We start from the raw sequence: 109767 nt of genomic DNA on the forward strand, positions 1-109767 counted from the left end.
CTGTCTGCTGTCTGCTGTCTGCTGTCTGCTGTCTGCTGTCTGCTGTCTGCTGTCTGCTGTCTGCTGTCTGCTGTCTGGAAAGGCACAATATGGGCATCGCCAAAATAGGTCAAACAACTTTACGATATGTTTGACAACTTCTTTGATCACGGCCTGCACATGAACTGTTGCATCACGCGGGACGGGCTGTCGAAGGCATTCGTCCCACCCGAGACGTATGCAGACCGGCCCGGATCAAGGTTCAATCGTCACAACAGGATCGCCCATGAAAATCACCGCTGTCGAAACCTTCCTCGTTCACGCCGGAGCGCCGGGCGAAACCGCCTGGTCAGGCAATACCGGCACCCCGCGCGCGGCATGAGCATGGGCAACACGCGGCACCGGCTGTTCGTGCAGGTCAGGCCGCGCACCGCGCTCAAACTGCGGGCTGGATCGAAAAGCGTGCTGACGGCTGGCAGATCATCGAGCGTTCCAACACCGTCGCTTTCATCCCGAACAGCCTTATGCGGGTGAGTGAGGGGAAATCCCCGCGACACCGACTGGTGAATGACGGCGCGTTGGGGCCGATCGTGTTGGCGGCTGAGCTTCACCAGCTACAGAACCTCATGGACGGCCGCGGGGTTCGGCAAGGAGCATCGCCAGTCTTGGGAGCATGTCAAATTGGCTGAAGCTGCCCGCGCGGCGCATGCCGCCATGGAAGCCCGCCCCGCCGAAGAAATTGCCACCGAAATCCAGCGCCTTGAAAATCGCACTTTCCGTGGTCAGTCCGGTATCGCCGCACTGGCCGATCTGCGCTGCGCTCGCACCGCCGCGCTGACCTGTGAGGCCGATGCCGCGAAAGCAGCGGACCTCGCCCGCAAGCGCGCGCTCATCGCCGCCTCAAGGGGTCGTTTCTACGCCGTGACCTTCACCAAGAAGGATGGCGCCCATCGCGTGATGAAGATTCAGCCCCCTACTCTGAAATTCCACGTAAAGGGCGATGCCGCATCGGACGCCGGTCAAAGGGCTGCGGCCACGCGCGCCACCCGCCATCCTCACCTGTTGCCCGTATGGGACGCAGAAGCGAAAGCGCCACGCTACGTCAATCTTGAGACCGTCTCGCGCATCGCCGTGAACGGCCGCGTCCACACCTTCAACGCCTGAACCCTGTAGAAAGGAACGCCCCGATGCACACCGAACCGACCACCCCCTGCCGGCCGCGCCGGGACTCGCAAGCCATTGCCGTGGAAATTCACGGCATGGCGGAGGCCGAAGCCTATCTTTTCCACCATGAAGCCTGCCCCAATGGCGTGGGTACGCTGATTGATGAGATTGTTCGCAAGGCGGATGACCTCTGCTAGGCCCTCGATAGCACCAATGCCATGGGGCAATGACATGATCGTGCCGGCTGAGACAAACCTCTCGGCTGAAATGCTTCATCCAGATAGTCGGTCGCGCCAAAGCCGGAATCGCAGCTAGCGATTCCAATATGACGGTCGATCTATCCTCAACCGGGCGCCCGGAGTTGATTGAGGTCATTTGAAAGCTGGCGGAGTAAAGGCTTTCCTCTTTCAGAGGTCGAGACGTGACACCGCATAGCCCCTGACCATGGGGCAAGAGAGCTTTCGGCCTTCGCCGTTCAGGTGCAGCCCCTAGTCGCCTTCCGCGCAATGGCGGAACAGATGCGTCCAACCCCAAGCATTTGCAACCTGTAGGCACATTGCCGAGGAAAATGAGAAGGGCAGAACCCACAACCAACTGAAGTTTATCAGTTTTCTAAAGGGAAGTGGCGCGCTGGGGAGGATTCGAACCCCCGACCCCTTGATTCGTAGTCAAGTACTCTATCCAACTGAGCTACCAGCGCGTAGGGCGTCCTTCTAGTCGCGGCCCTTGAGGACTGCAAGCGAAAAAACGAAGAATTTTACGCTGCCAATCCGCTTTCGCCACGCGGCAGTGTCAGCAGGAAGACGGTCCCGCTGTCATCGCTGCTTTCCAGCGTCAGGGTGCCGCCGTGGCCGCGCGCCAGTTCGGCGGCAATGACCAGCCCCAACCCGGTGCCGCCCTTGGTGAAACTGCCCTGGAACGCCTGAAACAGCGCCTCGCGCGCCTTGGGCGGCAGCCCCGGCCCGGTGTCGGCCACGGTGATGGTCCAGGCGGCCTCATTTTCATCGGCATGCACGGTCACGGTGCCGGGGGCACCGGTGCTGGCGATGGCCTGGCGCGCATTGCGCACCAGGTTGCCGAGGATCCGCAGCAACTGTTCCGAGTCGCAGCGGATGATCTGGGCCGGCGGCACTTCGTTGACATAGGTGATCGCGCAATCGGTGGCGGCGATGCGTTCGTTGTCGAAGACCTCCTCGACCAGATCGTACAGCGGATGCCGGGCCAGCTTGGGCGGCGGTTCCTCGGCCTTACCGAAGGCCAGCGTGGCCTCGCACAGGTTCACCGCCCGGCTGATCGAATTGACCAGCTTGGGCGCGGCGCGTTGCACGCGGGGGTCCTTGGATCGCTCCATCGTGTCGGCGAACAGTTGGGCTGTGGTCAGGATGTTGCGCAGGTCGTGGCTGACCTTGGCCACGGCGCCGCCCAGCTGCGCCAGCCGATCCTTTTGCCGCAAGGCCCCGGTCAACTGGGTCTGCAGCGATTGCAGCGCCAGTTCCGCGTCGCGCAGCTCCCGCACCTTGGTGCGCGGGTTGATGATGTGGCGCACGTCTTCCGGCGCGGCGGCGTATTCCTTCATGTGGGTCACCACATAACGGATCGGCAGCACCATCATCCGGCGCACCGCGAAGAACAGCAGCCCTGCCGTCACCGCCGAGATCAGCGCCGACAGCCACAGGATGCGCAGGCCATAGTCCAGCATCGCCGCGCGCAGCGGTGCGGCGTCCATCGTGACCTCGATCAGCAGGCCGGCGGCGCGGGTGGGGTTGCCGATCACGCGGATGATCTCATCCTCGCCATTGCGCAGCTGCATCATCGCATCGCCGATCAGCTTGGCCGGCGGAACCTCGCGCAGGTCATAGGTCGCGGCGATGGGCGCGGGCAGCGGCGAGGACAGCATCAGCTGGCGCATCTCGTTGCGGCGCAACACGACGTTATAGACCTCGGCGTTTTCCAGCAGCTCCTGTTCCAGCTCGGGCGCGATCATGTCGTCCGCCAGCAACACCAGCGAGGCGATCTGCGCCCGCTCCAGCCGCGCCAGCAGGTAATCCTCGCGGAACCGGGCCACGGACGGCACGAAGATCAGGACCTCGGCCAGCATCACGAACAGGATGGTCAGGACAAGGAAACGGCCTGATAGAGTGTTGAACATGCCCGCCCTGATCCTGGTCCGTGCCACGGTGTTACGGCAAAAAGCGCTGAACCGACTTCACAATCCGCTTCACCGTCGGGTTTTCGAACAGCCGGGGTGAGAAATAGGCCCCGGCCGCGCGCTTCCCAGCTTCGCTCATGGTCGGATAGGGGGCAACCATATTCGTGACCGCGCTCAGTTTCAGCTTGTTGGCCAGCACCAGCGCCCACAGCGCGATCTGTTCGCCCGCCTGCGGCCCGACGATGGACACCCCCACAGGCCGCCCTTTCACCACCATCACCTTGGTCAGACCGGTGGTCGTGCCCTCGGCAATGGCGCGATCACTGCCGGACAGGTCGAACCGGGCGACCTCCAGCCTGTCGCCATGGGCCGCGCGGGCCTGCGCCTCGGTCAGGCCGATCTGGGCCAGTTCCGGATCGGTATAGGTGACCCAGGGGATATGGTCGGTGCGCGCCTTGGCCGGCAGGCCGAACAGCGCCGAGCGGATCACGATCCCGGCGTGGTATCCCGCCACATGGGTGAACTGCATCCCGCCGGCCACATCACCGATGGCATAGGCCCGGCGGTTCGAAGTGCGCAGCCCGGCATCCACGGTGATGCCCTTGCGATCATGATCGATCCCGGCGGCTTCGAGGTTCAGCTTGTCGATATTGACCTGCCGCCCCACCGCCACCAGCAGATGCGAGCCGGCAATCGGCCCTTTCGAGGTTTCCACGGTGATCCGGCCTTCGAAATCCCAGACCGACCCGGCCTCGGTTTCCTCAAGAATCTCGATCCCTTCGGCGCGCAACTGGTCCAGCACGATGGCGGCCAGTTCGGGATCGTCCTTGCCAAGCGCCGATGCGGCCTCGATCACGGTCACCGCGCAGCCCAGCCGCCGGTGCGCCTGTGCCATCTCCATGCCGATGGGCCCGCCGCCGATGATGATCAGATGCTCGGGACGGTCGCGCAGGCTGAAGACGGTTTCATTGGTATGATAGGTGACCTCGTCCAGCCCCTCGATGGGCGGCACGAAGGGACGCGAGCCGGTGGCGATGACGAAGCGGCGCGCGGTGATGCGGTATTCGCCAACCTCAACCTCGGTCGGCGAGACAAAGCGCCCGAACTCGCGGATGACACGCACCCCCAGCCCTTCGAACCGTTCCTGGCTGTCATGCGGGGCGATGGTGGCAATGGCGGCGTCCACGTGATCCTTGGCGGCGGCGAAATCCACCTGCGGCACCACCGGGGTGATCCCATAGGCCGCCCCCTGCCCCATGGCATGGGCGCGTTTACCCGCCGCCAGCAGCGCCTTTGACGGCACGCAGCCGTAGTTCAGGCAATCGCCGCCCATCTTGTGGCCTTCCAGCAGCACCACGTCGGCGCCCATCTGGGCCGCCCCCGCCGCCACCGACAACCCGCCGGAACCGGCCCCGAGAATGCACAGATCGCACGAGATGGTTTCCATGGTCAGATCCCCTTCCGGCCGCGCAGCAGCTTCAGACCCATCGGCAGCGCCGCCAGCGCGCACAGGCCGAGGATCGGCAACAGCACATGCGGTTCGAAGATCACCCCAAGGTCCGGGGTGTCGCCGCTGGCAAAGACCTCGCCCAGCCCGGCGCCGACCGAAGTATAGACCACCGCGCCGGGAATGATGCCCAGGAAGGTGGTGACGACGAAGCGCATCAACGGCACGCCGACCAGCGCCGGCACCAGATTGGCCACGAAGAAGGGCACCGCCGGCACCAGCCGGATCAGGAACAGCATTTCCCACTGATTTTCGTCGATCCCCGATTTGATCCGCCCGACCGTGCCGGTCGAGGCATCCATCCGCGCCGCCAACCGGTCCCCCAGACCCCAGCGCGCGGCAAGGAAGATCGCCGTGGCGCCAAGGGTGGCCGCGACGATGTTGAACAGCGCGCCGGGGAAGGTGGCGAACAGGAACCCACCGGTCAGGGTGGCAATGGTGGCGCCGGGCAGGCTGAAGGCCACGATCAGCGCATAGAGCGCGATGAAGGCAGCGACCGTGATGGTGTAATTGGCATCCCGGAACGCCAGCAGCGCTTCGCGGTTGGCTGCCAGCGCCTCGAAGCTGAGCAGGTCGCGCAGGGTAAAGGCCCCGACCGCAGCCACCGCAACGATCACCGCCAGCGGCAGCCACCGCTTCAGCGGGCCTTGATTTTCTGTCGCGGAGAAATCGCTCATGCCGGTGCCTTTCGCCAAACCGTGTCAAGGACATGCCCCCTTTGGAGCGGTCGCGAAAGCCCCTCTCACGGGCCGTTGATCGCCTGTAGGGGATTGTGAGCCGGGACGGTTTTTCTGTAACAATCGCGGAAAGGGTCGAAAAACCCGCCACATTTCCGGTCAGCGACGTTGACGGGCGCGGGATAAGGCTCTAGGAGCGGGGCTTCGAATTCCGATGCCCGCGAATCCCGTTCGCGGTCCCGCACAAGTAAATGGAGACGGCGCGATGAAACGCACCTTTCAGCCCAGCAATCTCGTCCGCAAGCGGCGTCACGGTTTCCGCGCCCGCATGGCCACCAAGGCCGGTCGCAAGATCCTGAACGCCCGCCGCGCCCGCGGCCGGAAGTCGCTCAGCGCCTAAGGGCGTTGGCCCCGTCCATGACGGTGCCCGAGTTGACCGTGGAACAGCCTGAAATGGCCGCCTCGCCTTGCGACGGCGGCCTTTCTGCCGTTTCCCATCCCCTGCAGACCCTGCGCCAGCGCACCGATTTCCTGGCCGCCGCGCGCGGGAGATACCGCGCCATGCCGGGATTTGTCCTGCAGGGCCGCAAGCGCCGTGACGACGAGACCGAGGGCGATGCGATCCGCGTGGGCTTCACCTGTTCGAAGAAGGTCGGCAACGCGGTGGCCCGCAACCGGGCCAAGCGCCGCCTGCGGGCGCTGGCGCGCGACGTGATCGCGGCCCAGGGCCAGCCCGGCTGGGATTACGTTCTGGTGGGCCGCAAGGAGGCCACCGCCCAGCGCCCCTTTGCCGAGATGCAGGGCGACCTGTCCCGCGCCCTGGACAAGATCCACGCCCCGAAAGCCGCCCGATCATGAGCCCACTGGCCCATATCGTCGCCCTGCCGGTGCGCGCCTACCGCCTGTTGCTGTCGCCCTGGGTCGGCCACGGCTGCCGGTTCCACCCGACCTGTTCGGCCTATGCACTGGAGGCGCTGGCCGCCCACGGGGCCATCAAGGGCAGTTGGCTGACCGCCCGGCGCATCGCCCGCTGCCACCCCTGGGGCGGTTCGGGCATCGACAACGTTCCGGACTGATCGCTTCTGGCCGCGGGGCGCGCGAATTTCTTGCCTCCGACGGGAGTACTGTCACCAAGAAGAAAGTGGTGCGCCCGGAATTCGGGCGGGCCAGAGGTTCAGATGCGACCCGGCGTTCCGGTCCATCAAGGTTTCAGGATCAGCTTGTCACCCAGACGCTCGCGCGTGGGAATGTTGTGCCGGTCTGTGTCTCCGAGGATCGTGTAGAAGGCGTCGCGCATGAACTCGGTGTCCTCGAAATAGAACCGGTGTCCGGCCAGATCGTCCTTCTTGAAGGTTTCGGGAAGTGCGTCAAACCTTTCGGTGCAACTGATGTTGACGGCCTTGCCAGGGGCATCCTCGGGCAGGCCGACGCGACCGGCGCGGGGCGACACGCCGATGCGCTTCACGTTCGACAGTTTCAGCGCATTGTCGAAGTGGTTGTAGTAGTTTGTCAGCCGCGCACAGTGGCGATAAAGCGACGACGACTTCGAACTGTCCGCCGCCAGCGAGCCCGCCGAAACATCGCCGCCGAACAGCAGCACCTGGCTGACCGCCCAGCTTTTCGCGGCCAACTGGCGCCGGTCGTCGGCGTCGTCGAAGGCCTCGCGCACCACATAGGTGCCCATGGAATGCGCCATGATATGCAGGTTGATCTCGCACTCGGGGCGCTGCAAACGCACGAAATTGGCGATCCCTTCCTTGACCAGCTGGTTGGCCGTCTGCTTGGCGTCCCAGCGATCCTCAAGATAGTTCAGGGCGCTGTCATCGGAGGGCCAGTCAAAGCTGACCACGGTGCCTTCGAAGCCGAAATCCTCAAAGCACTTCTTGATGAAACGGTGCCGGGTGACCACTGCTTCCATCGAATTGTTGAACCCGTGCACATAGACCACGATGTCGCCGATATTCTCATTGGTGATCGGATTGACGCGCCCGGTGCAATCCTCCTGCACCTTCTTGAACCATGCGGTGCGCGTGATCCTGTCGTCGGGGCCATGGACCGTGGCGTCGTCCGGCACTTCCAGAAATTGCGCCGGGCCGGGCTCTGGGATGAATGCGCCCTTGCGGATCTTGCGGACGGAAAAGATGTAATCGGGCATCCTGCTCTCCCTGAACCTTTCATTTTCGCTCACTTTAGGCAGGGCGCGGGCGCGGCGCGAGGAAATTCACCGGTTGGCGCGGGAATGCTTGATCTGCGGCGGGCGCGGGGTTAGGGGCTGGCCATGCTTGATGATGCCGATGACATTCACCCGCTGTTTCACGGCGCGCCCAAAACCACCGAATTCCGCAAGCTGCGGAAGCGGATCGTGCGCCATGCCCGCGAGGCCATCGAGCAATACGGCATGATCGAACGCGACGCCCGCTGGCTGGTCTGCCTGTCGGGCGGCAAGGACAGCTATACCCTGCTGGCGGTGCTGCACGAGTTGAAGTGGCGCGGGCTGCTGCCGGTCGAGATCCTGGCCTGCAACCTGGATCAGGGTCAGCCGGGGTTTCCCGCCACCGTGCTGCCCGAATTTCTGGAGCGCATGGGCGTGCCGCATCGGATCGAATACCAGAACACCTATTCGGTGGTAATGGACAAGATCCCTCAGGGCCGGACCTTCTGCGCGCTGTGCTCCCGCCTGCGGCGCGGGCATCTGTACCGGATCGCCCGCGAGGAGGGCTGCTCCGCGGTGGTGCTTGGCCATCATCGCGATGACATTCTTGAAACCTTCTTCATGAACCTGTTCCACGGCGGGCGGCTGGCCACGATGCCGCCGAAGCTGGTGAACGAGGAAGGCGATCTGTTCGTCTACCGGCCGCTGGCCCATGTGGCCGAGGCCGATTGCGAGAAATTCGCGCACGCGATGTGCTATCCGATCATTCCCTGTGATCTGTGCGGCAGCCAGGACGGGCTGCAACGCCAGCAGGTCAAGCAGATCCTCGATGGCTGGGAGGCCAATGCGCCCGGGCGCCGGCAGGTCATGTTCCGGGCTTTGATGAACGCGCGGCCCTCGCATCTTCTGGATCCCAAGCTGTTCGATTTCGCCGGGCTGACGCGGGCGGTTTCGGAACAAGCCGATCCGGACAATTTGATCTAACTCCGCTCCAGATCGCGCCTTTGCATTAACCTTCCCCAAAGGCCGCCGCCCTAGCGTCACCTGAAACGCTTGGCCGAAGGGGAACGCGATGCCGATTGCGGGACAGACACTGCCGTCAGGGATACATTTCCTCGCCTCGGTTGTTCGCGGGCAATGGGGGCTGGCCGCTTCGGCGCCGCTTCTGGCGCTGTTCTGGTATCTGAAATCCGGTGACATGGCCTGGGCGATGGCCCTGTCTGGCCCCGTGGTGCTGGCACTGGCGTGGCTGCCCCGGTGGCGGGCCGGGCACCGGTTGGCGCAGTTGCCGCTGGTGTCGCCGCGGCAACGGCTGATCCGGGCGCTTGGACCGGACAGGGACGGCACACAGAACCAGACTGTTTGCATCCTGCTGAACCTGGATGACACCCCGCGCCTGCTGGAGCGATTTTCCCCCGCCACGCTGGACCGCACGATGGACGTGCTGACCGAACGGGCGCAGCAGACCTTGCGCGATCAGGATCACTGCACGGTGCTGACGCCGGGCCTGATCGCCGTCGCGATGGCCCCGGCGGCGCGCTACGATCTGGAGACCGCGCTGCAAATCGGGGCCCGGCTTCAGGCCAAGCTTTCCGATCCGGTGCCTGTCGGTGAGGATCCGCAACGGCTGTCTTTCTCGGTAGGCATCGCGCTGTCGGCGCAGATCGCGTCCGGTTCCGGCGATGCGGTATTGGCGGCGGCGGAATCTGCCCTGGTGCGCGCCCAAAGGGCGGGAGCCGGGTCCATCCGGGTCCATGATCCCGCCCGCCCGGTGCCGCAGGTGCCCGACACCGCACGGATCACCCGCGCGCTGGACGCCCTTGAAAGCGGCCAGATCCGGCCGTGGTTTCAGCCGCAGGTCTCCAATGACACCGGCGACATCAGCGGCGTCGAGGCGCTGGCCCGCTGGGTTCATCCGGATCGCGGCCTGCTTGGACCGGCCGAGTTCTTCCCCGAGATTGAAGCCGCAGGCCGCTTCGAACGGCTGGGGGAAGTCATGCGCCGCCACGCCTACCTTGCGCTGAAAACATGGGACAAGGATGGCCTCGACATCCCCGGCGTGGGCGTCAACGTGACCCTGGCCGAACTGCGCAACCCGGCGTTCGCGGACAAGATTGCATGGGAACTGGATGGCTTCGATATCCTGCCGCACCGGCTGACGCTGGAAATCCTCGAATCCGTGGTGTCCGGTACGTCCGGAGATGTGGTGGCCCGCAATATCCAGATGCTGGCGTCCTATGGTTGCGGGCTGGACCTTGACGATTTCGGCACCGGGCATGCCTCGATCACCTCGCTGCGCCGGTTTCCGGTTGGCAGGATCAAGATTGACCGATCCTTTGTCACCGGGGTGGATCACGACCGGAAACAACAGCAAATGGTCTCGGCCATCGTGACCATGGCGGAACGACTGGATCTGGATGCCCTGGCCGAAGGCGTGGAAACACCCGGCGAACACGCGATGCTGGCGCAACTGGGCTGCACCCATGTTCAGGGCTACGGTATCGCGCGGCCGATGCCGCAGGACGATTTGGCCGCCTGGGTCCACCAGTTGCGCGATCGCCTCCCAAAGCCCGCGCCACTGCACAGAAAACTGGGCTGAACCGCCGATTCGGGACGCGCTCATTCACGACATTGCAGGGGCTGCGGCCTAAAACCGCTTGACCTTTGTCCGGTGCGCCTGTTGAACCTGCCCGCAATCCCAAGTTTCGAGGCGGTGTTCTACATGGACAATCAAAACAAGAATATGATTCTGGCGACGGCACTCAGCTTCCTGGTGATCCTTGGCTGGTTTCTGCTCTTTCCGCCAGAGGAACCGCCGGTTCAGCCCGAACGACCAGTGGCCGAATCCACGGCGCAGGCGACGCAGGATGGCATCGCCATCGCCCCGCCCGCCGGCGGCACCGCGGCCACCGCGCCCCTGGCCAGCCCGGTTGAAGCCCGCAGCGCGGCCCTGACTGCCTCTGCGCGTCTGACCATCGACACCCCGGAACTCAAGGGCTCCATCGCGCTGACCGGCGGACGGCTCGACGACATTGCGCTGAAGGACTACCGCGACACAATCGAACCCGACAGCCCCAACGTCACCTTGCTGTCCCCGGTGGGCGGCGCCCACGCCTATTACGCGCTTTACGGCTGGGCCCCCGGCGCAGGCCTGACTTTCGAACAGGTCCCCGGCGCGGAAACCCCCTGGTCGCTGGTGAGCGGCGACAAGCTGACCCCCAACAGCCCTGTCACACTGCAATGGGACAACGGCGCCGGCCTGACCTTTCAGCGTGTCATCAGCGTCGACGATCAGTATCTCTTCACCGTCACCCAGTCGGTCACCAACACTGGCGAGGCCGCCCAGCGGCTGGCCCCCTACGGCATCGTCGCGCGTCACGGCGAGCCGGAACTGACCAATTTCTTCATCCTGCATGAAGGCGTCGTGCGCATGTCCGACGGCACGCTGGAGGAAATCGAATACGGCGACATGCCCGACCTCGAATACGTCGACCGGGAAGCCGCCCGCGCCGAGATCATCGACGTGGCCGCCAACGGCTGGATCGGGTTCACCGACAAATACTGGATGACCGCGCTGATGCCGGCCCCCGGCCAGAACTTCCTGTCGGTCGCCAAATATGTCGCCAACGCCGACATCTACCAGACCGAAACCCGCCTGCCGACCCAGACCGTCGAGCCCGGCCAGACGGTCGAGGTGCAAACCTTCCTCTTCGCCGGGGCCAAGGAATGGGAAACCATCAAGCACTATGAGCAGGATCTGGGCTTCGAAGGCTTCGTCGACAGCATCGACTGGGGCTGGTTCTTCTTCCTGACCAAGCCGATCTTCCAACTGCTGCACTTCCTCAACGGCATCATCGGCAACATGGGCTGGTCGATCATCGTCCTGACTCTGATCATCAAGGCGCTGGTGCTGCCGCTGGCCTGGAAATCCTACTCTTCGATGGCGAAGATGAAGGAACTTCAGCCCGAGATGGAGAAGCTGAAGGAACGCTGCGGCGACGACAAGCAGAAGATGCAGCAAGAGATGATGGCGCTCTACAAGAAGGAAAAGGTCAACCCGGCCTCGGGCTGCCTGCCGATCCTTTTGCAGATTCCGATCTTCTTCTCGCTCTACAAGGTGATCTTCGTCACCATCGAGTTGCGCCACGCCCCGTGGTTCGGCTGGATCCGTGACCTGTCGGCGCCCGATCCCTCGTCGATCCTGAACCTCTTCGGGCTGCTGCCCTGGGGCGTTCCCGAAGTCGGGTCGATCTTCGCGATCGTGTCGCTCGGCATCCTGCCGATCTTCCTCGGCATCTCCATGTGGCTGCAGCAGAAATTGAACCCCGCGCCCACCGATCAGACCCAGGCCATGATCTTCGCCTGGATGCCGTGGATCTTCATGTTCATGCTGGGCAGCTTCGCCAGCGGGCTGGTGCTGTACTGGATCGCCAACAACGTGATCACCTTCTCGCAGCAGTACTTCATCATGCGCACCCACGGCTTCAAGCCGGACATCCTCGGCAACATCCTGTCGGGCTTCAAGAAGAAGGCCGGAGCGACGAAGGAATGACCCACAGGCTCGCCGCCATCTGGCGTCACCCGATCAAGGGGATCGGCGCCGAGCCTCTGGAAACCACCCGACTGACTCCGGATCGCCCGCTGCCGGGCGACCGGGCCTGGGCCGTGCTGACCGGGGGCGCCACCGACACCGGCGCATGGCAGCCCTGCCGCAACTTCGCGCGCGGCTGTTATGGCCCCGAACTGATGGCGATCACCGCGCGCACCACCGGCAACCGCATCCACCTCAGCCATCCCCGGCAAGCAGACCTGATTGTCGATCCCGCGACAGAAGGGCCACGGCTGATCGACTGGCTGCGCCCGCTCTACCCCGCCGAACGCCCGGCCCCGACACAGGTGGTCAAGGCCCCGCCCGAAGGGATGAGCGACGCCCCCTTCCCCTCGGTTGCCATCCTCGGCCGCGCCGCGCTGGACGCCCTTGGCGAGGTCGCGGGCCAGGCACTGGACATGCGCCGCTTTCGCGGCAACCTCTGGCTCGACGGGCTGGCACCGTTCGAGGAACTGGATTGGGTCGGCCGCACCCTGCGCATCGGCAGTGCCGAGTTGCGCGTGGACGAACGCATCACCCGCTGCCGCGCCACCGAGACCAACCCCGACACCGGCACCCATGACGTGACCACGCTGCACCTGCTGCGCCGCCACTGGGGCCACATCGACTTTGGCGTCAAGGCCGTGGTCACCAAACCCGGCGCCATCGGGTTGGGCGACGCGGTGGAGCTTCTGGGATGAGTGCCCCCGATCCCGATGTCCTGCACCCGATGCCCGGCATCGACCAGGTGGTGTTCCTGCGCCCGCTGGCGGAAGACCGGCCCAACGTCTCCGTCGGCGCCTTCACCTACTACGACGACCCGGACGGCGCGGAACACTTCTTCGACCGCAACGTGCGCTATCACTTCGATTTTGTCGGCGACCGGCTGGTGATCGGCCCGTTCTGCGCCATCGCCCGGGGGGCCGCCTTCATCATGAACGGTGCCACCCACGCCATGGGCGGTTTTTCCACCTTTCCCTTCAACATCTTCGGCCACGGCTGGGAACAGGGCTTCGACCCCGCCAGCTGGGCTGCGGAAAACCGCGGCGACACGGTGATCGGCGCCGACGTCTGGATCGGCACCGAAGCCCTGATCCTGCCCGGCGTCACCATCGGCCCCGGCGCCATCATCGCCGCCCGCAGCGTTGTCACCGCCAATGTGGCGCCCTACACCGTTGTGGGCGGCAACCCGGCGCGTGAAATCCGCGCGCGGTTCGATGCCGACACCGTGGCGCGCCTGCTTGCCATCGCCTGGTGGGACTGGCCGCTCGACAAGCTCACTTGCAATCTCGACGCCATCCGCGGCGCCGATCTGGCCGCCCTGGAGGCCGCATCATGATCCTGCCCTTCCCCCTCGCCCCCGAACCCGACGCGGTGACCGTCGAAGCCGCCCGCAAGTTCTTCGCCGGCGAAACCACCTTCGTAAAGGGCGTGGTCGCCATGTCCGGCCTGCCGCCCGCAGACCGGGCCGAGATCTGCTTCGCGGGCCGTTCCAACGTCGGGAAATCCTCGCTGATCAACGCGCTGACCGGGCGCAAGGGGCTTGCCCGCGCCTCCAACACCCCCGGCCGCACGCAAGAGATCAACTTCTTCGAACGCGATGATCTCTATATCGTCGACCTGCCCGGCTATGGCTTTGCCAATGCGCCGGTGGCGGTGGTCGAGAAATGGCAGCGCCTGCTCAAATCCTATCTGTCGGGCCGCCAGACCCTGCGCCGGGCCTTCATGCTGATCGATTCGCGCCACGGCGTGAAACCGGTGGATGAGGAGATCATGAGCCTGCTGGACAAATCCGCCGTCCCCTTCCAGGTGGTGCTGACCAAGGACGACAAGATCAAGGAAAAGGATCGCGACCCGATGCTGGCTCAGGTGCGCAAGGCGCTCTCCAAGCATCCCGCCGCATTTCCCGAACTGATCGCCACATCCTCGGAAAAGGGCCTCGGCCTGCCCACCCTGCGCAGCACCATCCACGGCCTGCGCGACTGACGCCCCGCCCCTGACCCGGCGGCGACTTTTTCTTGACCAAAATACTCTCGCCGAAGGCCCCGGCCTGCCAGGGGCGATCCGCATCGGCCCCTTGGCAGCGCCCGCGCAACATAATAACACCAGCGGACGCTTCTGGATCCCGATGATGAGAAAACGAACCGACATGACCCGCGACTGGATCGCCACCGCCCGGACCCTGTCCGAAGCCCTGCCCTATCTGCAACGCTACGAGGGCGCGACCGTCGTCATCAAGCTGGGCGGCCACGCCATGGGCAGCGACGAGGCGATGGATAGTTTCGCCCGCGACATCGTGCTGATGAGCCAAGTAGGCGTGCATCCGGTCATCGTTCATGGCGGCGGCCCGGCGATCAACGAGATGCTGGGCAAGCTCGACATCCAGTTCGAATTCGTCAACGGCAAGCGCGTGACCAGCCAGCCGGTGATGGATGTGGTCGAAATGGTGCTGGCGGGGCTGGTGAACAAGCGCGTCGTCGCCGCGATCAACCGCCAGGGCGGCCGCGCTGTCGGCCTGTCGGGCAAGGATGCCAACCTGATGGTCTGCCGCCAGACCGATCCCGCACTCGGCTTCGTCGGCACCCCGGAACGGATGAACACCGATGTGGTGCGCACCATCTTCGAGGCCGGCATGATCCCGGTCATCGCCCCCATCGGCGCCGATGCCGAAGGCCACAGCATGAACGTCAACGGCGACACCGCCGCCGGGGCCATTGCCGGGGCGCTGAAGGCCCGCCGTCTGCTGCTGCTCACGGATGTGCCCGGCGTCAAGGATGCCTCGGGCACCGTTGTCACCGAACTGACCGCAGGCCAGATTCGCCAGATGACGGCGGAGGGCACCATCGCCGGGGGCATGATCCCCAAGACCGAAACCGCGCTGGCGGCCCTGCAAAGCGGTGTCCGGGCGGCAGTGATCCTGGATGGCCGGGCGCCCAACGCCTGCCTGCTGGAGCTTTTCACCGATCACGGCGCCGGCTCGATCATCCGCAGCGCGTGACCGGCCCGGCTGCCTTTCAGCGGGCCCTTGCGGACTGCCAATTGGTTCAGGCGGCCCATGTGCCGCTGGAGGCCAGCGATGGCGTGCCCGCGACCTTCGCCAGCATCGCCCTGATTGCGCCGCAGGAGCCGGGCTTCTGGACCATGGCCCAGAGAGCGCCCGAGATGCGTGACGGCTTGCCCGACCCGCTGGATCGGCTGTCGCGGCGGCTGGTGACCCCGCTGGCGGCCTCGGTCGGTGGCTTGGCCCTGTTTCCATCCGACGGCCCACCCTATCCGCCCTTCGTGTCCTGGGCGCTGCGCAGTGCGCAGATCTGGGCCGCACCCATGGGGCTGCTGGTCAGCCGCTCGGCGGGGCTGTGGGTGTCTTTCCGGGCGGCGGTGGCGCTGCCCTGGGCGGCACCCGCCCAGCCCGCCACGCCCAGCCCTTGCGACACATGCGCGACACGCCCCTGCCTGTCGGCCTGCCCGGTCTCGGCTTTCAGCGCCGATCGGGGCTATGATCTTGCCGCCTGCCATGGTTTTCTGGACCGCGCGGCAGGCCAGGACTGCATGACACAGGGCTGTGCCGCCCGCCGCGCCTGCCCGCTGGGGGCCGCCTCAGGGCGTCACCCCGACCAATCCGCGTTCCACATGAGAGCTTTCCACCCATGCCAAAACGCCTGATCCTGATGCGACATGCCAAGTCCTCGTGGCAGGACACGGATCTGGACGATCACGCCCGGGTGCTGAACGCGCGCGGGCGCCGGTCCTGCGATGCCATCGGGCCGTGGCTGGCGGCGCATGACCATGTGCCCGACCAGATCCTGTGTTCGGACAGCGCCCGCACCCGTCAGACATGGGCGCTGCTGGCGCCCCACTTCCCGCCCACGCCCGCTCCGCTGCTGATGCCCGAGTTGTACCTGGCCTCGGCCAAGGCCCTGCGCACGGCGCTGAGCGAGGCCAGCGGCGACACCGTCGCCCTGCTGGCCCACAACCCCGGCATCGGAGAGTTTGCGGCGCGGCTTGTCACCGCCGCCCCGGCGCATCCGCGCTTTGGCATCTATCCGACGCTGGCAACACTCGTAGCCGAGTTTCCCATCGACAGCTGGGCCAATCTGAAGCTCGGTACCGGCAAGGTGCTGGACTTCATCGTCCCGCGCGAATTGACCGACTGATCCGACAGTCAGGGGGCATCCCCGTCGCCCGGACACGGCAGCGGCCCGCGAAGGGTGTCTTCGCGGGCCGCTGGACGCACAAGGTTTATCGGGGCGTCAGTGCCCCAGGATCTGGCTCAGGAACAGCTTGGTCCGCTCGCTCTTGGGATTGTTGAAGAACGGCTCTGGCTCGTTCTGCTCGACGATCTGGCCGGCGTCCATGAAGATCACCCGGTTCGCCACCTGCCGCGCGAAGCCCATCTCGTGGGTCACGCACAGCATGGTCATGCCGTCCTCGGCCAGCTCGATCATGGTGTCGAGAACTTCCTTGATCATCTCGGGGTCCAGCGCCGAGGTCGGCTCGTCGAACAGCATGATCTTGGGTTTCATGCACAGCGACCGCGCAATCGCCACGCGCTGCTGCTGACCGCCCGACAGCTGGCCGGGATACTTGTTGGCCTGATCGGGGATCTTCACCTTTTCCAGGAAGTGCATCGCGGTGGCTTCGGCCTCGCGCTTGGGGATCTTGCGGACCCAGATCGGCGCCAGCGTGCAGTTTTCCAGAATCGTCAGATGCGGGAACAGGTTGAAATGCTGAAAGCACATGCCAACTTCGGACCGGATCTTGTCGATGTTCTTCAGATCCGACGACAGCAGGGTACCATCGACCGAGATCGATCCGGCCTGATGTTCCTCAAGCGCGTTGATGCAGCGGATCAGCGTCGATTTCCCCGACCCCGAGGGGCCGCAGATCACGATGCGTTCGCCGCGATAGACGGTCAGGTCGATGTCACGCAGCACGTGGAACTGGCCGTACCACTTGTTCATGCCGCTGATTTCGATGGCGACCTCGTCCGAGATGCGCATCTGGCCCGGGGCAGCGGGGGCAGCGTCGATGGGGTGGCTCATGACGGGCTCCTTAACGATGATCGGTGGCCAGCTTGCGCTCCAGCCATTGAGAATATTGCGAGATGCCGTAGCAGAAGACGAAGAACAGGACGCCGGCGAAGCCCAGAAGCTCCCAGTAGACCCCGAACCATTCGGTCGAGGACAGGATCGGGCCACGGATCATTCCGATCACGTCGAACATCGAGATGATCGACACCAGTGTGGTGTCCTTGAACAGGCCGATAGCGATGTTCACGATCGAGGGGATCGAGATTTTCAGGGCCTGCGGCAGCACGATCAACCGCATCTTCTGCCAGTAGTCCAGACCCAGGCTGTCTCCGGCCTCGTACTGGCCCTTGGGCAGGGCCGCCAGACCGCCACGGATGGCTTCGGCCATATAGGCGGCGGCGAACAGGGTGACCATGATGATGACCCGCAGCATCAGGTCGAAATTGGTACCCGGCGGCAGGAAATAGGCCAGCATCACCGAGGCCACGAACAGCAGCGTGATCAGCGGCACACCGCGGACGAACTCGATGAAGACCACGCAGATCATCTTGATGATCGGCAAGCTCGATTGCCGACCCAGCGCCAGCAGGATGCCCAGCGGCAGCGACAGGGCGATGCCGCTGGTGCCGAGGATGAAGTTGATCATGAAGCCGCCGATCTCGCGGCTGGCCACCGGCGTAAGGGCCAGTGGCAGCACGCTGGCCAGCGCATCGGCAAGGGGGGCTGTCAGCACGATCCAGAAGGCCATGGCGGCGGCCAATGCGGCCACCATCGCCCCGAAGAACGACTTGTCCTCCAGCACCCGGAACACCAGAAACCCGACGACCACGCCGACCAGCGCCATGACCGGGATCCACAACGTGCCGCCCCAGATCAGCCAGTAGGTCAGGAACGGATAGAGCCCGGTGAACCACAGCATCTTGCGCGGCAATCCGAAATACAGCACCGGCGCCAGCGCCACGAACAGCAGCACGAAGGCGATGGCGGCGCGGCCGTAGTGCTCGGGCGGGTAGTTGCCGAAGACCAGTTGCGGCCAGCGTTCCTCGATCACCGCCCAGCAGGCGGCATTGACGCCCTGCAACTGCTCGCGGCAATCGCGGATCGACGAGGCGTCCCAGACGCCATTGGCGACCCAGGGCACGATGGCGGCCAGCAAGGCATAGATGACGTAGAGCGTGATCAGCGTCATGATCGAATTGCCGATCGAGCTGAACAGGTTGGTGCGCAGCCAGCCGATCAGCCCGGCCTGCGACACCGGCGGGGCCTGCGGCGGAAGCGGGTCGTGGCGGACGAATGCAACGGAGTGATCGCCTTGGGACATCTCAGCGCTCCTTCAGCTTCACGGCGTTGTTATAGAGGTTCATCACCCCCGAGATCGCCAGCGAGATCAGCAGATAGAACAGCATCAGCAGCAGCACCGCCTCGAAACTGCGGCCGGTCTGGTTCAGGGTGATCCCGCCCAGCGTGCCGGTGATGTCCATATAGCCGATGGCGGCGGCGAGCGACGAGTTCTTGGTCAGGTTCAGGTACTGCGAGATCAGCGGCGGGATGATGACCCGCAGGGCCTGCGGCAGGATGACCAGACGCATGATCTTGCCGGGGCGCATTCCCAGAGCGGCGGCGGCCTCGGTCTGGCCCTTGCTGACGGCCATGATGCCCGCCCGCACGTTCTCGGCAATGAAGGCCCCGGTATAGAGCGCCAGCGCCCACCACAGGGCAATGAGCGAACCCTGGACCTTCAGCCCGCCCTGAAAGTTGAAGCCCTTGAGTTCGGGGGTGTCCAGGCCGATGGGCGATCCCATCACGAAATAGGCGATCAGGGCGGGTACGAAAAACAGGCCAAGCGACAGTTGCAGCACCGGAAGTTCGCGCCCAGTGTCGTACAGCAGCTTGGTGGCAAAGCGGCGCAGGAAAAGGATGCCGATGATCGAGGCCAGGAACACCGCGACGACGACGCCCGAGCCGGCCTCCCAGACCGGCGCCGGCACATAGACGCCCCGGTTGGTGAAGGCCATCATGTCAAGCACCATCGACGCCGAGGCATCGTCACCGCGAAAGTCGCGCGGGCTTGGCAGGGCGTTGGACATCACCGAGAAGATGATGAGGATCCAGATCAGCACCGGCACGTTGCGGAAGATCTCGACGTAGACCGACATGACCTTGGCCAGCAGCCAGTTCTTCGACAACCGCAGCACCCCGACCACGACCCCGATGATCGTGGCGGTGATACAGCCCAGAAAGGCGACCAGCAGAGTGTTGAGAATGCCGACCATCGCGGCGCGCAGGTGGGTGTCGGTGCTGACGAAGGGGATCAGTTTCTGGTTGATGTCGTAGCCGGCCTGCTCGCCCAGGAACTTGAACGAAATGTCCTGCCCCAATGCGGCCAGGTTCTGCGTCGCATTCCAGATCAGCCAGCCAAAGAAAAAGACAATCGCAAGGAAGGCGATGATCTGGAAGGTGATCCCGCGATAACGGGTATCGTTGACGAGCATGCTCAGTCGGAAAGCAGGCTGCGCCGGATCGCTGATACTGGTCATGAGGTTATCCTTCGTTCGGCAGGGCTGCTGTGCCGAGGGCGCGCAAGAGCGGCGCGGATGGGGCCAGCCCCCCGAATGGAACGGGGCGGCGGACCCACATCCGCCGCCCCCTGACGATCTTACCGGAACGGCGGCGAATACAGCAGCCCGCCATCGATCCATTGTGCGTTCAGACCGCGCGCCAGACCGATCGGCGTGTTCTGACCGATGTGACGCTCGAAGATCTCGCCATAGTTGCCGCCGGCGGCAATGGCGTTCCTGCCCCAGTCGGGCGACAGGCCCAGCATTTCACCCAGCGAGCCTTCGGTACCGAGGAGCCGGTTCACTTCCGGGTTGGTGGTCCCGGCCGACAGTTCCTCGATATTGGCCGAGGTGATGCCCAGCTCTTCGGCGGCGATCAGCGCATTCAGGGTCCAGCGGATCACGTCACCCCAGTTGTTGTCGCCATGGCGGACCAGCGGGCCCAGCGGCTCTTTCGAGATGATTTCCGGCAGGATCACATGCGCCGAAGGATCCTCGAATGCCGCGCGGGTCGCGGCCAGACCCGAGGCATCGGTGGTGTAGACGTCACAGGCGCCGGCCAGATACTGCTGCTGGGCTTCCGAGGGTGTGGAGATCGGCACCGGCTCGTAGCTGATGTTGTTGGTGCGGAAGAAATCCGCGAGGTTCAGCTCGGTGGTGGTGCCGGACTGGATGCAAACGGTGGCGCCATCCAGTTCCTTGGCCGAGCTGACGCCCAGTTCCTTCGGCACCAGGAAGCCCTGACCGTCGTAATAGTTGATGCCCCCGAATTCGAGCTTCAGATCCACATCGCGCGAGAAGGTCCAGGTGGTGTTGCGCGCAAGCATGTCGATCTCGCCCGAGTTCAGCACCTCGAAGCGAACCTTGTTTGTGGTCGGCGTGAAATCAACGGCGGTGGGGTCGCCCAGAACCGCAGCGGCCACGGCACGGCAGACAGCCACGTCGAATCCTTGCCAGTCGCCCTGCGCGTCCTGCGAAGCAAATCCGACGAGGCCGGTGCTGATCCCGCAGTTCAGCTTTCCGCGTGCTTTCACGTCTTCCAGCGTGTCCGCCGCCACGGCGCCGGCAGCCAGGCCGGCGAGGGCAATGGTGCCAAGGAGTACGTTTGTCTTCATGTCTACCTCTTCCTGATGGTCCGCAACTTGCGCGGTTCGGCTCCCGTTTGTCGGGATGCCATGCATGGTCCGGTCCCGGTTGTCTCCGGGTCCGGTCAAACCTTGGTCAAAAGCCCAATGGACAGTCAAGGGGGGGAGTTGGCGAGAAAGTTGAATACGTTGCGCGCAGTGGACCGGTTTCGAAACTGCCCTGTTTCCGGGCGGATTTTGTCAGCCGGTGACCAAATCGTAAAAGCGTGCTGCATCTGCGAAGGCCTGTGCCTTCCGCGCGGCGGCCTCCTGCGCTTCCTCATCCTGGCCCCATTGCTCGGCCTGCCAGTCCTCGTCCAGACGCGACCAAGCCCAGATATCCTTGCGATTCCAGCGGGGGTCCAGGGATGCAAACCCCAGAACCAAGGACCCGGTCAGCGCCACCAGATCGTGGAAGGCGGTCAGTTGCCAATGCGACAACGCATGTGTTTTTCGCCGCAGCGCAGCGATACTGGACTCGGGCTGGGGGACGAACATGACGCCTGCCGCCACGTTCAACTGTGTGTCAAATTCCTGCGCGGCCCAGTCCAGAACCGGATCCCAGGCCGCCGCCTGACGTTGGATCAATTCTTCCGGATGTTCGGCGCGATAGCACAGAAGATCGCTTTCGCCATAGGCGGCCAGCAGGTCGGCGACCTCGGCAAACTGGATCGCCACCTTATCCACCGCCGAATTGGCGGTGCGCGTCATCGGCATGGTCGCGGGCAGGATGGCCTCGTCCTGCGCGTCCCATTCGTCGGCCACCGCGCGGGCCAGCGCCTCGGTGGGCAGGACCAGCGGCGCCTTGGACGGGGTGCGGATGCCGCGCCCGTCCAGGCGGACCTGGTATCCGCCCTCCGCAGGTTCGACGCTGGTCTCTTTCCAGAACCGTTTCTGCGCCCATTCAGTCATCGCTCACCCCCAGAACGTCAAGGATCGTTGCGGCCAGATCGCCGGTGTCCTGCACCATGGCGCGCGGCGACAGCCGTTGCAGGTCGGCCAGCGGGTGATAGCCCCAGCCGACCGCGATGGCGGGAATACCGGCGGCCTGCGCCATTTCCAGATCGAAGACCGTGTCGCCGATCATCACCGCGTCGGCTGGATCGCAGCCGGTGTCGCGCAAGGCGGCTTCCAGCATCGCCGGGTGCGGTTTCGACGGGTGATCGTCGGCCACCTGCTGGGTCACGAAGCGGCGGCTCAGACCGTGCTGGTCCAGCACATGGGTCAGCCCGCGCCGTGACTTGCCGGTGGCCACGCCCAGCAGCAGCGGCTCGACCCGCGCCAGCCGGTCCAGCGTTTCGGCAATGCCGGGATAGAGCGGTGCGGTCGCCGCCCCGTCGGCCACTCGCGTTGCGACGAAGGTGTCCTTGTAGGTCGCGACCATGCCCTCGCGCAGGGTGTCGGACAGATCCGGACAGAGCCGCGCGATCACCAGCGGCAGGGACAGGCCCACCAGTTCCAGCACCGCGCCACGCGCTGGCATCTCGCGCCCGACGCTGTCGAAAGCCGCCGCCATGCTGCGCAGGATATGGGCTTGGCTGTCCACCAGCGTGCCATCCACGTCGAAGATCGCCAGTTTCAGACCGCTGCTCACAGGAAGTCCTCGAACGGATCTTCCGGCACATCGGCCTCGCGCCAGTCGAATTCCTTCCAGGTGCGCTTCATGTGCGCCGGCAGCGGCGCGGTCACGGTCACGCGGGCGCCGGTCACCGGGTGGTCGAAACTGATCGAGCGGGCATGCAGGTGCAGCTTGCGCGAGATGTCCCCGCCCAGTTGCGCGCCCCAGCCGTCGCCGAGGTTTTCCTGCCCCGAGCCGCCGTATTTTCCGTCACCGATGATCGGATGCCCCAGTTCGGCCATATGCGCGCGCAGCTGGTGGGTGCGCCCGGTGATCGGCACCAGCGCCACCCAGGCCGTGCGCTTGGCCAGCGCCGAGAGCACCGCGTAATCGGTGGTGGCGTGTTTGGCGTCCGGCGTGCTGTCCACCTCGCGCGGGTGGAGGCAATGCATCTTCTCGCCCTCGCCGCGCGGCCCGTGCCCAGGCGCCTTGACCAGGCCATACTTCACGGTGCCCATCTGCGGATGCGGCACCCCGGCCACGGCGGCCCAATAGATCTTGCGGGTGCTGCGGGCGCGGAAGGCCTTGGTCAGATCGGTGGCCGCCGCCCCGGTGCGGGCCAGCAGCAACACGCCCGAGGTGTCCTTGTCGAGCCGGTGCACCAGCCGCGGTTTCAGCGGCTTGTCATAGCGCAGCGCCTCGGCCAGCCCGTCGACGTGGCGGGTCTGTCCGCTGCCGCCCTGGCTGGGCAGGCCGGGCGGCTTGTTGATGGCGAGGATGTGGTCGTCCCGGTACAGCACCATATCCTGCATCATCCGGGTGTCGGCCTCGGACAGGCGCGGGGCCTCGGGCTTGGGCGCGGCCTCGGCAGGCAGCGGTGGGATGCGCACGGTCTGGCCCGGCGCGACCCGGCTTGAGGCCTTCACCCGTCCGCCATCGACGCGGATCTCGCCCTTGCGGCACAGTTTCTCGATCCGGCCCTGGCTGATCTGCGGGAAATGGCGGCGGAACCAGCGGTCCAGCCGCTGTTCGGCCTCGTCGGCGCCTACCTGGCGCATCTGCACTCCGCTCATGCGACCCCCATCGGGTTTCGGGCGGCCCCTGCGGCGCGCGCGTCTTTTGCTGCTGTCTTGAACATGGGCTTTCTCTTTCCCGGGACGGCAGGCTTGTCAACCGCCTTGGCGCTTGGCACGCAGCTTCGCGAAATAGGCGGTGCGCTTGGCCAGATCGCGTTCGAAGCCGCGTTCGACAGGCTGGTAGAGGCTGGGCCGCTCCATCCCGTCAGGAAAATAGTTCTGGCCCGAAAACCCGTCCTCGGCGTCATGGTCATAGGCGTAGCCGTCACCATAGCCCTGATCCTTCATCAGCCCAGTGGGCGCGTTCAGGATGTGCTTTGGCGGCGGTGCCGAGCCGCTGTCTTTGGCCAGCTTGCGCGCCGCCTTGTAGCCAGCGTAGGCGGCGTTGGATTTCGGGGCCAGCGCCAGATAGACCACCGCCTGCGCCAGCGCCAACTCTCCCTCGGGGCTGCCCAGCCGTTCGTAGACATCCCATGCGCCCAGGCACAGGGTCTGGGCCTGCGGGTCGGCCAGGCCGATATCCTCGACCGCCATGCGGGTGATGCGGCGGGCCAGATAGCGCGGGTCTTCGCCGCCTTCCAGCATGCGCGCCAGCCAATACAATGCGGCGTCGGGATCCGACCCGCGCACCGATTTGTGCAGCGCCGAGATCAGGTTGTAATGGGCGTCGCCGGATTTGTCATATTGCGCCGCCCGCCGGGCCAGCCGCGCCGACAGCGCCTTGGGATCGATCGGCGTCTTCAGCTTCCAGCTGAGCACGGTTTCGGCAAGGTTCAGCATCGCCCGCCCGTCGCCATCGGCCATCTCGACCAGCGCGGCGCGGGCGGCCTCGGTCAGCGGCAGGGGCTGGCCTTCGACCTCTTCGGCGCGCACCAGCAAGGCCTCCAGCGCCGGGGCTTCCAGCCGCATCAGCACCACCACCTGCGCCCGCGACAGCAGTGCTGCGTTCAATTCGAACGAGGGGTTTTCCGTGGTCGCGCCCACCAGCAGGATGGTGCCGTCTTCCATGTGCGGCAGAAAACTGTCCTGCTGTGCCTTGTTGAAGCGGTGGATCTCGTCCACGAACAGCAGCGTCCCCTGCCCGTTACCACGGCGCAGCTTGGCGGCCTCGAAGACCTTTTTCAACTCTTGCACGCCCGAGAAGATGGCGCTGATCTGCACGAAACTCATGTCGGTCTCGTGGGCCAGCAGCCGCGCGATGGTTGTCTTGCCCACCCCCGGCGGCCCCCAGAGGATCAACGAGCCCAGCCGCCCGGAGGCCAGCATCGCGCCCAGCGGCGCGTCGGGGCCCAGAACCCCCTCTTGCCCCACAACCTCGGCCAGGGCCGCCGGGCGCAGCCGGTCGGCCAGCGGGCGCAGGCCGGTGTCAGGCGCGTCCGGGGCGCCACTGGAAAACAGGTCAACCATGGCTCAGCCTTTCCGCTTGAGGAACTTCAGCGCCGACCAATCCGCATCCACCGCGCAAACCTTCACATCGACCCAGCCCATCGGCAACACCGCCGTGCGAAGGTCGTCTTCGGTGATCCCCCGTGCAGTGGCGAGGATTTCTTGGCCCAGGAGACCCAAAGCATCCCGCCCGCCCGCAGGCGCGGCAGGGCTTCGGCGATGGTCTGGGCGATGTCGTCGGGACCGGTCAGAAACAGGTGGATCGCGTCGAGATCGCACGCGCGCGACTCTTCAAAGGTCACCCCTTCGACGCCCGCCAGAAGGTCGCCGTAGTGGTCCGGTGCGGCCACCAGACCGACGCGGAAACCCGGCTTGAAGCCCAGCTTCCTGTACAAGGGTTTTCCTGAGTATCCTGCCTGAGCCATGGCGCCACTGTAGTCCTGTCCGGCCAAGAAAAAAGCCCCACCAGAGGCGGGGCTTCGAACTGTCGAAAGGGCCGGGATTAGTCCGCGGCGTCTTCTTCCGCGGCAACGCGGGCCTTGTCGCCGGCGCCCTTGGCGTCCGGGTCACGATCGACGAATTCGATGATCGCCATCGGCGCCATGTCACCATAGCGGAAACCGGCTTTCAGAACCCGGACGTAGCCGCCCTGACGATCCTTGTAGCGCGGACCCAGAACGTCGAACAGTTTCGCCACATAGGCGTCCTGCTTGAGCTGCGATCCGGCCTGGCGACGCGCGTGCAGATCGCCGCGCTTGCCCAGGGTGATCAGCTTTTCGATGATCGGGCGCAGTTCCTTGGCTTTCGGCAGCGTGGTCTTGATCTGCTCGTGCTCGATCAGCGAGCCGGCCATGTTGGCAAAGAGCGCCTTGCGGTGCTCGTGAGTACGGTTCAGGCGGCGGTATCCGCGGGCGTGACGCATGGTATCTATCCTTGTCTTGCGTGTTTTGCTTTGTCAGGCGGCTGATGCGTGTCAACCGCTCACCTTGGGGCGTGGGCCCGAGTATTCCCCGGCTGTCCGGGCATTTGGCGGGGCGGGGTTGCCCCCGCCGCCACCTTAAAACTGGTCTTCGAACTTCTTGGCCAGATCTTCGATGTTCTCCGGCGGCCAGTCCTCGACATCCATGCCCAGGTGCAGACCCATGCCCGAGAGCACTTCCTTGATCTCGTTCAGCGACTTGCGGCCGAAGTTCGGGGTGCGCAGCATTTCGGCTTCGGTCTTCTGGATCAGATCGCCGATGTAGACGATGTTGTCGTTCTTCAGGCAGTTTGCCGAACGGACCGAGAGCTCCAGCTCGTCGACCTTCTTCAGCAGCAGCGGGTTGAACTCCAGACCGTCGTCGTCGGCTTCCGAACGCGCGGGCTCCGGCTCGTCGAAGTTGACGAAGATCTGCAGCTGGTCCTGAAGGATGCGCGCGGCATAGGCCACGGCGTCATCGGGGGTGACCGAGCCGTCGGTTTCCAGCTTCAGGGTCAGCTTGTCATAGTCCAGCACCTGGCCCTCGCGGGTGGGCTGCACGTCGTAGCTGACCTTGCGGACCGGCGAATAGATCGCGTCGATCGGGATCAGGCCGATGGGCGCATCCTCAGGACGGTTCTTGTCCGCCGAGACATAACCCTTGCCGGTGTTGACGATCAGTTCCATGAACAGATCGGCGCCATCGTCGAGGTGGCAGATGACGTGATCCTTGTTCAGAACCTCGACGCCTGCGGTTTCGGAAATATCGCCCGCGGTGACCACGCCCGGCCCCTTGGCCGAAATCGAAAGCCGCTTGGGGCCTTCGTTGTCCATGCGCAGGGCGACGCCCTTGAGGTTCAGAACGATGTCGGTCACGTCTTCACGCACCCCGGCGACCGAAGAGAACTCGTGCAGCACGTTGTCGATCTGAACGCTGGTGATGGCCGCGCCTTGCAGCGAAGACATCAATACGCGACGCAGGGCGTTGCCCATTGTCAGACCAAAGCCCCGCTCCAGCGGTTCTGCAACCACCGTTGCCTGACGCGCCGGGTCGTTCCCCGGCTTTACGTCAAGCTGAGTGGGCTTGATGAGTTCTTGCCAATTCTTCTGGATCATGCCTGTCGCCTCCATGCTCGTTCCCGACCGATGACCAAAGTCAGAAACACCCGAGGTAAAATGACAAAGCCGGGCCGCGCCCAAGGACGCAGCCCGACCAATTTTGGTCTGGATCAGACGCGGCGGCGCTTCGGCGGACGGCAGCCGTTGTGGGCAATCGGGGTCACATCACGGATCGAGGTGATGTTGAAGCCAACCGCGGCCAGTGCGCGCAGCGCCGATTCGCGGCCCGAACCGGGCCCCTGAACTTCGACTTCCAGCGTCTTGACGCCGTGTTCCTGGGCCTTCTTGCCGGCGTCTTCCGCAGCAAGCTGTGCTGCATAGGGCGTCGATTTCCGCGAGCCCTTGAACCCCATGGTGCCAGCCGACGACCATGCGATCGCATTGCCCTGCACGTCCGAGATCAGGATCTTGGTGTTGTTGAAGGTCGAATTCACATGTGCGACGCCAGCGGCAATATTCTTCCGCTCTTTGCGCTTGCCGCCACGTGCTTTTGTATCGCGTGCCATTTGTCCTGCCCCCTCTTACTTCTTCTTGCCGGCGATCGGCTTCGCGGGGCCCTTGCGGGTACGCGCGTTGGTGTGGGTGCGCTGACCGCGCACGGGCAGGTTGCGGCGATGGCGCAGGCCGCGATAGCAGCCCAGGTCCATCAGACGCTTGATGTTCATCTGCACTTCGCGGCGCAGGTCACCTTCGACGGTGAAATTGGCGTCGATCTGTTCGCGGATCGCCACAACCTCGGAATCCGACAGTTCGTTGAAGCGGCGCTCGGTCGCGATGCCGGCGGCTTCACAGATCTGGGCCGCCGCTGCGGGGCCGATACCGTGGATGTAAGTGAGGGCGATGGGCACCCGTTTGTTGGTCGGGATGTTGACGCCGGCAATACGTGCCAAGTGGTCGTTCCTTTTCCGTTGCGGTTCCGTAGCTCCAGAACCTTTTTTCACAACATTGGCCGGGCAAGGACCCGGCCGCAGCCATTTAACACGGAACCATTCCACGCGCGGAAATCGCGGTCACGGAATCGGTTCTGTGACGAGAGAGCATCGGGTATTGCGAATTTGCAAACAGGTCAAGCCGCTTTCGCGGCAATTCCTCCCCGGACGGCACATTGGCCGTTCCGGGGATCAGTCTAGCGCCCCTTGGCGCGGCGATCCAGCCCCCAGGGGGTCAGAATTTCCACTGCAGGCCGGTCAGGATCACGTCCATGTCATCATAGGAAGCGGTCTTGTCGTCATAGGTCAGGCGGTTGTAGCCGAAGTAGATCGACAGGTTGGTGTCGTCGAAATACTGCGCCACCTGCAAACCGGCCGCGGTGGAGGTGCCGTCCGACCCGGCAATATCGCTGCCCGAGTAGTAGTCCGCCGAGAACGCGGTGTCGCCGAGGCTCCAGAAGCTGGCGATCCAGCCCAGCTTGATATAGCCGAACTGGCCGCCATCCGGATCGCCGCCAAAGGACAGGGTGCCGTTCAGCCCGTTGACATCGCTGAGCGCCGAGATCGACCCGCCGTAGCGCTCGGTGGTACCATCGTCGTCCTTCCAGGCATAGCTCAAACCGGCTCTCACGGTGATCGAATTGATGGTGTCGCTGTAGTTCAGGCCGATGTCGTAATACTCGGCATCGTCGCTGGAACTCAGCAGGTCCTTCCCGTAGGAGGCCCCGATGCTGATCCCCTTGCCGGGCTCGGTTCCGCCGAACCTTGGGGTGTCATAGCGGATGCGCGCCTTGCGGCCACCGTCATAGTCCTTGAAGACGTTGCTGACGGCGACGCTGGACAGGGTGCCGTCCTTCTGGCGGAAGAAGTAGCCCCCGGCGGCATCGGGCACCGTCACCGTGCTGGCAAGGGTGGTCGCCGACAGATCGAGGGTGGTCGTGTTGTCCGACGCCATCGAGCCCTGGCCGAAGAACACGGTGCCGAAACTGCCGCTATAGATGAATTCCAGCTTCCGGATGTCCGTCCGTTGCCAATCCCAATCGGGCTGGAAATCCTGACTGAACTTGGAGCTTTGCGGGGCGCCCAGTGCCGCTTCGAAATTGAACTGCAGTTCCTGTCCGTTGTCGAATTCCTGATTGAGCCAGATGCCCGCCCGCGAGTTTGAGCGCGAGTTGTCGACAAGGTTGCCGTCCGTGTCCTTGCCGTCGTCAACGTTCAGCCAGGCCGGGGTCAACTGGCCGTAGACCCGCGCGCTGCCGCCGGTGCCGTTGGTGTATTCCAGTTCGGCCATCACCGGCGAGGCCACGCCCATGGCCAGTGCCGAGGCTGCCGCCAGCGGCAGATGGGTTGTGAATACTCGTTTCATGACAAAGGCCCTTTCACCGGTGCGTATGCCACCAGTAAAAGGGCCTTTGGGGGTCTCAGGCAAGCATCAACCGGCTTGCAGGGCTATGTTAGCGCCGGGACGGGCCCTTCTTGCGCTTCTTGCCGCGAAGCTGCGATTTCTCGATCAGCCCCTCGTATTGGTGCGCCAGAAGATGCGACTGCACCTGCTGGATCGTGTCCATGGTGACCGACACGACGATCAGCACCGAGGTGCCGCCGAAGTAGAACGGGATCGCTAGTTGCGAGCGCATGATCTCGGGCAGCAGCACGACCAGGGCCAGATATGAGGCGCCCAGCACCAGCACGCGGTTGACCACGTATTCCAGGTACTCGGCGGTGCGCTTGCCCGGACGGATGCCCGGCACGAAACCGTTCTGGTTCTTCAGGTTGTCCGCCACGTCTTCGACCTTGAAGGCCACGTTGTGGGTGTAGAAATAAGTGAAGAACACCACCATGCCGACCATGAACAGCAGGTACAGCGGCTGACCGGGGCCGAAATAAGCCAGGATCGTCGACATCACCGGGCTGGTCGAATTGCCCGAGAAGGTGGCCAGCGTCGTCGGCAGCAGCAGCAGCGAACTGGCGAAGATCGCCGGGATCACGCCCGCCGGGTTCACCTTGATCGGCAGATGCGACGAGCCGCCGTCATAGACCTTCATGCCGACCTGACGGCGCGGGTACTGGATGTGGATCTTGCGCAGCGCGCGCTCCATGAACACCACGAAGCCGATGGTCAGCATCATGATGACGATCACCGCAATGATGACAGCCGGGCTGATCGCACCCGAGCGGCCCGAGGCCAGGAACTGCGCCAGGGCGGCGGGAACCTCGGCGATGATGCCGACGAAGATGATCAGCGAAATGCCGTTGCCGATGCCACGCTGGGTGATCTGCTCGCCCAGCCACATCAGGAACATGGTGCCTCCGACCAGCGTGATCATGCAGGCGATGCGGAAGAACCAGCCCGGATCATGGGCAAGGCCGCCGGATTCAAGGCTGACCGCCAGGCCATAGGACTGGAACAGCGCCAGCGCCACGGTACCATACCGGGTGTACTGGTTGATTTTCTTGCGGCCCTGCTCGCCTTCTTTCTTCAACTGCTCCAGCGGCGCCCACATGGAGGCCAGAAGCTGAATAATGATCGAGGCCGAGATATAGGGCATGATGCCCAGGGCGAAGATGCCCATCCGGCTGATGGCGCCGCCCGTGAACATGTTCAGGATGCCACCGATGCCGGCGGAGGCCTGCTCCATGAAGGCCCGCAATTCGCCGCCGTCGATGCCCGGCACCGGAATATAGGTGCCCAGGCGGTAGACGATCAGTAGTCCCAGGGTGAAGAGGATGCGCTGCCTCAGCTCGGTCGCCTTGCCGAAGGCGCCCCAGCTCATGTTCGCGGCCATCTGTTCCGCTGCTGATGCCATGTGGTGTCTCTTTCATGCGGGCGCCGCCGAACCGGGTTTCCGGTCGGCGGCGCTGAAAACCTTTGAGAGGATGTAAGCGGCTTGGACGCCGCCCACAACCACTTACTCGGCGGCCGCCGGAGCTGCGACAGTCAGCGAACCACCGGCCGCGGCCACCGCGTCGACGGCGGCTTGCGACGCGCCGGTCACGGTCAGGTTGATGGCCGAGGTGATTTCACCCTTGGCCAGCACCCGGACGCCGTCCAGCTTGCGGCGCACCAGGCCCGAAGCGACCAGCGCGTCTTCGTCCACAGGATTGGCCACGTCCAGTTTCCCGGCTTCGATGAATTTCTGCAGGATGCCGAGATTGATGACCGCGAATTTTTTGCGGTTGGGCTTGTTGAAGCCGCGCTTCGGCAGGCGTTGGTACAGCGGCATCTGGCCGCCTTCGTAGCCATTGATGGCCACACCCGAACGCGATTTCTGGCCCTTGATACCACGGCCACCCATCTTGCCTTTGCCCGACCCCGGGCCGCGGCCGATGCGCTTGGATTTCTTGACGGCGCCTTCGTTGTCGCGCAGTTCGTTCAGTTTCATGTCGCTTCTCCTTGCCGGATGTAGCCCCCGAAGCGAAAACGGGGCCAGCCACGGCATTTCTTGTTGCTTGAGTCGGGCCCCTCAGGAACCACCGGGTGCGTATAGGGCTGTTGCCGGGCGGGATCAAGGCCGTTCGCGCGTGCCCGGCCCCCGCATTTTGGACTTGGCAGACCGGCCCCCTGCCGTATCAAGGAAGGATGCGCCTGATCATCCTCAGCCTTCCCGACGCCGCCTGCGACAAGATCTTCGCCACCGCCAAGGACATCTGCGACGGCGCGGTGATGAAACATCGCGAGGATTCCGACGACACGTCCCGCTGGACCCTGCACATCCTGGCCGATGACGACTGCCGCCAGAACCTGCTGGACGCCATCCAGAGCGAGCTTGACAGCCAGGATGACTGGCGCCTTGCCATCATACCGGTCGACACCTCTCTGCCACGCAAGGAGGAGGAAGAAGAGGACGCCGAGCCCGACCCCGAGGAAGAGGCCGAAAAGGCGATGAAGCTTCCCGGCGGGCTGTCGCGGGAAGAGATCTATGAACAGGTGGAAAGGCAGGGGCGGATCGACCGCGCCTATCTGGTCTTCGTCCTGCTTTCGACCGTGGTGGCGGCCTTCGGGATGCTGGAGGACAACGTGCCTGTGGTTCTGGGCGCCATGGTGATCGCGCCGCTGCTGGGGCCCAATCTGGCGCTGTCGGTCGGGGTCGCGCTTGGCGACGGCAAGCTGATCCTGCGCTCGGCAGCGGCGCTGGTGATCGGCACGGTGCTGAGCATCGCACTTGGTTTCATGATCGGGTTGATCATGCCGATCTCGGAGGCGGACGAATTGCTCAGCCGCACCGACATCGGCTTTGACGGGCTGGCGATTGCCCTGGCCTCGGGGGCGGCCGCCGCGCTGAGCCTCGTGACCGGGGTGTCCTCCGCGCTGGTCGGGGTGATGGTTGCGGTGGCGCTGCTGCCGCCGGCCACGGCAATCGGCCTGTTTCTGGGCTTTTCCCAAGGCTACCACGCGCTGGAGGCCGGTGTGATGCTGCTGATGAACGTCGTCTGCATCAACCTGTCGGCGCAGGCGGTGATGCTGACACGCGGCATCACCCCCCGGCGCTGGTACGAAAAGAAACGCGCCAAGCGGCACAGCGTCATCAACGGGGTGATCTGGCTGAGCCTTCTGGTGGTCCTTGCGGTCCTGCTGTGGCTGCGCCAGCCCAGTTGATCGCGACGGCTTTCAGCGACGGGGCCGCGACAGCCGCCGCGCATTGGCGCAGGTCTTGGTGCGGATCGGCCTGACCGCGGCCAGCGCCATCGCCGCATGGCCCTGCCCTGCGGCCTGTGCCCGTGCCGCCATTTCCATCGACTTGGCAAAGGCTGCGGGTTTTTCGAACGCCATCCGCGCGGCTTCCTGCGGAGACATCACGCCCAGCATCATCCGGGTCGTCCTGCTCAGGATCACGAGGTTCGCCGCCATCATCATCTCGGCATAGGCCAGATTGGCCCGCTGCCATGTCTCCATCGCGCCGAACAGGGGGTTTTGGGGAAAGAACATCTGGTCACTCCAGCAACTGCACAACGAAAAAAGGCGCCCCACTTTCGCGGGACGCCTTCAATCTATCAGAAAATCGGGATCAGTCCCGTTCTTCGATGATCTCTACCAGATGCGGGATCTTGTTGACCATGCCGCGCACGGAAGGGGTGTCCTCCAGCTCGCGGGTCTTGTGCATCTTGTTCAGGCCCAGGCCGATCAGCGTTTCACGCTGCTTGGCGGGGCGACGGATCGGCGAACCGATCTGCTTTACAACAATGGTTTTCGCCATGGGTCAGTCTCCTCAGGCTTCTGCCGCTTCGGCGGGCGCATCGGCCGCCGGTGCGTCATCCCGCTTGGGCAGGATATCGGCAACCTTCTTGCCACGGCGCTGCGCCACCATACGCGGGCTGGATTCGCTCTGAAGCCCGTCCAGCGTTGCGCGGATCATGTTGTAGGGGTTCTGCGACCCGATGGATTTCGCCACCACGTCATGAACACCCAACATCTCGAACACGGCGCGCATCGGACCACCGGCGATGATGCCGGTCCCGGTCGGTGCCGTGCGCATGGTCACCCGGCCTGCCCCGTGACGCCCGTGGACGTCATGGTGCAGCGTGCGGCCTTCTTTCAGCGGCACACGGATGAGGTTGCGCTTGGCTTGCTCGGTGGCCTTGCGAATGGCCTCGGGGACCTCTTTCGCCTTGCCCTTGCCAAACCCGACACGGCCCTTCTGATCGCCGACGACCACAAGTGCGGCGAAGCCAAAACGCTTACCACCCTTGACGGTCTTCGAGACCCGGTTGATCGCCACGAGACGATCGGCGAATTCCGGATTTTCGTCGCGATCGCGACCACCCCGGCGGTTATCTTCTCTTGCCATCTATCGTCTCCTCAGAACTTCAGTCCGCCTTCACGCGCAGCGTCGGCCAGAGCCTTCACCTTGCCGTGAAAGAGGAAGCCGCCACGGTCGAAGTAACATTCTTCGACACCAGCTGCCTTGGCACGTTCGGCAATCGCGGTGCCCACTTTCGCGGCGGCCTCGACATTGTTCTTGCCGGTGATGCCCAGATCTTTCTCGAGCGACGAGGCCGAGGCCAGGGTGACACCCTTCACGTCGTCGATCAGCTGGACGCTGATGTTCTTGTTCGAACGATGAACGCTCAGGCGCACGCGCCCCGAGTTCATCTTGCGAAGCTTGTTCCGAACGCGCAGACGGCGCTTCAGGAACAGTTCCCTTTTGCTGTTTGCCATTTCTCGCGTCCTTACTTCTTCTTGCCTTCCTTACGGAAGATGAACTCGTCTTTGTATTTGATGCCCTTGCCCTTGTAGGGCTCCGGAGCACGCCATTCGCGGATATTCGCCGCAACCTGGCCAACGAGCTGTTCATCGGTCCCTTCGACCACGATCTGGGTCTGCTTGGGGCAGGTGACCGTGATGCCTTCGGGGATCGCGAAGTCGACATCGTGGCTGTAGCCAAGCGCCAGTTTCAGGGTGTTCCCCTGGATCTGTGCCCGGTAACCCACACCGTTGATCTCCAGCTCCTTCTTGAACCCGGTGGTGACACCGGTCACGAGGTTCTGGATCATGGTGCGGGACATGCCCCACTGCTGACGCGCCCGCTTGGACGTGCCACGCGGGGTGATCACGATGGTGTTGTCTTCCACGGCCACCGAAACGTCGTCGGACGCGGTGAAGCTGCGGGTCACTTTCGCGCCCTTCACTTCAATGGTCTGACCCGACACGTTCGCGGTTACGCCCGAAGGAATGTCGACCGGTTTCTTGCCAATACGAGACATTTCCGGACCTCCCTAGAATACGGTGCAGAGCACTTCGCCGCCAACATTGGCAGAGCGTGCAGCTGCATCCGACATCACACCCTTGGGTGTGGAGACGATGGAAACGCCCAGGCCTTGCTTGACCTGAGGCAGGTTTTGCGAAGCGGCATAGACGCGGCGGCCAGGGGTCGACACGCGCTTGAGATCGCGGATGACCGGGGTGCCGTCGAAGTATTTCAGGCTGATTTCAATGGCCGGGTGGCCGTTGAGATCCGTGGTTTTCTCATAGCCGCGGATGTAGCCTTCGTCGGCCAGAACATCCAGCACCCAGCAACGCAGCTTGGACGCGGGCGAAGTCACGGTGGACTTGCCACGCAGTTGTGCGTTGCGGATACGGGTCAGCATATCACCGAGAGGATCGTTCATTATATACGCTCCTTACCAGCTCGATTTGACCATACCGGGGATCTGGCCGTTCGAGCCAAGTTCCCGCAGCTTGATACGGCTGACCTTCAGCTTACGGTAGTAAGCGTGGGGACGGCCGGTCAGCTGACACCGGTTGTGAAGACGGGTTGCCGAGGAATTCCGCGGCAGCTTTGCCAATTTCAGACGCGCCTTGAAGCGCTCCTCCATCGGCAGGTTCTCGTCGGCTGCGATCTCTTTCAGTTCAGCGCGTTTGGCGGCGTATTTCTCCACCAGCTTCTGACGCTTCACTTCGCGAGCAATCATCGATTTTTTTGCCATGTCGTGATCTCTCCCGCGGCTCAGCTTGTGAAGGGCATGTTGAAAGCTTTCAACAGCGCCTTGGCTTCCGCGTCGGTGGATGCGTTGGTGCAGATGATGATGTCCATGCCGCGGACTTCATCGACCTTGTCGTATTCGATCTCGGGGAACACGATGTGTTCTTTCAGGCCCATGGCATAGTTGCCACGGCCGTCGAACGACGTCGTTTTCACACCCCGGAAGTCACGCACGCGCGGCAGCGCGATGGTGATCAGACGGTCGAGGAATTCATACATCCGGTCACCACGCAGGGTCACCTTGGTTCCCAGCGGCATGTCTTCGCGAACGCGGAAGCTTGCCACCGATTTCTTGGCGCGGGTCACGACGGCGTGCTGACCGGCAATCAGGGTCAGGTCGGCCTGGGCCGATTTCACCTTCTTGGTATCCTGCACGGCTTTGCCGACACCCATGTTCAGGACGATCTTTTCCAGCTTCGGGATCATCATCTCGTTCTTGTACGAGAATTCTTCCTTCAGCGCGGCGCGGATCGTTTCCCGGTACAGGGACTTCAGGCGCGGGGTGTAGTCTGCGGTATCCAGCATCACACGGCCTCCCCGGTGGTCTTGGCGAAACGCACTTTCTTGCCGTCTTCGACACGGAAGCCGACGCGGGTCGGTTTGCCGTTGGCGTCCAGCAGAGCCAGGTTGCTCAGCTCGATCGGCATGGCCTTCGGCACACGACCGCCCTTTGCGTTCTGCGACTGCTTGGTGTGGCGGATGGCCATGTTCACGCCTTCCACGACAGCCTTGCCGGCTTTCGGATCGACGGACTGGATCTCGCCATCGCGGCCCTTGTCCTTGCCCGCCAGAACGCGGACCTTGTCACCCTTGCGGAGTTTGGCAGCCATCACAGCACCTCCGGAGCAAGCGAGATGATTTTCATGAAGTTCTTCGCGCGCAGTTCGCGCACCACCGGTCCGAAGATCCGGGTGCCGATCGGCTCGTTGTTGTTGTTCAGGATAACAGCAGCGTTGCGATCGAAGCGAATGGCGGTGCCGTCTTCACGGCGAACTTCCTTGGCGGTGCGCACGACGACAGCCTTGCGAACGTCGCCTTTCTTGACGCGGCCACGCGGAATGGCTTCCTTGACCGACACCACGATGATGTCGCCCACGGAGGCATATTTCCGTTTGGATCCGCCCAAAACCTTGATGCACTGAACTCGGCGAGCGCCAGAGTTGTCAGCAACATCCAGATTTGTCTGCATCTGGATCATGGGATACTCCCGACCTTTGGGACCGCTTTACAGACATAGGTCCCAGGGTTTCGATGAAACCGGTTGGCGCGACCTTAAGCGGTCACGACCTCCCAGCGTTTGGTCTTCGACTTCGGCGCACATTCCTGGATGCGAACGAAATCGCCTTCCTTGAACGTGTTGGCCTCGTCATGGGCCCGGTACTTCTTCGATTTCCGGATGGTTTTCTGAAGAACCGGGTGCTTGAACCGACGCTCCACCGATACGGTGACGGTCTGGTCGTTCTTGGCGCTGGTCACAGTGCCGGACAGGATACGCTTGGGCATGTCTAAGGCTCCTTATTCGGCGGCTGCAGCAGCGGCTTTTTCGTTCAACACAGTCATCACACGCGCGATGTCACGACGGACAACGCGGGTACGCGCGGTGTTTTCCATGGCACCCGTGGCGCTCTGGAAGCGGAGGTTGAAGGCCTCCTTTTTCAGCGCGGCCAGCTCGTCACGGAGCTGATCGGGCGTCTTGTCACGCAGTTCAGTGGCGTTCATGCGCCGTTCCTTTCTCAATACACCAGCAAGCCCCTGACGGTTGGTTCAGGGTCACCCGAAGCCCGGTGGTTGAATGGCAATAACCACGAATCCCGCAAGCGGGAATCCGTGAGATGGCGCTGCCTACAAGACCGGGGCTTTGGTGGCAAGGGAGAATGTGGAAAACAGCCGGTGTGACCGCGTCCGGGCAATCCAACGGGGAATTTGTGCCCTATTCCCACCCGTAGTTGAAGCTCACGCTGATGCGTTCGTCTTCGGCCATGTTCATCGGCACCTCGTGGCGCAGCCAGCTTTCCCACAGCAGCACGTCGCCGACCCTGGGCTTGGGGTAGACGAAGGTCTGCAAGTCGCGCCGGGCGGCCTTCTGGCGCGCGGGCGCGGCCATCATGCGGGCCGACCGGGGGTCTTCCAGCTTCAGCGCGCTGGCGCCTTCGGGCATTGCCACATAGGTGGTGCCCGAGATCACCGAATGCGGATGGATGTGCGAGGCATGCATGCCGCCCTCGGGCAGGATGTTGATCCAGATGTCCTCCAGCTTCAGCGCGCGGCCGTCCAGATCGAACTCCAGATCCTTTGCGAATTCCGCGACATGAAGGTCCAGCGCGGCCACCACATCGGCAAAGATCGGGAACCGCCACGGCAGATCGGTCAGCGAGGCATAGGAGGTGTAGCCGGGATAGCCGTTCTCCTCGCACCAGTCCTGCCCGGCTTCGTCATCCTGCGCGATGACCATGCAGGAGGACTCCAGCTCGGCCGGATCGACGGGCGTGCCGAACTCCGCCAGGGCGGCGCGATACAGGCGGGTGACAAACAGCGACTCGATGGTGGGCATGGGATGATCTCCTGTGGCCGCGCCGCCGCCGGTCGTCACAACCAGCGCCGGGTCCGGCGTCGGTAGTCTTGGTATTCCTCTGCAAACCGTTCGGCAAGATAGCGTTCCTCGGGCCGGATCATCCAGACCTCGAGAATGGCACAGGCCAGCAGGGTCGCAGCCACGAGCCAGGCGGAATCCAGCGCCAGCGCCCCGCCGATCCCGGCCAGCGCCGCCCCCAGATAGTTCGGATTGCGCGACCAGGCGAAGGGACCGGTGGTGACAAGCTGTGTCGTTGCCGTGCCGGGCAGAGACGGCTGGTGCGCCTTGTCCAACTCGGTCTTGGCCCGGCTGATCAGCCAGAACCCGAACAGGAACAGCGCAACCCCAAGTAGTCCCCCGATAGGGCGCCAGAGATAGAGCGTGGTGGGCCAGACCCATTCAAGGACAAGGCCCATGGCCAGCAGGGGAAACAGGACCACATCCGAGATCTTCCACGGATGGGCATGTGCCCCGGCATCCTCGGGCGTTGGCGGGGCTTTCAGGGGATTGGTCATGCGCGCGATGCCGTATATATTGACGTTGGAATGACCTTGATACCAGCCCGGCCGCGCACGCCCAAGCCTTGCTCCGGCAAGGTCCTCAGACCCTGATCACCGGTCAGTTTTGCGCCCGCTCCATCATCATCATGTGGACGGCGTGCATCCCCTCCTCCGCCATGCGCGTGACCTCGCCCGCATGGGTCTGCAGGGCGGCGACCACCTCGGGATTGGCGGAGGTCTGGATCACCACGACCCCGTCCTCGGTCGTCTCGATGGTCGAGGTGATGCTGTCGCCGCGCAGAAAGAAGATGTCCAGGGTCGGGCTCTGGATATAGATCTGTGGATCGTCCCCGGCGTCCACCCGCCCGATCATGCCGACCACATGGCTTATCAGCGCCTCGGCCACCATGGGATCCGAAGCGCGGGTCACGGTGCGGATGCCATCGGGCAAGTTGTCCACCTCGCGGCTGAGCGCATCGAAGTGGTGAAACAGAACCTGCAGTTCCGCGCTTTCTCGCAGTGTCGCGTTGTCGCCGCGCAGGCCGGGCATCAGGCGCATGTCGTGGCCGGTGCCATCGGCGCCATGGTGCTGCATCATGTGCCCGCCCTGCCCCATCTGGGCGGCTGCGGGTACGGCCATCAAGGTGAGCCCCGCCAGCGCGACGGCCATGACGCGGCATATTCCGCGCGCGGTTCCCTTGGTCGGATGATTCATGCCTCGGCTCCTTCTGATCGGGCAGAGCCTAGGCTGAAATCCGGAGGATTAAAACATCGAAATGCTGGAATGTAGCCCGCGCACAGGCCCAACGAAAAGACCCCCGCCGATCACTCGACAGGGGTCAATTTCGGGGCGGGGTTGAACCCGTCGCCGCCTACCAGTCCTCGCGGACCACCACGCGGGTCTTGATCGGCAGCTTCATCGCCGCAAGGCGCAGGGCCTCGCGGGCGACGGCTTCGCTGACGCCGTCGATCTCGAACATGATCCGACCCGGCTTGACCTTGGCTGCCCAGAAGTCGACCGAACCCTTACCCTTACCCATCCGGACTTCGGTGGGTTTGGAGGTCACGGCCACATCCGGGAAGATGCGGATCCAGACACGGCCCTGACGCTTCATCTGACGCGTCATGGCACGGCGCGCGGCTTCGATCTGACGTGCGGTAACACGCTCCGGCTGCAGGGCCTTCAGGCCGAATGTTCCGAACGCGAGGTCCGAACCGCCCTTGGCTTGACCGTGGATACGGCCTTTGTGCTGCTTGCGGAATTTTGTACGCTTTGGCTGAAGCATTTGTCGCTCTCCTTAGCGGTCGCGGTCGCGACGGCCACCGCCGCCAGCGCCACGGGGGGCCGGACCATCCTGAAGCTCGGCCGCTTTGCGGTCACGCGCCTGAGGATCATGTTCCATGATCTCGCCTTTGAAGATCCAGCACTTGATGCCGATGATGCCATACGGCGTGACGGCTTCGACCAGTGCATAGTCGACGTCGGCCCGCAGGGTGTGCAACGGCACGCGGCCTTCACGATACCATTCGGTCCGCGCGATCTCGGCACCGCCCAGACGGCCGGCGACATTCAGACGGATGCCCAGGGCGCCCATCCGCATCGAGTTCTGCACGGCGCGCTTCATGGCGCGGCGGAAAGACACCCGGCGCTCCAGCTGCTGCGCGACGTTCTCGGCGACCAGACGTGCGTCCAGCTCCGGCTTGCGAACCTCGACGATGTTCAGGTGCACTTCGCTGTCGGTCATCTTGGCCAGCTTCTTGCGAAGCTGCTCGATGTCCGCGCCTTTCTTGCCGATGATCACACCCGGACGCGCCGAGTGAATGGTCACGCGGCACTTCTTGTGCGGACGCTCGATGATGATGCGGCTGATGCCGGCCTGCTTGCATTCCGTGAAGATGAATTCGCGAATCTTCACATCTTCCAGCAGCATGTCGCCGAAATCTTTGCTGTCGGCGTACCAACGGCTGTCCCAGGTCCGGTTGACCTGCAGACGCATGCCGACGGGATTGACTTTGTTACCCATTAGGCTTGCTCCTCGATCTGGCGGACCTTGATGGTCAGTTCCGAGAACGGCTTGATGATCTTGCCGAACCGGCCCCGGGCACGCGGGCGACCGCGCTTCAGGGTCAGGTTCTTGCCGACATAGGCTTCGGCGACGACCAGCTCGTCCACGTCCAGGTTGTGGTTGTTCTCGGCGTTGGCGATGGCGGACTGAAGACATTTCTTCACGTCGCCGGCGATCCGCTTGTTCGAGAAGGTGAGATCGGTCAGCGCCTTCTCGACCTTCTTGCCACGGATCATCTGCGCAACCAGGTTCAGTTTCTGCGGGCTGGTCCGAAGCATGCGGATTTTCGCCATTGCTTCGTTTTCAGCCACGCGGCGGGGGTTCTTTGCCTTGCCCATGACTTACTTCCGTTTCGCTTTCTTGTCCGCCGCGTGACCATAATAGGTCCGGGTCGGAGAATATTCGCCGAACTTCTGGCCGATCATGTCCTCGGACACGGCAACCGGAATGTGTTTCTTGCCGTTGTAGACGGCGAAGGTCAGACCCACGAACTGGGGCAGAATGGTCGAACGACGCGACCAGATCTTGATGACTTCGTTCTTGCCGCTTTCGCGGACTTTCTCGGCCTTCTTCAGCACGTAGCTGTCAACGAAAGGCCCTTTCCAAACGGAGCGTGCCATATGTTAGCGGCCCTTCTTCTTGGCGTGACGCGAGCGGATGATAAGCTTCTGCGACGCCTTGTTGGTGTCACGGGTGCGGGCACCCTTGGTCGGCTTGCCCCAGGGGGTCACCGGGTGACGGCCACCCGAAGTCCGGCCCTCGCCACCACCATGGGGGTGATCGATCGGGTTCATGACGACACCACGGACCGACGGACGCTTGCCCTTGTGGCGCATACGACCGGCTTTGCCGTAGTTCTGGTTGGAGTTGTCGGGGTTCGACACGGCACCGATGGTGGCCATGCATTCCTGACGCACCAGGCGCAGTTCGCCCGAGCTGAGGCGGATCTGGGCGTAGCCACCGTCACGACCGACGAACTGGGCATAGGTGCCCGCGGCGCGTGCGATCTGACCGCCCTTGCCCGGCTTCAGTTCGATGTTGTGCACGATGGTACCGATCGGCATCCCCGAGAACGGCATCGCGTTGCCCGGCTTGATATCGGCCTTCTCGGCGGAGACAACCTTGTCGCCAATCGCCAGACGCTGCGGCGCCAGGATATAGGCCTGCTCACCGTCGGTATAGGTGATCAGCGCGATGAACGCGGTCCGGTTCGGGTCGTATTCGATCCGGGTGACAACGCCTTCGACGTCGAATTTGCGACGCTTGAAATCGACGATGCGATAGAGACGCTTCGCGCCACCACCACGGCGGCGAGAGGTGATCCGTCCGGTGTTGTTCCGGCCGCCCGACTTGGTCAGACCCTCGGTGAGGGATTTGACCGGGCGCCCTTTCCAGAGCTCCGAACGGTCGATCAGAACCAGCCCACGCTGGCCAGGCGTCGTCGGTTTGTACGACTTGAGTGCCATGCTTTCTGTCTTCCGTTGTTGGCGGGACGCAAGCGCCCCTGTCTAAAGGCCCCCGAAGGTGCCCGAATTCATAAAAACCATCAGCCCCGGACGAATCCGGGGCCGATTGGATGGTTCCCTCTAAAGGAGCCTCAGGGGAGGGTCAAGCGCGGGTCCGGAAAAACCTGACCTCAGCGTTCAAGGGCCCCCTTGCCTGCCAGAATCCCGGGGCGATACTTGGCGATACGGGCCAGTCGGGTTTCCGGCTTCTTGGCAGAATTCAGGGCAATGGCATAGCTGCGCTGCCGCCCCGGTGTCAGCCTTGAAAACGCCTCTGCCATCTCTGGATCCTCCGTCAGCGCATCTTCCAATTCCACTGGCAACTCCAGCGTTCGCGCGACCTTGGGCGCCCTGATGCCGCGCTCGGCATAGCCCTTGGCCTCCTCCAGATACGCCCGCAGACTGTCTTCCCGGTCGCGCACCGCGTCGGCGGAAGAAAAAATCACCATGTCGGGAGTCTGGGTATTCGGCCCCCGGCGTCGCAGAATGCTTTCCGGATCCTGCAACAGCGCGGCGTTGAAGAAGGTCAGCCGGAAATCGTCCCGGAACGCGCCCATCAGGGCGATGTTGCGGTCCGCGTGCATATAGCAGGGATGCCCCCATTTGACGGTTTCCGCAAGCCCGGCCTCCAGACAGATCTGCCGCAGAAGCCCTAGCCCCTCGACCCAGAGGCGCGCGGAACACGCCGGCGTATCGAACCGTGAACACCGTCCGCAACCGCGCGTGAAAAAGTCCTCTACCTCGGTGATCATGGCCTGCCTTCCCCGTCTCGGGACACCCTACCCCCACAATCCCCGAGGGCAAAAGAAAAGCCCCCGCATCGCTGCGAGGGCCTTTCCGATTTCGTAGGGCGGGGGGGCAACCCCCGGCACCGATCACAGACCGGTGGAGACGTCGATGGTGTTGCCCTCTTCGAGCGTCACATAGGCTTTCTTGACGTCCTTGCGCTTGCCCAGCATGCCGCGAAAACGCTTGACCTTGCCCTTGGTGACGGTCGTGTTGACGGCCTTCACCTTGACGTTGAACAGGGTCTCGACGGCTTCCTTGATCATCGGCTTGTTGGCGTCGATAGCCACTTCGAAGACAACCGCGTTGGCCTCGGAGGCCATGGTCGCTTTCTCGGTGACGATCGGCTTGCGGATCACGTCGTAGAGTTCGGCTTTGGTGCTCATTTCAGGCGCGCCTCCAGCGCTTCGACACCCGCTTTCGTGATCACCAGGGTGTCACGCTTCAGGATGTCATAGACATTGGCGCCCATCGACGGCAGCACGTCCAGACCTTCGATGTTGGACGCAGCGCGCGCGAAGTTCGCGTTCACTTCTGCCCCATCGATGATCAGGGCGCGTTTCCAGCCCAGGTTCTTGACCGCAGTGGCCAGAGCCTTGGTCTTGCCCGCGTCCAGAGCCGCATCCTCGATCACAACCAGGTTGCCCGACTGTGCCTTCGCCGACAGGGCGTGCTTCAGGCCCAGAGCGCGGACCTTCTTCGGCAGATCGTGGCCGTGGCTGCGCGGGGTCGGACCCTTGTAGATACCACCCTTGCGGAAGATCGGCGCGTTACGGTCACCGTGGCGTGCGCCGCCGGTGCCCTTCTGGCGATAGATCTTCTTGGTCGAGTAGCTGGTCTCGGACCGGGTCTTGACCTTGTGGGTGCCGGCCTGCGCCTTGTTGCGCTGCCAACGAACCACACGCTGCAGGATGTCTGCGCGCGGCTCCAGGCCGAAGATGTCGTCGTTCAGATCGACATCGCCCGCTTCAGAAGCGTCGAGCTTGATCACTTGCGCTTTCATTCTTCCGCACCTCCTTCAGGGGCTTCAGCCGGAGCTTCTGCCGGTGCCTCGGTCGCCGCAGCTTCCACCACCTTCAGAGCGGCCGGGAACGGCACGCCATCGGGCAGTTTCTTCTTCACGGCATCCTTGATGGTGACCCATCCGCCTTTCGAGCCCGGCACCGCGCCCTTGACCATGATCAGGCCACGGTCGGCATCGGTCCGAACCACTTCCAGGTTCTGGGTGGTGACACGGGCAGCACCCATGTGACCGGCCATCTTCTTGCCTTTGAACACCTTGCCGGGATCCTGACACTGGCCGGTCGAACCGTGCGAACGGTGCGAGATCGACACGCCGTGCGAGGCCCGCAGGCCGCCGAAGTTGTGCCGCTTCATGGCACCGGCGAACCCTTTACCGATCGAGGTGCCGGACACATCGACCTTCTGGCCTTCGACGAAATGGTCGGCCGAGATCTCGGCGCCCACGTCGATCAGGTTTTCAGGGGCCACGCGGAATTCCACCAGCTTGCGCTTGGAGGCCACTTTCGCAACAGCGAAATGACCGCGCATGGCCTGGCTTACACGTTTGGCCTTGGCCGTGCCGGCGCCCAGCTGAACCGCGGTGTAGCCATCGCGTTCAGTGGTCCGCTGGTCAACGACCTGCAGGTTGTCGAGTTGAAGAACGGTCACGGGGATCTGCTTCCCGTCCTCCATGAACAGGCGGGTCATGCCCACCTTCTTCGCAATAACGCCAGAGCGCATCATGTCTGCCCTCCTCAAACCTTGATTTCGACGTCAACGCCGGCGGCGAGGTCGAGCTTCATCAGCGCGTCCACGGTCTGCGGGGTCGGGTCAACAATGTCGAGCAGGCGTTTGTGCGTGCGGATCTCGAACTGGTCACGGGATTTCTTGTTCACGTGCGGACCACGCAGAACGGTGAATTTCTCGATCTTGTTCGGCAGCGGGATCGGCCCGCGCACGGTTGCGCCCGTCCGTTTGGCGGTATTGACGATCTCCTGGGTGCTGGCATCCAGAACCCGATAGTCAAACGCCTTCAGCCGGATGCGAATGTTTTGGCTTTGCATTCTTGTCGCCTTTCGCGGCACAGAAAAGAGAGGTGGAGCGCCCATTATCGGGCGCCCCACAGTCATTCCCGAAGGTCTTGTTACTCGATGATTTTCGACACCACGCCGGCGCCGACGGTGCGGCCGCCTTCGCGGATGGCGAAGCGGAGTTTTTCTTCCATCGCGATCGGGGCAATCAGCTCGACCTCGAATTTCAGGTTGTCACCCGGCATCACCATCTCGGTGCCTTCCGGCAGCGTCACGGTGCCGGTCACATCGGTGGTGCGGAAGTAGAACTGCGGACGGTAGTTCGCGAAGAACGGCGTGTGACGGCCGCCTTCTTCCTTGGTCAGGATATAGGCCTCGGCTTCGAACTTGGTGTGCGGGGTCACGGAACCCGGCTTGCAGAGAACCTGCCCGCGCTCCACGCCCTCACGGTCGATGCCGCGCAGCAGCGCGCCGATGTTGTCGCCCGCTTCACCGCGATCCAGCAGCTTGCGGAACATTTCCACACCGGTGCAGGTGGTGGTGGTGGTGTCGCGGATGCCGACGATCTCGATGCTGTCGCCAACGTTGATCACGCCACGCTCGACACGCCCCGTAACAACGGTGCCGCGGCCGGAGATCGAGAACACGTCCTCGATCGGCATCAGGAACGGCTGGTCCACGGCGCGGTCTGGGGTCGGGATGTACTCATCCACGGCCGCCATCAGTTCGCGGATCTTGTTCTCGCCGATTTCCGGATCCCGGCCTTCCATCGCGGCCAGCGCCGAACCGGCGATGATCGGGATCTCGTCGCCCGGGTATTCGTAGCTTTCCAGCAGTTCGCGGATTTCCATTTCCACGAGCTCCAGCAGCTCCTCGTCGTCCACCTGGTCGACCTTGTTCATGAACACGACCATCTTCGGGATGCCAACCTGGCGGCCCAGCAGGATGTGCTCGCGGGTCTGGGGCATCGGGCCGTCGGCCGCGTTCACCACCAGGATCGCGCCGTCCATCTGCGCGGCACCGGTGATCATGTTCTTCACATAGTCGGCGTGGCCGGGGCAGTCGACGTGCGCGTAGTGGCGGTTGTCGGTCTCGTATTCCACATGCGCGGTCGAGATGGTGATGCCGCGGGCTTTCTCTTCCGGCGCGCCGTCGATCTGGTCGTAGGCCTTGAAATCACCGAAATACTTGGTGATCGCCGCGGTCAGCGTCGTCTTGCCGTGGTCAACGTGGCCGATCGTGCCAATGTTCACGTGCGGCTTGCTGCGGTCAAACTTTTCCTTTGCCATGATGGCCTCCTGCTATCTTTTTTACGGTCGGCGGGGTGAGCCCCGCCCTACGGTGGGTGGTAGGGCGGGGTTAACCCCGCCGTCCCGATCAGGCGTATTTTGCCTGGATCTCGTCGCTGATGTTCTGCGGCACCGGATCATAATGATCGAACTGCATCGTGAACTGCGCGCGGCCCGAAGACATGGAGCGCAGGGTGTTGATGTAGCCGAACATATTGGCCAGCGGCACGAAGGCGTCGATCGCGATCGCGTTGCCGCGGGTGTCCTGACCCTGCACCTGGCCCCGACGGGACGTCAGGTCGCCGATGATGCCACCGGTGTATTCTTCCGGCGTGATCACTTCGACCTTCATGATCGGTTCCAGCAGTTTGGCACCGGCTTTCCGCATCCCCTCACGCATGCACATCCGTGCCGCGATTTCGAAGGCGAGAACGCTGGAGTCCACGTCGTGGAACTTACCGTCGATCAGCGCGACCTTGAAGTCGATCACCGGGAAGCCAGCCAGAGGGCCGCTGTCCATGACCGAGTTGATGCCTTTTTCGACACCGGGGATGTATTCCTTGGGGATCGCCCCGCCGACGATGCGGCTTTCGAAGGAATAGCCTTCGCCCGGCTCGGTGGGCGCGATGATCATCTTCACCTCGGCGAACTGACCCGAACCACCCGACTGTTTCTTGTGGGTGTAGGTGTGCTCGACCTCGTGACCGATGGTCTCGCGGTAGGCCACCTGCGGCGCACCGATGTTGGCCTCGACCTTGAATTCGCGCTTCAGGCGATCCACCAGGATGTCCAGGTGAAGTTCGCCCATGCCCTTCATGATGGTCTGACCCGATTCCAGGTCGGTTTCCACGCGGAAGGACGGGTCTTCGGCGGCCAGACGGGCCAGACCCTGGGACATCTTCTCCTGGTCGGCCTTGGTTTTCGGCTCGACCGCGATCTCGATCACCGGATCCGGGAAGGTCATGGTTTCCAGAACCACCGGGTCCTTGGCGTCACACAGGGTGTCGCCCGTGGTGGTGTCTTTCAGACCCGCCAGCGCGATGATGTCGCCTGCGAAGGCCTCATCGATCTCTTCGCGGTTGTTCGAGTGCATCATCATCATCCGACCGATGCGCTCTTTGCGGCCCTTGGTCGAGTTCAGGATCGAGTCACCCTTGTTCATCTTGCCCGAATAGATCCGGGTGAAGGTCAGCGAGCCGACGAAGGGGTCGTTCATGATCTTGAAGGCCAGACCGGCGAACGGCATGTCGTCATCCGCGCGGCGCGGGATGTTGCGCACTTCCTCCTCGTCGCCCGGCTTGAAGCCCATGTAATCGACCACGTCCAGCGGGCTGGGCAGATAGTCGATCACGGCGTTCAGCAGCGGCTGGACACCCTTGTTCTTGAACGCCGAACCGCCCAGAACCGGAACGAAGGCCATGGCCAGAGTGCCCTTGCGCAGCAGGGCGCGCAGGGTCGGCACGTCGGGCTCTTCGCCTTCGAGATAGGCTTCCATCGCGTCGTCGTCCATGTCGACGGCCGCTTCGATCATCTTGCCGCGCCACTCTTCAGCCACGTCTTTCAGGCTGTCGCGGATCTCGACCTTCTCCCAGGACGCGCCCAGGTCTTCACCCTTCCACAGCCACTCTTGCATGGTGACCAGGTCGATGAGGCCTTCCAGCTCGGTCTCGGCGCCGATGGGCAGAGCCACCGGAACAGCAACCGCGCCGGTGCGATCTTCGATCATGCGCACGCAGTTGAAGAAGTCGGCGCCGATCTTGTCCATCTTGTTGACGAAGACGATGCGCGGAACCTTGTAGCGATCGGCCTGACGCCAGACGGTTTCGGTCTGCGGCTCGACACCGGCGTTGGCGTCCAGAACACAGACGGCACCGTCGAGAACCGCCAGTGAGCGTTCGACTTCGATGGTGAAGTCAACGTGGCCGGGGGTGTCGATGATGTTCAGGCGGTGCTTCGGGGTGTCGGCGGTCACGCCGTCCTCGGTGCGCTCCCAGAAGGTGGTGGTTGCAGCCGAGGTGATGGTGATGCCCCGCTCCTGCTCCTGTTCCATCCAGTCCATGGTCGCCGCGCCATCGTGCACTTCGCCGATGTTGTGGGACTTGCCGGTGTAGTACAGGATGCGCTCGGAACAGGTGGTTTTACCTGCATCGATGTGCGCCATGATACCGAAGTTGCGGTACCGGTCGAGGGGATAATCGCGAGCCATGGGTTCGGTCCTTAGGCGGAGTATTGTTTACCAGCGGTAATGGCTGAACGCTTTGTTGGCGTCGGCCATCTTGTGGGTGTCTTCACGCTTTTTCACGGCGGTGCCACGACCGTTCACGGCGTCCATCAGTTCGCCGGCCAGACGCTCTTCCATCGTGTTCTCGTTGCGCTTGCGGGCGGCAATGATGAGCCAGCGGATGGCCAGGGCCTCACGGCGCTCGGGGCGCACTTCGACGGGCACCTGATAGGTGGCACCACCCACACGACGCGACCGCACTTCGACCGACGGCTGGATGTTTTCCAGAGCTTCGTGGAAAACCTCGACAGGGGCCTTCTTCAGCTTGGCTTCAACCCGGTCGAAAGCATTGTAGACAATGCGCTCGGCGGCGGATTTCTTGCCGTCGATCATCAGGTTGTTCATGAATTTGGTCAGCACGCGATCGCCATATTTGGCGTCGGGCAGAACTTCGCGCTTTTCGGCAGCGTGACGGCGGGACATGTGCGTCTCTCCTTACTTGGGGCGCTTGGCGCCGTATTTCGAGCGGCGCTGCTTACGGTCTTTGACGCCCTGGGTATCCAGAACACCGCGCAGGATGTGGTAACGGACACCGGGAAGGTCTTTTACACGGCCGCCACGGATCAGGACCACCGAGTGCTCCTGAAGGTTGTGGCTTTCACCCGGAATGTAGCTGATGACTTCGTAGCCGTTGGTCAGACGCACCTTGGCCACCTTCCGCATGGCCGAGTTCGGCTTCTTGGGCGTGGTGGTGTAGACGCGCGTGCAGACGCCGCGCTTCTGGGGGCAGGATTCCAAGTGCTGCGACTTGGAGCGTTTCACTTTCGGCTGCCGCGGTTTGCGGATCAGCTGTTGGATCGTTGGCATTCCGGTTCGTACTCCGCTTTGCTCATCGTTCGTCTTGTCGGTGCACGCCAAGACGACGCGCGGTTCAATTCTTGTTTCGTGGCGCCGCCCGTTTGGTGTACGGACAAGCGAAAAAGCCGCTCCCGCCTCCTGCATTCAGGGGCGATGCGGCGGGTTCCAGAGGATCGGAGCGGCTGGCGCTCGGATCATGACCACGACTAATCTTGGGTCAGGACAGGGAAAACCCCACCCGATTGCGCGGCGTATAGACAGAGTCGCGGGGGGTGTCAACATCCAGCGGCGGCTCTGCGCGCCGGATCACGCACGACGGCTTCGGCGGCGGGCCTGATGTTCGCGATACAGGGTGAATCCACCGGTGGCGAGCACGATGGCCGCCCCCACCATCGTCAGCAGATCCGGGCGTTCGCCAAGGAAGAGCACCCCCAGCAGAAGCGCCCAGAGCAGGCCGGTGTAGCGGAAGGGCGTGACGAAGGCGATCTCGCCCACCTGCATGCAGCGCACCGCCAGAACATAGGCCGCCGCCGAGAACATCGCCGCCGCCACGATGCCCGCCCACAGCGGCGGGGTCGGCATCTGCCAGGTCACCGCCGGGCTGATCACCGCCGCCGCCAGCAGCACCGCGATGGCCCCGCACAGCGCCGTCAGGATCGGCGAGAAATGCGCCGGCACGCGGCGCGCGGTCAGGTCGCGCAGGGTGAACCCCGCCACCGCCGATAGCCCCGCCAGCGACCAGATGTCGAAGACCTCGGTGCCGGGCCGGATGATGATCATCACCCCGCCAAAGCCGATCAGGATCGCCACCAGACGCCGCCAGCCCATCGGCTCCTTCAGGAACACCGCCCCGGCCAGCGCCACCGACAGCGGCCCTGCCTGGATGATCGCGGTGAATGTCGACAGGCTGAGGTGCTGCAACGAGATCAGCACGCTGAAGGCGGTCCAGATCTCGGCAAGGCTGCGCAGGGCCACCAGCGCCCAGCCACGGCGTTCCAGCCGCAGAAGCTGCACCAGAAGGCCGCCCTGAATGGCCAGCGCCAGCAGGATCAGCGCGGTCACGCCGCTGCGCAACACCAGGATCTGCGCCACCGGCAGGGTGCCGGCCATGGCCCGCATGCAGGCGTCATTGCCGACGAAGGCCGCCATCGACAGGGTCATCAGAAACGCGCCGCGCAGGTTGCGGCTGGCAACAGAGCTGTCTTCGGCCAGAACAGGCACGGCAGGGTTCCCTGGATGGTCAGGCAGGCCCCGGAGGCCCGCCAATGAAAAACCCCGCCCAATCAGGGCGGGGTTCGTTGTGCGTGTCAGCGGGCGATCAGAACTCGCCGCGTTCCGGGGTTTCCACCAGATTGTCGCTCGGGGCGTCCCCGAAGACATCGCCCAGACCGTCGCTTTCCGGCGCCTGCAGCGCCAGTGCCGCTTCGGCCTCGGCCTGCTTCTGCTCGATGACCTTCTGGTCGCGCTCGCCGGCAATGCGGCGCACGCGCTGGCTGGCACCGCCGGTGCCGGCCGGGATCAGACGGCCCACGATGACGTTTTCCTTCAGACCGATCAGCTTGTCGCGCTTGCCCTGAACCGAAGCTTCGGTCAGCACGCGGGTGGTCTCCTGGAAGGACGCCGCCGAGATGAACGAACGGGTCTGCAGCGACGCCTTGGTGATCCCCAGAAGGATCGGCTCCGCCTCGGCCGGGCGACGTCCGTCGGCCAGCGCCTTGTCGTTCATTTCGTCCAGTTCGGCCTTGTCGACATGCTCGCCCTTCAGCAGCGTGGTCTCGCCGCTGTCGAGGATCTCGAACTTCTGCAGCATCTGCCGCACGATCACTTCGATGTGCTTGTCGTTGATCTTCACGCCCTGCAGACGATAGACGTCCTGCACTTCGTTGATCAGATAGTCGGCCAGCGCCTCGATGCCCATGATCCGCAGGATGTCGTGCGGCGCGGGGTTGCCATCCATGATGTAGTCGCCCTTCTGGACGAAATCGCCCTCGACGACCGGGATGTGCTTGCCCTTGGGCACCATGTATTCCACCGGCTCCAGATTCTCATCTGCGGGCTCGATGGTGATCCGGCGCTTGTTCTTGTAGTCGCGGCCAAAGCGGACGTAGCCGTCAATCTCGGCGATGATGGCGTGATCCTTCGGACGGCGGGCTTCGAAAAGCTCGGCCACCCGCGGCAGACCCCCGGTGATGTCCTTGGTCTTGGCGCCTTCGCGCGGGATCCGCGCAACCACGTCGCCCACATGGACATCCTGGCTTTCCTCGATCGACAGGATCGCGTCCACCGACATCGGATAACTGACCGGATTGCCGGCGTCGTTGCGCACCGGTTCGCCTGTCTCGGGATCCATGATGATGATCTCGGGCTTCAGGTCGCTGCCTTTCGGCGCCGACCGCCAGTCCGAAACGATCTTCTGGGTCATACCGGTGGCATCGTCGGTGTCTTCGCGCACCGAGATGCCGGAAACCAGATCGACGAATTTCGCCTGACCGCTCTTCTCGGCGATGATGGGAAGCGTGTAGGGGTCCCATTCATACAGCTTGTCGCCACGGCCTACGGTGGCCCCGTCCTTGACCAGGATCTTGGTGCCGTAGCCGATCTTGAAGCTGGCCCGTTCCTCGCCGTCGCTGCCGATGATCGCCATCTGCATGTTCCTGCCGATGGCAATGGCTTCGCCGCTGGAGTTGGTCACGAGCGCCGGGTTGCGGAACTCGATCTTGCCCTCGGCACCGGCTTCCTGGAACGACTGCTGGCCACCCTGTGCAATACCGCCGATGTGGAAGGTCCGCATCGTCAGCTGGGTGCCCGGTTCACCGATCGACTGGGCCGCGATGATGCCCACCGCTTCGCCCTGGTTCACCAAGGTGCCGCGCGCAAGGTCACGACCGTAGCAGGCCGCGCAGACGCCCTCGTCCGCTTCACAGGTCAGCGGGCTGCGGATGCGCATCTTGGCCACGCCCGCGCTTTCGATCTGATCGGCACGCCGTTCGTCGATCAATTCGCCCGCCGCCACGATCACCTCTTCGGTGCCCGGCACGTGAACGTCATCTGCCGCCACACGGCCCAGCACACGCTCGCCCAGGGTCGCCACGACTTCGCCGTCGTTGACGGCCGCCTCGGCGGTGATCGCCTTGTCGGTGCCGCAATCATGCGAGCGCACGATGCAGTCCTGCGCCACGTCCACCAGACGACGGGTCAGATAGCCCGAGTTCGCCGTCTTCAACGCCGTATCCGCAAGGCCCTTCCGGGCGCCGTGGGTCGAGTTGAAGTATTCAAGAACGGTCAGACCTTCCTTGAAGTTCGAGATGATCGGCGTTTCGATGATCGAGCCGTCGGGCTTGGCCATCAGGCCGCGCATCCCGCCCAGCTGTTTCATCTGTGCAGGCGAGCCCCGCGCCTTGGAGTGGGCCATCATGTAGACCGAGTTCGGTTCCTGCTCGACCCCGTCCTCGACCCGCACGGCGGAAATGTCGGCCATCATGGCGTCGGCCACGGTGTCGGAACACTTCGACCAGGCGTCGATGACCTTGTTGTACTTTTCGCCCTGGGTGATCAGGCCGTCCATGTACTGCTGTTCGAACTCCTTGACCTGGTCGCGCACGGCATTGACGATCTCCCACTTGCTGTCGGGGATCACCATGTCGTCCTTGCCGAAGGAAATCCCGGCCTTGAACGCCTCGCGGAAGCCCATGGTCATGATCTGGTCACAGAAGATGACCGACTCCTTCTGGCCGCAATAGCGGTAGACGGAGTCGATGACCTGCTGAACCTCGCCCTTCCGAAGAAGGCGGTTCACCAGATCGAAAGGCGCCTTGGCGTTCAGCGGCAGCAGGTCGCCCAGCAGCACGCGGCCCGGCGTGGTTTCGTACCGCTTGTAGACCTCAAGCCCGTCCTCGCCGATCTGCTTGATCCGCGCGGTGACCTTGGCGTGCAGATGCACCTCGCCGGCGTCCAGCGCATGACGCACTTCGTCGACGTCGGCAAAGACCATGCCCTCGCCCTTCATGCCGGCGCGCTGCAGGGTCACATAGTAGAGACCCAGCACCATATCCTGCGAAGGCACGATGATCGGCGCGCCGTTGGCGGGCGACAGAACGTTGTTCGTCGACATCATCAGGACGCGCGCTTCCAGCTGGGCCTCAAGGCTCAGCGGCACGTGCACGGCCATCTGGTCGCCGTCGAAGTCGGCGTTGAAGGCCGAACATACCAGCGGATGCAGCTGGATGGCCTTGCCTTCGATCAGCTTAGGCTCGAACGCCTGAATGCCAAGACGGTGCAGCGTCGGCGCCCGGTTCAGCATGACGGGATGCTCGCGGATCACCTCGTCCAGGATGTCCCAGACCTCGGGACGTTCCTTTTCCACCAGCTTCTTGGCCTGCTTCACGGTGGAAGACAGCCCCTTGGCTTCAAGACGCGAATAGATGAACGGCTTGAACAGTTCCAACGCCATCTTCTTGGGAAGACCACATTGGTGCAGCTTCAGCTCCGGCCCGGTCACAATCACCGACCGGCCCGAGAAGTCGACGCGCTTGCCCAGAAGGTTCTGGCGGAAGCGGCCCTGCTTGCCCTTCAGCATGTCGGACAGCGATTTCAGCGGACGCTTGTTGGCGCCGGTGATGACGCGGCCACGGCGGCCGTTGTCGAACAGCGCATCCACGGATTCCTGCAGCATCCGCTTTTCGTTGCGGATGATGATGTCCGGTGCGCGCAGCTCGATCAGCCGCTTCAGGCGGTTGTTCCGGTTGATAACGCGGCGGTACAGGTCGTTCAGGTCCGAAGTCGCGAAACGGCCACCATCCAGCGGCACCAGCGGGCGCAGTTCCGGCGGGATGACCGGTACAACGGTCAGGATCATCCATTCCGGGCGGTTGCCGGATTCCAGGAAGCTCTCAACCACCTTCAGGCGCTTGATGATCTTCTTGGGCTTCAGTTCGCCCGTGGCTTCCTTCAACTCGTCGCGCAGGGTGGCGGCTTCGGATTCCAGGTCGATCTGGGACAGCATATCGCGGATCGCCTCGGCGCCGATACCGGCGGTGAAGGCGTCCATGCCATAGGCGTCCTGGGCATCCATGAACTCCTCTTCCGACATCAGCTGACCATAGATCAGGTCGGTGAGGCCGGGTTCGATCACCACGTAGTTCTCGAAATAGAGGATGCGTTCCAGATCGCGCAGTGTCATGTCCAGCATCAGGCCGATGCGCGACGGCAGCGACTTGAGGAACCAGATATGCGCCACCGGCGAGGCCAGTTCGATATGGCCCATCCGCTCGCGGCGAACCTTCTGCAAGGTGACTTCCACGCCGCATTTCTCGCAGACGACGCCGCGATACTTCATGCGCTTGTATTTGCCGCACAGGCATTCGTAGTCTTTGATCGGACCGAAGATGCGCGCGCAGAACAGGCCGTCACGTTCGGGCTTGAACGTCCGGTAGTTGATGGTTTCGGGCTTCTTGATCTCGCCGTAGGACCACGAGAGGATCCGTTCGGGAGAGGCCAGCGACACCTTGATCTCGTCGAATTGCTTCGGCGGGGTCAGCGGGTTGAACGGGTTGGTCGAGAGTTCCTGGTTCATTGAGTTTCCTCAGAATACGGGCGTTTTGGGGGAGTGAAGGCGGGGAGATCCCCGCCCTGCCGGGCTGCGTCGGGCGGGGGTTGCCCCGCCGCCGCCGGCCTTATTCCTCGCCCTCCGCGTCCAGGAGTTCCATGTTGAGGCCCAGACCCCGGACCTCCTTGACGAGAACGTTGAACGATTCCGGCACGCCGGCTTCGAAGTTGTCCTCGCCCTTCACGATGCTTTCATAGACCTTGGTCCGGCCTGCCACGTCATCCGACTTGACGGTCAGCATTTCCTGCAGGGTATAGGCGGCGCCATAGGCCTCCAGGGCCCAGACCTCCATCTCCCCGAAGCGCTGACCACCGAACTGCGCCTTGCCGCCCAGCGGCTGCTGGGTGACCAGCGAGTACGGGCCGGTCGAACGCGCGTGGATCTTGTCGTCCACCAGGTGATGCAGCTTCAGCAGGTACTTGATGCCGACGGTGACCTTCCGCGCGAATTGCTCGCCGGTGCGGCCATCGAACAGTTCCGACTGACCGGACTGGTCGAAACCGGCCCGTTTCAGCGCGTCGTTGACGCCTTCCTCGCGCGCCCCGTCGAAGACCGGGGTTGCGATCGGAACACCGCGGGTGACATTGCCCGCCGCTTCCAGCAGCTGCTCGTCGTCCATGCCGGCGATGCCTTCGTCATAGACATCGTCGCAATAGGCCAGGCGCATCGCGTCGCGCACCGGGGTCATGTCGCCGGTCCGGCGATAGTCGCCAAGCGCCTCGTCGATCTTCAGGCCCAGTCCACGGCAGGCCCAGCCCATGTGGGTTTCCAGGATCTGCCCGACGTTCATCCGCGACGGCACGCCGAGCGGGTTCAGAACGAAGTCGACCGGAGTCCCGTCCGCAAGGAACGGCATGTCTTCCATGGGAACCACGCGCGAGATCACGCCCTTGTTCCCGTGGCGACCGGCCATCTTGTCGCCCGGCTGCAGCTTGCGCTTCACCGCGACGAAGACCTTGACCATCTTCATGACGCCCGGCGGCAGGTCGTCGCCACGACGCACCTTCTCGACCTTGTCCTCGAAGCGGGCTTCCAGGGCACGGCGCTGGTTCTGGTACTGCTCGTTGAGCGCCTCGACGATCTTCGCCTCGGCCTCGTCTTCCAGCGCCAGCTGCCACCACAACCCCTTGGACAGGGTGCTGAGCAGATCCGGCGTGACTTCGGACCCAGGCTTGATGCCTTTCGGACCCTTCACGATCACCTTGCCCATGATCTGCGTGCGCAGGCGGGCATAGATGTTGCGCTCGAGGATCGCCATTTCGTCGTCCCGGTCACGGGCCAGACGTTCGACTTCCTCGCGCTCGATCTGGATCGCGCGTTCGTCCTTGTCCACACCGTGACGGTTGAAGACGCGAACTTCCACGATGGTGCCGTAATCCCCCGGCGGCAGACGCAGCGAGGTGTCGCGCACGTCCGAGGCTTTCTCGCCGAAGATGGCGCGCAGAAGCTTTTCTTCCGGCGTCATCGGGCTTTCGCCCTTCGGAGTGATCTTGCCGACCAGAATATCCGCCGGGCCAACCTCGGCCCCGATATAGACGATGCCCGCTTCGTCGAGGTTGCGCAGGGCTTCCTCGCCGACGTTCGGAATGTCGCGGGTGATCTCTTCCGGCCCCAGCTTGGTGTCACGGGCGGCGACTTCGAATTCCTCGATATGCACCGAGGTGAAAACGTCATCCCGCACGATGCGTTCCGAAATCAGGATCGAGTCTTCGTAGTTGTAGCCGTTCCACGGCATGAAGGCGACGACGACGTTCTTGCCGAGCGCCAGTTCCCCCATGTCGGTCGACGGACCGTCGGCGATCACCTCGCCACGGGTCACTTCCTGTCCCACCTTCACCAGCGGGCGCTGGTTGATGCAGGAGTTCTGGTTCGACCGCTGGAATTTGCGCATCCGGTAGATGTCGACACCCGGATCGCCCGGTGCCATGTCCGAGGTGGCGCGGATCACGATCCGGGTGGCGTCCACCTGGTCGATGATGCCCGCGCGCTTGGCGACAATGGCCGCGCCCGAGTCGCGGGCCACGATTTCCTCGATCCCGGTGCCGACCAGCGGCGCCTCGGCCTGCAACAGCGGAACGGCCTGACGCTGCATGTTCGACCCCATCAGGGCGCGGTTGGCGTCGTCGTTTTCCAGGAACGGAATCAGCGAGGCCGCAACCGACACCAACTGCTTGGGCGACACGTCGATCAGGTCGACGTTTTCGCGCGGCGCCATGGTGTATTCGCCTGACTGGCGGGTGTTCACCAGGTCGTTCACGAAGTTGCCGTTTTCATCCAGCGTCGCGTTGGCCTGCGCCACGGTGTGACGCATTTCCTCGGTCGCGGACATATAGACCACGTCATCGGTCACATGACCTTCGACAACCCGGCGATAGGGGGTTTCGATGAAGCCGTACTTGTTGACGCGAGCGAAGGTGGCCAGCGAGTTGATCAGACCGATGTTCGGGCCTTCCGGCGTCTCGATCGGGCACATCCGGCCATAGTGCGTGGTGTGAACGTCGCGAACCTCGAAGCCCGCACGTTCGCGGGTCAGACCGCCCGGCCCAAGCGCCGACAGGCGGCGTTTGTGCGTCACTTCCGACAGCGGGTTGGTCTGGTCCATGAACTGCGACAGCTGCGACGAGCCGAAGAATTCACGCACCGCGGCCGCGGCCGGCTTGGCGTTGATCAGATCCTGCGGCATCACCGTGTCGATCTCGACGCTGGACATACGCTCCTTGATGGCGCGCTCCATGCGCAGCAGGCCGACGCGATACTGGTTTTCCATCAGTTCGCCGACCGAGCGCACCCGGCGGTTGCCGAGGTGGTCGATGTCGTCGATGTCGCCCTTGCCGTCGCGCAGTTCCACCAGCGCCTTGATGCAGGCGACAATGTCTTCCTTGCGCAGCGTGCGCTGGGTGTCTTCGGCGTTCAGCGCAAGACGCATGTTCATCTTCACCCGGCCCACGGCGGACAGGTCATAACGCTCGCTGTCGAAGAACAGCGTGTCGAACAGGGCCGAGGCGGCTTCGACGGTGGGCGGCTCGCCCGGACGCATGACACGGTAGATGTCCATGAGCGCCGTGTCGCGGTTCATGTTCTTGTCCGCGGCCATGGTGTTGCGGATGTAGGGACCGACGTTGATGTTGTCGATGTCCAGCACCGGGATTTCGGTGATGCCCGCATCCATCAGCTCTTTCAGCGAGCCGCCGTTCACTTCCCCGTCCTTGCCCAGTTCCCAGGTCAGCTCATCGCCGGCTTCCACGTAGATGGCGCCGGTTTCCTCGTTGATGATGTCCTTCGAGACGTATTTGCCGACAATCATGTCGAAGGGCACCAGAAGTTCGGTGACATTGCCTTCGTCGATCAGTTTCTTGACGGCGCGCGGCGTGACCTTCTTGCCGGCTTCGGCGATGACTTCGCCGGTGGCCGCATCCACCAGATCAAAGGTCGGACGGGTGCCACGAACGCGTTCCGGGAAGAACTTCGTCACCCAGCCCCGGCTGCTTTCCAACTTGTAGTTGACGGTGTCGTAGTAGGCGTCGCAGATGCCTTCCTGATCCATGCCAAGGGCATAGAGCAGCGTCGTCACCGGCAGTTTGCGGCGACGGTCGATACGGGCAAACACGATGTCCTTGGCGTCGAATTCGAAATCCAGCCACGAGCCGCGATAGGGGATGATGCGGCAGGCAAACAGCAGTTTGCCGCTGGCGTGGGTCTTGCCCTTGTCGTGATCGAAGAACACACCCGGCGAACGGTGCATCTGGGAAACGATCACGCGCTCGGTGCCATTGACCACGAAGGTGCCGTTCGGCGTCATGAGCGGCATGTCGCCCATGAACACGTCCTGCTCCTTGATGTCCTTCACCGACTTGGCGCCGGTATCCTCGTCCACATCGAACACGATCAGGCGCAGGGTCACCTTCAGCGGCGCGCTGTAGGTCATGTCGCGCTGCTGGCATTCCTCGACGTCATACTTGGGCTTTTCCAGCTCGTAGGAGACAAATTCCAGAACGCTGGTTTCGTTGAAATCCTTGATCGGGAAGACCGACTGGAACACGCCCTTGATGCCTTCGCCGTCCAGCGGAACATCGCTGTCGCCGGAGCGCAGGAACAGGTCGTAGGACGATTTCTGAACCTCGATGAGGTTCGGCATTTCCAGGACTTCGCGGATCTTGCCGTAATATTTGCGGAGTCGTTTCTGGCCGATATAAGTCTGCGCCATAAGTGCCGTTGCCTTTCGTTTCACCGGAATACCGCCACCGCCGGGGCCACGGGGCGCATCCCTGAAACATCGAAACGGTCGGTCCATGCCTGGCGCCCTTCCCACGGGGTGCCTCCCGACCTTTGACCGCTCCTTGGAGAACCCCTGTCATCAGGGCCTCGCCAAGACGCGGATAGCTGGACCCGGAATATCTCCGGGCCCAGCCAATCTTGATCCTTACGGGCCAGCCGACCCGACGGATTACTTGAGCTCGATCTCGGCGCCGACTGCTTCCAGCTTCGCCTTGATGTCTTCGGCTTCTTCTTTCGAAACCTGCTCTTTGACAGCTTTGCCGCCAGCTTCGACCAGCTCTTTGGCTTCTTTCAGGCCAAGACCGGTGATGCCGCGAACTTCCTTGATGACCTTGATCTTCTCGCCGCCAGCGGCTTTCAGGATCACGTCAAATTCGGTTTGCTCTTCGGCAGCTTCGCCACCGGCGTCGCCGGCCGGGCCAGCCATCATGACAGCGCCGCCAGCGGCGGGTTCGATGCCATACTCATCCTTCAGGATGGTTTTCAGTTCTTGTGCTTCCAGCAGCGTCAGGTTGACGATTTGCTCAGCAAGTGCTTTCAGATCAGCCATTTTCTCTGTTCCGTATCTTTAGATGTGTTCCAACGTGCGATGATGTCCACACGCGGGATCTCACGCGGCCTCGCCGCGCTCTTCGATTGTCGAAAGGATGCTCGCGATGTTCGAAGCAGGTGCGCCAATCGCACCGGCGATGTTCGAAGCGGGCGCGCCGATGCAGCCGACGATGGAGGCAATAAGCTCCTCGCGCGACGGCATTTTCGACACGGCTTCAACACCAGCCCGGTCCAGGATCGTCTCGCCCATTGCCCCGCCAAGGATTTCGAATTTCTTGTTGTCCTTGGCGAAGTCCTCGGCCACCTTGGCTGCTGCCACGGGGTCCTCGGAATAGGACAGTACGGTCATGCCCGTAAGTAGCTCACCCATGCCTGCGCAGGGTTTGCCCTCGAGGGCGATCTTGGCGAGCCTGTTCTTGGCAACACGCACGGACGCCCCGGATGCGCGCATGCGCCCCCGAAGATCCTGCATCTCGGCAACCGTGAGACCCGCGTAGTGTGCAACCACTACAACGCCAGAGCTTTCGAAGATCTGGCCGAGTTCATCGACCAATTTCTCTTTCTGGGCTCTATCCACAGTTTCACTCCAAGTTTGAGAGGTTGCCCCCTCGGCTCACTTCTGCCGGGTATCCCCGGCGTTCGGGTCCTCAACTCAGGGTCCCGAGCAGATCGCCCGAGGGCCGCACGCGGCTCTCAGAGAAATGTCTCGTTCCCCATCTCGGGAAGGAAATTAAGCCCCGCTTCTGCGGCCTTGCGGCCCAGTCAGCGACACACCCTCCGTCTCGGACAGGACAGGGCCTGTCGGCCCTGCCACCAGGCGGGTCGCCCCGCCCGATCTTGCGGGATTACTCGGCGGCTGCCGCGCTATCCACGTCGACACTGAGGCCCGGACCCATGGTCGAGCTCAGCGCGATCTTCTTCATGTAGGCACCCTTGGCCCCCGACGGCCGGGCGCGCGACACGGCGGCCACGAAGGCGCGCACGTTTTCCACCAGCTTGGCCTCGTCGAAGGAGGCCTTGCCGATGCCCGCATGCACGACGCCGGCTTTCTCGGCCTTGAACTGAACCTCACCGCCCTTGGCGTTGGCCACGGCTTCGGCGACATCCATGGTCACGGTGCCGACCTTGGGGTTCGGCATCAGGTTGCGCGGGCCGAGAATCTTGCCCAGGCGGCCGACGATCGGCATCATGTCCGGGGTCGCAATGCAGCGATCGAACTCGATGGTGCCGCCCTGGATGGTTTCCATCAGGTCTTCGGCACCCACGATGTCCGCACCGGCGGCCTGGGCTTCTTCAGCCTTGGCGCCACGGGCGAACACGGCGACGCGAACGGTCTTGCCGGTGCCGTTGGGCAGGGTCACCACGCCGCGGACCATCTGGTCTGCGTGACGGGGATCGACACCCAGGTTCATCGCGATCTCGACGGTTTCGTCGAACTTCGAGGTCGCCGAGGATTTCACCAATGCGACGGCTTCTTCGACGGTGATGTCTACTTTGCCTGCGAAAGCAGCGCGGGCTGCCTTTGTACGCTTACCGAGCTTTGCCATGATCAGCCTTTCACCTCGATGCCCATCGAGCGGGCAGAGCCCACGATGATTTTCATTGCGGCTTCAACGTCGTTCGCGCTGAGGTCTTTCATCTTGGCTTCGGCGATCTCACGCAGCTGGGCCACGGTCACGGTCGCCACGGTCTCGCGACCGGGGTTCTCGGCACCGCGCGGACGGTTGCGCTTGCCAACGGGCTTCATGCCGGCGGCCTTCTTCAGGTAGTAAGACGCGGGCGGCGTCTTGATGTCCATGGTGAAGGACTTGTCCTGATAGTAGGTGATCACGGTCGGGCACGGCGCACCGGCTTCCATTTCCTGCGTCTTGGCGTTGAACGCCTTGCAGAATTCCATGATGTTGATGCCGCGCTGACCCAGCGCCGGACCCACGGGGGGGCTCGGGTTCGCCTTGCCGGCGGGGATCTGGAGCTTCATCGTCCCAGCGAGTTTCTTGGCCATGAGGCCTCTCCTTCTTCCAGCGGCGGGTCGCCCCGCCCTACAACAGCCGCCAACGCGTCGGCGGCCTTGGGTTGCCGTGGTTCAGCCGGCCGGGCGCGCCCGGACTGCCTCCCACGTCTGACACGTCAGGCCTGTTTGGTGACCTGCGTGAATTCCAGTTCCACGGGCGTCTCGCGCCCGAAGATCGACACCGTCACCTTGAGGCGCTGGTTGTCTTCGTCCACTTCCTCGACCATCCCGTCGAAATCCTCGAACGGGCCGTCGTTGACCTTCACCCGCTCGCCGATTTCATAGTGGATCAAGGTGCGCGGCTGGGCCTCGCCCTCTTCGACGCGGTTCAGGATCTGGTTCACCTCGGCATCGCGCATGGGCATCGGCCGACCCTGGGGCCCGAGGAAACCGGTCACCCGGTTGATGTTGTTGATCAGGTGATAGCCCCGATCGGTCATTTCCATCCGCACCAGCACATAGCCGGGCATGAAGCGCCGCGGCACCGAGACCTTCTTGCCCCGGCGCACTTCGATCACTTCCTCTTCGGGGACCAGAACCTCTTCGATCTCGTCCTCAAGGCCCTTCTCGACGGCCTCGGTCCGGATCTGTTCAGCGATCTTCTTTTCGAAATTCGAAAGAACGCTGACCGAATACCACCGTTTCGCCATCTTGCTCGCCGCCTTTACGTCGTCTTGCCGAGCCTCGTAAGGCCCTGATCGTGTGTAATTTTTTCAAGCGTTCCGGAAGAAAAAAGCGGCGCGCAACACGAATCATTGCACGCCCTCATCCAGAACACACGGTGTGCTAGACCTTTGACGCCCGAATGACAAGTCACAATGTCGGACGGGGGCGCCAGGCCGGGGCGGGATCAGCTGCCGAAGAAATTCAGCGTGAAGGTCAGCCCGTTGCGGATCAGGAAGTCCACAAAGAAGAAGAAGATGGCCGTCAGCGTCGCCATCGCCAGCACCATCGCCGAGGTCAGCAGCACTTCACGCTGGCTGGGCCAGACGATCTTGGCCACTTCACCGCGTACCTGCTGGATGAACTGGAAAGGGTTGGTCTTCGCCATCGTCTACAGAGTCCTTCTTGCGCAATGGGCGGCAGATACGCCTTTCGGGCGGGGAATTCAAGCGGCGCTCTTGCGCGCGACGCCACGGGAAGGAAACCCTGGCGGCGCAGGGGCGTCAGCCCCAGTCCAGAACCACTTTGCCGCTTTTGCCCGAGCGCATGACGTCGAATCCGTCCACGAAATCATCCACCGGGTAACGGTGGGTGATCACGCGCGAGATATCCAGCCCGTTCTGCAGCATCGCGATCATCTTGTACCAGGTCTCGAAGATCTCGCGGCCATAGACGCCCTTGATGGTCAGTGCCTTGAAGACGATGCGCGACCAGTCCACAGGGGATTTTCCGGGCGGAATGCCCAGCATCGCGATGCGCCCGCCCATGACCATGCCTTCGACCATCTGGTCCAGCGCTATCTGGTTGCCGGACATTTCCATGCCGACGTCGAAGCCTTCGCGCATGCCCAGTTCGGCGATGACATCCTTCAGGTCTTCATCGGCCACATTGACCGGCCGCAGATCGGTGACCTTCTGCGCCAGATTCAGCCGGTCGGGATTGATGTCGGTGATGACCACATGGCGCGCGCCCACATGGCGCGCCACGGCGGCGGCCATGATGCCGATCGGCCCGGCGCCGGTGATCAGCACGTCCTCGCCGATCAGATCGAAGCTGAGCGCGGTGTGCACGGCATTTCCGAGGGGGTCGAGAATGGCGCCGATCTCGTCGGGGATCGAATCGGGCAGCGGCACCACGTTGAAGGCCGGCAGGCGCAGGTATTCGGCAAAGGCCCCCTGTTCGTTCACGCCGATGCCGCGGGTTTCGGGATCAAGGTGGAACTTGCCCGCGCGCGACTGGCGCGAATGGTGGCCGATCAGATGCCCTTCGCCGGAACAGCGCTGTCCGACCTTCAGGTCGGTCACGTCGCGCCCCAATTCAACGATCTCGCCGGCAAACTCATGCCCGGTGATCAGCGGCACCGGCACCGTTTTGGCGGCCCAGTCATCCCAGTTCCAGATGTGCACATCGGTGCCGCAGATGCCGGTCTTGCGGATACGGATCAGCACGTCGTCGGGGCCGATCTCGGGCACCGGGGCGCGCTCCATCCACAGGCCCATCTCGGGGCGGGCTTTCACCAGCGCCTTCATCTGGTTGCTCATGTCAGCGCTCCAACCGCCCGGCCCGCTGCGGCGAAGGCGTCCAGCGCCTGATCCAGATCCTCGCGCGTCAAGGCGGCATTCATCTGGGTGCGGATGCGCGCATGCCCTTTCGGCACCACCGGGAAGAAGAACCCGGCCACATAGACGCCGCGCTCATACAGCGCCGCCGCCAGATCCTGGCTGAGCCGCGCCTCGCCCAGCATCACCGGCACGATGGGGTGTTCGCCCGGCAGGGTGGTGAAGCCGAGGCTCTCCAGCCCGCTGCGCCAATAGGCGGTGTTCTCGAACAGTTGCGCCCTCAGGGCATCTCCCTGCTCGACCAGATCCAGCGCGGCAAGACCCGCCATCACCACCGACGGCGGCAGCGAGTTGGAAAACAGATAGGGCCGCGCCCGCTGCCGCAGCAGATCGATCACCGCCTGCGGCCCGGCGATATAACCGCCGATGGCGCCGCCAAGCGCCTTGCCCAGCGTGCCGGTCAGGATATCGACCTCGACCCCGAAATGCGCGGGCGTGCCGCGCCCCTGCGGCCCCATGAACCCCGTCGCATGGCAATCGTCCACCATCACCAGTGCATCGTATTTCTGTGCCAGCCGGGTGATCTCGGGCAGATTGGCCAGGTAGCCGTCCATGGAAAACACGCCATCCGTGGCGATCATTACGAAACGCGCGCCACCGTCGCGGGCGGCCTGTAGTTGCGCCTCAAGATCGGCCATGTCGGAATTGGCGTAGCGATAGCGTTGCGCCTTGCACAGCCGCACCCCGTCAATGATCGAGGCATGGTTCAGCGCGTCCGACACGATGGCATCCCCGGGGCCGAGCAGCGGCTCGAACAGCCCGCCGTTGGCATCGAAACAGGCGGCGAACAGGATCGCGTCGTTCTTGCCCAGGAACCCGGCCAGACGGCGCTCCAGCTTGCGGTGAATATCCTGGGTGCCGCAGATGAACCGGACCGAGGCCATGCCATAGCCATAGTCGTCATAGCTGGCCTTCGCGGCGGCGATCAGGGCCGGATCATCGGCGAGCCCCAGGTAATTGTTGGCACACAGGTTCAGCACGCCGTTCTGCACGGTGCCGTTGCGCTGTACGTCGATGCGCGGGCCCTGCGGCGAGGTGATCTCGCGTTCGGTCTTGTACAGCCCGTCGGCCTTGAGGCCGGCGAGCGTGGTACCGATATGGTCGAGAAACGCGTCGGTCATGGCTCCCCCGGAAATCGAATGTACCATGACAGCCTGTCAAAGCCATGCCGCCCTGTCACGAGGAATCGCCGGGCGCCCGAAGGCGCGTCTGATCGCGATATGTGAAAGACTGGCAGGGGCTGAGGGACTCGAACCCACGACCCTCGGTTTTGGAGACCGATGCTCTACCAACTGAGCTAAACCCCTAGGCCGGCCTGCTGAATAGGCGTATTCGCTGCAGTCCGCAAGCCAAAAGCGGCGGGAAGATCACAAGATGCTCTCCAAGAGGTGGTTTCTCCGTGTCCCGGTCTGGGCTGTAGGTTGAGCCATGATTTCTTCCCATTCCGTTTTCAAGGAGACCCCCGATGACGGCCCCGACCCTGAGCAGACGTGTCTTTCTGGGCAGCACGGCCATCGCAGCCCTGGGCGCGGCCCAGATCCGCACGGCTGCGGCCGAAACGCCCGGCGACGGCTTCCAGTACGAAATCACCCGAAGCGAGGCGGAGTGGCGCGCCCGCCTGAGCGAGGCAGACTACAACATCCTGCGCAAAGGTGGCACGGAAGAGAAGTTTTCCAGCCCCTACTGGAATGCGCACGACGATGGCCAGTATGCCTGCAAGGGCTGCGACCTGACCCTCTATTCCTCGGTCTGGCAGGTCTATCCGGATGTCGGCTGGGCCTTCTTCCGGCACGCCGAGCCCAACGCGATCCTGATGGGAATCGATGGCAATCCCTATGTCGGGATGACCGACATCCGCGTCCTGTCCATCATCGAGGCGCATTGCCGCCGCTGCGGCTCGCATCTGGGACACATCCTGACCGTGGGCAAGACAACGCTGCACTGCATCAACGGCGCCGCCCTGAACTTTACCACCGGGCCCGTTTGACGCTCCGAAGCCATCGCCCGGTCCGGCGACCGAAAAAATGGGGCCGCCCCCGAAGGTGCGGCCCCTGACTGTCTTGCCTGACGCGCCGCGCGAGCGCTTCGCATCTCGATCACTCGATGATTTTCGACACCACGCCGGCGACGCCCGAGGATGCCAAGATCATCATTCGATGATCTTGGAAACGACCCCTGCCCCAACCGTGCGACCGCCTTCGCGGATGGCGAAGCGGAGTTTTTCTTCCATCGCGATCGGGGCAATCAGCTCGACCTCGAATTTCAGGTTGTCACCCGGCATCACCATCTCGGTGCCTTCCGGCAGCGTCACGGTGCCGGTCACATCGGTGGTGCGGAAGTAGAACTGCGGACGGTAGTTCGCGAAGAACGGCGTGTGACGGCCGCCTTCTTCCTTGGTCAGGATATAGGCCTCGGCTTCGAACTTGGTGTGCGGGGTCACGGAACCCGGCTTGCAGAGAACCTGCCCGCGCTCCACGCCCTCACGGTCGATGCCGCGCAGCAGCGCGCCGATGTTGTCGCCCGCTTCACCGCGATCCAGCAGCTTGCGGAACATTTCCACACCGGTGCAGGTGGTGGTGGTGGTGTCGCGGATGCCGACGATCTCGATGCTGTCGCCAACGTTGATCACGCCACGCTCGACACGCCCCGTAACAACGGTGCCGCGGCCGGAGATCGAGAACACGTCCTCGATCGGCATCAGGAACGGCTGGTCCACGGCGCGGTCTGGGGTCGGGATGTACTCATCCACGGCCGCCATCAGTTCGCGGATCTTGTTCTCGCCGATTTCCGGATCCCGGCCTTCCATCGCGGCCAGCGCCGAACCGGCGATGATCGGGATCTCGTCGCCCGGGTATTCGTAGCTTTCCAGCAGTTCGCGGATTTCCATTTCCACGAGCTCCAGCAGCTCCTCGTCGTCCACCTGGTCGACCTTGTTCATGAACACGACCATCTTCGGGATGCCAACCTGGCGGCCCAGCAGGATGTGCTCGCGGGTCTGGGGCATCGGGCCGTCGGCCGCGTTCACCACCAGGATCGCGCCGTCCATCTGCGCGGCACCGGTGATCATGTTCTTCACATAGTCGGCGTGGCCGGGGCAGTCGACGTGCGCGTAGTGGCGGTTGTCGGTCTCGTATTCCACATGCGCGGTCGAGATGGTGATGCCGCGGGCTTTCTCTTCCGGCGCGCCGTCGATCTGGTCGTAGGCCTTGAAATCACCGAAATACTTGGTGATCGCCGCGGTCAGCGTCGTCTTGCCGTGGTCAACGTGGCCGATCGTGCCAATGTTCACGTGCGGCTTGCTGCGGTCAAACTTTTCCTTTGCCATGATGGCCTCCTTGGGGCGATCAACGTGCCCGGGTCTAACATCGCGCGCTCGTTACAAAGCGCAGCGGGGAAAATCAAGCGCCAGTTGCAGTGCCGGGCGCGATGGGGGTGGCTCAGTCCTCGTCCGGGGCCGCGTCTGCGGGGGCGGCGCCGGGCTTGGGTTTGAACCATTGCGGGTTCTCGCGCAGCCAGCGTTCGATCTCGATGGCGGCGTTGTCGGCCAGTTCGGCCAGTTGTTCCTCGCCGGTCTGGGTATAGCCCGAGCCGACCACCGTATCGCCACCGGCATCTTCCCAGACAGTCAGGTTCGCGGGCTTGGGGTTCAGACGGCGCGGCACGTCGTCGTAAACGTTGACCGACAGAAACAGGGTGGAGCGCGGCGCCAGCAGCACCGGCACGCCGGGGTGGGCCAGGATATAGCCCTGCACCTTGATGCCGATGGAATAGCTGCCCTCGCCGTCAAAGCGCGACAGGCGCGGCTCGACCGCCTTGACCACCGCCGCCTTCAGCGTGTCGTTGGACACCTTGCGCGAATGGAACCCGCTTTGCGGCTTGTCGTCCATGACCACCACCAGGCGGTCGAGGCTGAAGTCCCCCAGACCCGTCTTCTGGATCTCGGGATCCAGCTCGGTGGTGCAGGCGGACAGGACCGCAAGGGCCAGCAGGGTCGGAAGAAGGCGAAGCAACGTCATCGGTGGCTCTCGTGAGGGGCGTTGCGGGCCGTGGTACCCGAGCATCCGGGCCACGGCAACAGGGCGTCTGGCCCCGAGTGCGGACGCGGCCCCGAAGGGCCGCGTAGCTGAGCGATCAGCCCAGTTTCTCGGTCAGTTCCGGCACCGCCTGGAACAGGTCGGCCACAAGGCCGTAGTCGGCGACCTGGAAGATCGGCGCTTCCTCGTCCTTGTTGATGGCGACGATGACCTTGCTGTCCTTCATCCCGGCAAGGTGCTGGATCGCCCCCGAAATGCCGACGGCGACGTACAGCTCGGGCGCCACGACCTTGCCGGTCTGGCCCACCTGCCAGTCGTTCGGGGCATAGCCCGAATCGACCGCGGCACGGGAGGCCCCGACGGCGGCGCCCAGCTTGTCGGCCAGGGCTTCGATCAGCTTGAAGTCTTCCTCCGAGCCGACACCGCGGCCGCCGGACACAACGACGCCCGCCGAGGTCAGTTCGGGACGGTCGCTTTCGGCCACCTTGTCCTCGACCCATTCCGACAGGGCCGGGTTGTCGCCGACCGAGATGGTCTCGATCGGGGCTGCGGCCTGGTCCCCCGCCACGTCGAAGGTCGAGGTGCGGACCGAGACGACCTTCTTGGCATCCCTCGACTTCACGGTCTGGATCGCATTGCCGGCATAGATCGGACGCTCGAATGTGTCGGCATCGACGACGCCGGAGACATCCGAGATCACCATGACGTCCAGCAGCGCGGCCACGCGGGGCAGCACGTTCTTGGCGTCGGTGGTGGCCGGGGCGACGATGTGGTCGTAGTCGCCCGCAAGGCTGGCGATCAGCGCGGCGGTCGGCTCGGCCAGGCGATGGCCCAGCGAAGCATCCTCGGCGACCAGCACCTTGGTGACACCGGCGATCTTTGCGGCTTCTTCGGCGGCGGCGGCGGCTGAGGCCCCGGCACACAGCGCGGTCACTTCGCCCATCTGGGCAGCGGCGGTCACGGCCTTGGCGGTGGCGTCCAGCGCCAGTTCGCCGTTGGTGACTTCGGCAAGAAGGAGAACAGCCATTACACGACCCCTGCTTCTTTGAGTTTCGACACAAGCTCATCCACCGAGCCCACCTTGATCCCGGCGGCACGTTCCGCCGGCTCGCTGGTCTTGACGACCTCAAGACGCGGGGTCACGTCAACGCCGTAGTCTTCGGCGGTCTTCTGATCCAGCGGCTTCTTCTTCGCCTTCATGATATTGGGCAGCGAGGCATAGCGCGGCTCGTTCAGGCGCAGGTCCACGGTGACAATGGCGGGCATCTTGACCTTGATGGTCTGAAGGCCGCCGTCCACCTCGCGGGTGACCAGCGCATTGTCGCCGTCGATCTTCACTTCCGAGGCGAAGGTCGCCTGGCTCCAGCCCAGCAGGGCCGACAGCATCTGGCCGGTGGCGTTCATGTCGTTGTCGATGGCCTGCTTGCCGCAGAGCACGAGGCCGGGTTCTTCTTCTTCGACCACTTTGGCGAGGATCTTGGCCACCGCCAGTGGCTCGATATCGGTGTGCACGTCTTCGGCGGCCACCACGAGGATGGCGCGATCCGCGCCCATGGCCAGACCGGTGCGCAGGGTTTCCTGCGCCTGCTTCACGCCGATGGACACCAGCACGATTTCAGAGGCGACACCGGCCTCTTTCAGGCGGATGGCTTCTTCGACGGCGATTTCGTCGAAAGGGTTCATCGACATTTTCACGTTGGCCAGATCCACACCCGACCCGTCCGCCTTCACACGAACCTTTACGTTGTAGTCAATCACCCGCTTGACGGGCACGATTACCTTCATGACGGCGGTCTCCGTTCGTTTTTCTGCGCCTGCAGCGTTTGCATTGGCGCATGATCTAGACAAACCACAGGGGCTTCAACAGCAAAAAAGCGACAAGAACGCCCCGGAATCCGCAACGTTCTTTCCGTTGGTGCCGTATTTTAAGACCAAGGTCTGAGGTTGTGAGCGTTAACGGTTCGCCCCCGGCACCCACAGCACATCCGCCGCGCCCGAATCGTTGGCCATGCGGGCGGCAACGAAGAACCAGTCGGAAAGCCGGTTGAGGAATTTCACAGCCGCCGGGTTTACCTCTTCGGCGAAGGCCAGTTCCACGGCCAGCCGCTCGGCCCGTCGCGCCACGGTGCGGCACAGATGCAGATGTGCGGCCAGCGCCGAACCGCCGGGCAGGATGAAGGACCGCAGCGGCGACAGGTGGGCGTTCATCGCGTCGATCTCGCCCTCCAGCCGGTCAACCTGGCTGGCGGCCAGCCGCAGCGGCGGATACTCGGCCTCGGCATCGCTGGCCATGTCCGGGCGGCACAGGTCGGCGCCCAGATCGAACAGATCATTCTGGATCGCGGCCAGCTGTGCATCCATCGTGCCTTCGGCATGCAGGCGGGCCATCCCGACGGTGGCGTTCAATTCGTCCACGGTGCCATAGGAATTCACCCGTGCCGCGTTCTTCGGCACCCGCGTGCCATTGCCCAGGGCAGTGTCGCCCTTGTCGCCGGTGCGGGTGTAGATCTTGTTGAGAACGACCATGGTCAGCCTCCCATGCGGCGCAGGGCCACGAAGCCCAGGATCAGAAGAATGGCAACGAATTGCGCCGCGATGCGATAGCGCATCAGGCGGTTGCCGTGCTTGCGGTTGAACTCGCCGCCCCGGCCGAAGCCACCGATGCCGATGGCCAGAATGACCACCACCACGAGACAGGCCGCCGCGACCACGAAAAACAGGGGATCATTGAGCATCGTGTTTCCTCCGGATGCGCTGCATCTAATCGGCCCTGCCGGGATTGCGACCGGCCTTTTCGTCGCGTCTGCCCGTCTTACGCTCGGTCATACAACCGGTCCAGCGCGGCGGCGGGCAGCAGACCCTGCATCTGGGCGATCACCCGCGTGGGCGTCGTCACCCGGTAGCGGCGGCGCGGGCGTTTCGCCGTCAGCGCATGGATCAGCGGCCGTGTCACCGCCGAGGGCGGCAATTGGAACGGGCTGTCGCCCGAGCCCTTGCGCAGCAGATCCAGCAGGCTGGCCTCATACTGGGCGACGCGCGGCGAGTTGCGCCAGTCGATCCAGCGTTCGAACTGCAAGATCGCGTTCTTGCGGAAATCGGTCCGAATCGGGCCGGGCTGGATCAGGCTGACGTGGATGCCGAATTCCCGCATCTCCAGCCGCAGCACATCCGAATAGCCCTCGATGGCGTATTTCGACGCCACATAGGCCCCGCGCCATTTCGCCGGCACGAAGCCCAGCACCGACGAGCACATGACGATCCGCCCCTGCCCCTGCGCCCGCATCGCCGGCAGCACCAGACGGGTCAATTCGTGCCAACCGAAGAAATTCACTTCGAACAGGTCGCGCAAGCCGTCGGTGGGGATATCCTCGACCGGGGCGGGCAGCGCATGGGCGCCGTTGTTAAACAGTGCGTCCAGCCGTCCGCCGGTGCGGGACAGGATCTCGCCCACCGCAGCGGTCATCGAACCGCTGTCGCGGTAATCCAGTTTCAGCGCCTCCAGCCCCGCGTCGCGCAGGCGGGCGGCATCGGCTTCGGCGCGGCAGGTGGCGAACACGCGCCACCCGGCGTCATGCAGCGCCCGGGCGGCATGGGCGCCAATGCCGGAACTGCACCCGGTGATCAATATCGTGCGGGACATGGCGGGGACGGCCCTTTCATTGCGGCTGGCCTGACCTGCCACGCGGACGGCGCAATCGCAAGCCGGGCCTAGGGCAGCGGCTGCAGGAATCGGCTGGCCATATAGACCGGCTGCCCGGTGTCCGGATGCGCGATGCTGCGCCAGCCGTCGCGTTCCTCGCCCAGCAGCACCACTTCATCGCCGAAATTCACGCGGCCCACCACCGGGTCGCCGACCGATGGCCCGGCCCGCAGATTGACCGTGGTGCCCAGCACCTGCGCGCGGGCGGGCTCACCTTCGGCCTCGGGCAGCGGCTCTGTGTCCGCCACTGCAACCACCTCGCCGCCGCCGACACTGGGGCGGGTCAGATCGGCGCCGGCCTCACCTTCGCTGCGGGCGCGCACCGAATCCGACAAGGCCAGCGCCCCGGCGGTGCCGGACCCGCTCAACCCGTCCAGACCAAGGGTCGGCAGTCTTTCGGCCAGTTCGGCGGCCAGTTCTTCGGCGGACACCTCGGGCAGATCTGCGACATCCTCAACCGGGGCCGCATCTGGTGCCGGATCAGGTGAAATCGACGTGTTCGCGGGGGCCGAAGCGGGGGTGCTGTCGGCCACGCTCGCGGCGCGTTCGGGCGCGGGCTCCACCGGCGGCGGGGCATTTTCCTGCAGTTCCGCGGCCCTTTCCAGCACATGCGGCGGCTTCGGCCCGTCCTCCGGCTCCGGCGCGAAATAGAAGGCAATGAAAATGGCCATCGCCAGCAGGACCGTCAACTTGAACCCCATATGCACAATTCCTTGGTGAGCCGCCAGATTATCGTACCCATTCTGCCCTGAGTTACCAGTAGTCAGCTAGCCCGGATGTCCTTGCCTGCAAGCGCCGCTTTACCGCCCCCGCGCCGCCCGCTAAACCGTGATCATGAACACGCCCGAGACGCCCCAAGAACATTCCGAACCGCTGCGCCGCGCGATCGGCAGCCGCTATCTGACCTATGCGCTGTCGACGATCATGCACCGCGCCCTGCCCGATGCCCGCGACGGGCTGAAGCCGGTGCACCGGCGCATCCTGTATGCAATGCGAGAGCTGCGGCTGGCGTCGAACGGCGGCTTCCGCAAGTCGGCCAAGATCTCGGGCGACGTGATGGGCAACTATCACCCGCATGGCGACGCCGCGATTTACGATGCCATGGCGCGTCTGGCGCAGGATTTCGTGATCCGCTATCCGCTGGTCGACGGTCAGGGCAATTTCGGCAACATCGACGGCGACAACCCGGCGGCCGCCCGCTATACCGAGGCCCGCATGACCGCCGCCGCCGAGGCGCTGCTGGACGGGCTGGCCGAGGATGCGGTGGATTACCGCGACAACTATGACGGCACGCTGCAGGAACCCGAGGTTCTGCCGGCGGCTTTTCCCAACCTTTTGGCGAACGGCTCCAGCGGTATTGCCGTGGGGATGGCGACCAACATCCCACCGCACAATCTGGATGAGCTTTGCGCCGCCTGCCTGCATCTCATCAAGGCGCCCAACGCCCATGACGAAACACTTGTCGACCTGATCCCCGGCCCGGATTTCCCCACCGGCGGTGTCATCGTCGAACCACGCGAGAGCATTCTTGAAACCTATCGCACCGGACGCGGGGCTTTCCGCCTGCGCTCGCGCTGGGAGATCGAGGAAATGGGCCGCGGCCAGTGGCAGATCGTGGTCACCGAAATCCCCTATCAGGTGCAGAAATCCAAGCTGATCGAAAAGCTGGCCGAGCTGATCCAGGCCAAGCGGGTGCCGATCCTGGGCGATGTGCGGGACGAAAGCGCCGATGACGTGCGCATCGTGCTGGAACCGAAGTCGCGCAACGTCGATGCCGATGTGCTGATGAGCACCCTGTTCCGCCTGTCCGATCTGGAAATCCGCTTCTCGCTGAACATGAACGTGCTGATCGACGGGCGCACCCCCAAGGTCTGCTCGCTGAAAGAGGTTCTGCGCGCCTTCCTGGACCATCGCCGCGAGGTGCTGATCCGCCGCTCGCAGCACCGGCTGGAAAAGATCGACCACCGGCTGGAGGTGCTGGAAGGCTATATGGTCGCCTTCCTGAACCTGGACCGGGTGATCGAGATCATCCGCTATGACGATCATCCCAAGGCCAAGCTGATCGAGGAATTCACCCTGACCGAAGTGCAGGCTGAGGCGATCCTCAACATGCGTCTGCGCTCGCTGCGCAAGCTGGAAGAAATGGAGTTGCGCAACGAGCGCGACGCGCTGCTGAAGGAACGCGCCGATCTGGTGGACCTTCTGGAGAGCGACGAGTTGCAATGGAGCCGGATCTCGGACGAATTGCGCGAGGTGCGCAAGAAGTTCGGTGCCAAGGCCCCAGGCGGCGCCCGGCGCACCAAGTTCTCGGAACTGACTGAAGTGGCCGAAGTGCCGCTGGAAGCCATGATCGACCGCGAGCCGATCACCGTGGTCTGCTCGAAAATGGGCTGGATAAGGGCGATGAAGGGCCATGTGGCGCTGGACGGCCCACTGAAGTTCAAGGACGGCGACGAAAGCCGTTTCGTCTTCCATGCCGAAACCACCGACAAGCTGCTGGTGTTCGGCTCCAACGGGCGCTTCTACACGCTGTCGGCGGCCAATCTGCCCGGCGGCCGCGGCATGGGCGAGCCGCTGCGCCTGATGGTGGATCTGCCCAATGACGTCGAGATCATCGACCTGTTCCTGCATGTGCCGGGTCGCAAGCTGATCCTGGCCTCCAACACCGGCGACGGGTTCGTGGTGACCGAGGACGAGGTGCTGGCCCAGACCCGCAGCGGCAAACAGGCGCTGAACGTCAAGGAGCCGGCGCGCGCGGCACTGTGCCGCGCCGTGCGCGGCGATCACGTCGCCGTGGTCAGTCAGAACGGCAAGCTGCTGGCCTTCCCGGTCGAGGAACTGCCCGAGATGGTGCGCGGCAAGGGCGTGCGGCTGCAAAAGTACAACATGGCGCGCGGGCGGCAGGGCAGCCTGGAACTGGACGGCGGTCTGGCCGACCTGACGACCTTCGACGTGGAACAGGGGCTCAGTTGGCAGACGCCGAACGGGCAGACCCGCCGCGAGCCGGACGTTGCGCAATGGTTGGGCAAACGGGCCGGCGTTGGCCGACAGGTTCCGCGCGGCTTTCCAAAGGATCGCAAGTTCACCTGAGGCGACGCAACGGAAGGCTGAAAACGCTTTCCCTTCGGGCATGATCTTCGCATGATTCTTATAGGAAAACCCGCCCGGTTCCTGCACCGCGCGGCAAGAGGCAAGGGAATATGGCACATCCGGCCATTCTGACGATCACCCTGAACCCGGCGCTGGACCTGTCCTCGCAAGTGGATCAGGTCCGCGCGGGCGACAAGCTGCGCTGCGCCCCGCCGCGTCGCGATCCGGGCGGCGGCGGGATCAACGTCAGCCGCGCCATCCGTCACATGGGCGGCGAAAGCCTTGCCGTGGTGGCCCTTGGCGGCGCCACCGGCGAAGCGGTGCGCCAGATGATGACTGCCGAGGGCCTCAGCCTGCGCGTCTTGCCGCTGCCGGGCGAAACCCGGCAAAGCCTGTCGGTGACCGATCAATCCAACAACGATCAGTACCGTTTCGTGATGCCCGGTCCCGATTGGCAGGAAACTGAGGTCGAGGCCCTGCTGGACCTGTGCGCCACCCTGCCCGGACCCGCCACGCTGGCGGTGCTCAGCGGCTCGCTGCCACCCGGCGTTGCGCCCAGCCTGCCGCATCGCATATGCGCGGCGCTGGAGGCCACCGGGGCGCGGATGATCATCGACACCTCGGGCGCGGGCCTTGTGCGCCTTGCCCGCGCGCCGCAGGAGCAGCGCCCCATGGTGCTGCGCTTCGACAATCAGGAAGCCGAGGAACTGTCCGGCACCACCCTGGACAGCCCAGAAGCGACGGCGGATCTGGCGGAGGATCTTGTGCGGCGCGGCGTGGCCGATGCGGTGGTCATCGCATGCGGGGCCGAGGGCAACGTGCTGTGCGACGGCAGCCGCCGGCTGCTGTGCCGCCCGGTGCCGGTGCCGGTGCGCAGCAAGGTGGGCGCCGGGGACAGTTTCGTCGGCGCTTTCGCCCTGACCCTGTCGCGCGGCGGCGATCTGGCCGAGGCCCTGCATCACGGCACCGCTGCCGCCAATGCCGCGGTGATGACCGACGCCACCGAATTGTGCCGGGCCGAAGATGTGGAACGTCTGTATCCGGGCTGTCAGCTGTCCGAGGTCTAGGCCTTAGACCTCGCGCAGCGCCAGCGTCTGTTCCCGCAGCCAGGCGACCAGGCCGCGCGGATTGGAACTCCACCGCTGAATGTCGTCGCCGGGGAACGGATGGCCGACCACCGGGCGTTGCGGCTTGTTCAGCGCATGCACGACCTCGTGGATCAACAGCCCCTGACGCAGGGTCGCCGATACCTGGTTGGCGATCTGATAGGCACGGCTGTTCTGGCCGGGGAAGAACACCGGCACCACCCTGGCTTTGCTGCGCTGGATCATCTTGGCGGTAAACGGGTTCCAGTCCCGCTCCACCGCCGGGCCCATCAGGGTTTCGGACGAGGCCACAACACCCGAGGGAAACAGCACGATGACCCCGCCGTCGGCCAGGTGATCCATCGAACGGCGGCGCATTTCCAGGTTCTGCTGCAGCGCGTCCGGCTCATGCGGGAACGGCACCGGGATCATGAACTCGCGGATTTCCTCGACCCCGGTCAGAAGCGAGCGGGTCAGGATCTTGTAGTCTTGACGTACCCGTCCGATCAGTTCGGCCAGAACCATGCCGTCCACCAGCCCATGCGGATGATTGGCGACGATGATTACCGGCCCCTTTTCGGGGATGCGGCGGATCTGGTCGTCTGGGGTGGTCAACTCGATGCCCATGGTCGCCAGCGCCTTGCGCCAGAACGCCTGCCCCATGGGCACGCCCTCGCGCTCGAACTGGCGGATCAGGCGCAGCAGAGTCAGCTTGCCGGTGGCCCATTCCATCGACTTGATCAGCGTGGTCTGGAAGCCGTTGTCGAAGGTCGAGGCATAGGACAGCTTGCGCTTGTCATAGGGTACATAGTCCGCGGGCAGGGTCACCGGTTCGCCACGCCGGCTGGCCCGCAGACGCGCCCGTTGTCCAATGTTGGCCCCCTGGATATCGGCCATTACATCTCCTCGCCGAATCGGTCGGCGACCAGCGCCTCGACCGCGCCGGCAAGTTCCTCGGCCTGGGGTCCGCGGGTTTCCACGGTGATGCTGGTGCCCTTGGACGCGGCCAGCATCAGCAGTCCCATGATGCTGTCGCCCCCGGCGCTCATCCCGTCGCGGGACACTTCCGCCGAGGCGTCATAGGCTTCTACAACCTCGACAAGTTTCGCCGAGGCCCGCGCGTGCAGGCCCTTTTCATTGATGATGCGGAGCGTCTTGCGAATGGAATCAGTCATGTCCGCACGTCAATTGCCGAAAGCGTCAAAGCAATCAAGGTATTTCCGCCCGGCCTGCAAGGCGTTGTCCACCGCTTCAGGGACGGTGCGGTCGCGCACCTTGACCAGTTTGATGAGCAGGGGAAGATTGGCACCGTAGATGATCCGCCGGTTGGCGCGCTCGCAGGCCGGCAGAGACAGGTTCGAGGGCGAGCCGCCGAACATGTCGGTCACAACGATCACCCCGTCGCCGCTGTCCACCGCATCGGCCGCGGCCTCGATCTCGGCGCGCTTGGCGTCCCGGTCCTCGTTCACGGCGATTGCAATGGCCCGCATCTTGTCCTGGGGTCCCAGCACGTGTTCGACGGCGGCAAGATACTCGCGCGCCAAACCCCCATGGGCCACAATGACAATTCCGATCATCGGGGCGCCTCCGCCACCTGCGCGGCCATCATGGCGCTGCGCCGTTCCAATTCGTGATGCCGAAGGCTGACCTTCCACCCGTTGTCGCCAAGCCGGCGAGCCAGGGCTTCGGCCAGCGCGACCGAGCGGTGCTGCCCGCCGGTGCAACCGAAACCAATCGACAGGTGTGACTTGCCCTCCGCCGTATAGGCCGGCAACAGGAATTCTGAAAGATCGTTAACTTTGTCGAAAAATGGGGCATATCGGTCATCCGTGCCGATGAAGGCCGCAACGCGCGGGTCGCGTCCGTCCAGCGCCCGCAGCGACACATCCCAATAAGGGTTTTTCAGGAACCGGCAGTCGAACACCATGTCGATCCCGCGCGGCATCCCGCGCTTGTAGCTGAACGAGTGCAGCACCAGCGCCATGCGCTGCGCGCCGTCCGGTTCGAACCAGCGCCCCAGTTCCGCCTTCAGGTCGTGCGGCGTCTGCGCCGAGGTGTCGATCAGGATGTCGGCCAGCGCCCGGATCGGCAGCAGCAACTCCTGCTCGCGCATGATCCCTTGCGCCGGGGTTTCCGCCGGGGCCAGCGGATGCCGCCGCCGGGTTTCGGAATAGCGCCGCTCAAGCACCGCCGCCTCGGCATCCAGATACAGCACCTCGACCCGCGCCCCGCCGCCGCGCAACTGTTCGATCAGATCCTGAAACGCGGCGACCGAGAAATCCCGGTTGCGCACATCGACCCCCAGCACCAGGACGCGCCCCAGGGCCGGGCCGTCCAGCAGGCGCGGCACCAGCGACAGCGGCAGATTGTCGATCGCCTCGCAGCCCAGATCCTCCAGCGCCCGCACGGCGGTCGTCCGCCCGGCTCCGGACGGGCCGGTCACCAGGATGATCCGGGCAGTGGCTTGGGATGGCGCAGCTGTAGCGTGGCTCATTGCAGACTTTCGTGGTGTCCCCGAATAAATTGCAGCAAGGCTGCCCCGAAATGGCCAGTCTCGCACTTATGTATCAAGGTGACGTTGTGTCCGAGAACACAGGTTGTGGCCGGTTGTGGCAATCGTGCGGTTTCGACCGGCACCATCCGCACCACCAGGCGCAGGGGGGTCGGTCCGGCCAGGCGGGCGGGCAGCAGGCCAACGCCGCGCGCCTCGATCCGCGCCGGAAGCGTGGGCGGCGCGCTGGCCAACACCCGGTCGCCGTCGCGTTCCAGCAAGGTCCGGTCATCGGCCACCAGTTCGGCACCATGGGCCATCAGTTCCAGCCCCAGCGCCGATTTTCCCGACCCGGACGGCCCTTCGATCATCACCGCAACGCCGCACAGCGCGACCGTGGTCGCATGGCGGATTTCGCGGGAATCGGTCGTGATGTCGATCATGAAGGCCTCTGGTTGACGCCAGCTTCCCCTACTTTCGCAGTCGCAGCAAGTGCCTGTGACATGTCAGGAAATCAACAACCGTTGAGCGGGTTTCCGCGCCCCTCTGCAACAAAAGACCACGGGCTGTCATACTTGTGCTAATTTGGTTGCGCAAACATGACTGTGATGGCGCTAAACTCGCATTTCCGGCCTGTTTCGGGCGCGAGGCCTCATGCTATATGCGCGGGGTCGGTCCATGCCGGTCCGGCCAGCGTTGCATCACATCTCTGTTCAGTACCCTCGTGTGCAGCGCCTGAAGATATCATCGACTGCCGCAAGACCGCGGTGCCTGGAGCACACTCAGATGACACATGGACGCGTGAACCCATCTCAAACTCTCGAAGATCAGGGCATGGTGGGTCTCGGCACGGTCTATTACAACCTGCTTGAACCCGCACTGATCGAGCAGGCGCTGAAGCGCAACGAAGGCGAACTGGGCCAGGGCGGCACCTTCCTGGTGTCCACCGGCAAGTTCACCGGCCGGTCCCCCAAGGACAAGCATGTCGTTCGGACTCCCGATGTCGCCGACAAGATCTGGTGGGACGCCAATGCCGAGATGTCGCCTGAAGGGTTCGAAAACCTGCATGCCGACATGCTGGAGCACATGAAGGGCAAGGACTATTTCGTTCAGGACCTTTATGGCGGCGCCGATCCGACCCTGCGTCTGGACGTGCGCATGGTGACCGAGCTGGCTTGGCACAGCCTGTTCATCCGCCACATGCTGCGCCGCCCCGCACGTGAGGAACTGGACAGCTTCCACCCCGAATTCACCATCATCAACTGCCCCAGCTTCAAGGCCGATCCCGCGCGCCACAGCTGCCGCAGCGAAACCGTCATCGCGCTGAACTTCGAACAGAAACTGATCCTGATCGGCGGCACCGAATACGCGGGCGAGAACAAGAAGTCGGTCTTCACCCTGCTGAACTACATCCTGCCGGACAAGGGCGTGATGCCGATGCACTGCTCGGCCAACCACGCGCCAGACAATCCCGTCGACACGGCGATCTTCTTTGGCCTGTCGGGCACCGGCAAGACCACCCTGTCGGCGGACGAATCGCGGGTGCTGATCGGCGACGACGAACATGGCTGGTCCGAACGCGGCACCTTCAACTTCGAAGGCGGCTGCTATGCCAAGACCATCGGTCTGGACCCGGAAGCCGAACCCGAGATCTATGCCACCACGTCGAAATTCGGCACCGTGATCGAGAACATGGTCTATGATCCCGAAACCCGCGATCTGGACTTCGACGATGACAGCCTGACGCCGAACATGCGCTGCGCCTACCCGCTGTCGTATATCTCGAACGCCTCCGAGACCTCGCTGGGCGGGCATCCCAAGAACATCATCATGCTGACCTGCGATGCTTTCGGGGTGTTGCCGCCGATCTCGCGGCTGACGCCTGCGCAGGCGATGTATCACTTCCTGTCGGGCTTCACCTCGAAGATGGCCGGGACCGAGCGTGGCGTGACCGAGCCGCAGCCGGCGTTCTCGACCTGCTTCGGGGCGCCCTTCATGCCGCGTCGGCCGGAAGAATACGGCCAGATCCTGCGCGACAAGATCGCCAAGCATGGCGCCACGTGCTGGCTGGTCAACACCGGCTGGACCGGCGGCGCCTATGGCACCGGCCACCGGATGCCGATCAAGGCCACCCGCAACCTGCTGACCGCGGCACTGGATGGCTCGCTGAATGACGCCACCTTCCGCAAGGATCCGAACTTCGGCTTCGAGGTTCCGGTGACTGTGCACGACGTGGACGCAACGCTTCTGGATCCGCGCTCGACCTGGGGCGACAAGGCGGCCTATGACGCGCAGGCCCGCAAACTGGTCGAGATGTTCGCCGAGAACTTCGAACAGTACCTCGCCTATATCGACGAGGACGTGAAGGCCGTGGCCATTGGCGGCGTTGCCTGATCGGGCCCGACGGCTGGTCCATTTGAAACACGAAACGCGCCCTCAGGGGCGCGTTTTTCGGTCTGGAAAGACTTCCGGGCGCGGCGCGGCCTAGCCCAGCGTTTCCACGCCGCGCCGCACCAGGTTCAACCCGGCCAGCACCAGCACCACCAGCGTGGCCTTGCGAAACCGCGCCTGATCCAGCCGGTCCTGCACATGCTGGCCCGCCCACATGCCGAAGACCATCGGAACCAGCAGCAGGAACGACAGCGGCGCGGTCTGCGCGTTGAACACTCCGGTGCGCAGATGCGCCGCCACCAGAACGATGGCCCCGCCCAGATAAACCACGCCCTGCACCCGGATGGCCTCGACCTTGGGCGCATTCACGGCGGTCAGATACATCACCGTCGGCGGCCCCCAGACCCCGGACAGCCCGCCCGAAAATCCGGCCACCGCGCCGATCCCGATATCGGCCAGACGACGGCGATGCGGCGGAATATGCAACCGCAGCCCCACCACCTGCACCAGCGCGAACACCGTGACCACAAGGCCCAGCGTCAGGAACAGCGCGCCCTGCGGCAGGCCGCGCACAAGCTGCGCCGCCAGCGCGATGACCACCAGTACAACGCAAAGATAGACGCGGTAGTCCCACGCCGATTGCAGCGCCGGGCGTAATCCGCTGCGAAACGCCTGCCACAGGTTCGACACCAGCGTCGGCATCAGCAGCGCGGCCAATGCCGGTTCGGCGGGCAGGAAACTGGCCAGCCCGGAAATCATGATCATCGGCATGGCGAACCCGATGGCGCCTTTCACGAAGGACGCCACAAGGGTCACGATCACGGCCACCCCAAGGATCAACGGCGACGGGGCAAAATACAACGAGTCCAAGGTCTTCCCTTCCTCAACTGCGCCCTGTCTGCCCCAGCCGACGCTGCAGCGCAAAAGAAGTTGCGGTCATATTGCTGCAAGTTATCAATCGATATTGAAAAAATGTTGCGCTGCGACTGCGAAATGATTATTCCGGCACCCGAAAGATGAAAGGAACCGATTCATGCCCCATGATGGCCAGTCCCTGCCCGACTCCGGTGCCGCGCCGGTGCTCGACGATCTGCTCAGCCTGACCGGTGCCGCCGTCGCCCCTGTCGAGGCGCTGCTGGAGGCCGCGAAGGACAGTGTGCGCGCGCAGGTTTCCCGTGACGGACGCGTTTCCGGCGCCCTGATCGAAGCCAACCAGACCGCCGCGCATGGCCTTGCATGGCTGGCCACTTACGTGGAATCGCTGCGCCAGATGCAGGCCTGGGCCGAGCGTGTGCAGGCCGAGGGCAAGTTCGGCGAGACCGAGCAACTGCTGCTGCAAATCGCCTTCGGCGAGTACCTGCAACAGATCTCGGGCGGCATCCTGATGACGCAGGGCGAGATCATTCGCCCCCATGATCTGGGGCTGGGCGCCGATGCGCTGGCCGGGCTGGACACCGATGCGATCCGCACCCTGTCGTGCCACGGCAACAGCCAGACCGCCCGCACCCGGCTGGTCGCGCTGATGCAGGAGCAGTCGGCCAATATCACCGTCGGCACCACCGGGCTGGACGACGAGTTGGAGATGATCCGCGAGCAGTTCCGCCGCTTTGCCGTGGACCGCGTGATCCCCGACGCCCACGAGTGGCATCTCGAGGATGAGCTGATCCCGATGGAAATCATCGAGGAACTGGCCGAAATGGGCGTCTTCGGCCTGACCATCCCCGAGGAATTCGGCGGCTTCGGCCTGTCCAAAGCCTCGATGTGCGTGGTGTCGGAAGAACTGTCGCGCGGCTACATCGGTGTCGGCTCGCTGGGCACAAGGTCGGAAATCGCGGCCGAACTGATCCTCTGCGGCGGCACCGAGGCGCAGAAACAGCACTGGTTGCCCAAGATCGCCAGCGCCGAGATCCTGCCGACCGCCGTCTTCACCGAACCCAACACCGGGTCCGACCTTGGGTCCCTGCGCACCCGCGCGGTCAAGGATGGCGATGACTGGTCGGTGACCGGCAACAAGACCTGGATCACCCATGCGGCCCGGACCCATGTGATGACCCTGCTGGCCCGCACCGATCCCGAGACCACCGATCACCGCGGCCTGTCGATGTTCCTGGCCGAAAAGACCCCCGGCACCGACGAGAACCCCTTCCCCACCGACGGCATGACCGGCGGCGAGATCGAGGTTCTGGGCTATCGCGGCATGAAGGAATACGAACTTGCCTTCGACAACTTCAAGGTCAAGGGCGAGAACCTGCTGGGCGGCGAGGAAGGCAAGGGCTTCAAGCAGCTCATGGAAACCTTCGAAAGCGCCCGCATCCAGACCGCCGCCCGCGCCATCGGCGTGGCGCAATGCGCGCTGGATATCGCCATGCAATACGCCATCGACCGCAAGCAGTTTGGCAAGTCGCTGATCGACTTCCCGCGGGTGTCGGGCAAGCTGGCGATGATGGCCACGGAAATCATGATCGCGCGCCAGTTGACCTATTTCTCGGCCTGGGAGAAGGATCACGGTCAGCGCTGCGACCTCGAGGCCGGCATGGCCAAGCTGCTGGGCGCCCGCGTCGCCTGGGCGGCGGCCGACAACGGCCTGCAGATTCACGGCGGCAACGGTTTCGCGCTGGAATACCAGATCAGCCGGGTTCTGTGTGATGCCCGCATCCTCAACATCTTCGAGGGTGCCGGAGAGATCCAGGCGCAAGTGATCGCGCGGCGTTTGCTGGGCTGATCCGCTCCTGGTCAGGACGGGAGTTCCCCCCTTCCGTCCCGAAAAAGGCGCCCCCCGGCGCCTTTTTCTGCTTCTGACCGGGGCTCAGCCGGCGTCCGGGTCCAGTCCCTCGCTCACCCACAGGCGGGCGTCAGCCTCTTCCTCCGCATCGAAGCTTTTCATCTCGACCGAGGTGACCGGATCGGCCAGCTTGGCAAGGCTTTCCATCCAGCCGCCGCCCCCGACCAGCGCATAGCGGTGCAAGTTGCGGATTGCCGCCAGCTTGGCGGTCCAGAGCGGCCCGCTGATCATCATGGACGGGGCGAACCCAGCAAAATTCGTCACCCGCACCAGCAGCGAAATCCGCCGCCCCGCGCCCGGCGTTTCCGCCAGCATGGTGTTCAGACGCTCGATCACCGCATCGGCATCGGCCTGCTGGATAACGCCGTCGATCTCATAGGCCAGTACATGCGGATGCGGTGGGTCCAGGAAGCGCACCGCCGGCACGGCAGTTTCCGGGGCGGCACCCTCGTCCAGCACGAAGGTGCGGGCCGCCAGCCGGTCGTCGGGGGCGAAGGTCTGAAATTCCAGCCCCGGCATCAGGTGCCCGGCAGCGCGCATCACCGAGGCGATCCATTGCTTTTCGGTCACGGCGGCCATGCGCCCGAACCGCCGCAGATGCGGCAGCAGCGCGGTTTCGACCTTCAGATCCTCGGCCACCGCCCCGGCGGACACATCGCTGATCCCGGTCAGGTCGAGCAGCAGGTTGATCTTGCCCTCTTCCTCCAGCAGATCGCGCACCGCATCGTCCACAGCCTGAATATCCGCGGCACTTACCTGGTCGCGCAGGTCCAGCGACAGGGTCTGCGGGCCGATTTTCTCGATGATGATCATGGGGAAGCCTCCGGTTGCAACAGGAACGGACAGGCGGGGACCATGCAGATCCCGCCGCGCCCGTCACTATGTCGGCACAGACATTCGAACTTCAATTCTTGAACTTGGGGAAATCCCGCGCAACATGGGGCGTTGGCAGACCCGCCGCAGACTTGCAGGAGATTTCCGATGTTCATGTCCCGTGCCGCGCTTGTGCTGGCCCTGGCCACCGCCGCAGGCGGCGCATTCGCGCAAAGCCCGGTCGACCCGTTGAAGCCCGCCCAGCACTGGCGTCTGACCACGATCAACGGCGAACGCTTCCCGGCGCTGGCGCGGTTCAGCCTGGCCATCGACAGGCGCATCGCCGGTCGCGCGCCCTGCAACACCTTTTTGGCGACGCTTGAGGGCACCGCAGACAGTTTCACCATCGGCCCCATCGTTTCGACCCGCACGGCCTGTGAGAACATGGCCGAGGAGACCGAGTTTCTGCAGGTGTTCGGCGCAACCACCAGCGCCCGCTTTGACGGCGAAAACCTGGTGATGACCGGGCCGGACGGATCCGAGCTTGTGTTCGTGAAGACCGATCCGCCGGAAACCTAGACCCGCGCCAGCAGGTCCAGCAACCGCTGGCGCGCGGCGGGCAGCGGCGGCTTGTTTCCCCGTGGCGTCAGGTGTTGGCTCCAGAAATAGCCGGTGGTGGCGAGCGCCTGCGCAATCTGGGCGTTGTCGCCATCGCCGCCGGGCAACATGCAAGGCGGCAGTGGCAGCAGCTTGTCGGCCCAGTCGCCAGCCCCTTTGGCGGTCACCGCCCGGCCGCTGCGGGGCGAGACATAGGCCAGCCCCTCGGTCGCCCCGGTAACCGCACAGACCGACAGATCCAGCCCGAACCCCAGCGCCTCCAGCAGTGCCAGTTCCCAATGCAGATAGGCCAGCGGCCAGGCCTCGGTGATCGGCATCAGGTCCAGCAGGGTGCGGCTGCGCTCGTAGATCTCGGGCACCGCCTCGCGCTCGGGCAGAGACACGGCCAGCAGGCCGCAGACGGCGTTCAGCCCGGCCAGCGCCAGCCGGTCGCCCATGACGCCGGGCATGCGTGACCGCAGGGGTTCCACCGTAAAGGTGCCAAGGTGATCTTCCAGCCGCGCCCGCCACGCCACAGACAATTGTGCACCGGGTTGCAGCACGGGTGCCATGCGTCGCCCGGCACCGCCGCGCACAATTCCGGCGTGGCGGCCATGGGCCTCGGTCAGAACCTCGATGATCGCGGCACTTTCCCCATGCGGGCGCATGGTCAGAAGCACCCCTTCGTCGCGCCAATCCATGAGGCTGATCTAGGGCGCAAACCATTGCCGATGCAACGGCGATCAGGTCAGGCCGACATGATCCAGCAGGTCGCGGCCCTCGCGGCTTTCGACCTCGACGATCCACAGGTCGCGGTCGCGGTCCTTCTGGCGGGCCAGCACCGCGTCGACCTCGGCCTCGGGACCTTCGGCAAGTATCATCCAGCTGCGCTCTCCGGTCATCAGGTCATAGGAGCGCTGCTTGGCCACCGCCTTGCCATCCAGCGTCGCCAGCTTGACGATCACCGCCCCCGAGGTGGGATCGCCCTTCGCCGCGATATAGGCCGGGATGTGTTCGATCTGAAGCCGCCGCAAATAGGCCTTCACCCAAAGATCGGCCGCCAGACGGATCACGTATTGCCGTCCTTGAAGTCGAGCCCCATCTCGTCATAGCGCTCGGATTCTTCCTGCCAGTTGGTCCGCACCCGCACCTGCAGGAACAGATGCACCTTGCGGCCCAGGAATTCTTCCATCACGACGCGGGCGGCCTGGCCCACGGCCTTGATGGTTTCCCCCTTGTTGCCCAGCACGATGCCCTTGTGACCGTCGCGGCTGACGTAGATCACCTGATCGATGCGGGCGGAGCCGTCCTTGCGATCCTCCCATTTCTCGGACTCGACGGTCAGCTGATAGGGGAGTTCCTGATGGAGGCGCAGGGTCAGCTTCTCGCGGGTGATCTCGGCGGCGATCATGCGCATGGGCAGATCGGCGATCTGATCCTCGGGATACAACCACGGCCCCGCCGGAAGCTCCCCGGCCAGCCATTTGCGCAGCGTGTCGACACCATGGCCCTTCTCGGCCGAGATCATGAACGTATGCGCGAAGGGAAAGCGGTCATTCAGATCCTTGGTCAGCGCCAGCAAGACCGGCGCCTCGACGCGGTCGATCTTGTTGATGGCCAGCGCCACGCGCTGCTTCGGCACGGCACGTTCGGCCAGAGCTTCGAGGATCTTCTCGACGCCTTCGGTCACCCCGCGATGCGCTTCGACCAGCAGCACGACGACATCGGCATCCGCCGCCCCGCCCCAGGCCGCGGCCACCATGGCGCGATCCAGACGCCGGCGCGGACGGAACAGGCCCGGCGTGTCGACAAAGACGATCTGGCTGGCGCCTTCCATCGCCACGCCGCGAATGCGGGCGCGGGTGGTCTGCACCTTGTGGGTGACGATCGAGACCTTGGCCCCGACCATGCGGTTCAACAGGGTCGATTTGCCGGCATTGGGTTCGCCGATCAGGGCGACGAACCCGGCGCGGGTCTGGTCAGGGGAGTCAGTCATGTGTGCCCGCCTCCATGCGGGTCAGAAGCGCGCGCGCGGCGGCCTGTTCGGCCTGCCGTTTGGATCCGGCCGAGGCCCGTTCGACCTCGCCACTGTCCAGCCGGGCCTCGATGGTAAAGACGGGGGCGTGGGCCGGGCCGCTGCGGTCGGTTTCCACATAGCGCGGCGGCGCCAGCTTGCGCGCCTGCGCCCATTCCTGCAGGGCGGTCTTGGGGTCGCGGGCGTCGGCCTCGACATTGGCGATCCGGTCGCCCCAATGGGTCAGGATCAAGCGGCGCGCGGCCTCCAGCCCGCCATCCTTGTAGACGGCGGCGATCACCGCCTCCATGGCGTCGCCCAGCAGGGCCTCCTTTCGGCGCCCGCCCGACAGCATCTCGGATCGGCCCAGCCGCAGCACCGTGCCCAGCCCGACGGCGCGGGCCACGTCGGCGCAGGTTTCCTTGCGCACCAGCGCGTTGAAACGCGGCGCAAGCTGGCCTTCGGGGGCGGTCTGGTCGGCGGCCAGCAGGGTCTCGGCCATCACCAGCCCCAGCACCCGGTCGCCCAGGAATTCTAGCCGCTGGTTGTCCTTGCGGTTGGGCGTCGCCACCGAGGGGTGGGTCAGCGCCTCTTGCAGCAGTGCGGGCGTGGCAAAGTCATGCCCCAGCCGCGCCGCGAAGTCCTTTTGTTCCGCCGACAGCGCCAAGGCTCAGTTCAACCCCTTGAAGAACCGGTCGCCGCGCCAGGTCCAGAAGTAGAAGATCGACTTGCCCGCCGACGAGAACATCACCCGGTCGGCCCGGCCGATCAGGTTCTCGAACGGCACGAAGCCCACGCCGCGCGCCGATTGCGGCACCCGGCTGTCGTTGGAATTGTCGCGGTTGTCGCCCATGAAGAAATAGTGCCCCTCGGGCACGGTATAGACCGGGGTGTTGTCCAGCGCGCTGTCGCGGATGTTCAGCGTGTCATAGCTTTTACCGCCGGGCAGGGTCTCGGTGTAGCGGGTCTTGGTGCACAACCCGCCGATGCCGACCGGGCCGTTTTCGCACTGCGGGCGGTTGCCCACGGGGCCTTGCGGTTCGAACACTTCCTCGAAGACTCCCGCGTCTTCACGCGGCACGGGTTCGCCGTTCAGGTACAACTGGCCATCGCGCATCTGCACCTTGTCGCCGGGCAGGCCAATCAGGCGCTTGATGAAATCCGCACCGGTGACCGGATGGCGGAACACCACGATGTCGCCGCGCTCGGGCTCCGAGGCCAGGATGCGGCCCGGAATGAAGGGGCACATCGAGAACGGGCAGGAATGCTGGGAATAGCCATAGGCCATCTTGTTGACGAACAGGAAATCGCCGATCAGCAGCGTGTCCTTCATCGAACCCGACGGGATCCAGAACGGCTGGAAGAACAGCGTGCGGAACACGCCTGCGATCAGCAGCGCGTATACGATCGTCTTGATGGTCTCGACGATGCCGCCGTCTTTTTCGGCCTTGCTTGCCATGGTACTGGATCCTGCCTCGGGAATAACTTCGGGCTTCTTTGCGGCCCGGCGCTTCGGGTGTCAAGTTGCGCGTCCCGAGCGGGAGGGGTCAGCGGCGGCGCCACGCCCGTTCCAGCAAGGTCACCCCGGAGACGGTCAGGAAGATCCGCGCGATATGCAGCGCCGCCACGAACGGCACCTCAAGTCCCAGGGTGAAGGCGATCAGGCTCATTTCCGCCAGCCCGCCGGGGGCATAGGCCAACAGCGCCTCGGCGAAGGGGATGGCGGTCTGATGCGACAGGGCCAGGCCGAACAGGATCGTCGCGCACAGCAGCAACGCTGTGGCCCCCAGCGAATGCCCCAGCACCTTCAGGATCCGCGCCGGAGAGGTGCCGGCAAAGCGGCAGCCAATGCCCGCGCCCAGAATCACCTGCGTCCCGGCCAGGATGACAGACGGCACCTGGAAATCCGTGATGTCGCTCGCGTGCAGGCCGGCACTGACCAGCATTGACCCGATCAGCAGCGGTGCGGGCAGGTGCAGAAGGCGGCCCAGACGGGCACCGACCAGGGCTGAGACCGCGAACCAGGCCGCTCCGATCAGACCCAGATCAGCCAGCGGCCGCCAGTTGGCACTGCGGCCCGCCAGATCGGCGCCGGTGACAAACTGGATGAGCACGGGAAGCAGCATCACCACAAGGAAGATCCGCGCGGCATGCATCAGCGAGATCGTGGTCGGATCGCCGCCCGCCTTCTCGCCCATCAGGATCATGTCCACCAGCCCGCCGGGCATGGCCGAATAGAACGCCGTGGGCCGCGAAAGTCCCGCCACCCGCGACAGGTACAAAAAGGCGCTGCCCCCGGCGACCAGCAGGTACGGCACAAGAATGGCCAGCGGCAGGAGCCAATCGCGCAAACCGCCCAGCATGTCCCCGTTGAACGAGGTGCCCAGCATCGCCCCCATCACCACGATGAACGGATTGCGCAGCCGGTTGGGCAGATGCACCGGCACCTGCAACAGAGCCGCAAGCCCGGTCGCCGTCATCGCCCCCAGCATCCAGGCCAGCGGGACATTCAGCCACCAGAACAGCGCGCCGCCAAGCGCGCCGATGCCAAGCGCAAGGGCCAGTCCCGGCCATGGGAAGGGAAGTGTTGATTGGTCCGCCATGGCCCAATCTGCTAATACAGGAGCCATTGGGGAACAATGCCACAGCGCGCGTGCGTGGGTTGGCGTTGCAAGACCGAGGAGGAAGCCGTCGATGTTTCGGGTCATCCTTGCCGCAGGACTTCTGATCGCCGCCGAACCGGGCTTCGCGCAGGCGCAGGACGCGTGCCAACCCTCCCCCTGTCTGGTGGACGGTGGCCAGTACCGCGTTGCCCTGCCCGCTATACCCGCAACCGAGCCAACGCCCACGGTCCTGTACCTGCATGGCTATGCCGCAAGCAGCGCTGCGGTTCTGCGCAATTCGGGGTTGCTGCAACCGTTTCTGGACCGCGGCTATGCGGTGGTCGTGCCGGACGGTCAGGTCGATACGCTGCAAGGCCATCATCTGGATTGGGGCGTGCGCGACGGCTTTGGCCTGCCCCGCGACGACATCGCCTTCGTGCGCCAGGTGCTGGCGGATGCCGCAACACGTTTTTCCCTGGATCCCGAGAACATCGTGCTGATGGGGTATTCGCGGGGCGGCTCAATGGTCTGGGACATTGCCTGTCACGCCCCGGACACGGCGCGGGCCTATGTGTCCCACGCGGGGGGCTTCTGGGCGCCACTTCCCCCGCAATGCGCCGCCTCTGTCCGCCTGCTGCACAGCCATGGGTTCACCGATCGGACCCTGCCCGTGGAGGGCACCGGGATGGAATGGTTCGGCTACAGCTTCGAGGTCGCCAGTGTCTTCGACGGGCTCGAGGTGTGGCAGCGCACCATGGGTTGCCCCCCGAAGGCCGACACCGCCGAGGTGACCGCGGCGGCCTGGACCAAGGCCTGGACCGGTTGTGCCGAGGGCGGCCAGTTGACCCTGCAACTTCTGCCCGGCGGTCACGGGCGGCGGGCCGGTTGGGCCGAGGCCGTGCTCGACTGGCTGGAGCCTGCTCCCGATAATCCTTAGCGGCTAAAGCGGCCGCGCCTCGATCACCACGAAGGCCTGCGCCCAGGGATGGTCGTCGGTCAGGGTGACGTGGATGATCGCCTCATGCCCCGGCGGGGTCATCGCGGCCAGCCGGTCTGCCGCCCAGCCGGTCACCTGCATCACCGGCTGTCCGGACGGCAGGTTGGTCACCGCCATGTCCTTCCACGAGATGCCCATGGCCAGCCCGGTTCCCAGCGCCTTCGAACAGGCCTCTTTCGCGGCCCAGCGTTTGGCATAGGTGCCGGCCACATCGGCGCGGCGCTCGGCCTTGCGCTGCTCGATCTCGGTGAACACGCGGGTCTTGAACCGGTCGCCGAAGCGGTCCAGCGTCCCGGCGATCCGTTCGATATTGGCCAGATCGGTGCCGATGCCCAGGATCATGCGCTGCTCTCCCTATGTTGCGACCGGCATAGCCAAGCCCGCCGGGGCTGACCAGAGCCTGCAACCGGGATGCCAGAATTCCCAACCGGACAGGCGCGCCGATTCGCGTTATTCTGACCTCAGGTAAACCCGAAGAGGAGACAGATCATGCCGCGCATGACCCATGTGATCCTTGCAAGTGCCCTGAGTATCCTGCCGCTGTCGGCCAAGGCGGCGACCTTCCAGATCGATTTCAGTCTGGCCGGATCCAACAACATCATCGGAACCTTCACCGCGCCCGCAGGCGGCGGCACGGTCAGCAACCTGATGGTGCAGATGTTCAACGTGCTGTTCGACACCCGCATCGACGCGGGGGGACCGTTCGACTACGATCCGGCGGCTGGGGATTTCGTGAACTACAGTGCATTTCCGACCTATACCAACGCCACCGGCAACGCGACCTGCGCGGCCACGCAGTGTACCTTGCAGATCTATCCGCTGCCCAACGATCCGACGCCCGGCGACTACCTCGCGGTGGACGGCAATCTCAACAACATCGACGATGGCACGAAATACGCCATCTCGGGCCCCTCGCCCGTGCCGCTGCCGGGTGCCGCCGGTCTGATGGCGCTGGCCCTGGGCGGGCTGGCGGGCCTGCGATTGCGGCGCGGCTGACCGAAAAACGCCGCCCCCATGGGGACGGCGTGAAATTGGGGGCCGGGGCCGGTGTCAGCCGCCCAGAACGCCGTCGCAGCGCCCGCAGACATCGGCGTGGCTGTGCGTGCCCACATCCGGCAGGATCTTCCAGCAGCGCTGACATTTCGCGCCCTCGGCCTTGGCAAACACCACGCCCACGCCGGGCACATCCGGCAGGGTGAAGGCCCCTTCGGGCACCGGTTCGACGCGCAGGTCGATCTGCGAGGTGATGCAGATGGTGGCGAATTTCTCGGTGTCATCTCCGATCTTGTCGCGCATTTCCTGCGTCAGATAGACGATGGGCGCGGCCTCCAGTGACGAACCGATGGTCTTGGACTGACGCTCAAGCTCCAGCGCGCCGGTCACCACGCGGCGCAGGGCGCGCAGCGACAGCGACCATTCGGCCAGCACCGGATCATGCCAGTTGGGCGGCGTGTCCGGCATGTCCTGCAGGTGAACCGAGCTGTCATCGCCGGGAAACCGCTGCAGCCAGACCTCTTCCATGGTGAACACCAGGATCGGCGCCAGCCAGGTGGTCAGCCGATGGAACAGGATGTCCAGCACGGTCAGCGCCGAGCGGCGCGCCAGGCTGTCCATGCCGTCGCAATACAGCGCATCCTTGCGGATGTCGAAATAGAAGGCCGACAGATCCACCGTGGCGAACTGGAACACCTTCTGGAACACGCCCTGGAAATCGAAGTCGGCGTAGCCTTCCTTGACCTCGCGATCCAGCCTTTCGACCATGTGCAGGACCAGTTGTTCCAGCGGCGGCATGTCGTCCCGCGCGACCCGGATCTCGTCGGAATAGTCGTTCAGAGAACCCAGCAGGAAGCGCATGGTGTTGCGCAACCGGCGATAGCTGTCGGCCACGCCTTTCAGGATCTCCGGCCCGATCCGCTGGTCGGCGGTATAGTCGGACTGGGCCACCCAGAGACGCAGGATATCGGCGCCATACTGCTTGACCACCGTTTCGGGAACGATGGTGTTGCCCAGCGACTTGGACATTTTCATGCCCTTCGCGTCGAGCGTGAAGCCATGGGTCACCACGTTGCGATAGGGCGCCCGGCCCAGCGTGCCGCAGGCCTGCAGCAGCGACGAGTGAAACCAGCCGCGATGCTGGTCGGTGCCTTCCATATAGACATCGGCGATGCCATCGGCCGTGCCGTCCTCGCGGTCGCGCAGCACGAAGGCATGGGTCGAGCCGCTGTCGAACCACACGTCCAGAATGTCGAAGACCTGTTCGAAATCGTCGGGGTTGTGATCCGCCCCGAGGAACCGTTCCTTGGCGCCATCGGCATACCAGCAGTCGGCGCCTTCGGCCTCGAAAGCCTCGGCGATGCGGGCGTTGACCGCCGGGTCGCGCAGCAGGAAATCCGGGTCGGTCCGCTCGGCGCCCTTGCGCACGAAACAGGTCAGCGGCACACCCCAGGCGCGTTGCCGTGACAGCACCCAGTCGGGACGCGTTTCGATCATCGAAAACAGGCGGTTGCGGCCCGTGTGCGGGGTCCATTGCACCAGCTCGTCGATGGATTTCAGGGCGCGTTCGCGGATGGTGGTGCCCATCAGGTCCAGACCGTCGCCCACCGGCTTGTCGATGGCGGCGAACCACTGCGGCGTGTTGCGGAAGATCACCGGCGCCTTGGAGCGCCACGAATGCGGATACGAGTGCTTGACCTGCCCGCGCGCGATCAGTCCGCCCGCCTCGACCAGCTTGTCGATCACGGCGCGGTTGGCCTTGCCTTCCTTGCCCTTGCGGTCAAACACCTGAAGCCCGGCGAAGAACGGCACATGGGCCAGGAATTCGGACTCCTCGCCCACGTTATAGGTCATCCGGTCCATCCAGCCGCGCTTGACGAAACAGTCATAATCGTCGGCGCCATGGCTGGGGGCGGTGTGCACGAAGCCGGTGCCGGCCTCGTCGGTGACGTGGTCGCCGTCGATCATCGGCACGTCGTAGTCCCAGAAGCCGTTCGCGCCTTCCAGACCGGCGAAAGGATGTTCCAGCGTCAGGCCCGACAGTTCCTGTGTGCTCACATCGCGCACACGGCGGAAGCGGGTGACGCGGGACTTCTCCAGCGCCTCTGCGGCCAGCGTGTCGGCGAACAGGTAGACATCGCCGGGCTTGGTCCAGCTTTCGTCCTGCGTTTCCTCGACTTCATACAGCCCGTAGGAGATTGCCGGATTGAAGGCGACGGCCTTGTTGGACGGGATCGTCCAGGGCGTCGTGGTCCAGATCACCACCCTCGCGGCGTGCAGCTGGTCGGCCAGGATCGCCTGATTGGCACCGTCGTAATCGGCCTCTTCGTCCAGCAGCGGCATCTGCGCGTTTCCGCCGCGGCGCACCCGGAACGGCACCCAGATCGTGTGGCTCTTGTGGTCGTGATACTCGATCTCGGCCTCGGCAAGGGCGGTCTTTTCTACCGGCGACCACATCACGGGTTTCGAACCCTGATAGAGCGTGCCGTTCATCAGGAACTTCATGAATTCCTCGGCGATGACCCGCTCGGCGTGGAAATCCATGGTCAAATAGGGGTCGGCCCAATTGCCGGTGACGCCCAGACGCTTGAACTCCTCGCGCTGGATATCGACCCAGCCCTCGGCGAACTTGCGGCACTCCTGACGGAAATCGACGACCGGAACCTCGTCCTTGTTCTTGCCCTTCTTGCGGTACTGCTCTTCGATCTTCCACTCGATGGGCAGGCCGTGGCAGTCCCAGCCGGGGATATAGCGCGCGTCGCGGCCCATCATCTGGTGGCTGCGGACGATCATGTCCTTGATGGTCTTGTTCAGCGCGTGGCCGATGTGCAGGTGCCCGTTGGCATAGGGCGGGCCATCGTGCAGCGTGAAGGGGCGGCGCGACGGATCGGCCTTGGCCTTCTCGCGCAGGCGGCCATAGATATCCATGTCCTCCCAGCGGGCCAGCCAGTCGGGCTCGCGCTTGGGCAGCCCCGCGCGCATCGGGAAATCGGTTTTGGGAAGGTTCAGACTGTCTTTATAGTCGATCGTTTCAGACGACATCGGTCAGCGTCCTTGAAGGTCGGAAAATCTGGGGGGAATGAGAGCGGCGCGAGAAGTCCATACGCCTTGTCCCGGCAACTCGGATCAGAGCACCGGGCCGGTAATTCGCGCAATAATGGCGAGTGCCCATTCCATGGCGCGCTTATAGGGCTGCCCGTGCGCGAGGACAAGAGAGCGCGGCGGCGGCGATCACTCCAGTTGGACCATGACAAACCGCGCCTCGACCTCGCCGATCGAGGTGGTGACATGGCCCGCGCCTTCGGTGTCTTCCATCCGCAGGATATCGCCGGGCATCATCGTGATCGCGGTGCCGTTCGAAGCCTCGACCCGCGTGCGCCCGGACAGGCAATAGGCGATCTGGCGGCGCGGCGACGGATGGCGCGGACCGGTCCAGCCCGGCGGAAAGGCGATGTGGATGATCCGCGTGCAGGGCTCGGGCGCCGAGCGCGGCATCGGCGGCGCGGGCGGGGCGAACAGCGCCTCGGCCATCTCGATCTCGCCCTCGGTAAAGAAGGAGACGCCGTCTGCGTCTTCGGACAGGATGGTGCATTTCATCGGGTTTGCCTCCTCACCCACGATCATGGCGCGATTCCGCCCGCGCGACCAGTGGCCGCCTTGCGGGCGCGCCGGGCAAGCCACAGGTAGATCGCAGACGCAATCAGGATGCTGCCATGACCGACGCCCCCGTTGCCCCGCTGACCGACGCCGACATCGACCGTGTGGTGCTTGCCTTCTATGCCGAGATCCGGGTGCATCCGGTGCTGGGGCCGATCTTCAACGGCCATGTGGGCACCGGGGCCGAGGAATGGCGCGCCCATGAAGCCAAGATCGGCCGGTTCTGGAAAAAGGCGCTGCTGCAACAGCCGGGCTATGACGGCAACCCGATGGCGGTGCATCTGGCTGCCGGCGACGTGCGCCCGGCCCATTTCGACCCGTGGCTGGAGCTGTTCGAAACCGTCACCCACCGCCAGCTGCCCGCCCCGCAGGCCGACGCCTGGACCACGCTGGCCCACCGCATCGGGCGCGGGCTGCGGTTGGGGGTCGAGGATCGTCACCGCCCGAAAGGCAGCGTGCCTCAGCTGGGCTGAGGGTCCGACCCGAACAGCCCGGTCAGCGCCCGTTTCACCAGCCGCGTGACCGACGGACGCTTGGCGGCGGTGAAGGGCAGCGGGCGACAGACCTCGATCGCGGCGACGCCGACGCGGGCGGTCAGCGCGCCGTTGACCACGCCTTCGCCGAAACGGCGCGACACCCGGCTGAGCACCGATCCCCCGGCGACCGAGCCGATCAGATCGTCGCCCACTGCCACCGCGCCGGTGGCCACCAGATGGGTCAGCACGGCGCGCATCAGCCGCCAGGTGCCGAAGGTGCCGGCGCGACCGCCGTAGATCTCGGCAATGGTGCGGATCATCCGCAGGTTTGCGGTGGCCGCGGCCACCACATCGGCCAGCGCCAGCGGCACCAGCGCGGTGACGGTGGCCACCTGCCGGGCGGCGATTTCCACGGCGCGGGTGGCCTCGGCATCCATCGGGCGCAACAGGTCGCGCTCGACCACGCCCAGCACCGCGTCAGCATCGAAGCTTTGCTCGATCCGGGCGGGCATCCCGTCCAGCGCCCATTTCAGCTCGGCCCGCCCGTGATAGAAGGCCGTCAGATCGCGGGCGGTCTTGCGCGCCGCCTCCAGATCATTGTCGGCCAGGGCTGCGGTGGCCCGGTGCTGGAACTTGTCCAGCCGCCCCAGACGGGCGAAAGCCGCCACCTCGCGCAGCGCGATCAGCAGACAGACCAGCCCGAAGGCGCCCAGAAGGGCGGCCACAAGGCCCGCCAGAACAGGGCTGCTGGCGATCAGCCTGTCCACCATGCTCCATGCCGCCAGCGACAGACCCGAGACCAGAATGCCGCCCAGCAAGGCCCAGAACCACGTGGACAAGGCCCCACGCCGCGACTGTTTTGCCATGCCCGCCAGCCGCTGCATCGCCGCCGGATCGTTGGGCAATGTGCCATCCAGATCCGGCACCGGGGGGGCGGAGGACGGGCTCGGGGCCGTGTCCTCGGCCTCCAGATCGATCATCACGGGGCCATCGCGGTCGCTCACGTCGGTGTCCTTTCCCAAGCAAAGCGGATATCCGGCAGTTTCTCGTCGTTGTCCTGGCCGTCGGTGCGGCGCAACTCGAAAAACCCCTCGCACGCGTAAAACGCCCGCGCTTCAAGGTTTGCCTGGAAGGTCCAGAGTTCCAGCCTCGCATGTTTCGCCTTGGCCGCAGACAGCAACGCGTGCCCGATGCCCTGCCGCCATGCTCCTTGGGCAACATACAGCGCGTCGATCTCGGCCGCGCGCTGTGCCAGAAAGCCGACAACATGCTGGTCCTGTTCGGCCACGGTCACCGCCTTCTGGTCGATGAGCTTGCCGCAGAAGGCCCGGTTCTGTTGCGGCGTGTGCAGGTTCGGCAACCAGGGTGTCCGCGTCAGCCAATCGGTCAGGATCTCTGCCATGGCAGGCGCGTCCTCCGGCCGGGCATCGCGCAGCTGAAAGCCCTTCATAGCCGGTCTCCGATCAGGAACTGCGCCGCGCGATCCATGCGGATATGCGGCGGGCCGTCGCCGGGTTTCAGGCTTTGCGCCGCCGGGGCGAACCGCATGATTCCATAGTCGCCGTCCAGCCACCGTTCGGCACCGCTGCGCGCCGGGGCCAGCAGGGCTGCGGGATCGTCGGGCAGCGCGCCGGGATAGAAGGCGGCCTGACGGCCATCCTTCAGCAACCGGCCGCGCACCAGATCCAGCCTACGGCCGTTGTGCTCGCGGGTTTCCTCGACCGTGGCGCGCAGGGCGGCCAGCGACAGGGCCAGCGTTTGCGCCCCGGCGAAATCGGCCCGCGACTTGGCGTCCTGCACCAGCGCCTCGGTGATGGCGGTCAGGCGGCCATGCTGGCTGTGGTGCAAATGGTCAGCCTTGGTGGCGGCAAACAGCATCCGGTCGACCTTCTTGCCGCCCAGCAGCCGCGCCAGAAAGCTGGACGATCCGGGACGGAATGCGGTCAGGATCTCGGCCATGGTGCGGCGCAGATCCTCGACCGCACGGGGACCGTCATGAATCGCCCCCAGCACATCGGTCAGCACCACCTGCCGGTCGATGCGGGCGAAGTGATCGCGGAAGAACGGGCGCACGACCTTGGATTTATAGGCCTCGAACCGGCGCTCGAACTCCCGCGCCAGCGAGCCGCGCGGCGCGGCGCCATCCGGCAGCGGCGCGAAGGTCAGCACCGGCGAACCTTCCAGATCGCCCGGCAGCAGGAAGCGGCCCGGCGTGCAATCCGAAAACCCGGCCTTGCGGGCGGCCTGCAGATGCGCGGTGAAGGCGCGCGCCAGACCCTGTGCGGCCGGTTCCTCCAGCGGTCGGTCGGCATCCACCGCCCCCAGTGCGTCGCGATACATCTGCCCTGACGGGCGTTCGCCCAGCCGCGCCAGCGTATCGCGCGACCAGGTGGCGAAATCCTTGTCCAGCAGCGCCAGATCCAGCAGCCATTCGCCGGGATAATCTACGATGTCCAGATGCAGCACCCGTGGCCCGGTCATCCCGCCCAGCAGGCCGGTGGGCTTCAGCCGCAGCGACAGGCGCAGTTCAGACACCGCCCGCGTGCTGTCGGGCCAATGCGGCGCGGGCCCCATCAGGGCCGCGCGATGCTGTTCGTAGTCGAAGCGCGGCACCGTGTCGTCGGGTTGCGGTTGCAGAAAGGCGGTCAGAATGCGGCCCTCGGCGGCGGCGGCCAGTTGCGGCATCCGCCCCCGGTCGATCAGATTGGCCACCAGCGAGGTGATGAACACGGTCTTGCCGGCGCGCGCCAGCCCGGTCACCCCCAGCCGCAGGGTCGGTTCGAAGAAGGTTTCAGACACGCTGGCCCCGGCATCCTCGACCGTGCGCACCAGCCCGTCGGCGGTGCGCGCCAACCCGTCCGTAATACTGCCCAGAACCACATCTGCCCCCGAATGACCTTTGTTTCGAGATATGGCTTTGACGCGCGTTTTACCAGTGCGGGCGCGTTGCACAGCCGCGCGCGGGACGCTAGAGGACCGCCATGCCCCGTTTTGCCCTGAAAATCGAATATCACGGCGCCCCCTTCGCCGGGTGGCAGCGCCAGAAGGAACAGCCCTCGGTGCAGCAGGCCGTGGAACAGGCGCTGCGCAAGCTTGACCCGTCCGTGGATACGATCGCCGCCGCCGGGCGCACCGATGCGGGGGTACACGGGCTGGCACAGGTGGCCCATTGCGACATGGTGCGCGACTGGGATCCGTTCCGCCTGTCCGAGGCGCTGAACCATCACCTGAAGCCCGCGCCGGTGGCGATCCTGGCCGCCGCGCGCGTGGCCGACGACTGGCACGCACGGTTCTCGGCGACCGAGCGGCGCTACATGTTCCGGCTGCTGGCGCGCCGTGCGCCGGTCACCCATGACGCCGGGCTGGTCTGGCAGGTCAAGCAACCGCTGGACCGCGCCGCCATGCAGGCCGGGGCCGACCGTCTGATCGGCCACCATGATTTCACGACCTTCCGGTCCACCATCTGTCAGGCCGACAGCCCGATGAAGACGCTGGATGAATTGCGGGTCGAGGAAATCGCGCGCCCGGATGCGGTAGAATACCGGTTCCACGTCCGCGCCCGGTCCTTCCTGCACAACCAGGTGCGCAGTTTTGTGGGCACGCTGGAGCGGGTCGGCGCCGGGGCCTGGACCCCGGACGATGTCACCGCCGCGCTGAACGCGCGCAACCGCGCCGCCTGCGGACCGGTCTGCCCGCCGCAGGGGTTGTACCTGGCCGGCGTGGGGTACAAGGACGACCCCTTCGCCCCCTAGTAGCTGTAGTCGGCGTAGATCCGGGTCAGGTCGCCGTTCCAGTCGCCATTGTAGCGCCCCAGCAATTCGTCCGCCGGGGTGCGACCGGATTCGACGCTTTCCTGCAGCGCGTTCAGGAAATGGGTTTCGTCCGGGATCAGCCCGTTGGCACCGGGGCGCGCCCGCGCCGTCAGCCCGGCCTCGGCGATGTCCACGACCTCGCGCGCCAGATCCTGCATGAGTTGACCGTTCACGCGGGCCTGCAAACCGTCGACCGAAGCCGCCACGCGCCAGGCCTCGCGGGTTTCAGCATCCCAGCCCTTGACCAGATCCCAGGCCGCATCCAGCGCCCCCTGATCGTAAGTCAGACCGACCCAAAGCGCGGGCAGCGCGCACAGCCGCCGCCACGGGCCGCCATCGGCACCGCGCATCTCGATGAACTTCTTGATCCGGGCTTCGGGGAAGATCGTGGTCAGGTGGTCGGCCCAGTCCGACAGCGTCGGCACCTCGCCCGGCAATGCGGGAAGCTGGCCTTTCAGGAAATCGCGGAACGACTGGCCAAGCGCGTCGATATACTTGCCGTCGCGATAGACGAAATACATCGGCACATCGAGCGCGTAATCCACCCAGGCGTCAAAGCCGAACCCGTCCTCGAACACGAAGGGCAGCATGCCCGTGCGGTCCGGGTCCAGATCGCGCCACACGCGCGAGCGCCATGACTTGTGCCCGTTCACCTTGCCTTCGAAAAAGGGCGAATTGGCAAACAGTGCCGTCGCCACCGGTTGCAGGGCCAGCGCCACGCGCAGCTTCTGCACCATGTCGGCCTCGGACGCGAAGTCGAGGTTCACCTGCACGGTGCAGGTCCGGTACATCATCTGCTTGCCGTGGGTGCCGACCTTGTCCATGTAGCCGGTCATCAGCGCATAGCGGCCCTTGGGCATCACCGGCATCTGATCGCCCGTCCAGATCGGCGCAGCGCCCAGACCAATGAAACCGACGCCCAGGTGATCCGACACGTCGCGCACTTCGCGTAGATGGGTGTTCACCTCGTCGCAGGTGCCGTGGATGGTTTCCAACGGCGCGCCCGACAGTTCCAGCTGTCCGCCCGGCTCGAGGCTGACATTGGCGCCGTCCTTCTCCAGCCCGATGATGTTCTCGCCTTCCATCACCGGCGTCCAGCCAAAGCGGTCGCGCAGCCCTTCCAGCACCGCCTTGATCGACCGTTCCCCATCGTAGGGCAGCGGGTTCAGGGTATCGCGGCAATAGGCGAATTTCTCGTGCTCGGTGCCGATGCGCCAGTCGTCCTTGGGCTTGCACCCGTCGGCCAGATAGGCGGCCAGCTGATCGCGATGTTCGATCGGACCGCCGCCCGATTGGGGAATAGACATGAGATGCGGCTCCGAACTTTGGTCAAATGAACCTGACTGGTGAAAGGAAATGCGCTGGCTGTCAATCCGCGCGCCGTTTGGCCGAAGTCGGCGGCAGCAGCGCGTCGCCCTTCGGCGGCTTGACGCCGGGGCGCTGCCAGACCACGTAAACCGCGCCCTGGTTGACCTGACGGGCCAGCAACAGCCGTTCGGTCCGGAACTCGGGCAATTGCGCGAAAGCATCCAGAAGTGCCTCGACCCCGCTGGCCGTCACCGGAATGTGAAGCGTGGTGCCGTCGGATTCGCGCAGGGTCCAGTGATCGGGCCGACCGCGCGGGTCCAGCGCCACCTCGGCCAGCGCCCGGACCGACACTGCGCCGCCGTCGAGCGGGCCGTAATAGGCGATGCGTGCCTCATCGACTTCCACCACCCCCGGCCCGTTGCCCTCGGTGCGAAACCGCATTCGCTGCAGGCCGAGCGCCACAAGCACAACGCCAAGCCCCATGGCCGGGATCGAGGTCCAGAACATGATCCCATGGGAACTGAGCATCCACCACAGGGCGAAAGCGGCCACCGCAAGGCCGCCGATCAGCTCGCGCGCGTGCCAAAAGGCGTGGCGCAGTTCGGGACGAATGAAGTCTTTCAATGCAGCACCTCGCAGGCATCGGTCGTCGGTCAGCGGGACTCGGCCCAGGCGAATCCGCTTTAGCCCAGCCTCGCAAGCGCGGGCGCGGGATGCAAATAACGGGACCGGGATCGGCGGATCATGTCCAGTCGCCCAACGCCTGTTGCCAGACCGCCATGGCGGCCACGGCAGCGGTATCGGCGCGCAGGATGCGCGGGCCGAGACTGACCGGCACTGCCTGGTCCATCGCCATCAGCCGCGCCCGTTCCTCGGAGCTGAAGCCGCCTTCGGGACCGATCAGGATGGCCCAGGGTCCGGGCCCGGCGGTGGCCAGTGTCAGACCCTCCCCGGCGCGGGACTCGTCGCAGAACATCAAGCGGCGGTCGGCGGGCCAATCGTCCAGCAGCGCAGACAGGCGGGTCAGCGCGGTCACTTCGGGCACGAAGGTGCCGCCGCATTGCTCGGCGGCCTCGATGGCGTGGGCTTGCAGGCGATCCTGCCGGATCCGCTCGGAATTGGTGAAGGCGGTCTGCACCGGGCAGATGCGCGCCGCGCCCATCTCGGCGGCCTTTTCGACGATGAAATCGGTGCGCGCCTTCTTTATCGGCGCGAACAGCAGCCACAGGTCGGGCGGGGTCTGCAATGGCCGGGTCTGCTCGGCACAGACCAGAACACCGCCGCGCTTTCCGGCCTCGGCCACCTCGGCGCGGTATTCGCCCGACACCCCGTCGAACAGCAGCACCGCATCGCTCTCGGTCAACCGCATCACCCCGAACAGGTAATGTGCCTGATCCCGCGTCAGCGGAACCGATTGTCCCTCGGCCAAGGGATGCTCTACATAGAGCCGGATCTTTGCAGAAGATTTCGCGTTCGACATGAGGCCTAGATATGACCGACTCGCCCCAAGCGCCAGAGGGACAGGTGTCCGACGCGGTGCGCGGCAACTGGGTGGACCATCGCGCGCCAGACTGGGCCCGCCCCTACCTGCGTCTCAGCCGGGCGGACCGGCCGGTCGGTACATGGCTGTTGCTGCTGCCCTGCTGGTGGGGCGTCCTGCTGTCGGCGGCCAGCGGTGACGGTCTGGGATGGCGCGGGTTGTGGATCATGCTGGGCTGCGGGCTGGGCGCCTGGCTGATGCGCGGCGCCGGCTGCACATGGAACGACATCACCGACCGCGAATTCGACGCCGCCGTGGCCCGCACCCAGTCGCGGCCGATCCCCTCGGGCCAGGTCAGCGTGCGGGGGGCGGTGGTCTGGATGGGCCTGCAGGCGCTGTTGGCCTTCGCGATCCTGCTGACATTCAACCTGAATGCCATCCTGCTGGGGGTGGCCTCGCTGGCGCTGGTGGCGATCTATCCCTTTGCCAAGCGGTTCACATGGTGGCCGCAGGTGTTCCTGGGGCTGGCGTTCAACTGGGGCGCGCTGCTGGCCTGGACGGCGCATGACGGGCGGCTGGGGTGGCCGGCAGTGCTGCTGTACCTGTCGGGGCTGGTCTGGACCCTTTTCTACGACACCATCTATGCGCATCAGGACAAGGAAGACGACGCGCTTATCGGGGTGAAATCCACGGCCCGGCTGTTCGGCAGCAACACCCATCGCTGGCTGACCCTGTTCCTGTGGGGGTCCGTTGCGCTGATGGCGCTGGCAATCTGGGTGGCCCTCGCCGGTCAGGGGCTGACTATGGCAAGTGCCGTGGCGTTTCTGGCAGTGCCGGGCTTTGCCGTGCATCAGCTTTGGCAGTTGCGGCGCTTGCAGACCGAAGACCCCGACACCTGCCTGTGGCTGTTCCGCAGCAACCGCGATACCGGGCTGATTCCCGCCGCTGCCTTCGCGTTAGCCCTGCTGCTTTGATTGATCTCGCGCGCGGGGCTTCGTAAAGACACTAAGCCTCCCTGACGGTCGGAAGTCCACATGCGTCCAATTGCGATCCTTGCCCTCAACCTCGTCACCCTCGGCCTCGGCGCCGGGGCTTGCGTGGTGGTGGCCCAACACGCGGTCGAACTGGTGGAAGAGCGCGCGGGCACGGCACTTGAAACCGCGCTGGCAGATGGCGGCTTCGACTGGGTCACGGTCGAGATTAACGGTCTGCAGGCGCGGTTGGGCGGGGAAGCCCCGGACGAGGCCGAGCGTTTTCGCGCCCTGCGCGCCGCGGGCGCGGTGGTGAACCCTGTCAACCTGCGCGACGGGATGAGCGTGGCCGACCCCGACGCTCCGCCGCCCCCCGAATACCGGTTTGAACTGATGCGCAACGGCGCCACGATCACGGCGCTGGGGCTGATCCCCGGCGGCAACGCCGCCAAGGCGCTGCTGCTGGATACGCTGGCCGAGATCGACGGCGTGACCACCGTGTCGGACCTGCTGTCCTCCAGTCCCGATGCCGCGCCGCCGGGCTGGGAGACCGCAATGGAGGCCGGCGTTGCCGTGGTGCGCGGCCTGACCGATGCACGGGTGGAACTTTCAGCCGAGACGATGACCGTCACCGGGCTGACGCCGGATACCGAAACAAAGACCTATCTGGAACAGGGTCTGGCCAGTCAGGTCGGGGATCAGATCGCGCTGATGTCCGATTTCTCGGTGCCGCCGCCGGTGATCTCGCCCTTCGTGACCCGCTTCCGGATCGATGACGCCGGTGCCCGCTTCGAAGCCTGTTCCGCCAGTTCTGCCAAAGGACGCCAGCAGATCGAGGCCGCGGCCCGCAATGCCGGGGCGCAGATCGACGACACCACCTGCGTGGTGGCCATGGGCGCGCCCGACACGCAATGGGATCGCGTCACCGCCCGCGGCATCGACGCGCTGACCCAGATCGGTGCGGGCGTCCTGACGATCTCGGATCTCAGCATCTCGATCACGCCGGGGGCCATGGTTCAGCCGGCACAGATGGATCGTGCCCTTGCCGCCTTCGAAGCCGACCTGCCCGACACCTATACACTGTCGGTGGCGCCGGTGCCGGGGGCCGCGCAGACGGCTGCTGCCACCGAAGCCGTGTTCTCGGCGACGCTCAGCCCGGAAGGACAGGCCATCGTCCGGGGCACCACGGCGGACCGTCACGCTCGCGACGTGGTGGAAACGCTGGTCGCCGCGCGGTTTCCGCGGGACAAGCTGCACATATCGCTGCGCCAGCAATCCGGCCTGCCCGAAGGCTGGTCGGCGCGGGTTCTGGCCGGGCTGGATGCCTTTTCGGCGCTGGAAACCGGGCGTCTGAGCATCACCCCGGACATGCTGACCCTGAAGGGCACCACCGGCGATCCGGCCCTGCCCGGCACGCTGGCAAGCAATCTGACCGCGCTGCTGGGCCCGTCGATGCCGATGCTGCTAGACATCGCCTATGTCGAGGATCTTGATCCCGTCGCCTCGCTGCCCACCGCCGAGGACTGCCTGGCGCGGATCAACGACATTCAGGCCAATACCAAGATCACCTTCGCGCCGGGCTCGACCGAGCTGGACATCGACGGTCTGCGCATCGTGCGCCGCATCGCCGCTGTCCTGCGCGAATGCGAGGATGTGGAAATGGAAATCGGCGGTTACACCGACAGCCAGGGCCGGGACGAGATGAACACGGCGCTCAGCCAGGCACGCGCCGATGCAGTGTTCAACGCCCTGATTGCCGAGCGGGTGCGGGCCAGCAACCTCAGCGCGATCGGCTATGGCGAAGAACGCCCGGTGGCCGACAATGACACCGCCGAGGGACGCGAGGCCAACCGCCGGATCGAGTTCAGCCTGCGCTATCCCCTGTTCGGGCCCTTCGCCCCGGATGACGACCCCAGCGATGAGACCGCGCAGGCCGACCCCGATGCGCCCGCGACAGAAACGGAGCAGACCGATGGACAGAACTGAATTCATCATCGCCACGGCAATCCTGCTGTTCGGCGCCTTCTGCCTGGGGTTCGTGACCCATTGGGTGGTCAGCCGCCTGTCGCATGTGTCGAAAGCCGACCTGAGCGAGCTGGACAGCATGGCCGAGGCGCTGCACGACGCCGAGGAAGCCCGCGATGCGGCGCGGACCGAGCTGAAAGAGGAAGAGGGGCGCCTGCACGGCCGTCTGAAAGAGGCCGAGGCCGAATTGAAGGCGGCGATGGAGGGGCTTCAATCCGCGCGGCGCGAGACCGAGGAACTGCGCGCCTTCATCTCGAAACAGAACATGGGCTCGACCTGAGCTTTTTCCGCTCCGGGCGGGTTCAGTCCCAGCGATCCAGCGCGGCCTCATCCTCGGCCTTGCTGTCCACCCAGGATGCGCCCTGGGCGGTGACTTCCTTCTTCCAGAAGGGCGCGCGGGACTTCAGGTAATCCATCAGGAACTCAGCCGCCGCGAACGCATCCACCCGGTGCGGGGCGGCGGTGGCCACCATCATGATCGGGTCACCGGCCGCAAGCCGGCCGTGGCGATGGATCACCAGTGCCCCGGACAGCGACCAACGGGTGATCGCCTCGGCGCGTATCGCCTCGATCGCGCGTTCGGTCATGCCGGGGTAATGCTCGATCTCCATATGCGACAGCGGGTTGTCGGCCAGATCGCGAACAAGGCCGGAGAAACTGACCACCGCCCCGGCCCCGCTATGGGCGGCGCGTTGGGAGAAACGGTTGAGTTCCGCCCCGGCGTCGAACACCTCGGACTGGATCAGAACATCCATGTTCAGCCACCGGTCATCGGCGGAAAGAACGCCGCCTCGCGCACGCCGTCCAGAGGTGCATCAAACTCGGACAATGTCTGGTCCAGCGCCACCCGCACGGTGGAAAGATCGGCGAAGGCGGCGGCATAACGCTCTTCCCGGGCGGTCAGTTCGGCCACCAGCTCGGCCACTGTGCGCGCCTCGGTCTGCACGGTTTCACGCGGCACGCCGATCCGTTCGCGCACCCAGGCGAAATAGAGCACCTCAAGCTGCATCGTCACCGGCCTCATCCTCCAGGAAGCGCAGGGATTTGCGGTAGTAGTCCAGCCCGGTCAGCCCGGTCAGGAACGCCGCGACATAGAACATGACCAGGCCGGTCAGCCCGCTCAGCCAGCCGCCCTGCACCACCCGCCATGTGGTATTCCAGTCCTGCGGTCCCTGCGCCAGCAGCGCGTCGTAATCCGCCGGATCCATGGACCGGTACAGCCAGAAATGCACCTCCTGCAGGCCGAGGCTGAGCAGCAGCAGCGGAATCGCCACCATCTGTGCGGTGGTTTTCCATTTGGCCAGCTTGGTGACCTGCAACAGGCTGGCGTCGGAGCCCAGGAACTCACGCAGGCCGGATACGAACACTTCGCGGAACAGGATGATGACCGCGGGCAGGGTCAGCCAGGGATCCAGGCCGGACAGGGCCAGGATCACGCAGATCGAGATGATGACCATGGCCTTGTCGGCGATCGGATCCAGCATCGCACCAAAGCGGGTCTGCTGGTTCAGCTTGCGCGCCAGATAGCCGTCGAACCAGTCGGTGACCGCAGCCAGAACGAAGATCACCAGCGCGGCCCAATCCGCCATCGGTCGTGGCAGCACCATGAAGGCCAGCGCCACACAGGGGGCCGCGAACAGGCGCATCACAGTCAAGATGTTGGGGATGTTCCACGTCACGTCGGAATCCTCCGGCCCGCCGGGGCGGGGCGCGTCAGGGGCAAGGGGATCGCATGCGCGGCCCCCGCCGATGGGTTTCGGTTCACTCCGACGCGGCGGGCGCGTCGGTGGGCGCGCTGGTCATGGCGGCAAGCTCCTCGCGCGCCTGTGCAGCAAGATCCAACTCCGATCCGTCCCAAAGTTCAACCGCCCTTTCCAGATAGGTACGCGCGTCGCCCGGACGATCCACGGCCATATAGGTCTTGGCCAGATGGTATTGGACCGTGGGATCGCCGGTCAGGCGCACGGCGGCGGGTTCCAGATGCTCAAGCGCCTCGTCATAGTTGCCAAGGCGGTAGGCGATCCAGCCATAGGTGTCCTGGAAGGCCGGGATCGTCGAGCCGCGCAGACGGCGTGCGATCACGAAAGCGCGCTGCAGGCTTTCTTCGTCGTTGCGGTAAGTCGTGATCAGGCTGGCCAAGTTGTTGGCAATGATGGTTGAGCTGGAGTCTTTGGCATAAAGGTCTTCGTAGATGCCGATGGCCTCGTCGATCCGGCCGCCGCGCTCTACCAGCCCGGCCTTGATCCACCACAGGTTCGCCGACTCGGGCAGGATCGCCAGCGCCTCGTCCACGATCTGTGCGGCATCTTCCTCGGCGCCTTGTCGCACCGCCGTCGCCACCAGTGCACGCCAGACCGGCTCGATGGTGTTGTCGGTGTCCAGGATCTCGCGATACATTCCGCGCGCCTCGTCGTATTGCCCTTCCGTGGCGGTCAATGCCGCGTTGAGGAACTGCACGCCAAGGTAGTTCGGGCTGTCCTCGGGCGTCGTCGCCAGAACCTGGTTCATATAGGCACGGGCTTCCTCTACCTCGCCGTTGGCCAGGCGCGTGCGCACGATCGCGGTCTGGGCCGACAGGTTCGACTGCCCCTCTTCGATCATGTTTTGCATCAGCGCGATACTTTCGTCGGTGCGCGCCATGCGTTGCAGCACCGCGGCCTGCAGACCGTTGGCCAGCGCCACGGCGTCTTCCGTGTTCACGTTGCGCAGGGCGGTGACCACCTGTTCGGCGCGCGGCAGGTCGTTCATGCCGAGATAGACCTCGGACAGGGAGCGCAGCAGGGGCACGCTGTCGGGCGACAGGCGCAAGGCCTGGATCAGGACGTCTTCCGCCGTCAGGTATTTCTCGTTGGTGATCAAGTGCTGGGCATAGCGCAACGCCTCGGCCGGGGCCGCGCCCGAGGCCTCGAACGCCAGGGCAAGGCTTTCGGCCATCAGTTCCCGGTTGCCGCCCCGCTCATAGGCGCGGGCCAGAAGCGTGATAGTTTCGGGATCACGCGGGGCCTGGTCCAGCGCGGTCCGCAGGGCCAGAACCGCATCGCGCACCTGGTCATCTTCGATCAGCCAGGCCGCACGCAGCTTCAGTGCGTTGGTGTCGCCCGGATCCTGGGAAAGAACCTCGTCGACCAGTTCCTCGGCCCGGGCCTTGTCGCCATCGGCCACAAGCATCCGTGCGAGGGTTGTCTTGATGTTGAGCGCCTCTTCGCTGCCATCCGTGTGCTGCTGGCTCAGGGCTTCGACCTGCTCGATGGCGGTCTCGCTCTGCCCCATGTCGAACAGAACGCTGGCCTTGATCAGGCGGAAGGTGGCATCGGCCAGTCCTTCCTCGATCAGCTTGTCCAGTTCGACCAGCGCAGCGTCGCCCCCCCGCACCTGGGTTAGGAACTGTACCAGAGCAATACGCGGCGGAACCTCGTCGCCCGCGCGCGCGACCAGATCTCGCACGAAGACCTCGGCGCCATCCGGATCCTCGTTGGCGATGTACCAGCGCACCAGCGCGGTCCTAACCTCGCGGTTTTCCGGGAACCGCTCGACCATTTCCTTCAGTTGCGCACCAAGACCATCGAGATCCTCGATCTGCGCCAGAAGGTTCAGCTTGAGTTGGTGGAACTGGGCATTGTCGGGACGATGCGTCAGCGCTTCGTCCAGAGCCTCCAGCGCCTCGGTGGTCTTGCCTTCGCGCATGAGGCGATCGACCACGATCTGCCAGCCCACCAGCGAATCCGGCTGCGCCACCAGAACCTCGCGGGCGCGTTCATAGGCGGCCAGCTGCGCGGCCTCGTCTTCATTGCGCGATGCGGCACTGTAATCCACCGCCACCAGCAAGGGCTGGAGATCGGGATAATCCGGGTCGATCTCGGCCGCGGCACGGGCGTGTTTCTCCGCCTCCTGCCACGCGCTCAGATCCACGGCCAGTCTGGCAATCTCGAAATGCGCCTCGAAATCCTCGGGATACTGTTCGGTCACCAGCAGGAAATGTCCGAAGGCCTGTTCGATATCGCCTTCATCGCGCTTCAGCCGTGCATACATCATCCGGGCATCACGATGCTCACCGTCAAGCTTGAACACTGTCTGAAGCTCGACGACGGCTTTGGCGACTTCTCCAGCATTCACCAGTTCCACGGCATTTTGATATTTCTTTTCGGCCTTGTCCTCGACCGAATCACAGGCGGACAAAGCCAGCGCGGAGGTCAAAAGTACGGCGGATAGAAGCCGGGAAGCGTTGCGCATTCTGGATCCCTGTCGTTGCAGCATCTGTTGATATGTAATCCTTACGGACCCCAAATAAAAAGAGCCGCGGAGAAATCCGCGGCTGGTTGCGTCAAACAGCGCAGGGATGCGCGGCTAGTGCCCGGTGCCGCGGAGGACCACGCGAACGGTCTTCAGCACGACACAGATATCCGTCTTCAGGCTAACAATCCTATAATAATCGGCGTCATACCGCGCCCGCGCCGCGAA

At 64.4% G+C, this 109767-nt stretch carries 124 protein-coding genes and 2 tRNA genes (1 of these 126 only partly in view); 29 read left to right on the forward strand and 97 right to left on the reverse strand.

The window, feature by feature from the left end:
• The first annotated feature begins 660 nt into the window (after window positions 1–660).
• Entirely contained in the window at window positions 661–1143 is a 483-nt protein-coding gene (locus AB0T83_RS09485) for a hypothetical protein (RefSeq protein ID WP_366192798.1), read from the forward strand.
• Between the two features lie 23 nt (window positions 1144–1166).
• Entirely contained in the window at window positions 1167–1340 is a 174-nt protein-coding gene (locus AB0T83_RS09490; RefSeq protein ID WP_366192799.1) for a hypothetical protein, read from the forward strand.
• Between the two features lie 426 nt (window positions 1341–1766).
• Here AB0T83_RS09490 and AB0T83_RS09495 read toward each other — a convergent pair.
• From AB0T83_RS09495 to AB0T83_RS09510, 4 genes are all read right to left on the reverse strand, one after another.
• Window positions 1767–1843: transfer RNA gene (locus AB0T83_RS09495), tRNA-Arg, on the reverse strand.
• A gap of 57 nt (window positions 1844–1900) precedes the next feature.
• Window positions 1901–3292 carry a sensor histidine kinase gene (locus AB0T83_RS09500; protein WP_366192800.1) on the reverse strand — a complete coding sequence of 464 codons (1392 nt, stop codon included), beginning with the start codon at window positions 3290–3292 and terminating at the stop codon, window positions 1901–1903.
• 31 nt (window positions 3293–3323) lie between these two features.
• Entirely contained in the window at window positions 3324–4739 is a 1416-nt protein-coding gene (locus AB0T83_RS09505; protein ID WP_366192801.1) for a dihydrolipoyl dehydrogenase family protein, read from the reverse strand.
• A 2-nt stretch (window positions 4740–4741) separates the two neighbouring features.
• Window positions 4742–5476 (reverse strand): TVP38/TMEM64 family protein, encoded by a 735-nt coding sequence (locus tag AB0T83_RS09510; protein ID WP_366192802.1) that lies wholly within the window; start codon window positions 5474–5476, stop codon window positions 4742–4744.
• Between the two features lie 265 nt (window positions 5477–5741).
• Here AB0T83_RS09510 and rpmH point away from each other — a divergent pair, with 265 nt between their 5' ends.
• Genes rpmH through yidD form a run of 3 tightly spaced genes read left to right on the forward strand, consistent with a single transcriptional unit; the run spans window position 5742 to window position 6552 of the window.
• Window positions 5742–5876: a 50S ribosomal protein L34 gene (gene rpmH, locus AB0T83_RS09515; protein ID WP_012177012.1), complete on the forward strand. Its 135-nt coding sequence runs from the start codon at window positions 5742–5744 to the stop codon at window positions 5874–5876.
• Between the two features lie 17 nt (window positions 5877–5893).
• The gene (gene rnpA / locus AB0T83_RS09520; RefSeq protein WP_435891152.1) at window positions 5894–6334 is read left to right on the forward strand and encodes a ribonuclease P protein component; all 441 of its coding nucleotides are present in this window, start codon (window positions 5894–5896) and stop codon (window positions 6332–6334) included.
• A complete protein-coding gene (gene yidD, locus AB0T83_RS09525; RefSeq protein ID WP_366192803.1) occupies window positions 6331–6552 on the forward strand; it encodes a membrane protein insertion efficiency factor YidD in 222 nt (73 codons plus the stop codon). The genes rnpA and yidD overlap by 4 nt, the downstream gene beginning before the upstream one ends.
• A gap of 125 nt (window positions 6553–6677) precedes the next feature.
• On the opposite strand, the gene AB0T83_RS09530 is transcribed toward yidD, so the two are convergent.
• A complete protein-coding gene (locus AB0T83_RS09530; protein ID WP_366192804.1) occupies window positions 6678–7631 on the reverse strand; it encodes an alpha/beta hydrolase in 954 nt (317 codons plus the stop codon).
• A gap of 123 nt (window positions 7632–7754) precedes the next feature.
• On the opposite strand from AB0T83_RS09530, the gene ttcA reads away from it, so the two are divergent.
• The 9 genes from ttcA (at window position 7755) to AB0T83_RS09575 (ending at window position 16370) form a co-directional block, all read left to right on the forward strand.
• On the forward strand, window positions 7755–8612 hold the full coding sequence (ttcA, locus tag AB0T83_RS09535; RefSeq protein WP_366192805.1) for a tRNA 2-thiocytidine(32) synthetase TtcA: 858 nt from the start codon (window positions 7755–7757) through the stop codon (window positions 8610–8612).
• Between the two features lie 88 nt (window positions 8613–8700).
• Window positions 8701–10227 carry an EAL domain-containing protein gene (locus tag AB0T83_RS09540; RefSeq protein WP_366192806.1) on the forward strand — a complete coding sequence of 509 codons (1527 nt, stop codon included), beginning with the start codon at window positions 8701–8703 and terminating at the stop codon, window positions 10225–10227.
• Window positions 10228–10350: 123 nt separating this feature from the next.
• Window positions 10351–12180 (forward strand): membrane protein insertase YidC, encoded by a 1830-nt coding sequence (yidC, locus tag AB0T83_RS09545; RefSeq protein ID WP_366192807.1) that lies wholly within the window; start codon window positions 10351–10353, stop codon window positions 12178–12180.
• Window positions 12177–12917, forward strand: coding sequence for an MOSC domain-containing protein (locus AB0T83_RS09550; protein ID WP_366192808.1), 741 nt, complete (start codon window positions 12177–12179; stop codon window positions 12915–12917). Before yidC ends, AB0T83_RS09550 begins: the two co-directional genes overlap by 4 nt.
• Before the next feature lie 29 nt (window positions 12918–12946).
• Window positions 12947–13555, forward strand: a complete 609-nt coding sequence (locus AB0T83_RS09555; protein WP_435891155.1) for a CatB-related O-acetyltransferase — start codon at window positions 12947–12949, stop codon at window positions 13553–13555.
• Window positions 13552–14202, forward strand: coding sequence for a ribosome biogenesis GTP-binding protein YihA/YsxC (gene yihA, locus AB0T83_RS09560; protein ID WP_366192810.1), 651 nt, complete (start codon window positions 13552–13554; stop codon window positions 14200–14202). The genes AB0T83_RS09555 and yihA overlap by 4 nt, the downstream gene beginning before the upstream one ends.
• 145 nt (window positions 14203–14347) lie before the next feature.
• Window positions 14348–15214: an acetylglutamate kinase gene (gene argB / locus AB0T83_RS09565; protein ID WP_366192811.1), complete on the forward strand. Its 867-nt coding sequence runs from the start codon at window positions 14348–14350 to the stop codon at window positions 15212–15214.
• Window positions 15211–15879 carry a ferredoxin gene (locus tag AB0T83_RS09570; RefSeq protein ID WP_366192812.1) on the forward strand — a complete coding sequence of 223 codons (669 nt, stop codon included), beginning with the start codon at window positions 15211–15213 and terminating at the stop codon, window positions 15877–15879. The genes argB and AB0T83_RS09570 overlap by 4 nt, the downstream gene beginning before the upstream one ends.
• Window positions 15864–16370 (forward strand): SixA phosphatase family protein, encoded by a 507-nt coding sequence (locus AB0T83_RS09575; protein ID WP_366192813.1) that lies wholly within the window; start codon window positions 15864–15866, stop codon window positions 16368–16370. The genes AB0T83_RS09570 and AB0T83_RS09575 overlap by 16 nt, the downstream gene beginning before the upstream one ends.
• 96 nt (window positions 16371–16466) lie before the next feature.
• Here AB0T83_RS09575 and AB0T83_RS09580 read toward each other — a convergent pair whose 3' ends face one another.
• The 16 genes from AB0T83_RS09580 to rplO form a co-directional block, all read right to left on the reverse strand.
• Window positions 16467–17258, reverse strand: coding sequence for an amino acid ABC transporter ATP-binding protein (locus AB0T83_RS09580; protein ID WP_366192814.1), 792 nt, complete (start codon window positions 17256–17258; stop codon window positions 16467–16469).
• Between the two features lie 10 nt (window positions 17259–17268).
• On the reverse strand, window positions 17269–18567 hold the full coding sequence (locus tag AB0T83_RS09585) for an amino acid ABC transporter permease (protein ID WP_366192815.1): 1299 nt from the start codon (window positions 18565–18567) through the stop codon (window positions 17269–17271).
• A 1-nt stretch (window position 18568) separates the two neighbouring features.
• On the reverse strand, window positions 18569–19783 hold the full coding sequence (locus tag AB0T83_RS09590; protein WP_366192816.1) for an amino acid ABC transporter permease: 1215 nt from the start codon (window positions 19781–19783) through the stop codon (window positions 18569–18571).
• A 119-nt stretch (window positions 19784–19902) separates the two neighbouring features.
• A complete protein-coding gene (locus AB0T83_RS09595) occupies window positions 19903–20919 on the reverse strand; it encodes an amino acid ABC transporter substrate-binding protein (RefSeq protein ID WP_366192817.1) in 1017 nt (338 codons plus the stop codon).
• A gap of 210 nt (window positions 20920–21129) precedes the next feature.
• Window positions 21130–21840 (reverse strand): ATP12 family chaperone protein, encoded by a 711-nt coding sequence (locus AB0T83_RS09600; protein WP_366192818.1) that lies wholly within the window; start codon window positions 21838–21840, stop codon window positions 21130–21132.
• Entirely contained in the window at window positions 21833–22522 is a 690-nt protein-coding gene (locus tag AB0T83_RS09605; protein ID WP_366192819.1) for an HAD-IA family hydrolase, read from the reverse strand. The genes AB0T83_RS09600 and AB0T83_RS09605 overlap by 8 nt, the downstream gene beginning before the upstream one ends.
• On the reverse strand, window positions 22519–23559 hold the full coding sequence (locus AB0T83_RS09610; protein WP_366192820.1) for an RluA family pseudouridine synthase: 1041 nt from the start codon (window positions 23557–23559) through the stop codon (window positions 22519–22521). Before AB0T83_RS09610 ends, AB0T83_RS09605 begins: the two co-directional genes overlap by 4 nt.
• Window positions 23560–23655: 96 nt before the next feature.
• The gene (locus AB0T83_RS09615; RefSeq protein WP_366192821.1) at window positions 23656–24969 is read right to left on the reverse strand and encodes a replication-associated recombination protein A; all 1314 of its coding nucleotides are present in this window, start codon (window positions 24967–24969) and stop codon (window positions 23656–23658) included.
• A gap of 62 nt (window positions 24970–25031) precedes the next feature.
• Window positions 25032–25343 carry a hypothetical protein gene (locus tag AB0T83_RS09620; RefSeq protein ID WP_366192822.1) on the reverse strand — a complete coding sequence of 104 codons (312 nt, stop codon included), beginning with the start codon at window positions 25341–25343 and terminating at the stop codon, window positions 25032–25034.
• Between the two features lie 107 nt (window positions 25344–25450).
• Window positions 25451–25870 carry a 50S ribosomal protein L17 gene (gene rplQ, locus AB0T83_RS09625; RefSeq protein ID WP_366192823.1) on the reverse strand — a complete coding sequence of 140 codons (420 nt, stop codon included), beginning with the start codon at window positions 25868–25870 and terminating at the stop codon, window positions 25451–25453.
• Window positions 25871–26005: 135 nt separating this feature from the next.
• The gene (locus tag AB0T83_RS09630; protein ID WP_193139703.1) at window positions 26006–27022 is read right to left on the reverse strand and encodes a DNA-directed RNA polymerase subunit alpha; all 1017 of its coding nucleotides are present in this window, start codon (window positions 27020–27022) and stop codon (window positions 26006–26008) included.
• A 113-nt stretch (window positions 27023–27135) separates the two neighbouring features.
• Entirely contained in the window at window positions 27136–27531 is a 396-nt protein-coding gene (gene rpsK / locus AB0T83_RS09635; protein ID WP_193139705.1) for a 30S ribosomal protein S11, read from the reverse strand.
• A 15-nt stretch (window positions 27532–27546) separates the two neighbouring features.
• Window positions 27547–27915, reverse strand: coding sequence for a 30S ribosomal protein S13 (rpsM, locus tag AB0T83_RS09640; protein WP_366192824.1), 369 nt, complete (start codon window positions 27913–27915; stop codon window positions 27547–27549).
• A gap of 274 nt (window positions 27916–28189) precedes the next feature.
• Entirely contained in the window at window positions 28190–29320 is a 1131-nt protein-coding gene (locus AB0T83_RS09645; RefSeq protein ID WP_366192825.1) for a porin family protein, read from the reverse strand.
• Window positions 29321–29408: 88 nt separating this feature from the next.
• Window positions 29409–30761: a preprotein translocase subunit SecY gene (gene secY, locus AB0T83_RS09650; RefSeq protein ID WP_366192826.1), complete on the reverse strand. Its 1353-nt coding sequence runs from the start codon at window positions 30759–30761 to the stop codon at window positions 29409–29411.
• 102 nt (window positions 30762–30863) lie between these two features.
• Window positions 30864–31337, reverse strand: coding sequence for a 50S ribosomal protein L15 (gene rplO, locus AB0T83_RS09655; protein ID WP_366192827.1), 474 nt, complete (start codon window positions 31335–31337; stop codon window positions 30864–30866).
• A gap of 197 nt (window positions 31338–31534) precedes the next feature.
• On the opposite strand from rplO, the gene AB0T83_RS09660 reads away from it, so the two are divergent.
• On the forward strand, window positions 31535–32551 hold the full coding sequence (locus tag AB0T83_RS09660) for a TIGR00341 family protein (protein ID WP_366192828.1): 1017 nt from the start codon (window positions 31535–31537) through the stop codon (window positions 32549–32551).
• 12 nt (window positions 32552–32563) lie between these two features.
• Here AB0T83_RS09660 and AB0T83_RS09665 read toward each other — a convergent pair whose 3' ends face one another.
• The 41 genes from AB0T83_RS09665 to AB0T83_RS09865 form a co-directional block, all read right to left on the reverse strand.
• On the reverse strand, window positions 32564–32881 hold the full coding sequence (locus AB0T83_RS09665) for a hypothetical protein (protein WP_366192829.1): 318 nt from the start codon (window positions 32879–32881) through the stop codon (window positions 32564–32566).
• Between the two features lie 79 nt (window positions 32882–32960).
• Window positions 32961–33149: a 50S ribosomal protein L30 gene (gene rpmD / locus AB0T83_RS09670; protein ID WP_366192830.1), complete on the reverse strand. Its 189-nt coding sequence runs from the start codon at window positions 33147–33149 to the stop codon at window positions 32961–32963.
• A gap of 12 nt (window positions 33150–33161) precedes the next feature.
• Window positions 33162–33740 (reverse strand): 30S ribosomal protein S5, encoded by a 579-nt coding sequence (gene rpsE / locus AB0T83_RS09675; protein WP_366192831.1) that lies wholly within the window; start codon window positions 33738–33740, stop codon window positions 33162–33164.
• Window positions 33741–33751: 11 nt separating this feature from the next.
• Entirely contained in the window at window positions 33752–34111 is a 360-nt protein-coding gene (gene rplR / locus AB0T83_RS09680) for a 50S ribosomal protein L18 (protein WP_193139727.1), read from the reverse strand.
• Window positions 34112–34122: 11 nt separating this feature from the next.
• A complete protein-coding gene (gene rplF, locus AB0T83_RS09685) occupies window positions 34123–34656 on the reverse strand; it encodes a 50S ribosomal protein L6 (protein ID WP_366192832.1) in 534 nt (177 codons plus the stop codon).
• A gap of 12 nt (window positions 34657–34668) precedes the next feature.
• Entirely contained in the window at window positions 34669–35061 is a 393-nt protein-coding gene (gene rpsH, locus AB0T83_RS09690) for a 30S ribosomal protein S8 (RefSeq protein WP_366192833.1), read from the reverse strand.
• 12 nt (window positions 35062–35073) lie between these two features.
• Window positions 35074–35379, reverse strand: a complete 306-nt coding sequence (rpsN, locus tag AB0T83_RS09695) for a 30S ribosomal protein S14 (protein ID WP_366192834.1) — start codon at window positions 35377–35379, stop codon at window positions 35074–35076.
• Window positions 35380–35399: 20 nt separating this feature from the next.
• On the reverse strand, window positions 35400–35960 hold the full coding sequence (gene rplE, locus AB0T83_RS09700; protein ID WP_366192835.1) for a 50S ribosomal protein L5: 561 nt from the start codon (window positions 35958–35960) through the stop codon (window positions 35400–35402).
• Entirely contained in the window at window positions 35960–36265 is a 306-nt protein-coding gene (gene rplX, locus AB0T83_RS09705) for a 50S ribosomal protein L24 (protein WP_366192836.1), read from the reverse strand. Before rplX ends, rplE begins: the two co-directional genes overlap by 1 nt.
• Window positions 36265–36633 carry a 50S ribosomal protein L14 gene (gene rplN / locus AB0T83_RS09710; protein ID WP_011567679.1) on the reverse strand — a complete coding sequence of 123 codons (369 nt, stop codon included), beginning with the start codon at window positions 36631–36633 and terminating at the stop codon, window positions 36265–36267. The genes rplX and rplN overlap by 1 nt, the downstream gene beginning before the upstream one ends.
• A 74-nt stretch (window positions 36634–36707) precedes the next feature.
• Complete coding sequence (gene rpsQ, locus AB0T83_RS09715; protein WP_193139740.1) at window positions 36708–36938, reverse strand: 30S ribosomal protein S17; 231 nt, start codon at window positions 36936–36938, stop codon at window positions 36708–36710.
• Between the two features lie 12 nt (window positions 36939–36950).
• Complete coding sequence (gene rpmC, locus AB0T83_RS09720; protein ID WP_193139742.1) at window positions 36951–37154, reverse strand: 50S ribosomal protein L29; 204 nt, start codon at window positions 37152–37154, stop codon at window positions 36951–36953.
• Window positions 37155–37365: 211 nt separating this feature from the next.
• Entirely contained in the window at window positions 37366–37986 is a 621-nt protein-coding gene (locus tag AB0T83_RS09725) for a TIGR02466 family protein (RefSeq protein WP_366192837.1), read from the reverse strand.
• 35 nt (window positions 37987–38021) lie between these two features.
• Window positions 38022–38522, reverse strand: a complete 501-nt coding sequence (locus AB0T83_RS09730; protein WP_366192838.1) for a methyltransferase family protein — start codon at window positions 38520–38522, stop codon at window positions 38022–38024.
• Window positions 38523–38625: 103 nt separating this feature from the next.
• Window positions 38626–39222 (reverse strand): hypothetical protein, encoded by a 597-nt coding sequence (locus AB0T83_RS09735; RefSeq protein WP_366192839.1) that lies wholly within the window; start codon window positions 39220–39222, stop codon window positions 38626–38628.
• A gap of 157 nt (window positions 39223–39379) precedes the next feature.
• Window positions 39380–39793: a 50S ribosomal protein L16 gene (rplP, locus tag AB0T83_RS09740; protein ID WP_366192840.1), complete on the reverse strand. Its 414-nt coding sequence runs from the start codon at window positions 39791–39793 to the stop codon at window positions 39380–39382.
• Window positions 39794–39805: 12 nt separating this feature from the next.
• Window positions 39806–40531, reverse strand: coding sequence for a 30S ribosomal protein S3 (gene rpsC / locus AB0T83_RS09745; RefSeq protein ID WP_366192841.1), 726 nt, complete (start codon window positions 40529–40531; stop codon window positions 39806–39808).
• Entirely contained in the window at window positions 40531–40911 is a 381-nt protein-coding gene (gene rplV / locus AB0T83_RS09750) for a 50S ribosomal protein L22 (RefSeq protein ID WP_366192842.1), read from the reverse strand. The genes rpsC and rplV overlap by 1 nt, the downstream gene beginning before the upstream one ends.
• A 3-nt stretch (window positions 40912–40914) precedes the next feature.
• The gene (rpsS, locus tag AB0T83_RS09755; RefSeq protein WP_193139753.1) at window positions 40915–41193 is read right to left on the reverse strand and encodes a 30S ribosomal protein S19; all 279 of its coding nucleotides are present in this window, start codon (window positions 41191–41193) and stop codon (window positions 40915–40917) included.
• A gap of 3 nt (window positions 41194–41196) precedes the next feature.
• Window positions 41197–42039, reverse strand: coding sequence for a 50S ribosomal protein L2 (gene rplB / locus AB0T83_RS09760; RefSeq protein WP_366192843.1), 843 nt, complete (start codon window positions 42037–42039; stop codon window positions 41197–41199).
• A gap of 170 nt (window positions 42040–42209) precedes the next feature.
• Window positions 42210–42830 (reverse strand): YdeI/OmpD-associated family protein, encoded by a 621-nt coding sequence (locus AB0T83_RS09765; protein ID WP_366192844.1) that lies wholly within the window; start codon window positions 42828–42830, stop codon window positions 42210–42212.
• Between the two features lie 123 nt (window positions 42831–42953).
• Complete coding sequence (locus AB0T83_RS09770; protein WP_366192845.1) at window positions 42954–43250, reverse strand: 50S ribosomal protein L23; 297 nt, start codon at window positions 43248–43250, stop codon at window positions 42954–42956.
• Complete coding sequence (rplD, locus tag AB0T83_RS09775; protein WP_366192846.1) at window positions 43247–43867, reverse strand: 50S ribosomal protein L4; 621 nt, start codon at window positions 43865–43867, stop codon at window positions 43247–43249. The genes AB0T83_RS09770 and rplD overlap by 4 nt, the downstream gene beginning before the upstream one ends.
• Entirely contained in the window at window positions 43864–44607 is a 744-nt protein-coding gene (gene rplC, locus AB0T83_RS09780) for a 50S ribosomal protein L3 (protein WP_366192941.1), read from the reverse strand. The genes rplD and rplC overlap by 4 nt, the downstream gene beginning before the upstream one ends.
• Before the next feature lie 14 nt (window positions 44608–44621).
• The gene (rpsJ, locus tag AB0T83_RS09785; protein ID WP_009503373.1) at window positions 44622–44930 is read right to left on the reverse strand and encodes a 30S ribosomal protein S10; all 309 of its coding nucleotides are present in this window, start codon (window positions 44928–44930) and stop codon (window positions 44622–44624) included.
• Between the two features lie 80 nt (window positions 44931–45010).
• Complete coding sequence (tuf, locus tag AB0T83_RS09790; protein WP_366192847.1) at window positions 45011–46186, reverse strand: elongation factor Tu; 1176 nt, start codon at window positions 46184–46186, stop codon at window positions 45011–45013.
• A gap of 88 nt (window positions 46187–46274) precedes the next feature.
• Window positions 46275–48392 carry an elongation factor G gene (gene fusA / locus AB0T83_RS09795; protein ID WP_366192848.1) on the reverse strand — a complete coding sequence of 706 codons (2118 nt, stop codon included), beginning with the start codon at window positions 48390–48392 and terminating at the stop codon, window positions 46275–46277.
• 27 nt (window positions 48393–48419) lie between these two features.
• Window positions 48420–48890 carry a 30S ribosomal protein S7 gene (rpsG, locus tag AB0T83_RS09800; protein WP_366192849.1) on the reverse strand — a complete coding sequence of 157 codons (471 nt, stop codon included), beginning with the start codon at window positions 48888–48890 and terminating at the stop codon, window positions 48420–48422.
• Window positions 48891–48902: 12 nt separating this feature from the next.
• Window positions 48903–49274, reverse strand: coding sequence for a 30S ribosomal protein S12 (gene rpsL, locus AB0T83_RS09805; protein ID WP_008331617.1), 372 nt, complete (start codon window positions 49272–49274; stop codon window positions 48903–48905).
• Window positions 49275–49571: 297 nt separating this feature from the next.
• Window positions 49572–50486 carry a DMT family transporter gene (locus AB0T83_RS09810; protein ID WP_366192850.1) on the reverse strand — a complete coding sequence of 305 codons (915 nt, stop codon included), beginning with the start codon at window positions 50484–50486 and terminating at the stop codon, window positions 49572–49574.
• 97 nt (window positions 50487–50583) lie between these two features.
• A complete protein-coding gene (rpoC, locus tag AB0T83_RS09815) occupies window positions 50584–54837 on the reverse strand; it encodes a DNA-directed RNA polymerase subunit beta' (RefSeq protein WP_366192851.1) in 4254 nt (1417 codons plus the stop codon).
• A gap of 100 nt (window positions 54838–54937) precedes the next feature.
• Window positions 54938–59074 carry a DNA-directed RNA polymerase subunit beta gene (gene rpoB / locus AB0T83_RS09820; protein WP_366192852.1) on the reverse strand — a complete coding sequence of 1379 codons (4137 nt, stop codon included), beginning with the start codon at window positions 59072–59074 and terminating at the stop codon, window positions 54938–54940.
• A gap of 240 nt (window positions 59075–59314) precedes the next feature.
• Window positions 59315–59695: a 50S ribosomal protein L7/L12 gene (rplL, locus tag AB0T83_RS09825; RefSeq protein ID WP_366192853.1), complete on the reverse strand. Its 381-nt coding sequence runs from the start codon at window positions 59693–59695 to the stop codon at window positions 59315–59317.
• Window positions 59696–59755: 60 nt separating this feature from the next.
• Window positions 59756–60274: a 50S ribosomal protein L10 gene (rplJ, locus tag AB0T83_RS09830; protein WP_366192854.1), complete on the reverse strand. Its 519-nt coding sequence runs from the start codon at window positions 60272–60274 to the stop codon at window positions 59756–59758.
• Between the two features lie 268 nt (window positions 60275–60542).
• Window positions 60543–61244 carry a 50S ribosomal protein L1 gene (rplA, locus tag AB0T83_RS09835; protein WP_366192855.1) on the reverse strand — a complete coding sequence of 234 codons (702 nt, stop codon included), beginning with the start codon at window positions 61242–61244 and terminating at the stop codon, window positions 60543–60545.
• Window positions 61245–61246: 2 nt separating this feature from the next.
• Entirely contained in the window at window positions 61247–61699 is a 453-nt protein-coding gene (rplK, locus tag AB0T83_RS09840; RefSeq protein ID WP_366192856.1) for a 50S ribosomal protein L11, read from the reverse strand.
• Window positions 61700–61824: 125 nt separating this feature from the next.
• Window positions 61825–62358, reverse strand: a complete 534-nt coding sequence (nusG, locus tag AB0T83_RS09845) for a transcription termination/antitermination protein NusG (protein WP_366192857.1) — start codon at window positions 62356–62358, stop codon at window positions 61825–61827.
• 200 nt (window positions 62359–62558) lie between these two features.
• Window positions 62559–62759 (reverse strand): preprotein translocase subunit SecE, encoded by a 201-nt coding sequence (secE, locus tag AB0T83_RS09850; protein WP_366192858.1) that lies wholly within the window; start codon window positions 62757–62759, stop codon window positions 62559–62561.
• Window positions 62760–62874: 115 nt separating this feature from the next.
• The gene (tdh, locus tag AB0T83_RS09855) at window positions 62875–63900 is read right to left on the reverse strand and encodes an L-threonine 3-dehydrogenase (protein ID WP_366192942.1); all 1026 of its coding nucleotides are present in this window, start codon (window positions 63898–63900) and stop codon (window positions 62875–62877) included.
• Between the two features lie 8 nt (window positions 63901–63908).
• Window positions 63909–65111 carry a glycine C-acetyltransferase gene (locus AB0T83_RS09860; RefSeq protein WP_366192859.1) on the reverse strand — a complete coding sequence of 401 codons (1203 nt, stop codon included), beginning with the start codon at window positions 65109–65111 and terminating at the stop codon, window positions 63909–63911.
• A 110-nt stretch (window positions 65112–65221) separates the two neighbouring features.
• Window positions 65222–65297 (reverse strand) — tRNA-Trp (locus tag AB0T83_RS09865).
• 158 nt (window positions 65298–65455) lie between these two features.
• Between AB0T83_RS09865 and AB0T83_RS09870 the strand changes: the two genes are divergently transcribed.
• On the forward strand, window positions 65456–65977 hold the full coding sequence (locus AB0T83_RS09870; RefSeq protein WP_366192860.1) for a peptide-methionine (R)-S-oxide reductase: 522 nt from the start codon (window positions 65456–65458) through the stop codon (window positions 65975–65977).
• A 162-nt stretch (window positions 65978–66139) separates the two neighbouring features.
• Here AB0T83_RS09870 and tuf (AB0T83_RS09875) read toward each other — a convergent pair whose 3' ends face one another.
• From tuf (AB0T83_RS09875) to AB0T83_RS09890, 4 genes are all read right to left on the reverse strand, one after another.
• On the reverse strand, window positions 66140–67315 hold the full coding sequence (gene tuf, locus AB0T83_RS09875; protein ID WP_366192847.1) for an elongation factor Tu: 1176 nt from the start codon (window positions 67313–67315) through the stop codon (window positions 66140–66142).
• Window positions 67316–67427: 112 nt separating this feature from the next.
• Window positions 67428–68006 carry a hypothetical protein gene (locus tag AB0T83_RS09880; RefSeq protein WP_366192861.1) on the reverse strand — a complete coding sequence of 193 codons (579 nt, stop codon included), beginning with the start codon at window positions 68004–68006 and terminating at the stop codon, window positions 67428–67430.
• A gap of 115 nt (window positions 68007–68121) precedes the next feature.
• Window positions 68122–69051, reverse strand: coding sequence for an electron transfer flavoprotein subunit alpha/FixB family protein (locus AB0T83_RS09885; RefSeq protein WP_366192862.1), 930 nt, complete (start codon window positions 69049–69051; stop codon window positions 68122–68124).
• Window positions 69051–69809 carry an electron transfer flavoprotein subunit beta/FixA family protein gene (locus AB0T83_RS09890; RefSeq protein WP_366192863.1) on the reverse strand — a complete coding sequence of 253 codons (759 nt, stop codon included), beginning with the start codon at window positions 69807–69809 and terminating at the stop codon, window positions 69051–69053. Before AB0T83_RS09890 ends, AB0T83_RS09885 begins: the two co-directional genes overlap by 1 nt.
• Here AB0T83_RS09890 and AB0T83_RS09895 point away from each other — a divergent pair.
• Window positions 69808–69966, forward strand: a complete 159-nt coding sequence (locus AB0T83_RS09895; protein ID WP_366192864.1) for a hypothetical protein — start codon at window positions 69808–69810, stop codon at window positions 69964–69966. The two genes, AB0T83_RS09890 and AB0T83_RS09895, sit on opposite strands and share 2 nt — an antisense overlap.
• Before the next feature lie 11 nt (window positions 69967–69977).
• Here the strand turns inward: AB0T83_RS09895 and AB0T83_RS09900 are convergent, their stop codons facing one another.
• From AB0T83_RS09900 to AB0T83_RS09915, 4 genes are all read right to left on the reverse strand, one after another.
• Window positions 69978–70550 (reverse strand): cob(I)yrinic acid a,c-diamide adenosyltransferase, encoded by a 573-nt coding sequence (locus AB0T83_RS09900; RefSeq protein ID WP_366192865.1) that lies wholly within the window; start codon window positions 70548–70550, stop codon window positions 69978–69980.
• 2 nt (window positions 70551–70552) lie between these two features.
• On the reverse strand, window positions 70553–70759 hold the full coding sequence (locus AB0T83_RS09905) for a twin transmembrane helix small protein (RefSeq protein WP_193139799.1): 207 nt from the start codon (window positions 70757–70759) through the stop codon (window positions 70553–70555).
• Window positions 70760–70836: 77 nt separating this feature from the next.
• Window positions 70837–71664, reverse strand: coding sequence for an SDR family NAD(P)-dependent oxidoreductase (locus AB0T83_RS09910; protein WP_366192866.1), 828 nt, complete (start codon window positions 71662–71664; stop codon window positions 70837–70839).
• A 68-nt stretch (window positions 71665–71732) separates the two neighbouring features.
• Window positions 71733–72425: an SH3 domain-containing protein gene (locus AB0T83_RS09915; RefSeq protein WP_366192867.1), complete on the reverse strand. Its 693-nt coding sequence runs from the start codon at window positions 72423–72425 to the stop codon at window positions 71733–71735.
• A gap of 133 nt (window positions 72426–72558) precedes the next feature.
• Here AB0T83_RS09915 and parC point away from each other — a divergent pair, with 133 nt between their 5' ends.
• Both parC and AB0T83_RS09925 read left to right on the forward strand, forming a co-directional pair.
• Window positions 72559–74814, forward strand: a complete 2256-nt coding sequence (gene parC / locus AB0T83_RS09920; protein ID WP_366192868.1) for a DNA topoisomerase IV subunit A — start codon at window positions 72559–72561, stop codon at window positions 74812–74814.
• Between the two features lie 110 nt (window positions 74815–74924).
• Window positions 74925–75881: a 1-phosphofructokinase family hexose kinase gene (locus AB0T83_RS09925; RefSeq protein ID WP_366192869.1), complete on the forward strand. Its 957-nt coding sequence runs from the start codon at window positions 74925–74927 to the stop codon at window positions 75879–75881.
• A gap of 3 nt (window positions 75882–75884) precedes the next feature.
• Here the strand turns inward: AB0T83_RS09925 and AB0T83_RS09930 are convergent, their stop codons facing one another.
• Genes AB0T83_RS09930 through AB0T83_RS09950 form a run of 5 tightly spaced genes read right to left on the reverse strand, consistent with a single transcriptional unit; the run spans window position 75885 to window position 78833 of the window.
• The gene (locus AB0T83_RS09930; RefSeq protein ID WP_366192870.1) at window positions 75885–76796 is read right to left on the reverse strand and encodes a lysophospholipid acyltransferase family protein; all 912 of its coding nucleotides are present in this window, start codon (window positions 76794–76796) and stop codon (window positions 75885–75887) included.
• Window positions 76796–77074: an HPr family phosphocarrier protein gene (locus AB0T83_RS09935; protein ID WP_366192871.1), complete on the reverse strand. Its 279-nt coding sequence runs from the start codon at window positions 77072–77074 to the stop codon at window positions 76796–76798. Before AB0T83_RS09935 ends, AB0T83_RS09930 begins: the two co-directional genes overlap by 1 nt.
• Before the next feature lie 9 nt (window positions 77075–77083).
• Window positions 77084–77476, reverse strand: a complete 393-nt coding sequence (locus tag AB0T83_RS09940; protein WP_366192872.1) for a PTS sugar transporter subunit IIA — start codon at window positions 77474–77476, stop codon at window positions 77084–77086.
• Complete coding sequence (gene rapZ / locus AB0T83_RS09945; protein ID WP_366192873.1) at window positions 77473–78393, reverse strand: RNase adapter RapZ; 921 nt, start codon at window positions 78391–78393, stop codon at window positions 77473–77475. The genes AB0T83_RS09940 and rapZ overlap by 4 nt, the downstream gene beginning before the upstream one ends.
• Window positions 78390–78833, reverse strand: coding sequence for an HPr kinase/phosphorylase (locus tag AB0T83_RS09950; RefSeq protein ID WP_366192874.1), 444 nt, complete (start codon window positions 78831–78833; stop codon window positions 78390–78392). Before AB0T83_RS09950 ends, rapZ begins: the two co-directional genes overlap by 4 nt.
• 343 nt (window positions 78834–79176) lie before the next feature.
• Here AB0T83_RS09950 and AB0T83_RS09955 point away from each other — a divergent pair, with 343 nt between their 5' ends.
• Window positions 79177–80784 carry a phosphoenolpyruvate carboxykinase gene (locus tag AB0T83_RS09955; RefSeq protein ID WP_366192875.1) on the forward strand — a complete coding sequence of 536 codons (1608 nt, stop codon included), beginning with the start codon at window positions 79177–79179 and terminating at the stop codon, window positions 80782–80784.
• 90 nt (window positions 80785–80874) lie between these two features.
• Here AB0T83_RS09955 and AB0T83_RS09960 read toward each other — a convergent pair whose 3' ends face one another.
• Complete coding sequence (locus tag AB0T83_RS09960) at window positions 80875–81651, reverse strand: sulfite exporter TauE/SafE family protein (protein ID WP_366192876.1); 777 nt, start codon at window positions 81649–81651, stop codon at window positions 80875–80877.
• A gap of 163 nt (window positions 81652–81814) precedes the next feature.
• Here AB0T83_RS09960 and AB0T83_RS09965 point away from each other — a divergent pair, with 163 nt between their 5' ends.
• Window positions 81815–83503: an acyl-CoA dehydrogenase family protein gene (locus tag AB0T83_RS09965; RefSeq protein ID WP_366192877.1), complete on the forward strand. Its 1689-nt coding sequence runs from the start codon at window positions 81815–81817 to the stop codon at window positions 83501–83503.
• A gap of 84 nt (window positions 83504–83587) precedes the next feature.
• On the opposite strand, the gene AB0T83_RS09970 is transcribed toward AB0T83_RS09965, so the two are convergent.
• On the reverse strand, window positions 83588–84376 hold the full coding sequence (locus AB0T83_RS09970) for a SpoIIAA family protein (RefSeq protein ID WP_366192878.1): 789 nt from the start codon (window positions 84374–84376) through the stop codon (window positions 83588–83590).
• 168 nt (window positions 84377–84544) lie between these two features.
• On the opposite strand from AB0T83_RS09970, the gene AB0T83_RS09975 reads away from it, so the two are divergent.
• Entirely contained in the window at window positions 84545–84955 is a 411-nt protein-coding gene (locus tag AB0T83_RS09975; RefSeq protein ID WP_366192879.1) for an META domain-containing protein, read from the forward strand.
• On the opposite strand, the gene recO is transcribed toward AB0T83_RS09975, so the two are convergent.
• The 6 genes from recO to AB0T83_RS10005 all read right to left on the reverse strand — a co-directional run bounded on the left by recO (window position 84952) and on the right by AB0T83_RS10005 (window position 89590).
• Window positions 84952–85674, reverse strand: coding sequence for a DNA repair protein RecO (recO, locus tag AB0T83_RS09980; protein ID WP_366192880.1), 723 nt, complete (start codon window positions 85672–85674; stop codon window positions 84952–84954). The genes AB0T83_RS09975 and recO overlap by 4 nt on opposite strands.
• 42 nt (window positions 85675–85716) lie before the next feature.
• The gene (locus AB0T83_RS09985; protein WP_435891156.1) at window positions 85717–86043 is read right to left on the reverse strand and encodes a DUF1491 family protein; all 327 of its coding nucleotides are present in this window, start codon (window positions 86041–86043) and stop codon (window positions 85717–85719) included.
• Complete coding sequence (gene era / locus AB0T83_RS09990; RefSeq protein WP_366192882.1) at window positions 86043–86969, reverse strand: GTPase Era; 927 nt, start codon at window positions 86967–86969, stop codon at window positions 86043–86045. The genes AB0T83_RS09985 and era overlap by 1 nt, the downstream gene beginning before the upstream one ends.
• Complete coding sequence (gene rnc, locus AB0T83_RS09995) at window positions 86962–87654, reverse strand: ribonuclease III (RefSeq protein ID WP_366192883.1); 693 nt, start codon at window positions 87652–87654, stop codon at window positions 86962–86964. The genes era and rnc overlap by 8 nt, the downstream gene beginning before the upstream one ends.
• A 3-nt stretch (window positions 87655–87657) precedes the next feature.
• A complete protein-coding gene (lepB, locus tag AB0T83_RS10000) occupies window positions 87658–88446 on the reverse strand; it encodes a signal peptidase I (RefSeq protein WP_366192884.1) in 789 nt (262 codons plus the stop codon).
• Between the two features lie 88 nt (window positions 88447–88534).
• Window positions 88535–89590, reverse strand: a complete 1056-nt coding sequence (locus AB0T83_RS10005; RefSeq protein ID WP_366192885.1) for an AbrB family transcriptional regulator — start codon at window positions 89588–89590, stop codon at window positions 88535–88537.
• A gap of 91 nt (window positions 89591–89681) precedes the next feature.
• Between AB0T83_RS10005 and AB0T83_RS10010 the strand changes: the two genes are divergently transcribed.
• The gene (locus AB0T83_RS10010; protein WP_366192886.1) at window positions 89682–90527 is read left to right on the forward strand and encodes a CE1 family esterase; all 846 of its coding nucleotides are present in this window, start codon (window positions 89682–89684) and stop codon (window positions 90525–90527) included.
• A 3-nt stretch (window positions 90528–90530) separates the two neighbouring features.
• On the opposite strand, the gene acpS is transcribed toward AB0T83_RS10010, so the two are convergent.
• The gene (gene acpS / locus AB0T83_RS10015; RefSeq protein WP_366192887.1) at window positions 90531–90929 is read right to left on the reverse strand and encodes a holo-ACP synthase; all 399 of its coding nucleotides are present in this window, start codon (window positions 90927–90929) and stop codon (window positions 90531–90533) included.
• 147 nt (window positions 90930–91076) lie between these two features.
• Here acpS and AB0T83_RS10020 point away from each other — a divergent pair, with 147 nt between their 5' ends.
• On the forward strand, window positions 91077–91583 hold the full coding sequence (locus tag AB0T83_RS10020; protein WP_366192888.1) for a hypothetical protein: 507 nt from the start codon (window positions 91077–91079) through the stop codon (window positions 91581–91583).
• A 54-nt stretch (window positions 91584–91637) separates the two neighbouring features.
• On the opposite strand, the gene ileS is transcribed toward AB0T83_RS10020, so the two are convergent.
• Window positions 91638–94622, reverse strand: a complete 2985-nt coding sequence (gene ileS / locus AB0T83_RS10025) for an isoleucine--tRNA ligase (protein ID WP_366192889.1) — start codon at window positions 94620–94622, stop codon at window positions 91638–91640.
• 189 nt (window positions 94623–94811) lie between these two features.
• A complete protein-coding gene (locus AB0T83_RS10030) occupies window positions 94812–95177 on the reverse strand; it encodes a cupin domain-containing protein (protein WP_366192890.1) in 366 nt (121 codons plus the stop codon).
• A 116-nt stretch (window positions 95178–95293) separates the two neighbouring features.
• On the opposite strand from AB0T83_RS10030, the gene AB0T83_RS10035 reads away from it, so the two are divergent.
• Complete coding sequence (locus tag AB0T83_RS10035; protein ID WP_366192891.1) at window positions 95294–95710, forward strand: group III truncated hemoglobin; 417 nt, start codon at window positions 95294–95296, stop codon at window positions 95708–95710.
• Here the strand turns inward: AB0T83_RS10035 and AB0T83_RS10040 are convergent.
• Genes AB0T83_RS10040 through AB0T83_RS10050 form a run of 3 tightly spaced genes read right to left on the reverse strand, consistent with a single transcriptional unit; the run spans window position 95698 to window position 98593 of the window.
• Window positions 95698–96717, reverse strand: coding sequence for a YcjF family protein (locus AB0T83_RS10040; RefSeq protein WP_366192892.1), 1020 nt, complete (start codon window positions 96715–96717; stop codon window positions 95698–95700). The two genes, AB0T83_RS10035 and AB0T83_RS10040, sit on opposite strands and share 13 nt — an antisense overlap.
• Window positions 96714–97163 carry a GNAT family N-acetyltransferase gene (locus AB0T83_RS10045; protein ID WP_366192893.1) on the reverse strand — a complete coding sequence of 150 codons (450 nt, stop codon included), beginning with the start codon at window positions 97161–97163 and terminating at the stop codon, window positions 96714–96716. Before AB0T83_RS10045 ends, AB0T83_RS10040 begins: the two co-directional genes overlap by 4 nt.
• Complete coding sequence (locus AB0T83_RS10050) at window positions 97160–98593, reverse strand: YcjX family GTP-binding protein (protein WP_366192894.1); 1434 nt, start codon at window positions 98591–98593, stop codon at window positions 97160–97162. Before AB0T83_RS10050 ends, AB0T83_RS10045 begins: the two co-directional genes overlap by 4 nt.
• 101 nt (window positions 98594–98694) lie before the next feature.
• On the opposite strand from AB0T83_RS10050, the gene truA reads away from it, so the two are divergent.
• On the forward strand, window positions 98695–99465 hold the full coding sequence (gene truA, locus AB0T83_RS10055; protein ID WP_366192895.1) for a tRNA pseudouridine(38-40) synthase TruA: 771 nt from the start codon (window positions 98695–98697) through the stop codon (window positions 99463–99465).
• Here the strand turns inward: truA and AB0T83_RS10060 are convergent.
• From AB0T83_RS10060 to AB0T83_RS10070, 3 genes are all read right to left on the reverse strand, one after another.
• Entirely contained in the window at window positions 99462–100832 is a 1371-nt protein-coding gene (locus AB0T83_RS10060) for a glutamate--cysteine ligase (RefSeq protein WP_366192896.1), read from the reverse strand. The genes truA and AB0T83_RS10060 overlap by 4 nt on opposite strands.
• A 61-nt stretch (window positions 100833–100893) precedes the next feature.
• Entirely contained in the window at window positions 100894–101457 is a 564-nt protein-coding gene (locus AB0T83_RS10065) for a hypothetical protein (protein WP_366192897.1), read from the reverse strand.
• 118 nt (window positions 101458–101575) lie between these two features.
• The gene (locus AB0T83_RS10070; RefSeq protein ID WP_366192898.1) at window positions 101576–102313 is read right to left on the reverse strand and encodes a 16S rRNA (uracil(1498)-N(3))-methyltransferase; all 738 of its coding nucleotides are present in this window, start codon (window positions 102311–102313) and stop codon (window positions 101576–101578) included.
• A gap of 11 nt (window positions 102314–102324) precedes the next feature.
• Between AB0T83_RS10070 and ubiA the strand changes: the two genes are divergently transcribed.
• Genes ubiA through AB0T83_RS10085 form a run of 3 tightly spaced genes read left to right on the forward strand, consistent with a single transcriptional unit; the run spans window position 102325 to window position 105589 of the window.
• Window positions 102325–103287, forward strand: coding sequence for a 4-hydroxybenzoate octaprenyltransferase (gene ubiA, locus AB0T83_RS10075; RefSeq protein ID WP_366192899.1), 963 nt, complete (start codon window positions 102325–102327; stop codon window positions 103285–103287).
• A 60-nt stretch (window positions 103288–103347) separates the two neighbouring features.
• Window positions 103348–105270: an OmpA family protein gene (locus AB0T83_RS10080; RefSeq protein WP_366192900.1), complete on the forward strand. Its 1923-nt coding sequence runs from the start codon at window positions 103348–103350 to the stop codon at window positions 105268–105270.
• The gene (locus tag AB0T83_RS10085) at window positions 105257–105589 is read left to right on the forward strand and encodes a hypothetical protein (protein ID WP_366192901.1); all 333 of its coding nucleotides are present in this window, start codon (window positions 105257–105259) and stop codon (window positions 105587–105589) included. The genes AB0T83_RS10080 and AB0T83_RS10085 overlap by 14 nt, the downstream gene beginning before the upstream one ends.
• Window positions 105590–105611: 22 nt before the next feature.
• Here AB0T83_RS10085 and AB0T83_RS10090 read toward each other — a convergent pair whose 3' ends face one another.
• From AB0T83_RS10090 to AB0T83_RS10110, 5 genes are all read right to left on the reverse strand, one after another.
• Window positions 105612–106064 (reverse strand): molybdenum cofactor biosynthesis protein MoaE, encoded by a 453-nt coding sequence (locus AB0T83_RS10090; protein ID WP_366192902.1) that lies wholly within the window; start codon window positions 106062–106064, stop codon window positions 105612–105614.
• 2 nt (window positions 106065–106066) lie between these two features.
• A complete protein-coding gene (gene moaD, locus AB0T83_RS10095; protein WP_366192943.1) occupies window positions 106067–106318 on the reverse strand; it encodes a molybdopterin converting factor subunit 1 in 252 nt (83 codons plus the stop codon).
• Window positions 106308–106988, reverse strand: a complete 681-nt coding sequence (pgsA, locus tag AB0T83_RS10100) for a CDP-diacylglycerol--glycerol-3-phosphate 3-phosphatidyltransferase (protein WP_366192903.1) — start codon at window positions 106986–106988, stop codon at window positions 106308–106310. The genes moaD and pgsA overlap by 11 nt, the downstream gene beginning before the upstream one ends.
• Window positions 106989–107070: 82 nt before the next feature.
• Window positions 107071–109422 carry a tetratricopeptide repeat protein gene (locus AB0T83_RS10105; protein WP_366192904.1) on the reverse strand — a complete coding sequence of 784 codons (2352 nt, stop codon included), beginning with the start codon at window positions 109420–109422 and terminating at the stop codon, window positions 107071–107073.
• A 231-nt stretch (window positions 109423–109653) separates the two neighbouring features.
• Window positions 109654–109767 carry the 3' end of a sugar transferase gene (locus AB0T83_RS10110; RefSeq protein ID WP_366192905.1) on the reverse strand. The gene runs 528 nt beyond the window's last position, so the window shows 114 of its 642 coding nt (coding positions 529–642); the start codon falls outside the window, past its right edge; it ends in the stop codon at window positions 109654–109656.

The organism is Meridianimarinicoccus marinus (genome assembly GCF_040689105.1).
GTDB classification, from domain to species: Bacteria; Pseudomonadota; Alphaproteobacteria; order Rhodobacterales; family Rhodobacteraceae; genus Meridianimarinicoccus; species Meridianimarinicoccus marinus.

Bases quoted from the DNA above. Each gene is read 5' to 3' on its own strand.
- truA (WP_366192895.1), top strand. From the start codon at position 98,695: ATGCCCCGTTTTGCCCTGAAAATCGAATATCACGGCGCCCCCTTCGCC.
- era (WP_366192882.1), bottom strand. From the start codon at position 86,969: ATGACTGACTCCCCTGACCAGACCCGCGCCGGGTTCGTCGCCCTGATC.
- AB0T83_RS10080 (WP_366192900.1), top strand. From the start codon at position 103,348: ATGCGTCCAATTGCGATCCTTGCCCTCAACCTCGTCACCCTCGGCCTC.
- AB0T83_RS09510 (WP_366192802.1), bottom strand. From the start codon at position 5,476: ATGAGCGATTTCTCCGCGACAGAAAATCAAGGCCCGCTGAAGCGGTGG.
- AB0T83_RS09885 (WP_366192862.1), bottom strand. From the start codon at position 69,051: ATGGCTGTTCTCCTTCTTGCCGAAGTCACCAACGGCGAACTGGCGCTG.
- AB0T83_RS09950 (WP_366192874.1), bottom strand. From the start codon at position 78,833: ATGATCGACATCACGACCGATTCCCGCGAAATCCGCCATGCGACCACG.
- rpsJ (WP_009503373.1), bottom strand. From the start codon at position 44,930: ATGCAAAGCCAAAACATTCGCATCCGGCTGAAGGCGTTTGACTATCGG.
- rplB (WP_366192843.1), bottom strand. From the start codon at position 42,039: ATGGCACTCAAGTCGTACAAACCGACGACGCCTGGCCAGCGTGGGCTG.
- moaD (WP_366192943.1), bottom strand. From the start codon at position 106,318: ATGCAGCTTGAGGTGCTCTATTTCGCCTGGGTGCGCGAACGGATCGGC.
- rplV (WP_366192842.1), bottom strand. From the start codon at position 40,911: ATGGGCAAGGCAAAGAACCCCCGCCGCGTGGCTGAAAACGAAGCAATG.
- AB0T83_RS09970 (WP_366192878.1), bottom strand. From the start codon at position 84,376: ATGATCATCATCGAGAAAATCGGCCCGCAGACCCTGTCGCTGGACCTG.
- AB0T83_RS09925 (WP_366192869.1), top strand. From the start codon at position 74,925: ATGGCACATCCGGCCATTCTGACGATCACCCTGAACCCGGCGCTGGAC.
- AB0T83_RS10010 (WP_366192886.1), top strand. From the start codon at position 89,682: ATGTTTCGGGTCATCCTTGCCGCAGGACTTCTGATCGCCGCCGAACCG.
- ileS (WP_366192889.1), bottom strand. From the start codon at position 94,622: ATGTCGTCTGAAACGATCGACTATAAAGACAGTCTGAACCTTCCCAAA.
- AB0T83_RS09730 (WP_366192838.1), bottom strand. From the start codon at position 38,522: ATGACCAATCCCCTGAAAGCCCCGCCAACGCCCGAGGATGCCGGGGCA.
- AB0T83_RS09765 (WP_366192844.1), bottom strand. From the start codon at position 42,830: ATGATCACCGAGGTAGAGGACTTTTTCACGCGCGGTTGCGGACGGTGT.
- AB0T83_RS09870 (WP_366192860.1), top strand. From the start codon at position 65,456: ATGACGGCCCCGACCCTGAGCAGACGTGTCTTTCTGGGCAGCACGGCC.
- AB0T83_RS10035 (WP_366192891.1), top strand. From the start codon at position 95,294: ATGACCGACGCCCCCGTTGCCCCGCTGACCGACGCCGACATCGACCGT.
- parC (WP_366192868.1), top strand. From the start codon at position 72,559: ATGAACACGCCCGAGACGCCCCAAGAACATTCCGAACCGCTGCGCCGC.
- AB0T83_RS09735 (WP_366192839.1), bottom strand. From the start codon at position 39,222: ATGAATCATCCGACCAAGGGAACCGCGCGCGGAATATGCCGCGTCATG.
- AB0T83_RS09595 (WP_366192817.1), bottom strand. From the start codon at position 20,919: ATGAAGACAAACGTACTCCTTGGCACCATTGCCCTCGCCGGCCTGGCT.
- lepB (WP_366192884.1), bottom strand. From the start codon at position 88,446: ATGGCAAGCAAGGCCGAAAAAGACGGCGGCATCGTCGAGACCATCAAG.
- AB0T83_RS09930 (WP_366192870.1), bottom strand. From the start codon at position 76,796: ATGGCCGATATCCAGGGGGCCAACATTGGACAACGGGCGCGTCTGCGG.
- AB0T83_RS09580 (WP_366192814.1), bottom strand. From the start codon at position 17,258: ATGAGCCACCCCATCGACGCTGCCCCCGCTGCCCCGGGCCAGATGCGC.
- rpsG (WP_366192849.1), bottom strand. From the start codon at position 48,890: ATGTCCCGCCGTCACGCTGCCGAAAAGCGCGAAGTTCTGCCCGACGCC.
- AB0T83_RS09600 (WP_366192818.1), bottom strand. From the start codon at position 21,840: ATGACTGAATGGGCGCAGAAACGGTTCTGGAAAGAGACCAGCGTCGAA.
- ttcA (WP_366192805.1), top strand. From the start codon at position 7,755: ATGCTTGATGATGCCGATGACATTCACCCGCTGTTTCACGGCGCGCCC.
- AB0T83_RS09540 (WP_366192806.1), top strand. From the start codon at position 8,701: ATGCCGATTGCGGGACAGACACTGCCGTCAGGGATACATTTCCTCGCC.
- argB (WP_366192811.1), top strand. From the start codon at position 14,348: ATGAGAAAACGAACCGACATGACCCGCGACTGGATCGCCACCGCCCGG.
- AB0T83_RS09910 (WP_366192866.1), bottom strand. From the start codon at position 71,664: ATGTCCCGCACGATATTGATCACCGGGTGCAGTTCCGGCATTGGCGCC.
- AB0T83_RS09860 (WP_366192859.1), bottom strand. From the start codon at position 65,111: ATGACCGACGCGTTTCTCGACCATATCGGTACCACGCTCGCCGGCCTC.
- rplO (WP_366192827.1), bottom strand. From the start codon at position 31,337: ATGAAACTGAACGAACTGCGCGACAACGAAGGCGCCGTCAAGAAATCC.
- AB0T83_RS10090 (WP_366192902.1), bottom strand. From the start codon at position 106,064: ATGGATGTTCTGATCCAGTCCGAGGTGTTCGACGCCGGGGCGGAACTC.
- secE (WP_366192858.1), bottom strand. From the start codon at position 62,759: ATGGCGAAGACCAACCCTTTCCAGTTCATCCAGCAGGTACGCGGTGAA.
- fusA (WP_366192848.1), bottom strand. From the start codon at position 48,392: ATGGCTCGCGATTATCCCCTCGACCGGTACCGCAACTTCGGTATCATG.
- rpsL (WP_008331617.1), bottom strand. From the start codon at position 49,274: ATGCCAACGATCCAACAGCTGATCCGCAAACCGCGGCAGCCGAAAGTG.
- AB0T83_RS09955 (WP_366192875.1), top strand. From the start codon at position 79,177: ATGACACATGGACGCGTGAACCCATCTCAAACTCTCGAAGATCAGGGC.
- AB0T83_RS09660 (WP_366192828.1), top strand. From the start codon at position 31,535: ATGCGCCTGATCATCCTCAGCCTTCCCGACGCCGCCTGCGACAAGATC.
- rpmC (WP_193139742.1), bottom strand. From the start codon at position 37,154: ATGAACGCCACTGAACTGCGTGACAAGACGCCCGATCAGCTCCGTGAC.
- rplR (WP_193139727.1), bottom strand. From the start codon at position 34,111: ATGGCAAACAGCAAAAGGGAACTGTTCCTGAAGCGCCGTCTGCGCGTT.
- AB0T83_RS09550 (WP_366192808.1), top strand. From the start codon at position 12,177: ATGACCCACAGGCTCGCCGCCATCTGGCGTCACCCGATCAAGGGGATC.
- AB0T83_RS09890 (WP_366192863.1), bottom strand. From the start codon at position 69,809: ATGAAGGTAATCGTGCCCGTCAAGCGGGTGATTGACTACAACGTAAAG.
- rplF (WP_366192832.1), bottom strand. From the start codon at position 34,656: ATGTCTCGTATTGGCAAGAAACCGGTCGACATTCCTTCGGGCGTAACC.
- rplC (WP_366192941.1), bottom strand. From the start codon at position 44,607: ATGCGCTCTGGCGTTATTGCGAAGAAGGTGGGCATGACCCGCCTGTTC.
- AB0T83_RS09530 (WP_366192804.1), bottom strand. From the start codon at position 7,631: ATGCCCGATTACATCTTTTCCGTCCGCAAGATCCGCAAGGGCGCATTC.
- yihA (WP_366192810.1), top strand. From the start codon at position 13,552: ATGATCCTGCCCTTCCCCCTCGCCCCCGAACCCGACGCGGTGACCGTC.
- AB0T83_RS09500 (WP_366192800.1), bottom strand. From the start codon at position 3,292: ATGTTCAACACTCTATCAGGCCGTTTCCTTGTCCTGACCATCCTGTTC.
- AB0T83_RS09590 (WP_366192816.1), bottom strand. From the start codon at position 19,783: ATGACCAGTATCAGCGATCCGGCGCAGCCTGCTTTCCGACTGAGCATG.
- rplQ (WP_366192823.1), bottom strand. From the start codon at position 25,870: ATGCGTCACGCCCGCGGATACCGCCGCCTGAACCGTACTCACGAGCAC.
- rpsQ (WP_193139740.1), bottom strand. From the start codon at position 36,938: ATGCCCAAGCGTATCCTGTCCGGCACTGTGACCAGCGCCAAGAACGAC.
- AB0T83_RS09770 (WP_366192845.1), bottom strand. From the start codon at position 43,250: ATGAGCACCAAAGCCGAACTCTACGACGTGATCCGCAAGCCGATCGTC.
- acpS (WP_366192887.1), bottom strand. From the start codon at position 90,929: ATGATCCTGGGCATCGGCACCGATCTGGCCAATATCGAACGGATCGCC.
- rapZ (WP_366192873.1), bottom strand. From the start codon at position 78,393: ATGAGCCACGCTACAGCTGCGCCATCCCAAGCCACTGCCCGGATCATC.
- AB0T83_RS10070 (WP_366192898.1), bottom strand. From the start codon at position 102,313: ATGTCGAACGCGAAATCTTCTGCAAAGATCCGGCTCTATGTAGAGCAT.
- AB0T83_RS09490 (WP_366192799.1), top strand. From the start codon at position 1,167: ATGCACACCGAACCGACCACCCCCTGCCGGCCGCGCCGGGACTCGCAA.
- AB0T83_RS10020 (WP_366192888.1), top strand. From the start codon at position 91,077: ATGCCGCGCATGACCCATGTGATCCTTGCAAGTGCCCTGAGTATCCTG.
- AB0T83_RS09940 (WP_366192872.1), bottom strand. From the start codon at position 77,476: ATGATCGGAATTGTCATTGTGGCCCATGGGGGTTTGGCGCGCGAGTAT.
- AB0T83_RS09935 (WP_366192871.1), bottom strand. From the start codon at position 77,074: ATGACTGATTCCATTCGCAAGACGCTCCGCATCATCAATGAAAAGGGC.
- rplL (WP_366192853.1), bottom strand. From the start codon at position 59,695: ATGGCTGATCTGAAAGCACTTGCTGAGCAAATCGTCAACCTGACGCTG.
- AB0T83_RS10030 (WP_366192890.1), bottom strand. From the start codon at position 95,177: ATGAAATGCACCATCCTGTCCGAAGACGCAGACGGCGTCTCCTTCTTT.
- AB0T83_RS09900 (WP_366192865.1), bottom strand. From the start codon at position 70,550: ATGGTCGTTCTCAACAAGATCTACACCCGCACCGGCGACAAGGGCGAC.
- AB0T83_RS09555 (WP_435891155.1), top strand. From the start codon at position 12,947: ATGCCCGGCATCGACCAGGTGGTGTTCCTGCGCCCGCTGGCGGAAGAC.
- rplX (WP_366192836.1), bottom strand. From the start codon at position 36,265: ATGGCTGCCAAACTCCGCAAGGGTGACAAGGTCCGCGTTCTGGCGGGC.
- rplA (WP_366192855.1), bottom strand. From the start codon at position 61,244: ATGGCAAAGCTCGGTAAGCGTACAAAGGCAGCCCGCGCTGCTTTCGCA.
- rplN (WP_011567679.1), bottom strand. From the start codon at position 36,633: ATGATCCAGATGCAGACAAATCTGGATGTTGCTGACAACTCTGGCGCT.
- yidD (WP_366192803.1), top strand. From the start codon at position 6,331: ATGAGCCCACTGGCCCATATCGTCGCCCTGCCGGTGCGCGCCTACCGC.
- secY (WP_366192826.1), bottom strand. From the start codon at position 30,761: ATGGCATCAGCAGCGGAACAGATGGCCGCGAACATGAGCTGGGGCGCC.
- rplK (WP_366192856.1), bottom strand. From the start codon at position 61,699: ATGGCCAAGAAACTCGCTGGGACGATGAAGCTCCAGATCCCCGCCGGC.
- rpoB (WP_366192852.1), bottom strand. From the start codon at position 59,074: ATGGCGCAGACTTATATCGGCCAGAAACGACTCCGCAAATATTACGGC.
- AB0T83_RS10085 (WP_366192901.1), top strand. From the start codon at position 105,257: ATGGACAGAACTGAATTCATCATCGCCACGGCAATCCTGCTGTTCGGC.
- AB0T83_RS09505 (WP_366192801.1), bottom strand. From the start codon at position 4,739: ATGGAAACCATCTCGTGCGATCTGTGCATTCTCGGGGCCGGTTCCGGC.
- nusG (WP_366192857.1), bottom strand. From the start codon at position 62,358: ATGGCGAAACGGTGGTATTCGGTCAGCGTTCTTTCGAATTTCGAAAAG.
- rpsN (WP_366192834.1), bottom strand. From the start codon at position 35,379: ATGGCAAAAAAATCGATGATTGCTCGCGAAGTGAAGCGTCAGAAGCTG.
- rplE (WP_366192835.1), bottom strand. From the start codon at position 35,960: ATGCTGGATACCGCAGACTACACCCCGCGCCTGAAGTCCCTGTACCGG.
- AB0T83_RS09610 (WP_366192820.1), bottom strand. From the start codon at position 23,559: ATGAGCGGAGTGCAGATGCGCCAGGTAGGCGCCGACGAGGCCGAACAG.
- rnpA (WP_435891152.1), top strand. From the start codon at position 5,894: ATGACGGTGCCCGAGTTGACCGTGGAACAGCCTGAAATGGCCGCCTCG.
- rpmH (WP_012177012.1), top strand. From the start codon at position 5,742: ATGAAACGCACCTTTCAGCCCAGCAATCTCGTCCGCAAGCGGCGTCAC.
- rpsK (WP_193139705.1), bottom strand. From the start codon at position 27,531: ATGGCACGCGATACAAAAGCACGTGGCGGCAAGCGCAAAGAGCGGAAG.
- AB0T83_RS09915 (WP_366192867.1), bottom strand. From the start codon at position 72,425: ATGGGGTTCAAGTTGACGGTCCTGCTGGCGATGGCCATTTTCATTGCC.
- AB0T83_RS09575 (WP_366192813.1), top strand. From the start codon at position 15,864: ATGCCAAAACGCCTGATCCTGATGCGACATGCCAAGTCCTCGTGGCAG.
- rplP (WP_366192840.1), bottom strand. From the start codon at position 39,793: ATGCTTCAGCCAAAGCGTACAAAATTCCGCAAGCAGCACAAAGGCCGT.
- rplD (WP_366192846.1), bottom strand. From the start codon at position 43,867: ATGAAAGCGCAAGTGATCAAGCTCGACGCTTCTGAAGCGGGCGATGTC.
- rpsE (WP_366192831.1), bottom strand. From the start codon at position 33,740: ATGGCAAGAGAAGATAACCGCCGGGGTGGTCGCGATCGCGACGAAAAT.
- AB0T83_RS10045 (WP_366192893.1), bottom strand. From the start codon at position 97,163: ATGAAGGGCTTTCAGCTGCGCGATGCCCGGCCGGAGGACGCGCCTGCC.
- AB0T83_RS09630 (WP_193139703.1), bottom strand. From the start codon at position 27,022: ATGATCCAGAAGAATTGGCAAGAACTCATCAAGCCCACTCAGCTTGAC.
- AB0T83_RS09665 (WP_366192829.1), bottom strand. From the start codon at position 32,881: ATGTTCTTTCCCCAAAACCCCCTGTTCGGCGCGATGGAGACATGGCAG.
- AB0T83_RS09615 (WP_366192821.1), bottom strand. From the start codon at position 24,969: ATGGTTGACCTGTTTTCCAGTGGCGCCCCGGACGCGCCTGACACCGGC.
- AB0T83_RS09880 (WP_366192861.1), bottom strand. From the start codon at position 68,006: ATGACGTTGCTTCGCCTTCTTCCGACCCTGCTGGCCCTTGCGGTCCTG.
- tuf (WP_366192847.1), bottom strand. From the start codon at position 67,315: ATGGCAAAGGAAAAGTTTGACCGCAGCAAGCCGCACGTGAACATTGGC.
- AB0T83_RS10005 (WP_366192885.1), bottom strand. From the start codon at position 89,590: ATGGCGGACCAATCAACACTTCCCTTCCCATGGCCGGGACTGGCCCTT.
- rpsH (WP_366192833.1), bottom strand. From the start codon at position 35,061: ATGAACGATCCTCTCGGTGATATGCTGACCCGTATCCGCAACGCACAA.
- rpmD (WP_366192830.1), bottom strand. From the start codon at position 33,149: ATGGCGAAAACCATTGTTGTAAAGCAGATCGGTTCGCCGATCCGTCGC.
- recO (WP_366192880.1), bottom strand. From the start codon at position 85,674: ATGGATTGGCGCGACGAAGGGGTGCTTCTGACCATGCGCCCGCATGGG.
- rpoC (WP_366192851.1), bottom strand. From the start codon at position 54,837: ATGAACCAGGAACTCTCGACCAACCCGTTCAACCCGCTGACCCCGCCG.
- AB0T83_RS10060 (WP_366192896.1), bottom strand. From the start codon at position 100,832: ATGTCTATTCCCCAATCGGGCGGCGGTCCGATCGAACATCGCGATCAG.
- tuf (WP_366192847.1), bottom strand. From the start codon at position 46,186: ATGGCAAAGGAAAAGTTTGACCGCAGCAAGCCGCACGTGAACATTGGC.
- AB0T83_RS09725 (WP_366192837.1), bottom strand. From the start codon at position 37,986: ATGCCCACCATCGAGTCGCTGTTTGTCACCCGCCTGTATCGCGCCGCC.
- yidC (WP_366192807.1), top strand. From the start codon at position 10,351: ATGGACAATCAAAACAAGAATATGATTCTGGCGACGGCACTCAGCTTC.
- AB0T83_RS09905 (WP_193139799.1), bottom strand. From the start codon at position 70,759: ATGCTCAATGATCCCCTGTTTTTCGTGGTCGCGGCGGCCTGTCTCGTG.
- AB0T83_RS09585 (WP_366192815.1), bottom strand. From the start codon at position 18,567: ATGTCCCAAGGCGATCACTCCGTTGCATTCGTCCGCCACGACCCGCTT.
- AB0T83_RS09895 (WP_366192864.1), top strand. From the start codon at position 69,808: ATGACGGCGGTCTCCGTTCGTTTTTCTGCGCCTGCAGCGTTTGCATTG.
- AB0T83_RS09965 (WP_366192877.1), top strand. From the start codon at position 81,815: ATGCCCCATGATGGCCAGTCCCTGCCCGACTCCGGTGCCGCGCCGGTG.
- ubiA (WP_366192899.1), top strand. From the start codon at position 102,325: ATGACCGACTCGCCCCAAGCGCCAGAGGGACAGGTGTCCGACGCGGTG.
- AB0T83_RS09975 (WP_366192879.1), top strand. From the start codon at position 84,545: ATGTTCATGTCCCGTGCCGCGCTTGTGCTGGCCCTGGCCACCGCCGCA.
- rpsS (WP_193139753.1), bottom strand. From the start codon at position 41,193: ATGGCACGCTCCGTTTGGAAAGGGCCTTTCGTTGACAGCTACGTGCTG.
- AB0T83_RS09645 (WP_366192825.1), bottom strand. From the start codon at position 29,320: ATGAAACGAGTATTCACAACCCATCTGCCGCTGGCGGCAGCCTCGGCA.
- tdh (WP_366192942.1), bottom strand. From the start codon at position 63,900: ATGAAGGCGCTGGTGAAAGCCCGCCCCGAGATGGGCCTGTGGATGGAG.
- rpsC (WP_366192841.1), bottom strand. From the start codon at position 40,531: ATGGGTAACAAAGTCAATCCCGTCGGCATGCGTCTGCAGGTCAACCGG.